General features: G+C 40.5%; 94 protein-coding genes, 2 tRNA genes and 4 pseudogenes. 30 read left to right on the top strand and 70 right to left on the bottom strand.

From position 1 onward, the window contains the following. Window positions 1-70 precede the first annotated feature (70 nt). On the top strand, window positions 71-244 hold the full coding sequence (locus tag AAEY55_RS09430; protein ID WP_162010629.1) for a hypothetical protein: 174 nt from the start codon (window positions 71-73) through the stop codon (window positions 242-244). A 22-nt stretch (window positions 245-266) separates the two neighbouring features. Next, window positions 267-1076 (top strand): DUF2797 domain-containing protein, encoded by an 810-nt coding sequence (locus AAEY55_RS09425; protein ID WP_179807990.1) that lies wholly within the window; start codon window positions 267-269, stop codon window positions 1074-1076. Here the strand turns inward: AAEY55_RS09425 and AAEY55_RS09420 are convergent. After that, window positions 1073-3601, bottom strand: a complete 2529-nt coding sequence (locus tag AAEY55_RS09420) for an EAL domain-containing protein (RefSeq protein WP_350550967.1) — start codon at window positions 3599-3601, stop codon at window positions 1073-1075. The genes AAEY55_RS09425 and AAEY55_RS09420 overlap by 4 nt on opposite strands. Before the next feature lie 82 nt (window positions 3602-3683). Between AAEY55_RS09420 and AAEY55_RS09415 the strand changes: the two genes are divergently transcribed. Then, window positions 3684-3974: a DUF4144 family protein gene (locus AAEY55_RS09415; protein ID WP_011327050.1), complete on the top strand. Its 291-nt coding sequence runs from the start codon at window positions 3684-3686 to the stop codon at window positions 3972-3974. On the opposite strand, the gene AAEY55_RS09410 is transcribed toward AAEY55_RS09415, so the two are convergent. The 8 genes and pseudogenes from AAEY55_RS09410 to AAEY55_RS09375 all read right to left on the bottom strand — a co-directional run bounded on the left by AAEY55_RS09410 (window position 3957) and on the right by AAEY55_RS09375 (window position 10049). Then, window positions 3957-4877 (bottom strand): histone deacetylase family protein, encoded by a 921-nt coding sequence (locus AAEY55_RS09410; protein WP_350550964.1) that lies wholly within the window; start codon window positions 4875-4877, stop codon window positions 3957-3959. The genes AAEY55_RS09415 and AAEY55_RS09410 overlap by 18 nt on opposite strands. Before the next feature lie 116 nt (window positions 4878-4993). Then, a complete protein-coding gene (locus tag AAEY55_RS09405; RefSeq protein ID WP_179807988.1) occupies window positions 4994-6535 on the bottom strand; it encodes a serine hydrolase in 1542 nt (513 codons plus the stop codon). Between the two features lie 21 nt (window positions 6536-6556). After that, on the bottom strand, window positions 6557-7051 hold the full coding sequence (locus tag AAEY55_RS09400; protein WP_011327047.1) for a gamma-glutamylcyclotransferase family protein: 495 nt from the start codon (window positions 7049-7051) through the stop codon (window positions 6557-6559). Between the two features lie 67 nt (window positions 7052-7118). After that, window positions 7119-7304 (bottom strand): annotated as a pseudogene (locus AAEY55_RS09395) (LysE family transporter); the annotation flags it as partial. A 109-nt stretch (window positions 7305-7413) separates the two neighbouring features. Beyond that, window positions 7414-8517 (bottom strand): RNA-guided endonuclease TnpB family protein, encoded by a 1104-nt coding sequence (locus AAEY55_RS09390; RefSeq protein WP_309216726.1) that lies wholly within the window; start codon window positions 8515-8517, stop codon window positions 7414-7416. A gap of 109 nt (window positions 8518-8626) precedes the next feature. Next, window positions 8627-8782: pseudogene (locus AAEY55_RS09385) on the bottom strand (LysE family transporter); the annotation flags it as partial. A 13-nt stretch (window positions 8783-8795) separates the two neighbouring features. Next, complete coding sequence (locus tag AAEY55_RS09380; protein WP_179808261.1) at window positions 8796-9569, bottom strand: hypothetical protein; 774 nt, start codon at window positions 9567-9569, stop codon at window positions 8796-8798. 3 nt (window positions 9570-9572) lie between these two features. Then, complete coding sequence (locus AAEY55_RS09375) at window positions 9573-10049, bottom strand: CreA family protein (protein ID WP_083497484.1); 477 nt, start codon at window positions 10047-10049, stop codon at window positions 9573-9575. Between the two features lie 254 nt (window positions 10050-10303). Between AAEY55_RS09375 and AAEY55_RS09370 the strand changes: the two genes are divergently transcribed. Next, window positions 10304-10633 (top strand): 5-carboxymethyl-2-hydroxymuconate Delta-isomerase, encoded by a 330-nt coding sequence (locus AAEY55_RS09370; RefSeq protein ID WP_011327042.1) that lies wholly within the window; start codon window positions 10304-10306, stop codon window positions 10631-10633. 351 nt (window positions 10634-10984) lie between these two features. Here AAEY55_RS09370 and AAEY55_RS09365 read toward each other — a convergent pair. The 3 genes from AAEY55_RS09365 to AAEY55_RS09355 all read right to left on the bottom strand — a co-directional run bounded on the left by AAEY55_RS09365 (window position 10985) and on the right by AAEY55_RS09355 (window position 12165). Then, window positions 10985-11061: transfer RNA gene (locus tag AAEY55_RS09365), tRNA-Ile, on the bottom strand. A gap of 306 nt (window positions 11062-11367) precedes the next feature. Further along, window positions 11368-11526: a YqaE/Pmp3 family membrane protein gene (locus AAEY55_RS09360; protein WP_011327039.1), complete on the bottom strand. Its 159-nt coding sequence runs from the start codon at window positions 11524-11526 to the stop codon at window positions 11368-11370. A gap of 75 nt (window positions 11527-11601) precedes the next feature. Then, window positions 11602-12165 (bottom strand): BON domain-containing protein, encoded by a 564-nt coding sequence (locus AAEY55_RS09355; protein WP_011327038.1) that lies wholly within the window; start codon window positions 12163-12165, stop codon window positions 11602-11604. A gap of 422 nt (window positions 12166-12587) precedes the next feature. On the opposite strand from AAEY55_RS09355, the gene suhB reads away from it, so the two are divergent. Then, window positions 12588-13391: an inositol-1-monophosphatase gene (gene suhB / locus AAEY55_RS09350; protein ID WP_011327036.1), complete on the top strand. Its 804-nt coding sequence runs from the start codon at window positions 12588-12590 to the stop codon at window positions 13389-13391. 71 nt (window positions 13392-13462) lie between these two features. On the opposite strand, the gene AAEY55_RS09345 is transcribed toward suhB, so the two are convergent. The 6 genes from AAEY55_RS09345 to queA all read right to left on the bottom strand — a co-directional run bounded on the left by AAEY55_RS09345 (window position 13463) and on the right by queA (window position 20872). After that, window positions 13463-15241, bottom strand: a complete 1779-nt coding sequence (locus tag AAEY55_RS09345; RefSeq protein ID WP_407072705.1) for a GGDEF domain-containing protein — start codon at window positions 15239-15241, stop codon at window positions 13463-13465. A 123-nt stretch (window positions 15242-15364) separates the two neighbouring features. Further along, the gene (secF, locus tag AAEY55_RS09340) at window positions 15365-16312 is read right to left on the bottom strand and encodes a protein translocase subunit SecF (RefSeq protein ID WP_011327035.1); all 948 of its coding nucleotides are present in this window, start codon (window positions 16310-16312) and stop codon (window positions 15365-15367) included. Between the two features lie 9 nt (window positions 16313-16321). Then, window positions 16322-18181: a protein translocase subunit SecD gene (gene secD, locus AAEY55_RS09335; RefSeq protein ID WP_339686166.1), complete on the bottom strand. Its 1860-nt coding sequence runs from the start codon at window positions 18179-18181 to the stop codon at window positions 16322-16324. A gap of 19 nt (window positions 18182-18200) precedes the next feature. Next, window positions 18201-18536, bottom strand: a complete 336-nt coding sequence (gene yajC / locus AAEY55_RS09330) for a preprotein translocase subunit YajC (RefSeq protein WP_086995936.1) — start codon at window positions 18534-18536, stop codon at window positions 18201-18203. A 26-nt stretch (window positions 18537-18562) separates the two neighbouring features. Further along, on the bottom strand, window positions 18563-19690 hold the full coding sequence (gene tgt / locus AAEY55_RS09325) for a tRNA guanosine(34) transglycosylase Tgt (protein ID WP_350550959.1): 1128 nt from the start codon (window positions 19688-19690) through the stop codon (window positions 18563-18565). 150 nt (window positions 19691-19840) lie between these two features. Then, window positions 19841-20872 (bottom strand): tRNA preQ1(34) S-adenosylmethionine ribosyltransferase-isomerase QueA, encoded by a 1032-nt coding sequence (gene queA, locus AAEY55_RS09320; protein ID WP_011327031.1) that lies wholly within the window; start codon window positions 20870-20872, stop codon window positions 19841-19843. Between the two features lie 200 nt (window positions 20873-21072). Between queA and AAEY55_RS09315 the strand changes: the two genes are divergently transcribed. Together AAEY55_RS09315 and AAEY55_RS09310 are read left to right on the top strand one after the other, a co-directional pair. Next, the gene (locus tag AAEY55_RS09315; RefSeq protein WP_182677001.1) at window positions 21073-23604 is read left to right on the top strand and encodes an EAL domain-containing protein; all 2532 of its coding nucleotides are present in this window, start codon (window positions 21073-21075) and stop codon (window positions 23602-23604) included. A gap of 217 nt (window positions 23605-23821) precedes the next feature. After that, a complete protein-coding gene (locus AAEY55_RS09310) occupies window positions 23822-24034 on the top strand; it encodes a hypothetical protein (protein ID WP_011327029.1) in 213 nt (70 codons plus the stop codon). Here AAEY55_RS09310 and AAEY55_RS09305 read toward each other — a convergent pair. The 8 genes from AAEY55_RS09305 to AAEY55_RS09270 all read right to left on the bottom strand — a co-directional run bounded on the left by AAEY55_RS09305 (window position 24031) and on the right by AAEY55_RS09270 (window position 34213). Next, window positions 24031-24969 (bottom strand): hydrogen peroxide-inducible genes activator, encoded by a 939-nt coding sequence (locus AAEY55_RS09305; RefSeq protein WP_350550956.1) that lies wholly within the window; start codon window positions 24967-24969, stop codon window positions 24031-24033. The two genes, AAEY55_RS09310 and AAEY55_RS09305, sit on opposite strands and share 4 nt — an antisense overlap. 68 nt (window positions 24970-25037) lie before the next feature. Next, a complete protein-coding gene (locus AAEY55_RS09300) occupies window positions 25038-26264 on the bottom strand; it encodes a transposase (protein ID WP_339686155.1) in 1227 nt (408 codons plus the stop codon). Window positions 26265-26586: 322 nt separating this feature from the next. Beyond that, window positions 26587-27855, bottom strand: a complete 1269-nt coding sequence (locus tag AAEY55_RS09295) for an inorganic phosphate transporter (RefSeq protein WP_197182591.1) — start codon at window positions 27853-27855, stop codon at window positions 26587-26589. 39 nt (window positions 27856-27894) lie between these two features. After that, the gene (locus AAEY55_RS09290; protein ID WP_011327026.1) at window positions 27895-28572 is read right to left on the bottom strand and encodes a TIGR00153 family protein; all 678 of its coding nucleotides are present in this window, start codon (window positions 28570-28572) and stop codon (window positions 27895-27897) included. 148 nt (window positions 28573-28720) lie between these two features. Beyond that, entirely contained in the window at window positions 28721-29422 is a 702-nt protein-coding gene (gene phoU / locus AAEY55_RS09285) for a phosphate signaling complex protein PhoU (protein WP_011327025.1), read from the bottom strand. A 42-nt stretch (window positions 29423-29464) separates the two neighbouring features. Continuing rightward, window positions 29465-30292, bottom strand: a complete 828-nt coding sequence (gene pstB / locus AAEY55_RS09280) for a phosphate ABC transporter ATP-binding protein PstB (protein WP_339686147.1) — start codon at window positions 30290-30292, stop codon at window positions 29465-29467. Between the two features lie 22 nt (window positions 30293-30314). Continuing rightward, window positions 30315-31964 carry a phosphate ABC transporter permease PstA gene (pstA, locus tag AAEY55_RS09275; protein WP_011327023.1) on the bottom strand — a complete coding sequence of 550 codons (1650 nt, stop codon included), beginning with the start codon at window positions 31962-31964 and terminating at the stop codon, window positions 30315-30317. A gap of 14 nt (window positions 31965-31978) precedes the next feature. Further along, window positions 31979-34213, bottom strand: coding sequence for an ABC transporter permease subunit (locus AAEY55_RS09270; protein ID WP_182684415.1), 2235 nt, complete (start codon window positions 34211-34213; stop codon window positions 31979-31981). Between the two features lie 357 nt (window positions 34214-34570). Here AAEY55_RS09270 and AAEY55_RS09265 point away from each other — a divergent pair, with 357 nt between their 5' ends. Further along, window positions 34571-35077: a glycine cleavage system protein R gene (locus AAEY55_RS09265; protein WP_011327021.1), complete on the top strand. Its 507-nt coding sequence runs from the start codon at window positions 34571-34573 to the stop codon at window positions 35075-35077. Between the two features lie 266 nt (window positions 35078-35343). Here AAEY55_RS09265 and AAEY55_RS09260 read toward each other — a convergent pair whose 3' ends face one another. From AAEY55_RS09260 to AAEY55_RS09235, 6 genes are all read right to left on the bottom strand, one after another. Beyond that, window positions 35344-35799: a hypothetical protein gene (locus AAEY55_RS09260; RefSeq protein WP_011327019.1), complete on the bottom strand. Its 456-nt coding sequence runs from the start codon at window positions 35797-35799 to the stop codon at window positions 35344-35346. A 141-nt stretch (window positions 35800-35940) separates the two neighbouring features. Then, a complete protein-coding gene (locus AAEY55_RS09255) occupies window positions 35941-39057 on the bottom strand; it encodes an efflux RND transporter permease subunit (RefSeq protein WP_350550953.1) in 3117 nt (1038 codons plus the stop codon). An 8-nt stretch (window positions 39058-39065) separates the two neighbouring features. Continuing rightward, window positions 39066-40814, bottom strand: a complete 1749-nt coding sequence (locus AAEY55_RS09250) for an efflux RND transporter periplasmic adaptor subunit (protein WP_182677007.1) — start codon at window positions 40812-40814, stop codon at window positions 39066-39068. After that, complete coding sequence (locus AAEY55_RS09245; protein WP_011327016.1) at window positions 40804-42129, bottom strand: TolC family protein; 1326 nt, start codon at window positions 42127-42129, stop codon at window positions 40804-40806. Before AAEY55_RS09245 ends, AAEY55_RS09250 begins: the two co-directional genes overlap by 11 nt. A gap of 91 nt (window positions 42130-42220) precedes the next feature. Further along, window positions 42221-42592, bottom strand: a complete 372-nt coding sequence (locus AAEY55_RS09240) for a hypothetical protein (RefSeq protein WP_011327015.1) — start codon at window positions 42590-42592, stop codon at window positions 42221-42223. A 130-nt stretch (window positions 42593-42722) separates the two neighbouring features. Further along, window positions 42723-43331 (bottom strand): paraquat-inducible protein A, encoded by a 609-nt coding sequence (locus AAEY55_RS09235; protein ID WP_341255265.1) that lies wholly within the window; start codon window positions 43329-43331, stop codon window positions 42723-42725. Between the two features lie 241 nt (window positions 43332-43572). Between AAEY55_RS09235 and AAEY55_RS09230 the strand changes: the two genes are divergently transcribed. Together AAEY55_RS09230 and AAEY55_RS09225 are read left to right on the top strand one after the other, a co-directional pair. Beyond that, a complete protein-coding gene (locus tag AAEY55_RS09230; protein WP_086994814.1) occupies window positions 43573-44139 on the top strand; it encodes an alkylphosphonate utilization protein in 567 nt (188 codons plus the stop codon). Window positions 44140-44286: 147 nt separating this feature from the next. Continuing rightward, window positions 44287-45096 carry an META domain-containing protein gene (locus AAEY55_RS09225; RefSeq protein ID WP_011327012.1) on the top strand — a complete coding sequence of 270 codons (810 nt, stop codon included), beginning with the start codon at window positions 44287-44289 and terminating at the stop codon, window positions 45094-45096. 56 nt (window positions 45097-45152) lie between these two features. Here AAEY55_RS09225 and AAEY55_RS09220 read toward each other — a convergent pair whose 3' ends face one another. After that, entirely contained in the window at window positions 45153-45992 is an 840-nt protein-coding gene (locus tag AAEY55_RS09220; RefSeq protein WP_338411658.1) for a 23S rRNA (adenine(2030)-N(6))-methyltransferase RlmJ, read from the bottom strand. Between the two features lie 238 nt (window positions 45993-46230). On the opposite strand from AAEY55_RS09220, the gene AAEY55_RS09215 reads away from it, so the two are divergent. From AAEY55_RS09215 to AAEY55_RS09175, 9 genes and pseudogenes are all read left to right on the top strand, one after another. Next, entirely contained in the window at window positions 46231-46461 is a 231-nt protein-coding gene (locus AAEY55_RS09215; protein ID WP_011327009.1) for a cell division protein ZapB, read from the top strand. After that, a complete protein-coding gene (locus AAEY55_RS09210; protein WP_011327008.1) occupies window positions 46461-46766 on the top strand; it encodes a cell division protein ZapA in 306 nt (101 codons plus the stop codon). Before AAEY55_RS09215 ends, AAEY55_RS09210 begins: the two co-directional genes overlap by 1 nt. A 59-nt stretch (window positions 46767-46825) precedes the next feature. Next, complete coding sequence (locus tag AAEY55_RS09205; RefSeq protein ID WP_350550948.1) at window positions 46826-47842, top strand: MBL fold metallo-hydrolase; 1017 nt, start codon at window positions 46826-46828, stop codon at window positions 47840-47842. A gap of 56 nt (window positions 47843-47898) precedes the next feature. After that, on the top strand, window positions 47899-49368 hold the full coding sequence (locus AAEY55_RS09200) for a transglycosylase SLT domain-containing protein (RefSeq protein ID WP_350550945.1): 1470 nt from the start codon (window positions 47899-47901) through the stop codon (window positions 49366-49368). 70 nt (window positions 49369-49438) lie between these two features. Beyond that, a complete protein-coding gene (locus tag AAEY55_RS09195; protein ID WP_350550942.1) occupies window positions 49439-49933 on the top strand; it encodes a peptidylprolyl isomerase in 495 nt (164 codons plus the stop codon). A 40-nt stretch (window positions 49934-49973) separates the two neighbouring features. Continuing rightward, entirely contained in the window at window positions 49974-50702 is a 729-nt protein-coding gene (locus AAEY55_RS09190; protein ID WP_058372409.1) for an SDR family NAD(P)-dependent oxidoreductase, read from the top strand. Then, on the top strand, window positions 50699-51538 hold the full coding sequence (locus AAEY55_RS09185) for an amidohydrolase (protein ID WP_058372408.1): 840 nt from the start codon (window positions 50699-50701) through the stop codon (window positions 51536-51538). Before AAEY55_RS09190 ends, AAEY55_RS09185 begins: the two co-directional genes overlap by 4 nt. Before the next feature lie 49 nt (window positions 51539-51587). Further along, window positions 51588-53152: pseudogene (locus tag AAEY55_RS09180) on the top strand (S41 family peptidase). Window positions 53153-53155: 3 nt separating this feature from the next. Then, entirely contained in the window at window positions 53156-53539 is a 384-nt protein-coding gene (locus AAEY55_RS09175) for a hypothetical protein (protein ID WP_350550939.1), read from the top strand. A 70-nt stretch (window positions 53540-53609) separates the two neighbouring features. Here the strand turns inward: AAEY55_RS09175 and AAEY55_RS09170 are convergent, their stop codons facing one another. The 4 genes from AAEY55_RS09170 to AAEY55_RS09155 all read right to left on the bottom strand — a co-directional run bounded on the left by AAEY55_RS09170 (window position 53610) and on the right by AAEY55_RS09155 (window position 56809). Further along, complete coding sequence (locus tag AAEY55_RS09170) at window positions 53610-54785, bottom strand: mandelate racemase/muconate lactonizing enzyme family protein (RefSeq protein ID WP_011327000.1); 1176 nt, start codon at window positions 54783-54785, stop codon at window positions 53610-53612. A gap of 27 nt (window positions 54786-54812) precedes the next feature. Continuing rightward, window positions 54813-55580, bottom strand: coding sequence for a class II aldolase/adducin family protein (locus tag AAEY55_RS09165; protein ID WP_011326999.1), 768 nt, complete (start codon window positions 55578-55580; stop codon window positions 54813-54815). Between the two features lie 191 nt (window positions 55581-55771). Next, window positions 55772-56095 (bottom strand): c-type cytochrome, encoded by a 324-nt coding sequence (locus AAEY55_RS09160; protein ID WP_011326998.1) that lies wholly within the window; start codon window positions 56093-56095, stop codon window positions 55772-55774. A gap of 174 nt (window positions 56096-56269) precedes the next feature. Next, on the bottom strand, window positions 56270-56809 hold the full coding sequence (locus AAEY55_RS09155) for a DUF2058 domain-containing protein (RefSeq protein ID WP_058372404.1): 540 nt from the start codon (window positions 56807-56809) through the stop codon (window positions 56270-56272). A 262-nt stretch (window positions 56810-57071) separates the two neighbouring features. On the opposite strand from AAEY55_RS09155, the gene AAEY55_RS09150 reads away from it, so the two are divergent. Then, a complete protein-coding gene (locus AAEY55_RS09150) occupies window positions 57072-58220 on the top strand; it encodes an MFS transporter (RefSeq protein WP_350550936.1) in 1149 nt (382 codons plus the stop codon). Here AAEY55_RS09150 and AAEY55_RS09145 read toward each other — a convergent pair. Together AAEY55_RS09145 and AAEY55_RS09140 are read right to left on the bottom strand one after the other, a co-directional pair. Next, window positions 58187-58687 (bottom strand): prolyl-tRNA synthetase associated domain-containing protein, encoded by a 501-nt coding sequence (locus AAEY55_RS09145; RefSeq protein ID WP_011326995.1) that lies wholly within the window; start codon window positions 58685-58687, stop codon window positions 58187-58189. The genes AAEY55_RS09150 and AAEY55_RS09145 overlap by 34 nt on opposite strands. A gap of 1 nt (window position 58688) precedes the next feature. Further along, window positions 58689-59075: a hypothetical protein gene (locus AAEY55_RS09140; RefSeq protein WP_011326994.1), complete on the bottom strand. Its 387-nt coding sequence runs from the start codon at window positions 59073-59075 to the stop codon at window positions 58689-58691. 167 nt (window positions 59076-59242) lie between these two features. Here AAEY55_RS09140 and AAEY55_RS09135 point away from each other — a divergent pair. Beyond that, window positions 59243-59318: transfer RNA gene (locus AAEY55_RS09135), tRNA-Ala, on the top strand. 243 nt (window positions 59319-59561) lie between these two features. Here the strand turns inward: AAEY55_RS09135 and AAEY55_RS09130 are convergent. Next, on the bottom strand, window positions 59562-60809 hold the full coding sequence (locus tag AAEY55_RS09130) for a glutamate-5-semialdehyde dehydrogenase (RefSeq protein ID WP_058372401.1): 1248 nt from the start codon (window positions 60807-60809) through the stop codon (window positions 59562-59564). Further along, on the bottom strand, window positions 60806-61912 hold the full coding sequence (proB, locus tag AAEY55_RS09125) for a glutamate 5-kinase (RefSeq protein ID WP_011326992.1): 1107 nt from the start codon (window positions 61910-61912) through the stop codon (window positions 60806-60808). Before proB ends, AAEY55_RS09130 begins: the two co-directional genes overlap by 4 nt. Before the next feature lie 864 nt (window positions 61913-62776). Between proB and AAEY55_RS09120 the strand changes: the two genes are divergently transcribed. After that, on the top strand, window positions 62777-64624 hold the full coding sequence (locus AAEY55_RS09120) for a sodium:proton antiporter (RefSeq protein WP_058372400.1): 1848 nt from the start codon (window positions 62777-62779) through the stop codon (window positions 64622-64624). Between the two features lie 80 nt (window positions 64625-64704). Here the strand turns inward: AAEY55_RS09120 and AAEY55_RS09115 are convergent, their stop codons facing one another. From AAEY55_RS09115 to cutA, 15 genes are all read right to left on the bottom strand, one after another. Further along, window positions 64705-65343 (bottom strand): tetratricopeptide repeat protein, encoded by a 639-nt coding sequence (locus tag AAEY55_RS09115; RefSeq protein WP_086994853.1) that lies wholly within the window; start codon window positions 65341-65343, stop codon window positions 64705-64707. Window positions 65344-65674: 331 nt separating this feature from the next. After that, window positions 65675-66988, bottom strand: coding sequence for an adenylosuccinate synthase (locus AAEY55_RS09110; RefSeq protein ID WP_011326988.1), 1314 nt, complete (start codon window positions 66986-66988; stop codon window positions 65675-65677). Between the two features lie 211 nt (window positions 66989-67199). After that, window positions 67200-68078, bottom strand: a complete 879-nt coding sequence (gene hflC, locus AAEY55_RS09105; RefSeq protein WP_011326987.1) for a protease modulator HflC — start codon at window positions 68076-68078, stop codon at window positions 67200-67202. A 5-nt stretch (window positions 68079-68083) separates the two neighbouring features. Beyond that, window positions 68084-69253 (bottom strand): FtsH protease activity modulator HflK, encoded by a 1170-nt coding sequence (gene hflK / locus AAEY55_RS09100; RefSeq protein WP_011326986.1) that lies wholly within the window; start codon window positions 69251-69253, stop codon window positions 68084-68086. Between the two features lie 101 nt (window positions 69254-69354). After that, window positions 69355-70644, bottom strand: coding sequence for a ribosome rescue GTPase HflX (gene hflX, locus AAEY55_RS09095; RefSeq protein ID WP_011326985.1), 1290 nt, complete (start codon window positions 70642-70644; stop codon window positions 69355-69357). 16 nt (window positions 70645-70660) lie between these two features. Then, window positions 70661-70924 (bottom strand): RNA chaperone Hfq, encoded by a 264-nt coding sequence (gene hfq / locus AAEY55_RS09090; RefSeq protein ID WP_011326984.1) that lies wholly within the window; start codon window positions 70922-70924, stop codon window positions 70661-70663. A gap of 81 nt (window positions 70925-71005) precedes the next feature. Continuing rightward, window positions 71006-71923 (bottom strand): tRNA (adenosine(37)-N6)-dimethylallyltransferase MiaA, encoded by a 918-nt coding sequence (gene miaA, locus AAEY55_RS09085; RefSeq protein WP_041454320.1) that lies wholly within the window; start codon window positions 71921-71923, stop codon window positions 71006-71008. Window positions 71924-71933: 10 nt separating this feature from the next. Next, on the bottom strand, window positions 71934-73790 hold the full coding sequence (gene mutL / locus AAEY55_RS09080) for a DNA mismatch repair endonuclease MutL (RefSeq protein WP_339685703.1): 1857 nt from the start codon (window positions 73788-73790) through the stop codon (window positions 71934-71936). Between the two features lie 37 nt (window positions 73791-73827). After that, window positions 73828-75171 carry an N-acetylmuramoyl-L-alanine amidase gene (locus tag AAEY55_RS09075; RefSeq protein ID WP_182684548.1) on the bottom strand — a complete coding sequence of 448 codons (1344 nt, stop codon included), beginning with the start codon at window positions 75169-75171 and terminating at the stop codon, window positions 73828-73830. 52 nt (window positions 75172-75223) lie between these two features. Beyond that, window positions 75224-75700 carry a tRNA (adenosine(37)-N6)-threonylcarbamoyltransferase complex ATPase subunit type 1 TsaE gene (gene tsaE / locus AAEY55_RS09070; protein WP_011326980.1) on the bottom strand — a complete coding sequence of 159 codons (477 nt, stop codon included), beginning with the start codon at window positions 75698-75700 and terminating at the stop codon, window positions 75224-75226. Between the two features lie 130 nt (window positions 75701-75830). Next, a complete protein-coding gene (gene accC, locus AAEY55_RS09065) occupies window positions 75831-77171 on the bottom strand; it encodes an acetyl-CoA carboxylase biotin carboxylase subunit (RefSeq protein WP_011326979.1) in 1341 nt (446 codons plus the stop codon). Window positions 77172-77197: 26 nt separating this feature from the next. Then, window positions 77198-77659: an acetyl-CoA carboxylase biotin carboxyl carrier protein gene (accB, locus tag AAEY55_RS09060; protein ID WP_197108859.1), complete on the bottom strand. Its 462-nt coding sequence runs from the start codon at window positions 77657-77659 to the stop codon at window positions 77198-77200. A gap of 33 nt (window positions 77660-77692) precedes the next feature. Next, on the bottom strand, window positions 77693-78145 hold the full coding sequence (aroQ, locus tag AAEY55_RS09055) for a type II 3-dehydroquinate dehydratase (RefSeq protein WP_011326977.1): 453 nt from the start codon (window positions 78143-78145) through the stop codon (window positions 77693-77695). A 226-nt stretch (window positions 78146-78371) separates the two neighbouring features. Beyond that, a complete protein-coding gene (locus AAEY55_RS09050; RefSeq protein WP_350550931.1) occupies window positions 78372-80183 on the bottom strand; it encodes a protein-disulfide reductase DsbD in 1812 nt (603 codons plus the stop codon). Beyond that, on the bottom strand, window positions 80183-80503 hold the full coding sequence (cutA, locus tag AAEY55_RS09045) for a divalent-cation tolerance protein CutA (RefSeq protein WP_011326975.1): 321 nt from the start codon (window positions 80501-80503) through the stop codon (window positions 80183-80185). Before cutA ends, AAEY55_RS09050 begins: the two co-directional genes overlap by 1 nt. Before the next feature lie 179 nt (window positions 80504-80682). On the opposite strand from cutA, the gene AAEY55_RS09040 reads away from it, so the two are divergent. The 7 genes from AAEY55_RS09040 (at window position 80683) to tnpC (ending at window position 86705) form a co-directional block, all read left to right on the top strand. Then, window positions 80683-81159: an FxsA family protein gene (locus tag AAEY55_RS09040; RefSeq protein WP_011326974.1), complete on the top strand. Its 477-nt coding sequence runs from the start codon at window positions 80683-80685 to the stop codon at window positions 81157-81159. A gap of 107 nt (window positions 81160-81266) precedes the next feature. Then, window positions 81267-81554 carry a co-chaperone GroES gene (locus tag AAEY55_RS09035; RefSeq protein WP_011326973.1) on the top strand — a complete coding sequence of 96 codons (288 nt, stop codon included), beginning with the start codon at window positions 81267-81269 and terminating at the stop codon, window positions 81552-81554. 48 nt (window positions 81555-81602) lie between these two features. Next, the gene (groL, locus tag AAEY55_RS09030; protein WP_011326972.1) at window positions 81603-83246 is read left to right on the top strand and encodes a chaperonin GroEL; all 1644 of its coding nucleotides are present in this window, start codon (window positions 81603-81605) and stop codon (window positions 83244-83246) included. Between the two features lie 231 nt (window positions 83247-83477). Next, window positions 83478-83891, top strand: a complete 414-nt coding sequence (gene rnk, locus AAEY55_RS09025; RefSeq protein WP_041454318.1) for a nucleoside diphosphate kinase regulator — start codon at window positions 83478-83480, stop codon at window positions 83889-83891. Between the two features lie 551 nt (window positions 83892-84442). After that, window positions 84443-84739: an IS66 family insertion sequence element accessory protein TnpA gene (gene tnpA, locus AAEY55_RS09020; RefSeq protein WP_350550928.1), complete on the top strand. Its 297-nt coding sequence runs from the start codon at window positions 84443-84445 to the stop codon at window positions 84737-84739. Continuing rightward, window positions 84739-85086 (top strand): IS66 family insertion sequence element accessory protein TnpB, encoded by a 348-nt coding sequence (gene tnpB, locus AAEY55_RS09015; protein ID WP_024591199.1) that lies wholly within the window; start codon window positions 84739-84741, stop codon window positions 85084-85086. The genes tnpA and tnpB overlap by 1 nt, the downstream gene beginning before the upstream one ends. An 86-nt stretch (window positions 85087-85172) precedes the next feature. Beyond that, on the top strand, window positions 85173-86705 hold the full coding sequence (gene tnpC / locus AAEY55_RS09010) for an IS66 family transposase (RefSeq protein WP_350545560.1): 1533 nt from the start codon (window positions 85173-85175) through the stop codon (window positions 86703-86705). Between the two features lie 21 nt (window positions 86706-86726). Here tnpC and AAEY55_RS09005 read toward each other — a convergent pair. The 14 genes and pseudogenes from AAEY55_RS09005 to AAEY55_RS08940 form a co-directional block, all read right to left on the bottom strand. Next, window positions 86727-87026: pseudogene (locus AAEY55_RS09005) on the bottom strand (transposase); the annotation flags it as partial. A 177-nt stretch (window positions 87027-87203) separates the two neighbouring features. Then, on the bottom strand, window positions 87204-87593 hold the full coding sequence (locus AAEY55_RS09000) for a cation transporter (RefSeq protein ID WP_350545563.1): 390 nt from the start codon (window positions 87591-87593) through the stop codon (window positions 87204-87206). A 207-nt stretch (window positions 87594-87800) separates the two neighbouring features. Then, window positions 87801-88259 (bottom strand): ATPase, encoded by a 459-nt coding sequence (locus AAEY55_RS08995; protein ID WP_350545565.1) that lies wholly within the window; start codon window positions 88257-88259, stop codon window positions 87801-87803. A 59-nt stretch (window positions 88260-88318) separates the two neighbouring features. After that, the gene (locus AAEY55_RS08990) at window positions 88319-89647 is read right to left on the bottom strand and encodes an APC family permease (RefSeq protein WP_350545568.1); all 1329 of its coding nucleotides are present in this window, start codon (window positions 89645-89647) and stop codon (window positions 88319-88321) included. A 125-nt stretch (window positions 89648-89772) separates the two neighbouring features. Then, entirely contained in the window at window positions 89773-91515 is a 1743-nt protein-coding gene (locus tag AAEY55_RS08985) for a hypothetical protein (protein WP_350550925.1), read from the bottom strand. Window positions 91516-91615: 100 nt separating this feature from the next. Beyond that, window positions 91616-92575, bottom strand: a complete 960-nt coding sequence (hflC, locus tag AAEY55_RS08980; protein ID WP_350545573.1) for a protease modulator HflC — start codon at window positions 92573-92575, stop codon at window positions 91616-91618. After that, window positions 92575-93549 carry an FtsH protease activity modulator HflK gene (gene hflK / locus AAEY55_RS08975; RefSeq protein ID WP_350545575.1) on the bottom strand — a complete coding sequence of 325 codons (975 nt, stop codon included), beginning with the start codon at window positions 93547-93549 and terminating at the stop codon, window positions 92575-92577. Before hflK (AAEY55_RS08975) ends, hflC (AAEY55_RS08980) begins: the two co-directional genes overlap by 1 nt. A 274-nt stretch (window positions 93550-93823) precedes the next feature. Then, on the bottom strand, window positions 93824-94468 hold the full coding sequence (locus AAEY55_RS08970; protein ID WP_350545578.1) for an isoprenylcysteine carboxylmethyltransferase family protein: 645 nt from the start codon (window positions 94466-94468) through the stop codon (window positions 93824-93826). A 1-nt stretch (window position 94469) separates the two neighbouring features. Continuing rightward, window positions 94470-94730, bottom strand: a complete 261-nt coding sequence (locus AAEY55_RS08965; protein ID WP_197182621.1) for a DUF5676 family membrane protein — start codon at window positions 94728-94730, stop codon at window positions 94470-94472. Window positions 94731-94732: 2 nt separating this feature from the next. Continuing rightward, window positions 94733-95014 carry a YHS domain-containing protein gene (locus AAEY55_RS08960; protein WP_197182558.1) on the bottom strand — a complete coding sequence of 94 codons (282 nt, stop codon included), beginning with the start codon at window positions 95012-95014 and terminating at the stop codon, window positions 94733-94735. A gap of 84 nt (window positions 95015-95098) precedes the next feature. Continuing rightward, window positions 95099-95452 carry a cupredoxin domain-containing protein gene (locus AAEY55_RS08955; RefSeq protein ID WP_350545580.1) on the bottom strand — a complete coding sequence of 118 codons (354 nt, stop codon included), beginning with the start codon at window positions 95450-95452 and terminating at the stop codon, window positions 95099-95101. 12 nt (window positions 95453-95464) lie between these two features. Then, a complete protein-coding gene (locus tag AAEY55_RS08950; protein ID WP_350550922.1) occupies window positions 95465-97834 on the bottom strand; it encodes a heavy metal translocating P-type ATPase in 2370 nt (789 codons plus the stop codon). A 33-nt stretch (window positions 97835-97867) separates the two neighbouring features. Continuing rightward, window positions 97868-98293: a MerR family transcriptional regulator gene (locus AAEY55_RS08945; RefSeq protein WP_350545584.1), complete on the bottom strand. Its 426-nt coding sequence runs from the start codon at window positions 98291-98293 to the stop codon at window positions 97868-97870. A gap of 563 nt (window positions 98294-98856) precedes the next feature. Beyond that, complete coding sequence (locus AAEY55_RS08940; RefSeq protein ID WP_197182554.1) at window positions 98857-99210, bottom strand: hypothetical protein; 354 nt, start codon at window positions 99208-99210, stop codon at window positions 98857-98859. A gap of 723 nt (window positions 99211-99933) precedes the next feature. On the opposite strand from AAEY55_RS08940, the gene istA reads away from it, so the two are divergent. Beyond that, window positions 99934-100613: IS21 family transposase (istA, locus tag AAEY55_RS08935; protein WP_350550919.1), on the top strand; the 680-nt coding region annotated here is incomplete at its 3' end.

Below are 100613 nucleotides of genomic sequence, written 5' to 3'. Positions count from 1 at the left end.
ATGGTTTTAAACTAATCGGAATCCCCCTCCTTTCCTGAACTTGTTCAGGCGCTTGGCGAGGTGGTGGAGGATGTCAACAATTACTATTGAAGGGGTAGAAACGCAAGAGGTTCACGACTTACTTAAAGGTATGAACGCCGATCACGCACAAGGATACCTTTACGCCAAACCACTCGCGTATGACGATTATTTACAGTACTTAAACAGCCAATATAATTTAAAAATGTTAGACTCCCCTTTTTAACATCTTTAGGGGCCAAGTAAAGATGCAAGGCACATTGCGTAAATTAAAATCGAGCTTAACCGAGCCGGTACAATATCACTTACCTGTGGGTGAGCACTTAGTCGACTTAAATGCATTTATAGGCAAAGAGCTAACGCTTACTTTTAGCGGCACAATTTTATGCTCTAGCTGCGGTAAAAAAACCAAAAAAAGCTATTCTCAAGGCCATTGCTTTGTATGCATGCGCAAACTTGCTAGTTGCGATATGTGTATTATGAAGCCAGAAACCTGCCATTACGATCAAGGTACTTGCCGCGAGCCAGAGTGGGGAGAAGAAAATTGCATGATCCCGCATTACGTCTACCTCGCTAATACCTCAGGACTAAAAGTGGGTATTACTCGCCACACGCAAATACCAACTCGCTGGGTTGATCAAGGCGCTACCCAAGCATTGCCTATTTTTAAAGTGCAAACACGGTTGCAATCAGGCTTAGTAGAAGTGGCATTGGCTGAATTTATTGCTGATAAAACTAATTGGCGCAATATGCTAAAAGGCCAAAACGAAGCGCTAGATTTAAAAGCTGCAGCCGCTGAGCTTATTCCACAAATTAGTGCAAAGCTAAATGAGCTAAGCGAGCTATTTGGCGCAACAGCTATTGAACAGCTAGATGAAGACGTAGTTGATTTAAACTTTCCGGTAAGCGAATACCCAACCAAAATCAGCTCGTTTAACTTTGATAAAGACCCGGTAGTAAGCGGTATTTTACAAGGCATTAAAGGTCAGTATTTAATTTTTGAAAAAGGCGTTATTAACATTCGAAAATTCACCTCTTACGAAGTAACCGTAGGCTAAGTGCCGGTTGGTTGAGTGCTCGCAGATAAGCAGTTCAACCGATAAAAATCAAACCATTGCCGCTGCGTTAACGGGTGGCAATAGTAATACCCCTGTATAACATTACACCCTAAGCTAATAAGGTAGTTTTTTTGAGCTAGCTGCTCAACTCCCTCTGCCACTACCATTAAGTTTAAATTGCTTGCCAGTGCAATAAGCGCTGCAACTATTTGGCTATTGCCGTATTCATCAGGGACTTTAGCAATAAAGCTCGCGTCTATTTTTAATGTATCAAAAGGCAGTTTCGTTAAATAACTCAATGCCGAGTACCCGGTACCAAAGTCGTCTAATGCTATATGCACGCCCAGCTTTTTTAGTTGCTGCAACTGCGTTTTAGCCTGTGTAAATGAGCCAATAAAGCTGCTTTCTGTCAGTTCTATTTCAAGTAAACTACCGGGTAAATTATAATGTTTAAGCATAGTGCTAATATTGTTTGCCAGCTTGCCTTGGCTTAAATGACATGCCGATATATTAATTGCTAAGCGCCCAGCCACCAGTCCTTCTTTTTGCCATAGCGTTAGTACTTTACCCGCCTGATTAATAACCCATAAATCTAACCGCACTATCAACCCTAGCTCTTCAGCAAGCGGAATAAATTGCGCGGGCGATATCATTCCCAAATCGGGGTCGTGCCAACGCAATAATGCCTCAACGCCCATAATCTGTTCACTTTTAAGGCATTGTTTTGGCTGAAAATACAATTCAAATTCGTTATTATCTAACGCATGCTGAAAACGACTCATCATGGCTAGGCGCTCTAGCGAGCGAGCATTCATAGAAGGTTTAAATAATTGAAACGAATTACGCCCCACATCTTTTGAGCGATACATAGCAATATCGGCATGCTTTAGCAGTGTTTCGCTGTCTAGGCCATCATCAGGGTAAACAGCCGCGCCAATCGAAGCTGTTACACCTACTTCAGCACTTTCTAATTGAAATGGGGTGTTTAAGTTATTTAGTATTTTGTCAGCTAAACTAGCTACTGCATCAATCTTATTTATTTCGCACAGCACTACAAATTCATCTCCTCCTAAACGCGCTAAGGTATCGCCTTCGTTTAAAGTAGCCTCGATACGCGCAGCAACCAGAGTTAATAAACAATCCCCAGCGCTATGGCCTAAACTATCGTTTACTTCTTTAAAGCGATCGAGGTCAATAAACATCACCGCCAATAAATGCTGGTCGCGGTGAGCTGCAGCCAAAGCCATTTTGAGCCTGTCGTTAAACAAACGTCTATTTGGTAGGCCCGTTAATTCATCAAAATAAGCCAACTGCACAATTTTATCTTCAGCATTTTTTCGCTCGGTAATATCACTAAAAATTGCCGCATAAATAGCATCTGAATTATTAGGCTCTTTAATTTCAATTATAGTTAACCACTCTATATAAATATCGCCATTTTTTTTACGATTACAAATTTCACCCTGCCATACACCCGTTTTGTTAATTGCATCCCACATTTTTATATAAAAGCTTTTATCATGCCGCCCCGAGCTCAATATACTTGGGCACTTACCTATAACTTCATGCTCTTTATAGCCAGTCAATTGGGTAAACGCTGGGTTTACTTGCATAATAGTGCAATTGCTATGGGCAATCATTACGCCGTCGAGTGATGAATCTATTATTTTATTGGCTAAATATAGATTTCGCTGCGAGTGCTGTAGGGCTAAATCTCGTTGCACTAATACTTTTTCTAGCTCAGAACAATACGCACTTTCAATTTCATGTATTAAATGTTCGAGTGACAACACGCCTTTAATTTCATCATTGTCGCTCACTACTAAATGCCGTACTTGGCTATCTAACATTAATTTGTAAGCATCAAAGAGGCTATCTTGTGGGGCTATTTTATAAAGCGGTCGACTTGCTAAATCCCAGCACACACTCTGCTCGCTCTGGCGTGTGATCAGGTGTAATAAATCGCGCTGCGTAATAATGCCATGTTCTTTTTGCTGTTGATTAAAAACTAAAATAACTTTTTCGCTGCGTTCGCGCATTAATTTCACCGCTTCATTTAGCGCTAATGAGCTAGGTACAATTGTTATGTTTTTAGTGTACTGGTCGTTAATAGTGCGAAACTGTAAGTAATGATCAAGCCCTTGATTGCGCACAATATCTGTAATGCTAATTACCCCACACGGTACGTTATTGTTATCGGTAACAAGTAAATGCCTTACACCATGCTGATGAAAAGTTAGTGCGGTATCACTTAATAACTGCTGGCTAGGGACACTTAAAACCGGGCTCGTCATCACATCTTTAATGCTAGTGCTTGTAACTGCAGGATTGGTAAAGTCGAGTTTTAAACAGTCAGTTTCTGTCCAAACACCTAATATGCGTTGTTGCTGCGCAATAAATATTGCACTGATATTATGTGCCCGCATTAGTTTAACCGCATCAATTAATGGCGTATGCTTGCTACAGGTTATTACCTTATTAGTAAAAATATCACCTACTTTTTGAAAACGGCTACTGTGTGGCATTATTCTACTCCCTAAATTTGCACTAATAAGCGAGTATAAATCGAGCAAATATTCCCCCTTTGATGTAGGACAATAAATAAGCATGTCGTATCCAAAAATTATTATTTATAACAATGAAATTGAGTTAGCTGAGCAGCCTGATGAAGTAGATGATTTTGTATATGCGATGGATGAGCTGCAAAAAAGCAGAATTATTATTTTAGATAGTAAGTATAGTTATACAACATTAAGTGGCGAGCCAAAAACAGCCATTAGTGCCATTGAATTAGCAGATTTAGTGAAAGATTATTTGCTAAAAGAAGGTCAGTGTTGCCTAAGTAAAATTAAGCAGCTAACACCTGAGCAAGCATTTGCGTTACTCATAATCGACTAACGCTTTAACATGTGCAATTGCACTGCGACCCAATGCAGAAAGCGCATACCCCCCTTCTAAATACGACACTATACCGCGGCAATTATGCTGCTCGCTAAAGCGGGCTAATTGCTCGGTTAGCCAGCGGTAATCTTCCTCTACAAACTTTAAACTGGCCATATCATCTTCAAGGTGAGCATCAAATCCTGCGCTAATAAATAACATGTCAGGCTTAAAAGCATTTAGTTTAGGCAGCCATTGCTGCTCAAATACCGCTTTTAAATCGTTACCGTCGCTGGCAGTTGGCAAAGGTGAATTAACTAACGTGGTGTTATTTTCAACCACTGTATTGGGATAAAATGGATGCTGAAATAAAGAGCAAAACAAGACGTTTTTATCATCTATAAATATATCTTGAGTGCCATTACCATGATGTACATCAAAATCAACAATAGCAATGCGCTTAACCCCTTTGCTTTGTGCATATTTAACCGCAATAGCAAGGTTGTTAAATACACAAAAACCGGATGAGGTAGTGCGATTTGCATGATGCCCCGGCGGGCGCACCGAGCAAAATGCAGCATCAAGGTTGCCCTCTAGTATTTCATCTACCGCTAAAATACCGGCTCCTACTGCACGCTCAATTGCTTTTAATGAATCGGGACATAACCAAGTATCACCGTCTAAATCGACAAGCCCTTGGGTAGGTATTTTACTTTCAACAGAGCTAACTAATGATTCGTCATGCGCAAGTAAGTAATGCTCTCGTTGCGCTTTAGGCGCTTGCTTTTGCTCAATAGCAATATCTAACCCGCTTGCTAGTAAGCGATCGTTAATGGCATCTAACCGCTCTGGGCACTCTGGGTGATCATCAATCATTTTATGTTTACGACAATGAGGGTGAGAAATAATTGCGGTACGCATAAATGCTCCTAACTGTATCATTAAACATAATATAACAAAGCCACCCGTGGGTGGCTTTGCGACTTTGGTGTATACCCTTTACGCTAGATATAGCAAATTAGGGATAGCAAAAACAGTTATTTTGCTGTTAATTTTAAATTTCTAAAGTCAAAACTAAAGTCGGTTACTTGCGTTGAAACTGCACGCATTTTAGCGTTACTCACTCTATTTTCTGTATTCATATTAAAATTAATAAACGCATCAGCCTCAAGTAGCTTTTCATCCCACTTAACAATAAAAGTATTGCCAGTGTAATGCTCAAGTGAGCCTTTTAAGCCCTTGGTATGCGTAAAATCAATATGTAATTTGCCATCAAGCTGCTCAATAATTACATCGCCGTACCAATTATCGTGCAATGTACCAGTGTAATTAATATTAGGTAGTTGCGGTTGATAATCAGCTGGCGCTGCAGGCTTTGCGTTAGCGTATGCTTTCTCTTTGCTTTCAAAATGCTTTTTAGCTAAGTCTTCAACCCAATCTTTATCTTCAAGCTCAAGCGCATCTTCAAGCACTTCGTGAGTTACTGCCGCTAGCGCACCAAATGCTTGCTGATTACTTAAAATAACAATACCGAGTTTTTTCTCAGGCAGTAATGTAACCTGCGACACCATGCCTAAAATACCGCCACCGTGACCAAGCTTTTTAAAGCCGTGGTAGTCCTCAATACTCCAGCCTAGCCCGTAACCTCTAAACTGCTGATGATACGCCTCAAACGCGCTTTTAGACGCCATAGCCGTTATATGTGGATGCCACATTTGCGCTTGTTGTTTTTCGCTAAATAACTGCTCGCCATTTGGCATTGTGCCACCAGCAAGTTGCGTACGTAGCCATTGGCTCATATCGCTGGCACTTGAGGCTATTGCCCCAGCGCCTCTAAAATCTTCTAGGTAGTTAACAAAAAATGGATGGAGTTGGTTATCCATCGGAATATGCCCCGTTGCCCAGTTTTTATTGCTACTTGGAATGCGCGAAAACCCCGCTCGCGAGTGAGTCATATTTAGCGGCTGTAACATGTTTTTTTCGATGTAATCGTTCCAACTCATCCCAGATACGCGTGCTACCACTTCCCCTGCGGTAACAAACATTAAGTTGTTATACGCATATTGGCTGCGAAAGCTGCTGGCCGGTTTTAAGTATTTTAAGCCTGCTAAAATATCATCAACCGACTTGTCGGTACTTGGCCAAATCATTAAGTCGCCTTGCCCAAGCCCCAACCCACTGCGATGACTCAGCAGATCGCGAATACGCATTTCGCGGGTTACGTATGCGTCATATAGTTGAAATTCTGGCAGGTGATCAATCACTTTATCGTCCCAGCTCAACTTGCCTTCATCAACCAACTTAGCCAGCGCCGCACTGGTAAATGCTTTGGTGTTAGATGCAATGCCAAACAAGGTGTCTTTATTAACCTTATTACCGGTGTTTATATGGGTTACACCAAAACCTTTAGCAAATATCACTTTGTCGTTTTCAACAATAGCAACTGCCATTCCTGGCACATCAAAACGTGCCATGGAGGTTTTAATTACCTGCTCTATTTTATTGGTATCTACCTGTGCCCAGGTACTAAACGTAGCCCCTGCTAATAAAGCAATTGTGGCAAACTTAATTAACTTCATTGTTATCCTTTTTTATTATGATTATTTTTGATGTACTGCAAATTCAATTTCAGCACGCTCTAGGTTACTGTCGCTTTTTTGCGCGCGGTTTAATATTGCATCACTGTATGCTTTTGGAACGCCAGCTTCAAGCGCGCCGCGATGAACGTGTTTAATATACCAGTCGTAGGGTAGCGCTTCACTGTCATGGGTATTGGCAATATAGCAATGAGCGTTAACGTCTTCGCCGCTTAAAAGCTTTACGGTTATATTTACGCAGTCGTAACCTGCACCTTCTATACCATCTAAAATGACTTTTTCGGCATCACTTATTTGATAAACAACCCCATAAACTAACGCATCCTCTGCATCACTTGGGCTAATACTGCACTTACCTGAGCCATCTTTAAAATACATATCAAAGGTTAGCTCATAACCTTGTAATACGGCTGTACCAATGCGCTTAGCATTAGGCAAGCGCGCCAGTAAACGGTGAGACGACATGTTAGAGCCAAACGAAAAATTATAAAGCGACATACCTACTCCTAAAATTAAATAATGTAACTTGGTTTTAAATTACAACACGAATAGCCAAAGCTATTAAAATAAAAAACAAGGTGGCTTTAGGGTTTAATGCATTGGTTAAAAAGCCGCGCCGAAAGGCAAACCAAACGGGCTCTGCTGGCACCGTTTTGTTGGCAATATTATCATTTAGATTTGCCCCCGGTTTGGCTGCTCGCAGTGCTTGCACTCCCAAATAAGCTAAATAGGCACCGGCCAAGTATTTAAGCCCCTTGACATCCTCCCCCACCTCGCTTCGCGCCCGACAAGTCGGGAAAGGAGGGGGATTCCTGTTTCATAGCGTATCGCTTTAAATTCAAAAGAATCTAAAGTCTTACTTACGCTCCACAGGCTAACACTGTCTGCCCGACAGCTTTAATATTCAGTGCCGCATTTATGTCGCGGTCTAGCTCGCTAGAGCATTGAGGACACGACCATTTACGGATATGTAACGGCAAGGAATCGACAACGTGACCGCAGCAATTACAGCGTTTAGAGCTTGGATACCACTTATCAATCTTAACTACAGTTCGACCGTACCACTCAGCTTTGTAGGTAAGTTGGCGCACGAACTCGCCCCAGTTGGCATCGCTAATTGCTTTAGCAAGTTTTCGATTCTTGACCATGTTTTTTACGCTCAGACTTTCACAGCTAATCACTTGATTATCGTTTATCAATTGGGAAGTCAGTTTGTGGGTGAAGTCGTGACGACAATCAGCAATCTTTGCTTGAACGCGAGCGACTTTCTTTCTGGCTTTGTGGAAGTTAGAAGAACCTTTCTTCTTCTTCGATAGCACACGTTGAGTCTTAGCTAGTTTACTAGCGTAACGCTTGGTGTGACGGGGATTTCCAGACTTGAAACCGTTGGAGGCAATAACAAGGTCAGTCAAACCTAAATCAATACCGACTGTATTTTTACTAATCGATAGTGGTTTTGGCTCGAAGCGACACAGACAAGATACAAAGTAGCGACCCGCACTGTCTTTGCTAATTGTAATGGTGGTTGGTTCGCTAGGCAGCTCTCGCGACCAACGAACATTTATAGGTTGCTTAGATTTAGCCATGAACAACTGACCATCAGTATATCTGAATGCTGCTTTGGTTAGTTGTGCGCTTTGTTTCGAGCGCTTCTTTTTGAAAGTTGGGTATTTAGCTCGACCCTCAAAGAAGTTCTTAAAAGCAGTTTGTTGGTTTCTGATTGCTTGCTGCAAAGGAACGCTAGAAACATCATTAAGCCAAGGGAACTCAGGGTTTTTCTTGAGTTCAGTTAGATAGCTTGATGCTTTGCTGTAGTTAATCTTGATTTGCTCATTGTAGTAAGCATCAGTACGCCAACGAAGAATAGAGTTGTAAACAAAACGCGTACAGCCAAACGTCTGTTCAAGTAAGGTTACTTGCTCAGGTGTTGGGTAGAACCGTTGTTTAACCGCTATCTCTTTCATGCCTTACAAGATACACAGTGTTTTTGTAAGATTCAAGCTCTATTGTTAGCGCGTTGCGCTAAAACCTTACATCCCCGACCTAAAGGACGGAGTTTTTCGGCTCAAATGATAAAATAGCCGCACCAACACCTGCACTAGTCCAAAGAGCATTGCGCCTACCTTGCTGCACACTTTGCTTTAATACCACAGCAAAATCGGGCCCTGGGCTTGCTACTGCAAAAAAGTGCGCTACGGCAATCAGTAAAAATTCGTCTAAGTAATTCACACAATATCTCTGCTTAGTTTGGCATATACGCTAATAACAGCGGGTTAGCTGAGTTATTGACTAATGCTTTAATTTCTTTTTGCGCTTTTTTAAATTGGCCGCGCAAATGCGGTTTTAAATGCTGCTTAGAGCGTTTATCATTTTTAAAGTAACTCACTAACGCATGCATAAATACCGTATGGGTTTCGTTCAACGACGCTTCGCGATTTGCATAAGGGTTATAACACGAGCCACAGCCGCCCTTAAACTGATATACCGTATTGCTCATCATTACCCCAAAGCCTAAAAAGCAAGCCAGTGCATCAGCAGCTTGCGCTAAGTAGTCTTTTCCGCCCGGTGGTAATACGCCTACATGATGAATTAAAATAGTCGCTAACGTTCCAGCAAAACTGGCAACTAAGTCTTGTGGCTGGTTTACTTGATTTGGATTAAACGAAATATTAATAGCCTGGCTAGGCGGTACAATTAATTTAGCGCCTTCGCCACGTAGTTGTTGGCTAAATTTAAACTGTGGAAAAACCTGTGGAGTGAGCTGCTGCGGTGCAACTAGTTGAATAGGCCACGCTGTCATACCCGCATAACTACTTACGCGGTTAAATACCTTAGTGGCCATTTCTTCAATACTCGATACCGAGTCGGGAAAGAACTCAACCGTGGGCAAAGTGATTTGCGTATGCTGGGTAAAAAACTCAACATCAAAGTTTTCAACTGCCCATATAAAGGTATCAATTAACCATTGCTGCTCTTGCTCAGCCAGTAATGGTTTGGGCTTAAATAACGCTAACATAGCTTACTCTCGCTCTTGCCCAAGCGCCCATTGCCATGCTTGTGTATTGTATAATGGCACAGTAGATAACGCATGATGATGACTCCCCGTAGACTCTTTAGTCGAGTACGACAAATACAATAAGGTATGTGCTTTAGCATCGTAAATACGACGCACTTTTAATGATTTAAACAAAATACTTTTAGATGATTTAAATACCACTTCCCCAGATTTACTCCGATCAATCTGCTGCAATTGCTCTGCGGTAATAACCCCGGTTTGCCGACACGAAATTGACATATCAGAAGGATCTGAAAAATCTAAATTAGCTTCTATATGGCTAATATGGCACGTTACCCCAGTGACTAAAGGGTCTTGTTGCGAATTTACAATTACATCCTTGGTGGTAAATAACCCAAGGCTTACAGAGGCAACATCATCTGAGCACGCTGTTAAGGTAAGCATACCTGCGAGTAAAAAGCTGACTTTTAAATACTTCATCGTGTTCTCCAACATACTTAAAGAGGGATACGGTTTATTCTTCTATACTAAACGTATTTACAGCTACAAAACACATGTTGTAAAAAATAAACATTGCGCTATATACATTCACCTTTGCCGCACCATAACACTTCTTAATGGCTAATTGTGCAAAACAAAAAGATGCTAATTCAGCATTGTAGGGGTTAGCGGGTAACCTGGTATTTGGTATAATAAGGTTCACACATGTAGTAACTCATAATAGGAACGCCTAAATGCCGCACATTATTATTGAACACTCAGAAGACCTCCCTGTATTACCACAAGTACTTGTAGAAAAAATTCACAACGCCGCTTTCCAAAGTAATTTATTTGATTTAGAAACCATAAAAACACGCGCTATTTCCTATCAGCAATATCTACTTGGCGCTGGCGGGTCGGGGTTTATACATATTGCGGTACACATTTTGGCGGGACGTTCTATTGAGCAAAAACAAATGTTAAGTGAGCAACTACTTGAGTGTTTAAAAACCTATTGCAGAGCATCAGACAGTTTAAGCGTTAATATTTACGATATTGAACATGAGATCTACCGTAAAAATTAATTTATTTTACCCGTCACATTAAATTAGTGAACAATTCTAGTACCAAAAAAACAGCTTAATCACTAATCAAAGTCATAATGTATAGTGACCTATAGGCTATTTCTAACGCGGTTAATTAGCTACTTAATAAGTCAGAATGATCATGTTATTAATAATATAGGTATTAACTTAAAAGCGTTAATAAGTACTCTGTAAAAAATCCCTAACTAGGGATTTTTTATTGCCGTAAAACAATTCTATTTATTATTTTATAATGAAACAGGCAAAAATATACTTAAAGTGTAATTAACACAACATAGAGCTATTCATTAGTTAATGATTGGAATGATTTTTAGTAGGTATATTTAAAAATGGTGGCCCCTCCCAGACTCGAACTGGGGACCTAACGATTATGAGTCGTGTGCTCTAACCAACTGAGCTAAGGGGCCAACTTTTTGTATAACTGTAAACAGTTAATTTTTTAAGAAGCGTTTAGTCACATAGCGACTAAAGCGGGGTGCAGTATAAAAAGTTTTTAGAGGCTTGTCACTAGCAAAAGTCTTTATTTTAACAATCAATGGTCTAACTGCTTAAATAGTAATCTTTTTATGGGTATAATATTAAAATTTGCAGAATTTAGGGTTAATACTGGCAGCTAAGTAAAAGTGAAATGGAAGGCTGTATATCGCGTAATTTAAAAATTGGGCTTTAAATAAGCAACTTACAGCTTATATTACGCGACAAACAGAAATGAATTATTTTTTTGCGATAATGTATATTGCATGTATTACTCCAGGGAAGTAACCAAACAACGTAAGTAAAATATTTATCCAAAAATGTAAGCCTAAACCCACCTGTAAAAATACTCCCAGTGGTGGCAGTAAGATTGAAAAAATAATACGTATAATATCCATAAATATTCTCCTTATTTATAAACTAAAAAACTTATAAGCAAAAACCCAGCAGAGCTGGGTTTTATAAATACTATGTTACTTTGCAACTATCGTTAGTTTATCTACTACATCGCGAACATCTTCTGCATTTTTAGCAATTTTTACTGCAAGCTGTTTTTCAGCATCTGAGTTCACTGTACCGGTAAGAGTAACTACACCGTTGTCAGTATCTACATCAATGTTTGTACCACCAACTTCTGAGTTAAATAAATAACGCGTTGTGATGACTGTGGTAATTTTAGCGTCGGTTAAGCCGCTACCATCATCATCTTTCATGTTGTCATGGCTTTTACTGTTCATGTTTTTCACAACAGTAAGCTGGTTATCAACATCGGTTACACCATCTAAACTCAGTACAAGTTCTTCTGCTAACTCTTTGTCGAGTTCGCTATTAACTTTACCTGTTAGTATAACTTTGCCATTTTTTACATCAGTGTTGATGTCAAAGTTATTGAGGTTAGTGTTCATAAGAAGCACTGTTTCAGCCTTACCATCAATCCAAGCATCTTTACTTTCATTTTCCCAGCTGCTCGCTTGAGCACCCATAGCCGTAGTACCTAAAACTAACGCCGCAATGATAGATTTGTTAAATGTTTTCATAATCTTTCTCCTTTTGATTAAAGACACTTTAACTAATGCCAGCTTTAAGCCAACTTTAATAAACAAGTAAAATCATTAACTTAAGGCGATGTGTAAAATAACTTCACTTTGTATACATCACTTTTTTACCGACTTATCGGTAAAAAGTTCTCAGTAGTGAAAATAAAAGCATGTTCATAGCTTTTAACTTGGGCCCAGGTTAAAGAGTAAAAAACATGCTAAATTTTTAAAGCACTAGAACACATTTAAAAAGTGCTTTGCAGATTCATCAATGCTGAATTTCTATAAAATGCTCTGCACATCAAGCAAGTATAAAAAACAAACAAAAGTATTTAGGCTTTGTTGTTTACTTTATGGCAAAAGTCGCTAAAATACGCCAGCTAAAATATATAAACGTTCTTTTACAACCCAAAGGTAATACCATGCATCCAATGTTAAACATTGCGGTTCGCGCTGCGCGTAACGCAGGCAAAATTATACTTCGTGCAAGTGAAGATTTATCAAAAGTTGAAGTTCAACAAAAAGGCACTAACGATTTAGTGACTAACATTGATAAAGAAGCTGAAGCTATAATTCGCGACACCATTTTACGCTCTTACCCTGATCACTGCATTGTTGGTGAAGAATTAGGCGAGCATAAAGGTAAAGATGCAGATTACCAATGGATTGTTGACCCGCTTGATGGCACAACTAACTTCATCAAGGGTATTCCTCATTTTGCGGTTTCTATCGCACTTAAAGTAAAAGGTCGTTTAGACCAAGCCGTTATTTATGATCCAATTCGTGGTGAGCTTTTCACTGCCTCTCGTGGTCAAGGCGCACAACTTAATAGCAAACGTTTACGCGTTTCTAAAACAGTTGATTTAGGCGGTTCAATCTTAGCTACTGGCTTCCCTTTCAAGCAAAAACAACACCTAGATGCATACACAGAAGCGTTTAAAGCTTTATTCATACATACAGCTGATATCCGTCGTGCGGGCTCTGCTGCGCTAGACATGGCTTATGTTGCTGCTGGACGCGTTGATGGCTTTTTCGAAATTGGTTTAAAACCTTGGGATACTGCTGCAGGCGAGCTATTAGTAAAAGAAGCAGGCGGCATGGTTGTAGATTTTGCTGGCGGCGTAAACTATAACAATAGTGGTAACATTATCTGTGGCGCACCTAAGCTAACTCAAGCAATAATTCGCGAAATTCGCCCTGTATTAACTGAGTCATTACTTCGTTAATAAAAACTGCATGGTTTAAAAAAGGAGCTTAGGCTCCTTTTTTGTTGTCTGCAAAAAATTATTTATGACGATTAAACTGCTTGTTTTTCTAACCTAGCAACCACACTACTTGGCTTACTACGCTGACATAAAAACAAATGGCTATGAGCAAAGCGCTTTGCTGATTTTTTAGCATTACTTGCCAATGCTGCAACCTGATGGCTATTCTTATAATGGTGTAAATCGGGAGTAACTAAGCCTATTGCCAGTGTTACTAATGGCACAAATTGTGGCTTCCCTTCTCTATTTGCACTCCAATATCCCTTATTTTTAATATGTTCGGAACTAAAAAACACCTGTGATTCTATTTCAAATTGGCGAATAATATGCTCGCACACTGCGGCAGCATTATTATCATCAAATAGCACCATAAAGTCATCGCCGCCAATATGGCCAAAAAAACTGTTTGTATTACTACACGCCTGCATCGTAATATTTGCTAATAGTTTAATTACACTATCGCCGCTAGCATAACCAAACAAATCATTAAACTGTTTAAAATGGTTCAAATCTAAATACGCCAATGAAAACGCCTTTTGTGTAGCTAAACGCCGCTCTATGGCATCGTTAAGAGCTAGATTACCGGGTAACATAGTTAATGGGTTAGCGTGCTGCGCATGACGAATTTTTTCATCTGTTATATGTTTTAATATGTCGCGTACTGGCACAATGCCTAAATACTGCTGCCCTCGGGTGATCACTATATGGCGGCGAATATCAAAGTCGCATTCGGTAATTTGCTGACTAACGTTATCTAGCAGCTGGTTTTCATCTACCACTAGCGGTTGCCTGTCCATTACTACAGTGGCCGCACGCTTGTCATACAAAGCATGGCCATAGGCCGCTGCAAACACTTCACTAAGTTGCTCTTTGTGGAGCAAACCAATTGGCTGACACTGCGAATTAATTACCACTAGGCTGGCAATCGATTTATCTCGTTCAAATAGCGCATGGGCGTCTTTACAACTGGTTTCGCTATCAATAGTTTGCTGCGCTAATGCAAGCCAACCAATAGCCATAGAGTTATTTAACTGGTTTGTATTTGCGGCAAAGCTCAGTGCTTGAATTTGCCTTGCTGAAAGCACATAACTTGGTTTATTACTTGGTCGTTCAAGTAAAAACCCTTGCACATAGTTGATACCCATTCCTTCTAACACAGTTAGCTCTTCTGCTCGCTCAATTCCCTCTGCAATCACTGTCGTATTGGTTACTTTTGCCAGAGCTGTTATTAACTTTAAAAACTCTTTTTTAACCACACTTTTATCGCAATGATCGATAAAATAACGATCGATTTTGACAAAGTCTGGGCATAACTCCGACCATTGCTTTAACCCAGAATACCCCGTACCTAAGTCATCAATTGCAATAGTGAAGCCTAAAGAGCGGTAATGTGCCATGGTTTTTTGTAGTAAAAACTCATCCTCGACCCTTTCTTGCTCTGTTACCTCTATCACCACCCGATGAGCTGCTAAACCAAACTGCTTAATGAGATGCAGTGTTTCGCCTTTAGGATGACTTGGGTCGAGTAACGTTTTAGGACTAACATTTAAAAATAGTTTGCCCTGCAGCTTCAAATGCACAAAGTTCTCAATAGCTTTAGAGCGACACAGTAGCTCAAGCTCTGAAATCAGACCATATTGATGAGCCACCTGAAACAGTGTATTAGGCATTTCTAAACAGCTATTTTTAGGCCCTCTGCTGAGTGCTTCATAACCGAGAATGGTCTGCCTGCTAATATCAAAAAGCGGCTGAAACAAGGTGGTAATTGTGCCATTTTCTAAAATTTCATTTAATAATTTACGCTGCTTCATTATTGCTAAGCTCTATTACGATTTACTCAAGGTAAAGTAGCAAGCGAATATGACATTTTTATGGCAATCTGCAGGCAATAAAAAACCGCCCAGATGGGCGGTTAATATCGGCTTACAAATCTATTACGGCATAGCGTCTAGATCAGCACCTTCTTTTTCAATCACTTCTGGTATTAAATCTTCTTTACTTACGCCAAGCGCAATAGCAACTGAGCTGGCAACGTAAATAGATGAATAAGTACCAATAAACACACCAAATAACAATGCTGTAGCAAAGCCATGAATGGTTTGACCGCCCCAAATAAACAAGGCAATTAATACTAAAATAGTGGTAATTGACGTTACTAAGGTACGATTAAGCGTTTGTGTTAAAGAAATATCGATAATTTCTATCGTGTCATCAATACGTACTTTGCGGAAGTTTTCACGAATACGGTCAGATACTACAATGGTATCGTTTAGCGAGTAACCTATTACCGCTAATATAGCCGCTAATATGGTTAAATCGAACTCTAAACCTAATACCGAAAATAAGCCAACGGTAATAATAACATCGTGAATTAAGCCGCTTACTGCGCCTACTGCAAAACGCCATTCAAAGCGAAACGCTACATAAATCAAGATACAAATAAGCGCAGTTAACATGGCCAGGCCACCCTGCTCTTTTAGGTCTTCACCTACGCTTGGGCCAACAAACTCAATACGGCGCATTACTACGCTTTCGTCTGCTAGCTTTAATGCAGCAATAACTTGGTTACCAATAACTTCAGCTTTTACGTCATCGCCGCGCGGCGCTAAACGAACTAAAATTTCTTGGCTTGAACCAAACAATTGTACCGATGCATCTGCAAAGCCATTTTCGGCAAGTACATTACGCACCTTTTTAAGATCTGCAGGTTGCGAAAAGCCAACTTCTACGGCAGTACCACCGGTAAAGTCTAAACCAAAGTTTAAGCCTTTAGTGAAAACCGATATAAATGCCGCTAAAATTAATAACGTTGAAAAACCCATTGCCACTTTACGAAGAGACATGAAACGTAGGGTTTTGCTACCCAATTTTAAAATTTGCATGGCTACTCCTTAAATTGAAAGTTTATCAACACGTTTACCGCCGATAAATAAGTTGATAATCGCACGTGTACCAACAATAGCTGTAAACATTGACGTTAAAATACCAATTGCTAACGTAACCGCAAAGCCTGCAATTGGGCCAGTGCCCACAGCAAACAAAATAACGGCAGCAATTAAGGTGGTAATATTGGCATCGAAAATAGTGCTAAATGCACTGTCATAACCAAAATGAACGGCTTGTTGAGGGCTACGGCCATCGGCCAGCTCTTCACGAATACGTTCAAAAATAAGTACGTTGGCATCAACCGCCATACCTACAGTTAGTACAATACCGGCAATACCAGGCAAAGTAAGCGTTGCGCCTGGAATTAACGACATAACACCAATAATAAGTACTAAGTTAGCAGCAAGCGCAAGGTTAGCAACCATGCCAAAGCCTTTGTAGTAAATAAGCATAAATGCAAGTACGAATGCAAAACCAAGTGCTACCGCGGTCATACCTGCTTCAATGTTTTCTTGCCCTAAGCTTGGCCCTACGGTGCGCTCTTCAACTATTTGAATTGGCGCTACAAGTGCACCAGCACGTAGTAATAAGCTTAAGTTATGTGCTTCTGCTGGGTTATCAATACCGGTAATACGGAACGAGCGATCAAGGCGTGCTTGAATAGTTGCTACGTTAATAACTTCTTCAACCTTAATAGGCGGAAGCGCTTTACCGTCGGCATCTTTTTTACCTGATGGTTTGTATTCAATAAATACCGTGGCCATGCGCTTACCAATAGCTCGCTTGGTAAAGGCATTCATTTTTGCCCCACCTTTGCTATCTAGCGTAATACTTACTTGCGGGCGTTGGTATTCATCGCTACCTGATTGCGCGCCAGTAATATGGCTACCTTCAAGAATAATACGTTTTTTAAGTACCACAGGGTAACCGTCACGGCTCATGATCATTTCAGTACCCGGTGGGATACGACCTTGAGCAGCAGCGCTAATATCGGCGTTTTCTTCTACTTCGCGAAACTCAAGTGTGGCCGTTGCGCCTAAAATCTCTTTAGCACGAGCAGTATCTTGAATGCCGGGTAGTTGCACAATAATTCGCTCAGCACCTTGGCGCTGTACGTTTGGCTCAGCAACACCAATTTGGTTAATACGGTTACGAATAATCGTTTCGTTTTGCTTGATAGCGTAATCACGAATTTCTTTGAGTTTTTGCTCACTCATAGTCGCATAAAATGCGTTATCGTTACTGCTATCATCTATGTATACATTTAATGGATACTGCGTTTTTAAGAAGCGCTCTGCAGCGTCTTTATCTTCTTCGCTGCGCATTTCTACACGCATACGATCAGAGCCCGCTACACGGCGAACACTGCGATAACGAAGTTTTTCTTCACGTAGGTCGCTACGAAAGTCTTCTTCCATTTGCTCAAGCTGGTTATCAACGGCTGTCGCCATGTCAATTTCCATGGTGAAATGCACACCACCACTTAAGTCTAGGCCTAGCTTCATTGGGTTGCCGCCAACCGCTTTTAACCAAGTTGGTTGCGCTGGAGCCATGTTTATAGCAGAAATGTAATCATCGCTAAGAGAGTTACGCAATAAATCTTGCGCTTTTAGCTGCTCTTCAACGTTTCTAAAGCGAACGAGTATTTGCCCATCTTCGAGTTTCGTTGATTTAACACTAACGTTATGTTTTTTGAGGGTTGCGTTTACTTTGTCTATTACACTGAGATCAACATCAGCACCTTTAGCGCCAGAAACTTGTATAGCCGGATCGCGACCATACAAGTTTGGAGAGGCGTATAAAAGGCCAACGGCTACCACAGCTAAAACAAGTAAATACTTCCAAAGTGGAAACTTGTTTAACACGGGGTCGTCCTTATTATTTTTATAGCGACTTCATTGTGCCTTTTGGCAATACCGCAGTTACGGCTGATTTTTGTACTGTTACTTCTGCTTGCTCGTTTAATGAGATAACAACAAAATCTTTATCATCTGCAATTTTTACTATTTTACCCACTAAACCGCCTTGGGTAAGTACTTCATCACCTTTAGCCATCGCGCTCATTAAGCTTTTATGCTCTTTAACACGCTTAGCTTGCGGGCGATAAATCAAAAAGTAAAAAACCAAACCGAAAATAGCTAACATTATTAGCATTTCCATTCCGCCACCGGCAGCTGCAGAACCAGTACTTGCGTGGGCATTCGAAATAAATAAACTCATGATACTTCCTCTTTAATTTTTAAAATTTAATTTGTTATATCTGCAAGCTCTGGCACGTCTTGGCCACGGCGAGCATAAAAATCCTGAACGAACTCATCTAACTTACCTGCGCTAATTGCGTTACGTAAGCCTTCCATAACACGTTGATAATAACGTAAGTTATGAATAGTGTTTAATCGTGCGCCTAAAATTTCGTTACATTTATCAAGGTGATGTAAATAGGCACGTGAGTAGTTTCCACAGGTATGGCAATCACACTCAGGGTCAAGCGGGCCAGTATCTGTTTTATGTACTGCGTTACGTATTTTAACCACACCTGTGGTTATAAATAAATGACCATTACGAGCGTTACGGGTTGGCATAACACAGTCAAACATATCAATACCACGGCGTACCGACTCAACTAAGTCTTCTGGCTTACCTACACCCATTAAATAACGTGGTTTGTCTGCTGGCATTTTGTACGCGCAATGATCAAGAATATTGATCATTTCGTTTTTCGGCTCACCTACCGATAAACCACCTAATGCATAGCCATCAAAGCCTATTTCTTCAAGTCCGGCTTGCGATTGTGCACGTAACTCTGGGTACATACCACCTTGAATAATACCAAACAGTGCGGATGGGTTGTCGCCATGGCCTTCTTTTGAGCGTTTAGCCCAGCGAAGTGACAATTCCATTGAATCTTTAGCTTCTTTTTCGGTAGCAGGGTATGGTGTACATTCGTCAAAAATCATCACGATATCTGAACCCAAGTCGCGCTGTACTTGCATTGATGATTCTGGCGTCATCATAATTTTCTCGCCATTTACTGGGGAGCTAAATAATACGCCTTCTTCGGTAATTTTACGCATAGCACCTAGGCTGAACACCTGGAAGCCACCTGAGTCAGTTAGAATCGGGAAATCCCAATTCATAAACTTATGTAAACCACCGTGTTGCTTAATGATTTCAGTACCTGGGCGCAGCATTAGGTGAAACGTATTACCTAAACAAACTTGCGCGCCTGTTGCTTTTACTTCATCCGGTGTCATGCCTTTAACAGTACCGTAAGTACCTACAGGCATAAATGCTGGAGTTTCTATTACACCACGGTCAAAAATCAAGCGGCCGCGGCGCGCTTTACCGTTTGTAGTGTCTAATTCAAATTTCATATTGTCCTCAATGTCGGAAAAACAGTCCAACAAGCTATAATTTAACCGCTCGATTCTACCCTTTTTACTGCGTTAATACTATTAACTGCGGTAAATTCAATGCTGATTTAAAAGCAAATAGCCAGCTTAAACAAGTAAATTTTGTGGTGTTTATTTACGGGTTAAAAACATCGCATCGCCATAACTAAAAAAACGATACTGCTGCTCTATGGCGGTGTTATATGCGCCCATAATATTGTTTTGTCCGGCAAAGGCACTTACCAGCATGATAAGCGTTGACTCTGGTAAGTGAAAGTTCGTGATCATGGCATCAACCACATTAAATTGATAACCCGGATAAATAAATATATCGGTATCACCAAAGTAAGTATCTAACTTACCACCGTGTACTTTTGCTGCCGATTCTAGAGAGCGTACAGACGTTGTACCTATGGCAATAACACGCCCACCATTGGCTTTAGTGTTTGCTACAGCAGCAACCACATCATCTGGCACTTCTATGTATTCTGAGTGCATAATGTGCTCATCTACCGTGGCAACACGCACCGGTTGAAACGTCCCCGCTCCCACATGCAGTGTAACAAAAGCCATTTGTACGCCTTTATTTTTTAGCGCGGTCATTAACTTATCGTCAAAATGCAAACCGGCGGTAGGAGCCGCAACCGCTCCAGGCTTTTCGCCGTACACGGTTTGATAACGCTCACGATCGGCTTCGTTATCAGGGCGATCTATATACGGCGGTAATGGCATATGGCCAATATCATTTAATATATCGAGTACGTTTTGGCTATGCTCAAACTCCAGCTCAAATAAGGTATCGTGACGCGCAACCATGGTTGCTTTTGCCTTGCCTTCAAGAATTACTTCGTTGCCAGGCTTTAGCGATTTACTCGCACGTACATGTGCCAGCACTCTATGCTCATCAAGCACACGCTCTACTAATACTTCAACTTTTCCGCCTGACGCTTTTTGACCAAACATACGGGCAGGTATTACTCGCGTGTTATTAAACACCAACAAGTCATTTTCGTTAACTAATTCAAGCAAATCACTAAATACTTTGTGCTCAACTACACCACTTGGGCCATCTAGGCTCAATAAGCGGCTACTTGTTCTGTCTTGCTTAGGAAAACGAGCAATTAATTCGTCGGGAAGGTCAAAGCTAAAATCAGCCACGCGCATAGTTGGTAATCCACATCATTTAAAGTCGCGCCAAGTGTATATCTATCGCTTATGAAGCTCAAGAAATCAGGTAAATTCTCATTAAATTACACTTGTTTTACTGCATTTATTATCATGCCGTAAATACGCTTGTCCTAAGCGGTAAATATCATTACTCTTACTCTTTTGAATAATCGTGATTTTTTAGGGGTACTCTAAACGTGGTAAATCAGCTTAAATTGCTAATATTAAACGCCAGCAGTGCTGAGCGTGGCACTATTCGAGCCACTTTAGAGAAATTAAATGTTTTTGAATTTATAGAAGTATCTGATAGCCAACAAGCTTTAAAAATATTAAAAAAACAAGCCGTTAATATAATTATTACTGGCCTTGATGTAGGTAAAATTGATGGCTGGCGCTTCTCAAGAATGATCCGCTCGGGCTTATTAAACACCCCTAAAAATACCCCAATCTTACTTATTCCCCCTATTTATTGTGAACGAATAGCTGAAACTACTGCCCGCAGCTACGGTATTGATGCAGTATTACCTTTTGAGCGCCAAGACATGCTGCCGCAAGTGCTGGCAAGTGTGCTCGCTAACCATTTAGAAAAAAGCAGTCGTTTAAACCTCTTACTGTTAGAGCCGACTAACACTAAAGCCAATGAAATCAGCAAGCCGTTACTGCTAAACTTTTCGATTACCCATGTTACCTCGAGCCAAGCCGCGCTTAATGCTTATAACCAGCAACAATTTGCAATTGTTTTACTTGATGCAACCGCTGCAAGAGCAGAAGAGTCGAGCGTGCTAGTATCTGAAATTTTACAACATAATCCTATGCAAGCAATTGTAACTATTATAGATAGTGATGATGCAGATTATGCGGAGCAGCTTTTACTTTCGGGTGTCACCGACTTTATACGTGCCCCATACGATCCGCCATTTTTAAATAAAGTATGCGACCATGCAGCGCGTCGCGAAGACTTTATGGTGAGCTACGCTGAATTTGCTAACAAAGTAGAGCAACTGAGCATAAGCGAAGTGCGATACCGAGATTTATTTTCTGCGCATCAACGTATTTTATTGCATTTAAATACTGTCGTTCTAGAACTTGATCAGCAAGGGCTTATTCGCTTTATCAACCCAGCGTGGGAAGCATTAAGTGGCTTTGGTGTTAAATCGACACTACAACAGCAATTAACTAATTTTTGTATTGCTGAATGCCAAGTAAAACTACAAGCAACAATAGACGACATTCTTTGTGGTGGTGAGTACAAACAACAAGTTGAAATAAGGCTACAACATAAAAATGGCAGCCAAATTTGGGTTGAATGTCGGCTGCAGCTCATACAAAACAGCCATAATAACGCCACTATTACCGCCACAATCGACAATATTCATGAACGAAAACAAGCGGAACTGCAGCTGCGCCATTTAGCACTTCACGATACGCTTACTGGCCTGCATAATCGCTATTACTTTGACCAACAGCTGAATCGTATTTGCCAACCTCAGCACACGCATTCTGATATTGAACACGCGCTTATTTATATCGATTTAGATCACTTTAAAATAATTAACGACAGTAAAGGCCATCAACAAGGCGATATTGTTTTAAAAGAAGTAGCGCAATTATTTATAACAAACATAAGTACCGAGCATTTAGTGTGTAGAGTTGGCGGCGACGAATTTGCAGTGATCCTCAAACATACTAACTTGCTTGACGCGCATTTAATTGCCGAAGGTATATGTAACGCGATTGAACAAAATCAATTTAAATCTGAGGAGCAAATATACTCAATCAGTTGCTCAATTGGTTTAACTCAAATTACCGAAAAGAATTGCGACCCAAGCGAATGTTTAAAACAAGCTGATATTGCCCTGTATATCGCTAAAAATTTAGGTCGTAATTTAGTACATTGCTATGCAAAACAAGATGCCCATAACAATACGCTACAAACGGGTTTAGAGTGGGGTCATGGTATTCGCCAAGCGCTACAACAAGACAGCATTGAACTGCATTACCAACCAATTTGGGATTTTAGGCGCAATGAAGTTGCTTACTTTGAGGTGCTGCTGCGCTTAAAAATAAATGATGAACTAGTTTTTCCTAATCAATTTATTCCTTCATTAGAAATGCTAAACGATACTTTTTTAATGGATCAATGCGTTATTCGTAACACCATTGCTAATGTTGCCCTCTACCCAGAACTTAACCAAGTAGCTATAAATCTATCTGCGCAGTCATTTTTAGATGAGCGTTTAGTGCCATTAATAGAGTCAAATTTAGCAAAGTATCAGGTTTTACCAACACAAATAATTTTTGAAATTACCGAATCTGCCAGCATTAACAACTTAGCAGCTACGCGTAAAATGATTGAAAAACTCAATATTTTAGGCTGCCACTTTTCGATTGACGATTTTGGCACCGGCTTCAGTACTTTTAACTACTTGAAACAACTGCCAGCACAGCATGTAAAAATTGATGGCTCGTTTGTTTGCGATATGCTCAACGACCCTATTGATTTAGCACTAGTAAAGGCCATTAACGACATTAGTCATTCACTCGATAAGCGCTCTGTGGCTGAGTATGTAGAAACCGAAGAAGTATTTTTTGCATTAAAAGAAATTGGCGTTGACTACGGCCAAGGCTATTTTATAGCTCGCCCTATGCCTATTAAAGGTGTTAAAAGTGAACTTGAAAAGATTTTAAAAAATAAAACGTTTTACCAACAACTACCTAGCAAAAAATAAACAGCTGTAAACAAAATTAAGCTCTTTACTACTATCATAATTATCTTTCTCGGCTATACTTTACTTACAAATCAGCAAATGTCGCGCAATTTATACGATAAGCGCAAAAAAACATGACATTATAAATCAGCCTAAATAAGACGACAATTTTTTGGATGTTGGATGTTGGATGTTGGATGTTGGATGTTGGATGTTATTAGAGTTTAAGGAGGTAAATATGACACAGCTAGTTGTTTTATTACTACTTATGCATTTTGCAATTGCGTTTCAGTGTTACCGATATGCACACATTAAAGGTTATCCGGTTCGGGTATTTACTGTATTAGGGCTAGTGCCTTACTTTAATCTGGTTGTTTGGGTTTATTTGCTTTTTTTACCTAAACTAGAACCATATGAAAGCCATAACCATGAAAACAAGCAGCTATCTTAGCTGCTTGTTGCTGCCTCTTTAGCAAAGTCTAAACTACACTGGTGTTTTAAAAACACCTCTAATTGCTGGCAGAACAATTTAAAGTCGCGAATTCGTCCGGTTGTTTTACGCCACAAAATACCAATTTCACGGTATGCCTCATTCGCCGATGGGGTTGCTAGCATATTTTTATTATCTAAAATGCCGGCATTAATCGCCATTTGCGGTAAAAAGGTCACCCCCAACTGATACTCCACCATGCTCAATAAAGTATGCAAGCTGGCTGCTTCAAACGGGTTTATACAGCTGACACGGTTTAAATGACATGCACTAAGCGCGTGCCCGGTCATACAGTGCTCACGTTCTAGTAAGAACACGCTGGCGTCGGGTAATAAGTTAAAGTCTTGCACGTTCTTTGCTGGCTTGTAATCTTTGTGATGTACCAAACTAAAATGATCTCTAGCTAACACCTGAGTATGAAACTTATCGGTTTGATACGGCAGTGCTAATAAGGCTAAATCTATCTGACCATGCTCTAATTTATCGAGTAACTTATCGCTAGTATCTTCTACTAATACCAGTTCTAAATCGCAAAATTCTTGCTTACAAAAATGATACAAAGGCGCGGCAATAAAGCTCGCAATAGTAGGAATAACCCCTACGGTTAACTTACCACTCAGCGGCGTTAAAAAGCTTTTAGTGAGCTCTTTTAAACTGATTGTGTCGTGAATAATTTTGCGCGAACGTTCAACTACTTCCTCACCAATGGTGGTAAACATTAAACTGCGGTTTTCACGTTCAATAAGTTGGCAGCCTAGTGTTTCTTCTAAGTTTTGAATGGCTGTACTTAATGTTGATTGGCCAATAAAGCACGCACTAGCAGCGCGGCCAAAATGTTGATATTGATGTACTGCAAGTAAATACTGCAGCTGTTTTATACTCGGAAGATTAGTCATTTTTTCTTTCCACAAGTGAACTACTCAGCGACTAAAGATCACTGGGCTTCTACAATCTAGCTTTTGGGCTAGGCTGCTACTTTTTTCTCAGATCCAACAGCAAACTTCGATAGCTCGAAGACTTTCGTTTTAATAGCTGATTTCTGCTGAGATATGGGGTTAACCCTTGCGACAATTCCAGCCGCAATTAAATCTAATTCACCTGTTTTAGCTATACTTTTTGCCGCAGATAAGTCGCGACCTTGATATGTCCTGCAAGCCAAACAAGTGAAATTTCTATCTTTCAGTGTCAAAACATGATGCTGGCCGCATTCACTGCAAATCCCTGTGGATTTTTCAAATCTGCCAATTTCATGATAGATCTTACCTTCAAGCTCAGTTTTATACTTTGAAAGCTGAGTGATGAGCCCCATTACGTTGTCGGCCACCATACTGCCATTAAATTTCTGCATTGCTTTTACATTTAAATTTTCAAAAATTAAAATATCATTTTCATTGGTTATCTGTCGTGAAATTTTATGCGCAAAGTCGAGCCTTTGCCTTGAGATTTTACCATGTAATTTATTGATGCGTTGTTTTGTTTTGTGCCAGCGATTAGAACCTTTTTTACGGCGTGCAAGCTGGCGTTGCAATTGATTCAGCTTCTCTTTTGATTGCTTTAAAAACTTTGGATTATCGGCAACATAACCGTTTGAGCCAACAACCGTCTGCTTTGAGTTAATATCAAAGCCTGTAATTGTTTTTAACACGCGAAGCGCGGCCTTACATTCCACTTCTTGAGTTATACTACATTCCCATTTTCCGTGACGATACTGAACAGTCACGGTCTTGATTTTACTTGCTAATTTGCGATGTAAAATAATCGGAACTCTGCCGATTTTAGGGACACTAATAGCACCATTTTCAATGCGAATACAGTTGGAGTTGTTAACCGCCCGAAACGAGTCATTGTGAAGTTTTTTCTTTTTGTAAGTGATTTTATGTTTTGGAAAGCGTTGCAAACGACCTTTAGAGAATGCATTTTTCAACGCGGTTTCCAAGTCGCGAGCAACTTGCTGAGCCGCAGCAGAATCAAACGCTTTTATCCAATTAAACTCTTCAAAAGGCTTTAGCTCTTTAAGAACCGAGGCCATGTCTTTGTAAAACAAAAACGTTTTATCATACTCATATCGCCGCATGTTTTCAGATAACAACATATTCCAAATGCCTCGCGAAGTCGCGCCAAACTCAAAGAGTTTAACTTCTTGCTCTGGCGTTGGATTTAGCCTGTAGTTGTATCTAAGCGTCTTTTTCATACACTGTATAGACTACTGTGTAAGCTCAGGTTGTCAAGATGCAATATGACAATAAATCGTATTGTCAATATTTAATAGAATTACATTTAATATTGGTTGTGAAATACAGAAAACAGTTATTGGTAGGACACCTAGGGAAATTCGTTAAAAATTCTATTGTCGAATTATCAACAAAATCAGAAAATATATTCGAGAGCAAGGCTAGCGATTCATCCCAGCGACTAAAGATCACAGGGTTTTCTCGCTAAGTAATCGATAAAAAGACCCCAACACCTAGGGCATTGAGATCTTTTCAAGCTAAAAGTCTTTAAGTACTTTTTTATTAAACCCCAAATGCGGTTCTTAGTACGTAGAAAATAACAATAGCAAGGCCTGCGCCCACTGGCAATGTAATTACCCAAGAAACTACAATGTTTCTAATAACACCCATGTTCAGTGCGGCAATACCGCGTGCCATACCTACACCCAACACCGCACCCACTAAGGTTTGCGTAGTTGAAATTGGTAAGCCTGTGCCAGATGCAATTACAACTGTTGAAGCAGCAGCTAATTCAGCAGCAAAACCACGGCTAGGGGTTAAATGTGTGATCCCTTCGCCAATCGTTTTAATTACTTTTTTACCTAAAATAGCTAAACCGGCCACAATACCAAAACCACCTAGTGGTAATATCCACCAAGCAATAGCCGCTTGTTTTGCAATTTCACCGTTGTTTTCAACAATACTTACCACAGCCGCAAGAGGACCAATAGCATTAGCAACGTCGTTAGAACCATGAGCAAATGCCATACTACAAGCCGTTAAGACCATAAGCACAGCAAAGACTTTTTCAACGTTATTAAATTGCATTTTTTTATCGGCCTGAGGGTCGATTTTTAAACGTGAAATTGCAATTTTACCAATAAAGCCTACTACTACTGCAATCGCAATAGATAGCCCAAAACCTTCTATGGTGCCTAAGTTAATACCAATATGTTTTAAGCCTTTTTTAATTGTCACAAGTGACATAATAAAGCCAGCTAAGCCCATATAAATAGGCACGAAACGTTTAGCATTTTTAAGCGGAGTAGCCGTATCAAAAATAAGCTTTTGTGCGCTCATAAATATTAAGTAGGCAATAAAACCCGATATAGCAGGCGTTACTATCCAACTACCAACAATTCCTGCAACCTTGTTCCAATGAATCGCTTCACTGCCTACTGCAACTAAAGCAAAACCTATAATAGCGCCAATAATAGAGTGAGTAGTTGATACTGGCCATCCTAAGAATGATGCCATTAATAGCCAGGCGCCTGCTGCAAAAAGCGCAGAAATCATACCTAATATCATTAATTCAGGAATATCCATAAATGGCGTTGAATCAATAATGCCATTACGAATTGTCGATGTAACTTCGCCGCCGGCCAAGTAAGCACCTGCAAACTCAAAGATCATCGCGATAAAAATCGCTTGTTTAATCGTTAGCGCTTTAGAGCCTACTGATGTGCCCATTGCATTGGCAACATCATTTGCGCCAATACCATAAGCCATAAAAAAGCCAACTGCTGCGGCAATTAAAATTAATACCGTGCCGTAAGATGCAATGATATCCATTGTGTAACCTTAATCTATCGTTTTTGAACTGATTTTAAATTAACGAGCTAACATCAGCTCAAGACGTGATCCTACGCGCTCTGCAATATCTGCAAGCTCGCCAACCCATTCAATGATCTTATATAAAAACATCACATCAACCGGGTTTAACTCACCTTCTACTGCGCGTAGTTGGCGGCGTATTTTAATTTGCATTTCATCCGTGTCTTGTTCTATGGCATCCAATTCAACGAGCATTTTTTCAACCAAGGCCACTTCGCGACCTTTAAAACCTGTTTCTAATAACTCTTCTAACTCATTTATCGCATTAGATGCTTGTTTAGTAGCATCAACACAACGTGTTAAATAAGCTAAAAAGTCGATTTGAATTACTTTTGGTATGATCATCTCACGACCAATTACACGCCCTGCAATGTCTTTTGCTTTATTGGCAATTTTATCTTGCTGGGTTACTAATTCGAGCAGATCTGTACGCTCTACCGGCATAAATAATCCACGCGGTAGTTGTAAACGTATATTTCTTTTCATTTCATCGGCTTCACGTTCTAAATTACGAATGGTTAAACGTAGCTCTTCAGCTTGTTGCCATTCTTCTTTAAATACGTGATTAAAAAAAGGAATCAAAGCTTTACTAGCTTGATGAACCTTTCGAATATGTTCTTCCATTGGTTTGATAGGAGATTTTGCAAATACTCCTAGAAACGCGTTAGTTTGCATAACTGACCCTTAAATCAATTTAGTATGCTGTGCGGCATGAATTTTACAGTATTAAGCTCGATTGTGAACGCTTTTTATTGCTCAACCGCCAGCAAACTAAAAAAAAATTATAATTCGTCGTTGTAATAAAAAAAACTAATTAAAAAAATTATAAAGACTTTTCTATATCTTCTTGAGATGTATGGCGAATATCTTTTCCATTAACAAAATAAATAATATATTCAGCAATATTTTGACACCGATCACCAATGCGTTCTAATGAACGAACTGACCACACTAAATCCATAATTTTCGGGATTGAGCGCGGGTCTTCCATCATATAGGTCATAATTTGACGAATAATGGCTTCGTACTCTCTATCAACTTTAGCATCCTCTTTGTGTACTTCAAATGCACGTTGTACGTCCATACGCGCAAATGCATCGAGTACATCGTGCAACATTTTTGATACTTGGCGCCCCATATTTTCAATATTTACTAACAAAGCCTGTTGGTCTTTAGTAAATGAGTCTAGTGCAACTTTAGCAATTCGCTTAGCTTCATCGCCTATACGCTCTAAATCTGCAATAGTTTTTGCAATAGCCACTACTAAACGCAAATCGCTTGCAGCAGGCTGACGCCTGGCAATAATTCGCGTACATTCTTCGTCAATGCTTACTTCCATTGCATTAACTTTATAATCATTCTCTCGCACTTTTTGCGCAAGCATAGCATCATTTTGGCTCACTGCATCTAATGCACTGTTAAGCTGTTGCTCAACCAGCCCGCCCATACTAAGCACAAGGTTGCGTACGTTTTCTAATTCTTGATTAAAACGGCCAGAAATATGCTTATTAATGTTATGTTCCATCGTTATTATCCTATCAATATTGTACACATAATATCGGCTGAATTAGCCGTAACGACCGGTTATATAGTCTTCTGTTTTTTTCTTATTAGGCGTTGTAAATAAGGTATTGGTGTCTGAGTATTCAATTAGCTCCCCCATATACATAAACGCCGTTTGGTCAGAAACCCTGGCGGCCTGTTGCATATTATGGGTAACAATTACCACTGTAAACTTGCTCTTTAAATCGTTAATTAGCTCCTCTATTACTAAAGTAGAAATAGGGTCTAGTGCCGAGGTAGGTTCATCAAGCAATAATACTTCTGGCGAAATAGCAATTGAGCGCGCAATAACTAAACGTTGCTGCTGTCCACCCGACAACCCAAAAGCGCTGTCGTGTAGCCTGTCTTTTACTTCATCCCACAGCGCTGCACCACGCAATGATTGCTCAACTACTTCATCTAATTTACGTTTGTCTTTAATGCCTTGTAAGCGCAAACCATAAACCACATTTTCATAAATTGATTTAGGAAAAGGGTTAGGTCGCTGAAATACCATGCCTACGTTACGACGCAGCGCCGCTACATCAACGTTTTTATCGTAAATGTTTTGTCCATGTAGCAGTATTTCACCTTCTATGCGGCAAATATCAACTAAGTCGTTCATGCGGTTAATACACCGTAATAAGGTTGATTTACCACACCCCGACGGGCCAATAAAGGCTGTTACCTGGCCCTTTGGAATATTCATATTTACTTTACTCAGCGCTTGTTTATCGCCGTAGTAAAGATCGAGATCTTTAATCTCTAACGCTGTTTGCTCTGTGGTTAAATTATCTAAGTCTAACTTCAAGCTGGTATTGGCTTGATTTACTTTTGGAGCGACTGAAATCATGTTTGTTACCTATTAAATCTTATTAAAGCTCAAGCGATCTGAATTTTTCACGTAAATGATTACGTATACCAATAGCGGTTATGTTGAGGGTAATAATTACCGACACTAATAAAAATGCCGTTGCATATACCAGCGGTCGCGCCGCTTCAACATTCGGGCTTTGAAAGCCAACATCGTAAATATGAAAACCTAAGTGCATAAACTTTCTGTCTAAGTGAAAGTATGGAAAGTTACCATCAAGCGGTAACGTAGGTGCCATTTTTACTACACCCACCAGCATTAATGGCGCTACTTCACCTGCTGCACGCGCAACAGCCAGTATTAAACCTGTCATAATTGCTGGGCTTGCCATAGGTATAACAATACGCCATAAGGTTTCTGCTTGTGTGGCACCAAGCGCTAATGATCCGTGGCGTACCGTACTTGGAATACGCGATAGTCCCTCTTCAGTGGAAACAATAACCACAGGCAAGGTAAGTATTGCCAGTGTTAAAGCCGACCACATAACACCTGGTGTACCAAATACCGGAGTAGGTGATGACTCAGGATAAAATAATTGGTCAAGGCTGCCACCTAGCATATAAACAAAAAAGCCTAAGCCAAATACACCATATACAATAGAAGGTACACCGGCTAGGTTAATTACCGCAATACGGATCATCTTAGTTACCGCATTTTTAGCCGCGTATTCATGCAAGTAAATTGCAGCAACCACCCCAAATGGCGTCACAATAACAGCCATTAGCATAACCATAAACACGGTACCAAATATGGCCGGAAATACGCCACCTTCGGTATTTGCTTCGCGAGGGTCATCTGATACAAACTTACCTAATTGGATAAAGTAATGGCCCAGTTTGGTTAAAAAGCTCATGTCGTTTGGAAACCACACATCTAATACTTGATACAATGGAATGGTGACTATTTCGCCGCGCATATCTTTAACCATAACTTGGTCGCGCTGTGCTTGTTTACGCAGTGCAAACAGTTGCTTTTCGAGCACCGCATACTCGGCACGTAGTTCTGCACGCGCCTCTGCAAGCTCAGCAACACGTTCGTCTGTAAGTTCATTATCAAGTAAGTAGGATTTTTCTTTTAGCCTTAGACGTTCCAGTTCATAGTTAATATGACCAATATCACCGTTTTGTAAATCAAGTGCTTCGTCGTTTAAATCAACTGCCCGTTCAACCAGCTTATGTAAATAGGCTACCTTATCGCCGGTAACAGGTTGTCCGTCTTCAATTACGCCTTCTACGTAGCCATAAAAATTACCATTTTTGCTACGCTCAAACACGGCAAGGGTGGTAGGCGTTGATTGGTTTTTTATGTCGGTGTTTAATATCCAACGAAAATCTAAATCTACATATTCACGGTTACCGGTTTTAATTAATAACCGCTCAAATTCTTCCCTATCATATGCCGAAACATCAACACCGGTTGCCGCTAAACGCGCTTTGGGTACTAATTCTCGATCGTAAATTTCACCAATAATAGTTTGTTTTGCAATTGAGCCTTCCAGCTCAAATTGCACTACTTCAGAAGGCCAGAAAAAGCTTAACCCTTTCCACGCTATCATAGCTAATAAACCAATTACTGAAATTAAGCTGATGCTCACCGCACCACCGGTCATCCAAATCCAAGGAGAACCAGACCTAAACCACTGCTTTACCATGTCGTGTTCTCCACTTACATTGAGCTGTATTTTTCACGCAGTTGCTGACGAACAAACTCAGCAATGGTGTTAAAAACAAAGGTAAATATAAATAATACAAATGCTGCTAAAAACAATATTCTGTAATGCGAACTACCCACTTCCGACTCTGGCATTTCAACCGCAATATTTGCCGCAAGCGTACGCATTCCCTGAAACACACTCCAATCCATAATCGGGGTATTACCGGTTGCCATAAGCACTATCATGGTTTCGCCTACTGCGCGGCCAAGGCCCATCATTACCGCAGAAAATATTCCAGGGCTGGCGGTAAGTAATACCACGCGTATCAGTGTTTGCCACTGTGTTGCACCCAGTGCCAGTGAGCCATTAGACAAATGCTTAGGCACGCTAAATACCGCGTCTTCCGCAATCGAAAATATAGTAGGAATTACAGCAAAGCCCATCGCAATACCCACTACCAAGGCATTACGCTGATCGAAGGTCATGCCAAGCTCGTTAGTTAAATATTGGCGCACGTTACCATCAAACATCCACAGCTCAACAGTTTCGCTCATCGCAAACGAAAACCAACCAATAAATAACACTACCGGTATAAGTATAATGGCATGCGATCCTTCAGGAATTTTATGGCGAATACTGGCTGGTAATTTAGTCCAACCAAGCGCAGTGGCCAAAATACCTAAAGGTAATAACACCAGTAAGCCAACTATGGCTGGTAAGTGCTGCTCTATTAAAGGCGCTAACCATAGGCCCGCTAAAAACCCCAAAATAACGGTAGGAAGTGCTTCCATTATTTCTACCGTTGGCTTAACCACTTTACGCAGTTCACTCGACATAAAGTAAGCGGTATAAATAGCAGCAGAAATCGCGATAGGTACGGCAAATAGCATGGCGTAAAATGCAGCCTTTAAAGTACCAAACGAAATAGGCACTAACGAAAACTTAGACTCAAAGTCGTCACTGGCTGAGGTTGATTGCCAAATATAACCTGGCTCTGGGTAACCTTCGTACCACACTTCTTGCCAAAGTGCAGACCAAGTAACTTCTGGGTGTTCGTTATGAATTTCTAATACGGTTAGTTTGTTGTCAGCAACAATTAGCGCTGCATTTGCACGCGGTGCTATAGCAAAGTTTTTAATTGCTCCTTCGCTTACTTTGCCTTGCCACAATTTTGCTTGGCTTGTGGTGTAATAAACACCTAACTCACCATTACTACTGGTAGTAAAAAAGGTACGGCGGTAAAACTCAGTAAATACGTTTAACTTACTTTGCTTTGTTGTTTCAAATGAGCGGATTTTTTGATATTCACGGCCACTGTCGGTATTTATTTCAAACCACTGCGATACCTTTCCATTATCGTTTGCCAACATAAGAGAGTTAGCGCCCGCAAGTAATTGCGCCGCAACAATATTAGCGTTTTCTTCATTGGCAGACAGTAATTGAATTTGCTCTACTTCGCTTGGGTCACGCGTATCGTAAACATAAATTTGATTAGCTGAGCGCACAAATACTCGGGTAGTATCTGGCGACATAAGTAACTCATCTACTCGCCCAGCAACATCTAGCTCGGTGCGTTCCACAAGCCATTCAACTTCACCGCTAAACATGTTTTCTTCAGCAACAAAGCTACTAAATAAAACGCGCTTGTCGGCTGTTAGCGCAACAACGGCTGTTTTGTCTTCAAAGTGGCTAAATGCAAAACGCTTTATAGCAGCACCTTGCTCGTCTACCTCTAAAGCAAGTTCGCCTAGCGGATAATCTAAACGCGGAGTTAATTTACGTTCGTTATTTGGAAACGTCACCATAAATTTAGGAATAACAATTTTTACACTGCCATTTTCTAAACCATAAGCATATTGCCCCTGAAACGGTGCACTGGTAGCAAAGCTACTCACATCGCTAGGCAGGGTTACCTCTAGCGTTTTTAGCTTTTTACCAAAGTTAGCTTTTTCAACACTATAAAAGTCAACACTCCCTTGCTGGCTTAATAAATAAGCAACTTCAGTTTGTTCCTCAACGCCTACTCCCACTATTTGCTCTGCGTTTGTAAGATTAAAACTGTCGCGCTTTTCAACTTTAGCTGATTCAAAAATTGGCTGTACTATATAAAGAAGGTAGAAAAAAATTAATAGCAGCGCTATTAATACCATTACTCCACCTACGGTTATGCCAAACTGGGCAAGTCGGTCTTTAAATAGACGGCTTCGATCCGTATTAAAAGTCGGCTTATTCGGATTGGAAGTCATCAAAACATCCTTTAATCTTAACGTTGCAGTGATTATATTTCATCAAAGTGACAGTAATGTTACAGCGGTAATAATTATTTACCGTGTAATTTAAATATCTTTAAGATCAAATAGCAGCCGTGTTTATGCAGTATTGATGAACTAAATATTATATTTATTGGACAAAGTATTTATCGAGGTCAATACTCAGGAAGCATTTAGTTAATAATTATGGTTTGTTGCAAGGGCTGCACTGTAGGATTAAAGGTCTAACTTTAGCAGCTAAATCATAATATTTAACCTGAACTCTGAATAGAGTTAAACAACACTTAATGCCTATGCATTACCTTATTTGGGCTTTAAAGAAGAGAACTATTTATGAAGCAGTTGGTTATAACCATTTTAGGACAAGATCGTCCTGGTTTAGTAGAGAGCATTTCATCCGTTATTTTAGAAAATCATGGCAACTGGCTAAGCAGCAACTTGAGCCATTTGCTCGGTCACTTTGCAGGAATTATTCAGATTGAAGTTAGCGAAGAGCATTTTCAGGCACTGCAAAATGCGCTCAATGCTCTGCCTAAACTTGATGTACGTATTGAAACAGGCAATACAGAAATAGAACCCGCCACACGTGAGCAACTTAACTTTGTTATTACCGGTAACGATCGCCCGGGTATTGTGCAAGAGCTTGCAAGTGTAATTCGTCATAAAGGAGCCAATATTACTCACTTAAACTCAAGGCAACAAAGCGCACCTAATTGGGGCGTGCCTATTTTTAGTGCTGTTGCTACAGTAACACTACCTAATGGGTTGAATAAAGAAGAAGTAATTAATGCATTAGAGTCGATAACAAGCGACTTAATTGTTGATGTAGAAAAGGTTTAACAAAATAACGGCGCTACACACCATAGTGTAGCGCCGTTATTTTTATTAGTTTTAACTGTATATAAATTTACATAACCTGAACTCTGGTTAAGAGATTTACTAACGTATTGAATCATAGTTATATTTAACTGTATTTTCTCTAGCTAGAGATTTTCAGTGAAAATAAGGCGAGTTTACGCGTCAATAGCTGGCCTATTGCAAGAAAATTCAACGCAGTTAGCGCTGAAAATAGCTGCTTAAGATAAGTTTATTATCCGGAGATCAGGTTACATATCTATATGTCGGTTTATGCTTTGTACCATTTGTTTTAATCCTTGGTACTCAAGCTGCAGTATTTGTCCGAGTTTTTCTTTGCCGTCTGCAGTTTGTGTTTTTCCCTCTAAGTACTCATAAGCATTTATTACTTTTTGATGCTGATCAGACAAATAGCCCTGAATAGCTTGCTCATCTAATTGGGTACTTCGATCTAAATCAGTAAAATTCAGTAGCTCTGGATTTTCTGCAAAATACTCATAGCAGTAGGTATCTAACGTATTTATGGTGGTGATTGCTTTAAAGCCAATTAAATCTTCAGCGAGTTTTTTTTCGTATTTAGTACAGTAATCAACTAATTGAGTATTATGCTCACCTAATAGTTCCCGCACACTAAAAAAGTTGGCCGCCATTTGTGTATGAAACAAAATAGTCCAGTCATACATTTGTTGAATTGTTTTAACTTGCATCTGCATTCCTTACTTAAGCTGAGTAAACATAGTAATGCGTAAATCGTGCCATATAAAAAAGTGAGCAATATCAATAGCAAAGTTGCAGGCTATGTAACTTAATACTGTTTTTCAGTATAAGTTACATAACCAATGTAAATATTATAGGTCGCGTTTGCGCCACAATAAATACGTTGCCGGTATTACTAATAAGGTTAAAACAACCGCACTAAACATACCCCCTACCATAGGCGCTGCTATGCGGCTCATTATTTCACTGCCCGTGCCAGTGCCATAAAGTACCGGTAATAAACCTATCACTATAGTAGCTACTGTCATCATTACGGGGCGTACTCTTAGCCCTGCGCCCTCTGTTATTGCTTGCTTAAGCTGCTCATAATTAAGCGGCACACCAGTTTGTTGTGCTTGGGTAATTTTTTCTTGGTAGGCCTGATTTAAATACACCAGCATGATCACCCCAATTTCTACGGCCACCCCTGCAAGTGCAATAAAGCCCACCCCAACAGCCACCGAAAAGTTAAAGCCTTCTAGGTACATTAGCCATATTCCGCCAATCATCGCCAACGGTAAAGTAACGATAATAATCAATACCTCCGCAAAGCTTCTAAAGTTCAGATACAGCAGCACTACAATAATGGCTAACGTTAGTGGTAATACGTAAGCAAGCTTATCTTTAGCACGCTGCATATATTCATATTGCCCAGCCCAGGTAATTGAATATCCTGCTGGTAGTATCAATTGCTCATGCAAAATTTGCTGGGCGTTTTCTACATATGTACCAATATCAATATTTTCTATATCAATAAAGCTCCAACCATTTAAGCGGGCATTTTCACTTTTTATTCCGGCTGGGCCATCTTCAATAAATACCTTAGCAACATCGGCTAAAGCTATACGCTGCCCGGCTGGAGTTACAATAGGAAGTAACATTAGCTCCTCAGGTGAATCGCGGTAACCTTGCGGGTATCGTAAATTTACCGGATAGCGCTCTTGCCCTTCTACGGTTTGGGTGACATTTGTGCCGCCAATAGCAGTAGCTACAACTTGCTGTATATCGGCAATATTTAAACTATAGCGCGCCGCTTTTTCACGGTTTATATCTACCTTAATATAACGCCCACCAGCAACTCGCTCAGAATAAACGGATGCCGTACCCGGTACATCTTTTAAAATGCTTTCAATTTGTTGACCTATTTTTTGAATTTCACTCAATTTAGGGCCAGCAACTTTAATCCCCACCGGGGTTTTAATGCCGGTTGCTAACATATCAATACGGGTTTTTATTGGCATAACCCATGCGTTAGTTACCCCAGGAAACTTCACTAAACTATCTAGCTCTTTTTTGAGTTTATCTAGGGTCATACCTTCGCGCCATTGATCTTTAGGCTTGAGCTGAATAAAGGTTTCTATCATGGTAAGCGGCGCTGGATCTGTGGCGGTTTCTGCTCGCCCTACTTTACCAAATACAGTTTGTACCTCTGGCACAGTGGCAATTAATTTATCGGTTTGCTGTAACAGCTCCCGCGCTTTACCAATCGAAATGCCTGGATAAGTAGTTGGCATATACATTAAATCGCCCTCATCAAGGGGTGGAATAAATTCGCTCCCTATTTTATTTACAGGATAAAAGCCAATCACTGCAACCAGCATAGCTAATACCAAGGTTGCTTTAGGAAACTTAAGTACTGCATTTAGTAATGGTTTATAAGCATTTACCAGCATACGGTTAACCGGATTTTTTTGCTCTGAAATTACTTTGCCGCGAATAAAGTAACCCATAAGCACCGGTACTAAAGTAATTGCAAGCCCAGCAGAGGCGGCCATAGCATAAGTTTTAGTGTACGCCAGCGGGGCAAACATGCGCCCTTCTTGCGCCTCTAAAATAAATACCGGCATAAAACTTACCGTAATTATCATTAAGCTAAAAAATAATGCGGGGCCGACTTCACTGGCCGAATCGATCACCACTTGCCAGCGGTTTTCATCGGTTAGTGGGGTTTTTTCCATATGTTTGTGCATATTTTCAATCATCACTATGGCGCCATCGGTCATGGCGCCAATTGCAATGGCAATACCGCCAAGCGACATAATATTGGCATTAATACCTTGCCAGTACATAATTAAAAATGCTGTTAAAATACCCAGTGGTAGAGTAATAATCGCTACTAAAGATGAGCGCACATGAAACAAAAATACAATGCAAACCAAAGCAACCACAACCAGCTCTTCGAGTAGTTTATTGGTTAAGTTATCAACCGCATTATTAATCAAATTTGACCTGTCATAAACCGGTACAATTTCAACCCCTTCGGGCAGGCCATTTTTTAATGATTCGAGCTTTGCTTTTACCAGCTCAATGGTTTTTTGCGCGTTTTCACCGTAGCGCATTACCACTACGCCACCAGCCACTTCGCCTTCACCATTAAGCTCTACAATACCACGGCGCATTTGCGGCCCTAAACGAATATCGGCCACATCACGCAATTGCAGTGGTGTGGCATTAGTATTAACACCTAAAGGAATGGCTTCTAAATCGGCGACACTTTTAATATAGCCGGTGCTAGTAACCATGTATTCAGCCTCGGCCATTTCGACTACCGATGCGCCCATTTCTTGATTACCTTGGGCAATGGCAGTTTGAATTAAGCTCAGTGGAATGCCATAAGCTCGTAACTTATCGGGGTCAACCGTCACTTGGTACTGTTTAACCATGCCCCCTACTGAGGCAACCTCAGATACGCCAGGTACGGTTTGCAATTCAAATTTTAAAAACCAATCTTGTAAGCTGCGTAATTGGCTAATATCGTGCTGATTAGTTTTATCTACTAATGCATATAAGTATACCCAACCAACACCGGTGGCATCGGGGCCAAGCTCTGCACTGGCTGTAGCTGGCAAGCGGCTGGCTACTTGGCTTAAATATTCTTGTACTCGGCTACGTGCCCAGTACAAATCGGTTTTTTCATCAAATATTACATATACGTAAGAGTCTCCAAAAAATGAAAAGCCCCTTACTGTTTGCGCTCCTGGCACCGATAACATTGCAGTGGTAAGTGGAAAAGTAACCTGATCTTGCACTACTTGCGGCGCTTGCCCCGGATACGAGGTTTTAATAATTACTTGCACATCTGATAAGTCGGGCAAGGCATCAACTGGGGTATTTTTAACAGCAAATAAGCCCCCGCCAATTAAAATAACGGTCAGTAACAACACAAAAAAGCGATTAAGAACGGACCAACGTATAATTGCAGCTATCATATTGCCTCCTAATGCGCGTTATGCAATTGCATAGTGTGATTACCTGATGCGCTTGTAGAGTGCTCACCATTTATGTGGCTAATCACAAACTCCCCTTGCTGCAAACTAAAGGTAAAGTTTATTTGTTGCTGCGCTGCAAGTGCGGTTAAATCTATATCATCTGCAAAGGTAAAATCGAGCCTTGCAGGTTCGCGTCCCCATTTTTCTATTGCACCACGGCTAATATTTGCTATGCGCTGTGCTTTATCAATACTGTTAATTGTGCCCAAAACAGTTGCTGTATTTTTTTCGCTATTTGTTACTGTGCTTTTCATTATATGAATAGCCGTTAATACATAACTGCCATCAGCTTGCTTAGTCAGCTCAAAATGTAATGTTTGGCCATTTTCAAAAGCAGTAAAGTCAACATCATCAGCAACCGTAAAGTCCATTGTCATACTAGGCCAATCAAGTTCAGCTATCGGCTCATGGCTAATATTAACCATACGATGTTCCGCCATAATGCTATTAACAATGCCCTCGCTCCATACAGAGCTAACAGCTTGAGGGGCTTGCATGCGTTTAAAGTCTGAGCTTTTACTTGATTCTGAATCTAATAAAAATTGCGCCGAAACCACCACGTCATCATCTGCCATTATTCCTGATAATATTGCGGTGTTTTTACTGTCACTTCTGCCCATTTCTACAGCCACAGATTTAAAGCGCCCCTCGCCCAAGGCAACCACTACACGGTTTTGGTTACCGGTGCGGATCACCGCTTCTTTAGGGACTACTAATTGCGCTTTATTGGCTTGAGTATGAATATTTACTTGGGCAAACATATTAGGCTTAAGTTTATGGCCTTCGTTATTAAAGCGCAGGCGCACTCGTAAGGTCCGGTTTTTAGCATCGAGTGTTGGGTAAATATAATCCACTTTACCCTGCCAGCTTTGACCACTTAAATAATCAAGCGTCATGCTTACTGGCTGGCCAATCTTAATTAGCTCAGCTTGGCGCTCAAACACTTGCGCTTCAACCCATACCTCATCAAGCTTACCAATACTCATCATAGTGGTGCCGGGGTTAACATAAAAACCTTCGCGCACATTTAGCTCTTCAACTACGCCACTTTGAATGGCATAAAAGGTAATGTTTTGCATTACTTGTTTACTTTTTTGCAGCCGCTCTACAAAATCATCCGATATATTAAGTGACTTTAAGCGTGCTTTAGCTGCGCGAATAAGCACCTGGTTGTTACGATTGAGCGCTAATAGAAACTCTTCTTGGGCATTCACTAATTGCGGTGAGTACAAGGTATAAAGTGGCTCACCTTGCTCAACACTGTCACCGGCTGCTTTGATATAAAGCGTTTCTAACCAACCCTCTACACGAGGGTGAATATGAATAAGTTGATCTTGATTATATTGCACATAGCCAACCGTTTTAACTTCATTTTGTAACGCTTTGTACTGTACTTTGGCGATTCTTACCCCGAGATTATTAACCACCGCTGGCGAAATAGTCACAGCACCTGGGCCATCTAAATTGCTACTACTGCCTGGTGCTTCATCGTAAACAGGCACTAAATCCATGCCCATTGGCGAAAGCCCGGGTTCATCACGTCGATAATTACTATCCATGGGTGCTACCCAGTACAGTGGTTGTTTTTCTGTGCTTGCTTTAATATCAGTATTGCTCGCGGGCATAAGCGATAACACTAATGCCGTTACTCCACCACCCACTACAGCAGCTATTAATAGTTTTAAATTAGTATTCACGATTTTGCTCTCCTAATTGCTCAAGCATCACAGCAGCGTCTTGGCTACTGGCATAATAATTTAGACGAGCAATAATAATTTGTTGGTCTATTTGAATATTTAAGCCGTCAATTTTGGCATTAAGCTCACTAATACGAGCACGCATAACTTCTGAAAAATCACCGTCGTCCCGCGTGTATGCATTGAGTGTGGCTTGGGCTTGCTCTGCCATTTGCGGTAATAACTTAGTTTGATAAAGCGTATCGCGTTTTTGTAGCTGCATTAATTGGCTAAACTCTTTGAAATACATCCCTTTTAACTTTTGTAGCGCTATTAACTTTTGAGTTTTAACTGCTTCAGCTGTCGCTATTGCAGCGTTAACTTGCTGATCTTGGCGGTTACTAGTAAATAACGGCAAATCAATACTTACCCCAACAGAGAGTAAATCGGCTCGTGAGTCTCCCATAGGCGTATCACCTCGATGGCTATAGCCCATATTTACTCCAAACTGCGGCTTATAACTTTGCTTTGCGAGCGCTATTTCTGTTTGCTTAGCTGTTACTGTTTGATCAATAGCAACAATCGCGGGATGCGCCATAAGTAACGACATTAGCGCCTCAAATTCCAGCGTGGTAAAACTAATTAACGGCTCAATAGCTGTGTTTTTAGTACTTACTGGTTGAGTTAGCATGCTCATTGGCAACCATTGCGACAGCCGTTTTTTAGCACTTTCAAGTTGCTGCGCTAGCATTACTAATTTATCTTCTAGGCGAGTGAGCTCTAACTGAGCGCGAATAATATCTTGCTGACGAGTTTTGCCTAGCGAGCTGGCATAACTTGATTCGGTTATATCAATCAGTTGCGAAAATAAGGCTTTATCTTGTTCGATAAGCGCAATGCTGCGCTGAGCTCTGTACGCATTAAGCCATGATTCAATAACAATTGTTTTTACTTGTGCAAGGCGATCGGCTCGCAACCAAGGATGTTGCTGCGCAGATTGTGCTAAGGCTTGCTGTTTTAATGCTAGGCTGTCGCCACGACTAAACATTTGGCTTACACCAATACTTAGCTGCGTCATACCTTCTTGATCTAAAGCAAAACCATCGGTTGGCACGCCCATTAAACCCAAAGTTAATACCGGATCAGGCAAACTACCTGCGGCTATACTTTGTGCTTGCTCTGAGGCTTGTTGGTACTGGCTTGCCTTTAGCCAAGGCTCATGGTTTAGCGCATACGAAAGCGCCTCATCTAGGCTAAGTTCATTGCTGTGTGCTGAGATTGCAGTTCCTAGCATTAGCGCTAAAAAACTGACTTTAAATACTGCAAAGTGATTCATCACTTACTCCACTAAAATTAAAAGATTAATTTAGAGGCAGAAAAGGTGAATTAAACGACTTGACCTAATTTTAGGTACACCTATCCTGCAATTAAGCAGACATAGGGGGGCGGTATAGCGAGCTGACTAAATGGTGTTGGTTTTGTGAGGGATAGAGCTGTATTTTTTCAGAAATAATCAGTGGGGTGCTAAATAAACCATCAACACTCAACATTGAATACGCTGAACAAGCATTAATTGGGCAATTACATTCTTGTTCGGTTGCTGCATCATCGCAACAGTCCATATTCATCATACTGACTGACATTTGCTGATGTACTTTTTCAGTTGCAACATTAGTTGCAGCATGCTGTGTTTGGCTCATGTGCGGCATTTCACATAGCATAGCAACAGACGCAACAGCCTGACCCACAAGCGTGAGTAACATAGCGATGATCAGTAAACTAGAGTAAATGCGTTGCAAAAAGTTGCCTTATTGAGGTTCTAGGTTCTAGGTTCTAGGTTCTAGGTTCTAGGTTCTAGGTTCTAGGTTCTAGGTTCTAGGTTCTAGGTTCTAGCGAAGTTTATGATAACTGAATAGTTAATACAAATCTTTATATATTTTTTGCATCGGTTTTAATAAAACTACTCGCGGCAATGGCAAATAAGCAATAACCGGTAAAATACCAAAAGCCATTCCCCAGTTCGGCGTGCATTTTAATTAGCCCACCGGTTTCACCCTCGGCATTGCCTGCAAGGTAAGTAACAATAAGTGCAATAACAAACACATCTACCATACTCCACTTACTCAAAGCGCAAATAGTTACTCCCAGATTTTGCTTAAACTTACTCGCTGGCAATAAGCAAAAGACTAATTGCATTAGTAACTTAATAGTCGGTATTACAATTGAGAAAAAAGCCACCAACACCGCTACTAAATAATTTTTATTATGAGCCAGTTCGTTAACCGTTCCCCAAATGCTGCGTGTTTTTTGATAAGCACTTATCTCACCTTCAAGCTTATCTAACCCAAACATGCTTGATGCCATCATCAGCATGTTTCGAGTGTTGCGGTCGCCTTCATCGGCAATCATCTCAATACCTGTTTGCGCTAATTTAGACTTATCTATTTTCCCCTCTAGGGATAATACAGGCTGGGTAACACCGGGAACCAATAAAGCTAAAGCAATTAAAATACTAACTATAGGGAGAAGTAAGCGCATAACATATCAAAAAAATAAACCATCATGCGCTTATCATACGCAAACTTAAACGCTGCGTCTTGCTCAATGCTAAACCGAGTTTGCTGTATTTAATTATTGTAATTTGCAGTTACAAACAAGATATAACCATACTTTTTATATGGATATGCGCTAATCCTTAGTGCAAATGTACACAAAGAGCCCAGATGGAGGTATAATAACCACATAATATTTTTGTAAAAACAGCATAAGAGCCTCCTATATGAGCATTGAACAAGCCTTAGTAGAACGTAGTAATAACCAATGTGAATTATGTGCAGCAACAGATACTTTATCTGTGTACGAAGTTCCGCCAGTTAAAGAAGCCCACTCAGATAAATGCATTTACACTTGCCAAGTATGTAAAGATCAAATTGAAGACACCGCTGAGCTAACCCCTACCCATTGGCATTGTTTAAACGACAGCATGTGGAGCCAAACTCCTGCAGTTCAGGTAGTGGCTTATCGTATGTTGAGCCGCTTAGCTGCCGACAATGGCTGGGCACAAGACGCCCTAGACATGATTTATCTAGAAGAAGATGCCCTAACATGGGCTCAACAAGTACTTGCTGAAGATGACGACTTAAAACATCTTGATAGCAATGGCGTAGTACTTAAAGCCGGTGATACCGTAACGCTAATTAAAGATTTAGATGTAAAAGGCAGCAGCCTAACCGCTAAGCGCGGTACTGCGGTACGTAATATTGGCTTAACCAGCAATCCTGAACATATAGAAGGGCGTGTTGATGGTCAACGTATTGTAATTCTGACCAAGTTTGTTAAAAAGTAAAAATATTTATTTAGGGCGCATAAGCGCCCTTTTTTACGCGTTGTAACAATCACTAAGCCAAACTTTTACTCCTCAATTAAGCCTTGATTAAGTAACTAAGCACTATCATCATTTAAAATCATCTAATTTAGTATTAAAGGAACAACGATGTTTAAACGTAAGCCAAGTTCAATTTTAAAATCGGTAGCAGGGATCAGCTTCTTAGCCAGTGGCGCATTGGTATTATCTGGATGTGATGATGCTAAGAACACTGCACAGGCAACACAGGCAGAGTCAACAGCAACGCTAACAACTGAAGTTAGTTACCTTGATCGCAGCATGTTGGCGCCTAATTCACAGCTAACAGTAACACTTGCCGATGTATCTAAAATGGATATTAAAGCAACCGTTATTAGCCAGCAGGTTATTGATTTAAATGGTGGTCCTCCTTATACAGTAGAGCTTGCCTACGACACTAACAAAATTAATAAAGCACTTAGCTACAGCGTTAGTGCACGTATTGAAAATAATGGTGAGCTACTCTACACCAGCACAAGCAATAACAACCCATTCGCAGCAGATGCACAAACCAGCCCGTACAAAATTGTGGTTACAAAAGTAGATCAAAAACCAGATGTTGATTTAGCAAATACATATTGGAAAGCAATCACTTTAGCTGGCGATAATGTTACGGTTACAACAAAAGAACCTTTCATTCAATTTAGTAATGATGGCAAAGTGCATGGGTTTTTAGGCTGCAATAACTTTAACGGTGGTTATGAAGTTAATGAGCAAACGGTGACTTTTGATCACATAGCGGCAACGCAAAAAATGTGTCATGAAAACATGGATCAAGAGGCTGCAATGTCTAGCATGCTAAGTAAAGCTGCGCAGTGGCAAGTTAATGGCGAATCGTTGAGCTTAAAAGATGAAAAAGGTGAGCAACTAGCTACCTTTAAAGCCGTTTACTTTAACTAAAATAACTGCAGTAATAATTAAAATGCCCAGTTTAACTGGGCATTTTGCTATGTGGGTTACTCTGCGACTAACTGCTCGCTGCGATAAAAACCACTTGATTCACTCAATAAACTCACCAGCTCTGGCAACACCTCATCCATAACCTGTTTTAATTTCCACGGTGGATTAATTACTATCATCCCCGAAGCAGTCATGCCATGCACGTCGGTATCAGCTTTAGTAGCTAGCTCAAATAATTGAATATTACGCATGCCAGAGTCAATTAGGTCTTGCTCCATGTTGTCAATGCGGCTGCGGTCAACAACAGGATACCAAATCATGTATGTGCCTGTAGCAAAGCGCTGATACGCTTGCATCAACGTAGTAATAACGGTGTCGTAATCGTCTTTGACTTCATAAGGTGGGTCTATTAACACGCAAGCTCTACGCGATGCTGGGGGCAATAAACCAACCAAACCAGCAAAACCATTTTCGCCACGTACTCGAATCGAACGCTTCCCTTGCATGTTCTCCTCTAGTAATAACAAATCACGTGGGTGCAGCTCAAAAAACCAGCCTTTATCTTGGCGGCGTAAAAAGTGTTCCGCAATTTTTGGCGAACCCGGATAAAACTCTAAATCGGCTGTTTGGTTAAACGATTTGATCAGTGCAATGTAGTCATTTAAAACTGAGTGTTTACTAGTGTGTTGCCACAGTTTTTCAATGCCGTCTTGATACTCTTGTGTTTTTTGAGCATCGGCCGCTGCTAATTCAAAAAAGCCCGCACCCGAATGAGTGTCTATATAATCCAGTGGCTTATCTTTTAAAGTTTGGTAACCTAACACTTGTGCTAACACTAAATGTTTAAGTACATCGGCAGGGTTTCCGGCATGAAATGAGTGTCTGTAACTAAGCATTATTTATTTTCGCCATACGCTATTTAATAAAAACAGTGAACCATAAGCACTGTACTTTGACAACCTATCCCCTGATAAGCGGCCATTAAAATGAACCATTTCTGAATGAAAAAGCCAATACACTGAATTATCCCTTAACAGAGAATAAAAATCAGCTAAAACCAGCGTAAATGCTGGTAAATAAACAAACTTTGCTTTACATTTGCATTACCTTAATTACAGTTATATGAGCGCCTTTATGAATAACAACACTCTTCAACAACTCGAACAACTGATCGACCAATTAATTCAGCGTAATAATCAATTACAAGCTGATGTTTCTAATTTAAAAGAACAAAATAGTAAACTCGCTGACGACAACGAGCTTTTACAATTAGAAGCCCTTGAAAACGAAGAAAAGCAAAAAGATGCCAGCACTACTTTATCTGGCCTGCTTGATAAGTTACAAAGCGCACAACAGGCTAGCTAATGTCTGAGCTGCAAAACCAGCGAGTCACTGTTGAATTGCTTGGTAAAGAGCAGCAATTTGCTTGCCCACCTGGGCAAGAAGAGGCACTTAAAGCGGCAGCTAAAAATCTCAATGATTTGGTTGAGCAAATGAAACAACGCTCTACTGTTAAAAATGAGCAAAATGCCCTACTTATGGCAGCCTTAAATTTAAGCCACGAATTGCTAGAAGCAAAGACTATAAAAGCCGTTGATCTGCAACACCAAGATCAACTCATTGATAAGTTGAGTCAGCACTTATCAAATGACTCTAAACATAATAAATAAAAGCGCCTAGAGCGCTTTTATTTATTACGCAGTTTTTAAACCATAATAGAGAGCGCTATATGAAGTCAGCCCTGCGTTTATTTAAATTAAGTAAGTACCTACTACTGCTTAACTCTTTTTATTTCACAGCCAATGCTAACGCCGATGTTACGTGGGAGAAAATAAGCCCCAATATTCAATTTTTAAAACAACAGCATAAGCTACGTTTTTACGACTCAAACCAAGTATTAATTGAAGGTAGTAAATGCGCACTGTTAGTCGATACCAGCGGCAACTTTGCTGCGGTAGAACAGCTTGCTAGCGATTTAAAAAAGCACTTAACAACACCTTTGTGTTACTTAGTTGCCACTCATTTTCATGACGACCATTTACTGGGGATGGCTGTAATGCAGCATTTTTATCCCGATGCGCAATTAATTACCCATCAGCAAGTAAAAACTGACTTTGCCCTTTATCAGCAAGCATTTAGCGATAAGCTAGAGGGATTCGAAAAAAGCATTGAGCTTAGCTATCAACGCTTAGCAACACTCCCCGAAAATGAGCAAGCGCAGTGGCGTACAAAGTTAGAACGCGCAAAACAGCGCCTATTCCGCTGGCAAAAATATCAACTCAATGCACCTGAAATAAGCATAAGCACCAATAAAACACTAGACTTAGGCAATTTTGAGATTACTTTAAATGCCTACCAAGCGCATACCAATGGCGATTTAACCATTACGGCTAACAGTGGCAGCACTTTGATTGGTGGAGATATTGTTGACTGGCTTCCGTACCCTGGCCACGGCGAGCTAAGCAGCTGGCGCGCACTGCTACAACAATATATTAATGACTCTGTGCTAAAAACTATAATTCCTGGTCATGGTGAACTAACTAATAAGTCGCAACTGCAGCAGTCGCACGAATTTTTAACCGCCATTACAGAGCACGTAGCTAATAATAGTGGGCAAACAATAGAGCAGTTAATGCTGTCATTTCCTGATGCCACGATTAAACCCTACATGCAAGAGTCGCTTAATGCCAAGTCGAGTAATTTATTTTTACAAGCAGGATTAATACGCGCGATAAACGCAAAATAACTCAACACAACGGACTGTGTTAAAATAGTAAAAGGATTTTAATAAAAGTGAATGTTATGCGCAGTTTGGTTTTAGCTTGTTTAGGTATTTTTTTATTTGGCTGTGAAACCACCAAGCCAGAGCCTATAGAAGCACCGCAAATATTTACTCACTTTAAGCCAAGTTACAGCGCCCCTAGTGAATTAAAAACACCGCAAAGCACAAAAACTAACTTACACATAACGCCGCCTAAAAACACAAAAAATAAAATAATAAAGCCACCAGCCAAAACAACTGACTTATGGCAGCATATCGCTAATAATCTGCATTTTCCTATTGAGCAACATAAAGCGCTAAAAAAGCGTATTAACTGGTATTTGCAGCAACCCGATTACCTGCAAGTTATGAGCAAACGAGCTGCTCCGTATTTATACCATATTGTAAAAAAGGTAGAACAACAGCAACTACCAATAGAGTTAGCACTGCTGCCTTTTGTAGAGAGCGGATTTAGACCCACTGCACACTCATCGCAGCAAGCCGTTGGCGTGTGGCAACTGGTAGGAGCAACTGCACATCATTTTGGGGTTAAGTCGGATCAATGGTATGACGGCCGCCAAGATGTACTTGCCGCCACCGACGCAGCACTGGCGTATTTAAGTTACTTATATAAACGCTTTGATGGCAACTGGCTGCACGCTCTCGCCGCTTATAATAGCGGTGAAGGGCGAGTTAAACGCGCGATTAAACAAAATAAAAAGCACGGTAAAAGCACTGATTACTGGTCGCTAAAATTACCTCAAGAAACCGCCGATTATGTACCTAAATTACTGGCACTAAGCTACTTAGTTAAACATCCGCAACAAGGTTTTAAACGCCCAAAGCTTGCTTACAAAGCATTGACCACCCATATGAATGTAGGCCAACAATTTGATTTTTCAATCATTGCTAAACTCTCTGGAGTCGGCTCTAAGCAGCTACATGCACTTAATCAAGGGTATTTAAAAAACCAAAGTTCACCCAATGGTCCGCATACGTTATTACTGCCAATTGAGCAGCAGGCACTATTAAATAGCTCGTTTTTTAAAACTAACTTTGCTGGAGAGTACATAGTCAAACAAAACGACACTCTTTATAGTATTGCCAGGCGCTTTAGCATGCCTTTAAGTGCCTTAAAACAACTTAATAATAAACAAAACAACTTAATTGGCATTGGTGAAAAACTACTTGTTGGCCAGCCCAAAACACTTCCGGAATCATTGACTATTGATTATAAAATTAGCCCCTACCTTGAGCATCAAGAAGTGGTAATTGCAACACTCGAAATAGACTATGAAGTGCAACCAGGCGATACCTTGTGGAGCATTAGCCAGCTTTACAATGTGCCGCATAGTGACCTAGCTAAATGGAATAAACTGTCGGCGTCGAGCATGCTCAAACCTGGCATTCAATTAGTGTTATTTATTCCTCAGGCCGAAAAGCCTCAAGTAACAACAATTAAAAAAGATTTATTGTTAGATCTACAAAAAACATTAAATCAGCCACGTTAAGTTTCTAAAAAAACATATTTCGCGTAAAATTACGCTCTAACTAATACAGTCAAAATTTAAAGAGATAAGCATGCAAATTAGTAAAAATTCAGCCGTTGAATTTCATTACACCCTTAGCGAAGCCGGTGAGCAAATAGAAACCAGCACTAACGAAGCGCCTCTTACTTATATTCATGGCAGCGAAGGCATGCTTCCTGGTTTAGAGAATGCGTTGGAAGGCAAAGCCGCTGGCGAAAAGTTTAGCGTTACATTAGCGCCTAGCGAATCATACGGCGAACGTGTTGATAACTTAGTACAACGCATTCCGTTAAAGCATTTACAAACACAAAGCAAAGTTAAAGTATGGAAACCAGGCATGACCGCAATGGTAAGCTCGGATCAAGGTCGCCATCAGGTAACTATTATTAAAGTAGGCCGTTTTAATGCCGATTGTGATTTAAATCACCCTTTTGCAGGTAAAACGCTAACGTTTGATGTTGAAGTAGTGTCGTTACGTGAAGCCACCAGCGAAGAAGTATCGCACGGCCATGTGCATGCAGCAGGCGGATGTGGTCACTCTCACTAATTATTTTTATTAAAAAGTAATAGCAAATAAAGGAGCAAGTATGTCAAAAGTGGCTATTGTTACCGGCGGCACCAAAGGTATTGGTTTAGCGGTAGTACAGCGCTTACTAGCAAGCGGCTATGAAGTACATAACCTTGATATAACGCCAAGTAACTTTGGTGAGTTTCATCATTGTGATGTAAGTGATGTCACTGTTGTACGTCGTTGTATTAATGCCATAGTTGAGCAAACGCAGCGCATTGATGTACTTGTTTCTAATGCAGGAAAACATTTAAGTGCCAACATAGAAAGTACCGACGAGCAAACTCTCGATGCACTATTTGCGCTTAATGTAAAAGGCGCGTATGCGGCAGTGCAAAGTGTATTACCAATAATGAAAACCCAAAACAACGGCGCTATTGTGCTTATAGCCTCAGATCAGGCAATTATAGGTAAACAAAATTCATTTGCTTATAACCTGACTAAACACGCCCTTGCTTCTATGGCAAAAACCACCGCGCTTGATTACGCGAGCTTTAACATTAGAGCTAATGCCGTGTGCCCTGGCACTATAGAAACACCGCTATTTCATAACGCCATAGACGCTTACTGTAAAAACAGTGGTGCCAACAAAGCACAAACAGTAGCCGAAGAGGCGGCATTGCAGCCACTTAATCGTTTAGGCCAAGCTGATGAAGTAGCCGCTTTAGTGAATTTTTTAGTCAGCGATGATGCAAGCTTTATCACCGGTAGTTTACAAAGTATTGACGGTGGTTATACAGCGCAATGAGTAATGCAATTATTGACCCCCATGTGCATTTTTTTAATCTACTTGAGGGGCAATATACTTGGTTACAAGGCGCTAACCCGCCGCCATGGCCTAACTTAGACAAAATAAAGCAGCCGATCAGTGCTGCGCAATTAATGCAAGATTGCGACTTTAAACTTGCAGGCTTAGTGCATATTGAAGCGGGATTTGATAACAGCGCACCTATAAACGAGCTTAACTGGCTCACCAAGCACTTGGCTGGCATTACTTACAAAGCCGTTAGTTTTGCCCAGATTGATCAAAGCAATCAGCTATTTAGCCATGCGCTCAGCAACCTTACTCACCCAAGCTTAGCGGGTATTAGAGACATTACCCAAGGTGATGACGCCAAACGTTTGCTCAGCAGTAATTGCTACAATAACTTTGAAACGTTACAGCAGTTAAAATTACATTTTGAAGCCCAATTTAAGCTTGAAAACCATATTATAGTTAAACAAATTGCTCAATACGCTAAACAGTTTCCACAGTTACTAATTGTACTTAATCACGCAGGTTTACCCTACAATTTGCCAGCGTGGCAGCAAGGCATTAAATTACTCGCCAAGTACCATAACATTGTAATTAAGTTTTCGGGATTTGAGTTACTTAAGCTCAATAGCGAACAGCAAGCACAGTGCTTTAACATTATTTTGCAACACTTTGGCGAGCAAAGAATAATGTTTGCGAGTAACTTCCCCGTTTGCCAAATTAATACCCAATATAACGACTTATGGCAAGCACACTTTAACTTATGTAGTAACCAAGCGCTTTGGCAGCAATTAAGCTACAAAAACGCTAAACACTTCTATCAACTCTAAATAAAAGCCGCTATATTTAAATTAATCGTTTAAAAATAGAGCTTCTTATATGCACTCTAAAATTCGTGACAAAAAAACAACAACACTCGCCTCCTTAGCACTGCTTAGCATTTTATCTGGATGTGGCGGCGGCAGCGATAGCGAGGGTCTTACTCCTAATGGCAATGCCAATAGCTGGAGCGCAGGGGTATTTGCCAGTGCCAGCCAATTTAAAGGACAATGCCAAGCGAGTAATGAAAAAAACTGGCTGCGTTCGTGGAGTAACGAAACCTACCTTTGGTACGATGAGATAATAGATACCGATCCAGCGCTTACAAGCGGTGTAGTCACTTATTTTAACACCTTAAAAACCAATGAACTGACCGATTCGGGCGCTAAAAAGATAACTTCCACTTTAACTTACCTACCGATGAGTGGCAGCGCCAAAGTCAATCGGGGGTAACCTATGGCTATGGCTTTAATATAAAAATACTTGCTAGCAGCGCGCCACGCCAAGCCGTTATCAGCTATACCGAGCCAAATACTCCAGCGAGCAATCAAAACCTTGCTCGTGGCTTTGAACTTGTTGCAGTAGATGGCATTGATTTTGTAAATACGACTTCTAGCAGTGAAGTTGCTCTTATTAATGCAAGTTTATTTCCTGAGCAAACAGGTAAAACGACCGAGTTTGTATTTAAAGATATAAATACTAACCAAAACCGTACCGTAACACTCACCTCACAAAATATTACTTCGCAACCGGTAGTCAATGTGCGTACCGACTTAGCCGGTGGCGATGTGGGTTATTTTCAGTTTAATAGCCATAATGCGATTGCCGAAGATCAGCTCTACACTGCATTTAACCAATTTGCGGCGAGTAACATTAAAGACTTAGTGATTGACGTACGCTATAACGGCGGCGGCTTTTTACAAATGGCCAGCCAAGTAGCTTATATGGTGGCGGGTCGCGCGAACACTCAAGGAAAAGTGTTCGAGCGTACTGTTTTTAATGATAAAAACCCAAGTACCAACCCGGTAACTGGGCAAACACTTAGCCCAATGCCTTTTACTAATCAGTTTGTGGGGTTTGCCGATAACTCTGCAACAGTGCCCGGCAGCGCACTGCCAACATTAAACCTAAACCGCGTATTTGTTCTCACGACTAGCAGCACATGTTCAGCAAGCGAAGCCATTATTAATGGTTTGCGCGGCGCCGACATTGAAGTAATCCAGATAGGCTCTGGCACCTGTGGCAAGCCTTATGGCTTTTATCCTACCGATAACTGCGCAACCACCTATTTTACCATTCAGTTTAGCGGTATAAATAATAAAGGTTTTGGCGAGTATGCTGATGGATTTGCGCCAAAAAACACTATCGATAACGCTTTTCAACCCGTATTATTAAATGGTTGTGCGCTTGCCGATGACTTTACTCAGCCATTAGGTAATGCCAATGAAGCACTGCTTAAAACAGCGCTTAACTATCGTAATACCGGTAGTTGCCCTGCGCCAAGCTCCACAAATAGTAAACAAGGTTTTGCGCCAGCTATTACAACTGATTCACCTGAAGTAAAAGATACGCGAATTCAAACCTTGCTTGAGCAAAATACTATTCTTCGCGATAACATGAGGTAAACCATGAAAGTACGCCGACTTACAGTAATCGCATTTATAACAACCGCACTCAGCGGCTGCTTAGCACAAAGCGCTGAGCCAACGCCTAAGCTGCAGCATGCGCTATTAGTAACACCTAATAGCGTAGCAGTAGCTAATGCTATTGCCAGCTTGCTGCATAGCTCACAAGTGCAATTAGCCGATGATGTATTTACTACTAACAGTACTGTGACGCTCGATAAACTCAACCATAAAGACTCTATGGGTAATCCTATTATGGGTAAGCAGCTTAATATGCCCGACCAGTTTGAGTTAATGATTAAAGGCAAGCAATGCTTTGTTCGCCATCTTGATAGCAAAGCAACGCAGCAGTTAAAAGGCGTGCAGTGTAAAATTAATCAGCTATAACAATAGCCCCAAATAGCAAAAGCCGCGTAGTGAGCTATCACTACGCGGCTTTTTAATCTGTATGCTAAAACTATTTAATTTCTACACGCTGCGAGCGCATTACAATCTCATCATTTAATTCAATACCAATACCTGGCTCTTCCGACACTTGAAAAAAGCCATTTTTAGGTTGAGGATCTTGCAGACACAACTCACGGTTCCATTTTTTAATCGCATAAGTATGATGCTCATGAATTAAAAAGTTAGGAATGGCTGTTTCTAAATGCAGTGAAGCTGCAGTCGCTACAGGCCCGCCACATACATGTGCTTGAATGCGCACATCAAAAATATCGGCGTAGTCACACACTTTTTTCGTTTCGGTAAAACCACCACATAAGCCAATATCGGGTTGTAATACATTAATACTTTGATCTTCTAAGTATGGGCGTACACCCCAGCGGTTATACAAGCGCTCACCACCAGCAATTGGCACGGCCACTTTATCAGCCACTTTGGCATGCAATGAATGGTTTAAATAGTTAACGGGTTCTTCAAAAAACATGCAATCGAATTCTTTCGCTATTTCACCCAATTGAATAGCCGAAGTCACCCCTGGTAAGCTATGGCATTCAAAAATAATATCAACTTCATCGCCTACCGCTTCACGTATAGCTTGCATACGCGCACGATACAACTTCATTTCAGCCCGGGAAATAATATTAGTGCGGTCGTAGTAAGTATTACCGTCTTTATCGTACTGAATTGGGTCTACTTTTACTGCATCGTAACCTTCGGCAACCGCTTTTAAAGCCGCTTCGGCGTATTCTTGCGGCTGCACTAATGCTTTAAACTCGCTATCCCAATCAAACTGTAGTTGCGATGCATAAGTGCGTAATTTGTCGTTAACCTTACCACCAAGTAGTTGATACACAGGTACACCCAGTGCTTTACCTTTAATATCCCACAGGGCAGTATCAATCGCACTCATTGCAGCATATACAACAGGCCCGCCACCTAAACCCCAAAAGCTTTCACGTAACATACGTGACCACAGCTTTTCGGTTTGAAACGGGTCGTGGCCAATTAAAAATGCATCGGCCATTTCTTTGATCATCGCGGCAGCAGCGCTATGGCCTAAATCATATGCAAGGCCCGCTTCACCCACACCACTAATGCCTTCATCAGTATGAATACGTACAAATACTGGAGTCCAAGCAGGACGATCTGGGCAATGAATATCAAACACTTCAACGCGATTTACTTTCATGAATATTCCTTATTAACCTTTAAATGGTTATTTTGCAAAACTAGGATCAAGTCGGTACGCTTTTCGCAGCATCGCTGGCCACGCTAACTGCCCGCCAGTACTACCACTGTGCACTACATTTGCTTGATTATAAATATTGTCGATTATAGGCTGCGGGACGCTAATAGCCTGCTGCGAACTGGCTTGAATAGCGAGCTGTATTTCACAGGCGCGCTGTAAATCATAAAAGCGCATAAAAGCATCGCCCACCGTTGGCCCCACTGTTAAGCCACCGTGGTTAACTAACAACATATGGTTAGTATTGCCTAAATCATCTTGTAAGCGTTTTCGTTCATCATCGTTAACCGCTAACCCTTCGTAACCATGATACGAAAGCGACGGCAAAGAGAACATGGAATACTGACTTAGTGGCAATAAGCCATTTTTTTGTGTAGCAACAGCTATGGTTTCTTTCGTGTGTAAATGAATCACACAATGCGCATCGTCGCGTACTTCGTGAATTGCGCTATGAATAGTAAAGCCAGCTGGATTAATATTAAAAGGCGTGTCGTCAATAATATTGCCGCTTAAATCTACTTTAACTAAGTTAGAAGCGCTGATTTCATCAAAGGTTAAACCAAAGGCATTCACTAAGTAATGATCACTGCCCGGTATCCGCGCTGATAAATGCGTGTAAATTAAATCGCCCCAACGAAAATGATCCACCAACCTATAACAGGCGGCTAGATCAACTCGTAGCTGCCATTCTTGTGCTGATACTTTATTTTTTAAATCGAGCTGGGGTAAATCAAACATAATAAGCCTTTAAATACACATAAGATCAATTGAGCAATAGATGTTTAGAAGTCTAAATTAGTATTTAGGTTATAGCAATAAGGAAATTAAAGACTTACATCCCCGACATAAATGACGGGGTTTTTCATCAGGAAATAAAATAGCCACACTAGGTGTGGCTGTTTTTTAATAAAAATAATTAACTGCGTTTATTATTTTACGTTTGCAAGGTAATCAGCAATTGCAGCAAACTCTTCATCTGTTACGGTTGCTACCATAGCTTTCATAGCCATAGACATACCATTACTGCGCGCACCTGATTTAATGTCTTTCATTTGTGCAACTAAATAGTCTTTATTTTGACCATTTAATTTAGGGTACATGCCCATAATAGGTGCCTTACCTTCTGCGCCGTGACACGTTTGGCAGTTTTTAGCAGTGTAAAGTGCAGCACCATCTGCAGCAGCTGCATTAAATGACAAGCTTGCGGCTAAACTAATACCCGCGCCTAATAAAAGTGTTTTAATTTTGCTCATTGTATTTACTCTTCTTTTTTGACGGTTAAAAAACTGTTCTGGTGATTGTAGTCAACAACACTATAAAAAGCATACGTAACTAATAGCATTTGACGATCAATCAGAACAAATACATGTACAGCTCATTTAAGTTAACTTTAGCAAAAATTAAATGAGTCTACACTTAACTAAAATTTACCACGTTAAATCATCTGGTATTTCAAAATCGGCGTATGGATCGTCTTCGTCTTTTTCTTTGCTTTCTGGCTCAACATGAAAAACAATATAATGTTCATCTACTTCAGCTACTTTACGTGCCGGTTCGTCTTCTAATACGTAAAATCGGCCTTCGAGCACACAAATAGCTAAGCGACCACCCGATAACGCTTTTTGCGTTCTTTCGTTTACTTCAATGCTCTTTACTTTGTTTTCGTAAGTAAAGTTAAAAGTACGCTCACCACGTATTGCTTCTTGGTTATGGTGTTCTAAAATTTGTTTAACACGGGCACTTTGCTCGCGCTGCTTTAAACTACCTTGGCGTGCCTGGTTAAGCTCTTCTGCTTTTTGTTGCTGCTCAAGTTTTGTTTGTTGAATATGCTTTTGTAAATCGCTAGGGTTACTGGTTGCACCCTTTTTTTGCTTTTTTTGCTGCTTACGCTTTTCTGATTTAGCAACTTTAGCTTTATGCGATGTTGTTAATCCTGCTTGGAGCAATTGCTCTTGAAGTGACCCCATGGCTCTATTCCACTAAAAACTAATATTAAGACTATTTTAATCACCAACGCCGGTAAATAACAGCGCTATCATCATTAATCTAACAAACGACGATAAAAACACCATGATTTAGCGCAAAGATGATAACTTTTTAGTAAACAATTACTCATTACAATTTATGGGCACACCAATAGTCGCTTAAAGTATTCGTTTTTAGATTATCAAACACAAGGGATTTTTAATATACTGCCACTTAACTATTAGTTACTCACCAAGCTATATAATGCGCTTACCTCACTTGCTGCTTTGCTCTGTATTTATTTTTTTTGTACTTTACGCTCCACAACCACTGCTTGGCTTATTTGCACTTGAGTTTAGCGTTGCGCCCGCCGTTGCTGGCAGCTTAATGACTGCGGCTATGCTACCACTGGCTATTGCGCCTTTAGTGTATGGGTTGTTTTTAACTAAACGTAATCCTTTATTTATATTACGCATTGCTATGTTGTTATTGGGGGGATGTTGTTTATTGTTTGTTTACGCCCCCACCTTTGAATTGCTGTTATTAGTACGCTTTTTACAAGGCCTAATATTACCAGCGGCATTAACAGCCATGACCAGTTATATTGGCATGAGCTTTAGTGCCGATACTCTGCAAAAAAATATGACAATCTACATTGGTAGCACCATAGTAGGCGGCTATTTTGGGCGCGTTCTGGCAGCCCTTTTTAGTGATATATGGCACTGGCAAAGTTTTTACTACTTTATTGCCACCATGCTCATTTTGCTTGCGTGGAGTATTCCTCATACCCGCTTTAAAAGTAATAACGTTAAATCAATACTTTCACCTCTAGACTATATTAAACAACTGCGTGAAGGGCCGCTGCTAAAAGTGTATGGTGCGGTGTTTTGTATGTTTTTTTGCTTTGCCGCTTTACTTAATTATTTACCTTTTATTTTGCAAAATACTTTTTTGATCACTAATACTCGCGATATTGGCTTGGTTTACAGTGGGTATTTAATTGGTGCTTTAGCCTCTATTACAACGCCTTGGTTACTTAAAAAAGCGCCCTCGCCATGGCATTTATTAACGGCTATATTTTTGTTTTACAGTGTTAGTATTGTCATGTTAATGAGCCACCAGCTAATAGTATTTTTAGCCGCATTTACATTATTTTGCGGGGCTATGTTTGTGATTCACTCAACTGCGGCGCCCTTAGTTAATAAAATCAGTAAAGCACCACCAAGTGTTACTAATGGCGGGTATGTATCGTTTTATTACAGCGGCGGTGCACTTGGGTCGTTATTACCAGGGGTGATATATCAGCATCATGGGCAAACCGCATTTATGGCAGCTTTATTGGCTGTTTGTCTATGCGGCTTGATGCTAATTATATGGGCTTACCTTGAGGGTAAAAATACTACGCGAGGCTGATGCTCAGTAAAGTTAAAAAACTGCTCTAAGTCTGCTTTATTAAGTAACCAGGTTTGGGTGTTTTCAAACGGATGACAATGAAATAGCTCACCTTGCCAAATATCTTGATCTAGCCAAACGCTTACTTCGTTTTGCTTGTCGTTCATTAGGCTAAGCATAGATACACACCCAGGCGCTACTTTTAAGTAGCGCGCTAAACGCTCGCTTGAGGCAAATCCTAGCCGCGATAACCCTTGTTGTTTTGACAATACTTTTAAATCAAGTTGCTTGTCATGGGCGGTTATAACTAAAAAGTGCCGCTTACCTTCATTATCACGTAAAAATAAATTTTTAAGTCGTGTACCCGGGCGCTCCACCATAAAGGCATCGGCATCTAAACTACCATGCAATGGTGGGTGCTCTATCACCTCATAATTAATATTTAACTGCGCTAATAGCGCTGCTAACTTTGTTTTATCAGCTAACATACTACAAACAACGTCCTCTTAATTGCACACTTAAATCACGCCACAGTACCTCATTAATTTCATGCTTAGCGGGGCAATAGTTGCGTGTTTCAAGCTCTTTATTTAACAATTCAACAGCTTGATCTTCTAACTGCAGTTTTAAAATACTCGACTCTTCAAAATGCTCTTGCGCTGCAAAACGCTCAAAGTCACTGCGGGTAAACTTTTTATCTAAATTAATGTTCTGGCGACTTTTAGCCTTTACCGATACGACATAGGCAAATAGCTTATTTCCTTGCTCATCTTGTTTTTCATGAAACTGTTTATTATTTATTTCATAAGGTTGCTCGTCACTTGAGTTAGCACAGCCCACAAGCAGAACCATCAGTACTAAGGCATACTTTTTCATTTTTAATTGTCTTTTTACTGAATATTGTTGTTGAGTCTACCAAAATTTCATCTAAACGGTAAAATTAGTGAAAAAATACTTGACCTATTTTATAAAAAATCTTAAAGTTCGTCCCGCTTGAGAATCAGCAATCAAGCTTTTACGTAATATGTAAAATTTAGGAATGTGGGGCTATAGCTCAGCTGGGAGAGCGCCTGCCTTGCACGCAGGAGGTCAGCAGTTCGATCCTGCTTAGCTCCACCACTTTCTTACTCCCTCTTTAGTATTGTCTCAAAGCCATCAATTTATTTGTTATTCTATCTTAAGTTTCACTCTGTATTTCAATCCCAAAATATACGCCATATAGTTAAAACTAACGCTATTGCACGCTTTTTAATTTTACTGGCTAGCGCGAAAGTAGAACCTAAGTTAATTTATTGCACAAAAAAGCCGAGCTGCAGCTCGGCTTTAAAATCATAATATGTTTTGTCCTGAAATAAACTAAGTTTATTCGCGGATCTGACCATCGCCATTAACTAAATACTTTTCAGTAGTTAGTGACTCAAGGCCCATAGGTCCGTAAGCATGTAGCTTAGACGTTGCAATACCAATCTCGGCACCTAAGCCCAATTGTGAACCGTCTGAAAAACGCGATGAGGCGTTAACAGTTACTACCGAAGCATCAATACTACGTTGGAATAACTCTGCCGTAGCAGCGTTTTTAGTACAAATTACTTCTGTATGGTGCGAACCAAATTGCGCTATGTGCTCTACAGCCGCCGCAAAACTTGGAACTACGCGAATGGCTATTTCTAAATCTAAATACTCTTCACCAAACTCATCGTCGCCCAGTACTGTTGCATTGTCAAAATACGTAGCTGCTTGGCTATCGGCATTAATTTTAACACCTTCTTGACGTAACACTACCGCACACAAGTTTAAAAACTCATCGGCAATATCTTGATGTACAACTAAGCCTTCTAAAGCATTACACACACCGGTACGTTGCGTTTTACCATTAAGCAGTAGGTTAATTGCCACTTCAAGGTCGGCGTCTTTATCAACATACAAATGACATACACCTTTAAAGTGTTGGATCACTGGAATTGTGCTGTTTTCGGTTACAAAGTTTATTAACCCTTCACCACCACGGGGTATAATTAAATCAATGCTGTCACGTTGCTGCATTAATTCCATTAATAAGCCACGATCGGGGTCAGGAATTACCGAAATAAGTGCCTCAGGTAAATTATGCTTTGCTAGCACGCTGTGCATTACGCTAGCAATTGCTTGTGAGCTTTTAAGTGCTTCTTTACCGCCGCGTAAAATTACGCTATTACCCGATTTAAAACACAATGCACCCGCATCTGCAGTTACATTAGGGCGCGCTTCGTAAATCATACAAACTACGCCTAGTGGTACGCGCATTTTACGAATTTTAATGCCATTTGGGCGTTCGGTAATATCGCGTAGCTGACCAACCGGATCATCTAAGCTTACAATCACTTCGATGCCTTCAGCCATTGCTTCTACACGTTCATCGTTAAGCGTTAGACGGTCGACCATTGCGGCTGCTAAGTTATTGTCGCGTGCCGCGGCTAAATCGCTTTCGTTCTCTTTAATAATAAATGCTTTTTCTGCACGCAGTGCTGCAGCCATGTCCAATAGCACTTTATTTTTTGTCTCGGTATCGAGTAACGCTAACTGATGAGCAGCTTTTGCTGCCTGGCGTGAAATATCCGTAATTAAACTCATGACTTCTCCAATAATGCGATATGTTTTTCAGATATAACAGGTCCAATTGAGTCCTGCATTTTTTCACTGAATTCACTCTGTTCGTTGTCAGCAATAAAGCTCAACAAACAGCTACTATAATTTGCGGTTGCTTTGGCTAAACGCGTACCATCTTCACTACGTACTAAAATAGTGTCACCAATTGCGAACTCGCCATGCACGGCCATTATTTCATCGCCACGAATACAGCCTGTTTCGCCTTCGAGTGACTTGTCAAACGAGCCATCTACAACAACTTCACCCTGCTCATTTGCAGTGTGCGTCATCCAATGTACAGAATCTTGCATTGGTTTTTCGTATGGTAAGAAAATAGTCCCAGGGTTTTCACCTGCAAGTAAACGCGTAAATGTCTCTTCTTTAAAGCCGTTAATAATATAAGTTGAAATCCCATGTGAGGTTGCTTTTTCAGCCGCTTCAATTTTGGTTTTCATACCGCCTGTACCAACTGCGCTAGTTGCACATCCTGCCATAGCATAAATAGAGTCATCAATTGATTTTATTTCAGGCAGTAAAATAGCATCGTCATGCAAGTTAGGGTTTTTATCATATAACCCATCCACATCTGAAAATATAAGCAGTGCGTCTGCATCAGCTGCTGCTGCAACCATAGCAGATAAGTTATCGTTATCACCTACTTTTAGATCATCGGTTGTTACTGCATCATTTTCATTAATAATAGGTAACACGCCGTGCTCAAGTAAAGTAAATACAGTTTCGCGAATACTTTGATAGCGTTCATGATCACGTAAGTCACCGTGGGTTAATAATAATTGAGCTGATGGAAAGTCAAAAAACCTATCCCACATTGCTATCATTTCTGTTTGACCTGCGGCAGCCATTGCTTTTTTCATCACGACTGAACGTGCTGTATCTGATGGGAACAAATGTGCCCCCGCAGCAACTGAGCCTGACGAAACTAAAATAACTTCAATACCACGAGCACGACAGCGAACAATAAACTGTGCAATGGTTAATATGTAACGTGAACGGCAGCCATCTTGATCCGGTGCAATTAAAGCACTACCTACTTTAAGTACTATACGTCGCCAATTTAACTTATTCATAAATGTTCAACTTTCCATTTTATTTGCGCTCATACAATGTGATGAGCTAAAACTAGTTAGCTAGGTTTAAAACATAGCTTCGAATTTGGTTTATCATTTAAAAACACTTTTTTACACACGCAAAGCGACTCTATCTAAAACTGTTGTTATAGATTTAAGCGCAAGTACTAAATAGCAACAACTCAACGGTGTTGAATAGTACTAACAAAAAATTTAAAAAGTGTTGTTTATGTATCGCTGTAAAAAGCTGTGTGTGGCTTTTTTATTAACAACATACATAGAGCCTCTTAAGTCAGATACACCAACAGATAGGGTGATGACTTAAGGACCGAGATTTAACCGCCACGATGGGGGCTAAATATTGAAAGGTAATAATTCAACTCAAACCTTTATTTATTTAAATAGTTAAATAAACTTGTTTAGCAAAATCATACCAAAGAGTTCGGTAAATGATATTTATACTGCTCAAACCCTTAAATCACTACAAAACAGTATTATACCGCTTTAATGTGACTCTAATATTAATAAGTTATTATTTTAAAATAACCACTTAATTAGACAACTAATTGTTTGAACACGAAGCATAATACGCTAAAACTGCAGGTAAAATCAAGGTTAAAATTCAAACTAAGTAAAATACAGCTTGTTTTTCGAACTGTTTTTATATTAATTATCAAAAAGTTAAATCCTTTTTGTAGGGTATTTATTAAAATTACTGATAAAATAACAGACTTTAAAACCCGTAATATCTGATAAACAGCTAAAATTCTATTAGCAAAATTTAACTTATCCGTGTATACCCCTGTATTATAATTAACATAAGTTATACTTTTATCTATCATATTCACAAGGAATTCTTATTCTATGTCAGCAATTTATATAGCCGGTATCGCACTTTGCTCCGTGCTTGCCCAGTGGGTCGCATGGGCGTTTAGAGTCCCTGCTATTCTGTTTTTATTGCTTACAGGACTATTATTAGGGCCATTTACTGGCGTACTAGATCCTGACGCGCTTTTAGGCGATTTACTCTTTCCTGTTGTGTCACTCAGCGTTGCTATTATTTTATTTGAAGGCTCTCTCACCCTGCATTTCAGAGAATTAAAAGGCATCAGTAAAGTAGTCAGAAACCTGTGTTCAATTGGTATGCTCACTACGTGTATAATTATTAGCTTTAGTGCCTATTGGCTATTAGAGCTTAACTGGCGGGTAGCTGCTGTGCTCGGCGCTGTACTTGTTGTAACGGGTCCTACTGTTATTGCCCCTTTGCTAAACTCTATGCGACCAACTCAAGACATCGACCGAATACTACGCTGGGAAGGCATTGTTATAGACCCTATTGGTGCTCTTTTTGCCGTATTAGTTTTCGAAGCCGTGATGTTGGTTGGCGAAGGTCAAATATTTAGCCATACCATTATCGCGCTAGTTAAAACCTTAGGTGTAGGCTTAACAATTGGTGTTGTTGCAGGTTGGCTTACTACACAACTTATGCGCCGAGAGTGGCTACCATTTGAGTTGCATAAGTTTGGCATTTTAGCCCTAGTGCTTATAAGTTTTTCAGTGTCTAATCACTTAAGCCATGAATCAGGTTTATTAGCGGTGACTGTATTTGGTATTTGGCTTGCAAACCAAGATGATTTAGAAATTGATTCGGTGCTTGAGTTTAAAGAAGATCTATCGATGATTTTAATCTCAACACTGTTTATTTTACTTGCAGCAAGGTTAGAACTCTCTGATTTAATGATGCTAGATAGTGACGTTTTTATATTTTTAGCTATCGTGCTATTTATAGCTCGCCCTGTGTGTATTGCAATATCGACTTTTGGTACTGACCTACCAATGAAGTCACGCTTAGTACTCGCTTGGATTGCGCCACGCGGTATTGTTGCCGCAGCTGTTGGTTCTGTATTTGCGCTGAGCATGATGGAAGCTGGTGTTGCTGATGCAGAAAAAATGGTGCCGCTCATATTTACCGTTATTATTATTACCGTGGTGCTGCAAAGCCTAACTGCCATCCCTTTAGCTAAACTGCTTGGTGTACGTCAACCATCACCAAGTACCATTTTAATTATTGGTGCAAACCATGTATCGCGTGCTATTGCGCGTGGCTTAAAAGATCAAAATATTCCTGTGCATTTATCTGACCCTGCATGGGAAAACTGTAAAATGGCCCGTATGGATGGCTTGCCTTGTTACTACGGTAATCCGCAATCTGAACATGCTGAGCGTTACTTGCCTTTAACCACTATTCGTAGTGTGTTGGCACTGTCACCAAATCGCCATCACAATGCGCTAGGTGTACAGTATTTTTCTCACTTACTTAATGATAAAAATGTGTTTTCGCTACGCTCATCTTCATCGCATGCTAAAGCGAATAAAGACAGCGCGACTTTCTTATCGCGCCAAATTTTATTTGGTGAAAACGGCTCTTATGCACGCTTAAGCAGTGTGATAGCGAAAGGCGGTAAAGTAAGTGCTACCCGTATTTCTGATGAGTTTAGCTGGGAGCAATATCAAGAAATGAACCCAGAGGCAATTCCACTGTTTATTCTCAAAGGGGATAAAGATGGCGATGACGATGCGCCAGTTAAACTTAGACCCTTTACCAGTGATATGGAAAAACCACCGCAAGAAGGTGAGCGCATTGTTGCTTTGCAACCAGCTAAAATATCACTACTAAAAGATTCACAAGCAAAAGCTAAAGAAGAAAGTTAACACTTTTATTAGTTTTTAATAAAAAGGCCTAACTCGCAAGAGTTAGGCCTTTTTAGTGTATTTTTGGTATATCAATATGCTTACATAGGTAGGCGAGCACGAGCCACAACGCTGGCTGGCATTTTTTCGGCTAACTGAGCTAATAAACGCGCAATTTTTTTATGTGTATTGGCATCTGCAACCTTGGCATTAAATAACCAACGATACATATCTTCAAAGTCGCGTGGACTGCCGTAGCCTTGGTTAAATAACTTAACTAAGCGAAACTGCGCTTTTAAATTTCCCTGCGATGACGCTTCACGCAAATAAGTGATTGCCATTGCTTTATCTTGTTGTACCAAACGCCCAATGTCGTAGTAACGCCCTAACTGCTCTAAAGCCGCTGCTAAGCCCTGCTCAGCCGCTTTTTGCATATAGTACACACCTAACTCTACATCGCGATCAACACATACGTTATAGGCTAGCATATCGCCATATAAAAACTGATACGATGGTAATGCCATTTTATTGGCTCGCGCTTCTATATCTTGTACTAACTGGCAATCATCTGCCTTAACCCGGGCTAAATGGGTGTTTTTATTAATTAGCGAAATTAACTCAGTCTCAGTATACAGTGGCACTGCTGCTGCCGTTTCTTCTGCTAAGCTATTGCTGCTCATCAATAAAGAGAGTGTCATTAATGGTAATAACAAAACTGAATGACTAAAAAGTAACTGCATCTTTATCACTTATAAAAATAAACCTATTAAATACTATACAAAGATCGTTCCAAAATTAATATTTAACCTGAACTCTAGTTAAGAGGTTTACTAACGTATTGAATCATAGTTATATTTAATTTTATTTTCTCTAGCCAGAGGTTTTCAGTGAAAACAAGGCGAATTTATGCGTCAATAGCTGGCCTATTGCAAGTAAATTCAACGCAGTTAGCGCTGAAAATAGCTGCTTGAGATAAGTTTATTATCCGGATCTCAGGTTATTTATACTCTATTGTTATTTTTAGACATAAAAAAAGCTGCATTAAGCAGCTTTTTTCAAGTCTAGTTGATATTACGCAAACGGATTGCGAAGTATCATAGTTTCTACACGATCAGGACCAGTAGAAATAATATCAACAGGAACACCTGTGAGCTCTTCAATACGCTTAACGTAATCAATCGCTGCTTTTGGTAAACCATCAAGGCTAGTTACACCAACAGTATTTTCTGACCAACCAGGCATTTCTTCGTATATTGGCGTTACTTTTTCGTAACCTTCAGCTGCTAATGGCGTTACGTTAGTAACTGTGCCATCTTCAAGCTTATAACCAGTACAGATTTTAAGTGTTTCTAAGCCATCTAAAACATCAAGCTTAGTTAAACAAAAACCAGAAATACTATTGATTTGCACTGCACGACGCATTGCTACGGCATCTAACCAACCAGTACGACGAAGTCGACCAGTGGTTGCGCCAAACTCATGGCCTTTATCGCCTAAGTGCTTACCAACTGGGTCTTGCTTATCAAGGCCGTCGTAAAGCTCTGTAGGAAAAGGGCCTGAACCAACACGTGTAGTATATGCTTTAATAATACCAAGCACATAATCAAGGTGTAGTGGGCCAAAACCAGCACCAGTAGCAACGCCACCAGCTGTAGTGTTAGAAGACGTTACATAAGGGTAAGTACCATGATCGATATCAAGTAACGTACCTTGTGCGCCTTCAAACAAAATGTTGTCGCCAGCTAAACGCGTTTGATCTAAAAGCTCAGTAACATCAACAATCATCGCTTTTAAAATATCAGCAACGGCCATTGCGTCATCAAAGGTTTTCTGAAAATCAACAGCATCTACTTTATAGTAATTAACTAAAGTAAAGTTATGGTATTCAAGAACTTCTTCTAGTTTTGCTGCGAATAGTTCAGGATTAAATAAATCCCCTACGCGCAAACCACGACGTGCCACTTTATCTTCGTACGCAGGACCGATACCACGGCCAGTTGTACCAATTGGCTTATCACCACGTGCAGTTTCACGGGCTACATCTAATGCAACATGGAAAGGCAAAATTAATGGACATGCAGCACTGATTAAAAGACGCTCGCGTACAGGTACGCCACGTGCTTCTAACATGCCAATCTCTCTCATTAGCGCTTCTGGTGATAATACAACACCATTACCAATCACACATTTAACATTGTCACGTAATACACCCGATGGAATAAGGTGCAGAACTGTCTTTTCACCGTCGATCACTAAGGTATGGCCAGCATTGTGCCCACCTTGATAACGAACTACTAAAGATGCTTTATCTGTAAGGAGGTCAACTACCTTACCCTTACCTTCGTCACCCCATTGGGTGCCTAATACAACAACGTTTTTACCCATTGTAACTTCACTTAAAAAAATTAGGACAAGATTTTACCAGAAAACAAAGCCAAAGTTCACCCCGTTTAGCTTATATTTTCCGCTCGTATATTTATATGTATAAATATTAACTAATAACCACATAGATAACAGTGGTTTAATGCATTAAATCTGTTTCAATAAAAAGCCCCACTAACGCGAGGCTTTTAAGATTTAAATATATTGGTTAGCTTTATTGTGCAGTAGCACCTTTCATATATTTAAAGAAGTCGCTATCTGGTGAAAGAACCATTACGTCTTGCTTGTTTTTAAAGGTTTGTTTATACGCCTCTAACGAACGAACAAAACTAAAAAACTCAGGATCTTTATTGTACGCATTAGCATAAATAGCTGCTGCATCTGCATCACCTTGACCACGTACTGTACGTGAATTACGCTCAGCATCGGCAAGCATTACCGTTACACGACGATCAACGCCAGCACGAATAGTTTCGGCTTTTTCTTGACCCTCTGAACGATGCTCTTTAGCAACCGCAGTACGCTCAGCACGCATACGTTGATAAATCGAGCTGCTGACTTCTTGTGGTAAGTTTATTTGCTTAACACGCACGTCAAGTACTTCAATACCTAGCTCGCGGGCACTTTCAGAAGCTTGTACTAACGCCTCTTCCATTAACTCGCTACGCTCACCCGACACTATTTCACGAATAGTACGCGTACCAAAGTTAGTACGTAGACCGTTATTTACTTTTTGTTCTAGCAGCGTTTCAGCATATTGCTTATCGCCACGAGCACGCAAGTAAAAAGCACTAAAGTCGTTAACACGCCATTTTACAAACGAGTCAACAATTAAGTCTTTTTTCTCGCTCGTTACAAAGCGGTCTGGTGTACCATCAAGCGTTTGAATACGTGCATCAATACGACGTACTTGGCTAAAAAATGGTACTTTAAATTGTAAGCCTGGGCTGTACACTATGGCTTGATCATCACTGTCTTTTTGTACTTTACTGAATAACAAAACAATTGCTTTTTGCCCTTCAGGTACAACAAAAACTGACGAGAAAGACATTACAATGGCAGCTAATAGTATGACTAAACTAAAGTTTTTCATTATTGTTATCTCCCATCATTAAAACGATCGTTGTTAAAGCGGTCACTACCACTATTAACAGAGCTATTGCGTGACGTATTTACTTTGTTACGTAAATCTTGAATATCACTTGAGCTAGGAAGTGCAACACGGGTTGCTGTGCCTTGCTTTTCCATAATTTTATCAAGTGGTAAGTACATCATGTTGTTGCCACCTTTTACATCAACAAGTACTTTAGAGCTATTGCCTAATACTTCTTGCATTGCATCAATGTATAAACGTTCACGAGTTACTGTTTTAGCCGCTTGATATTCTGGTAATAGCTTTTCAAAACGAGCAACTTCACCTTGTGCCTCAAGTGTAATACGCTCTTGATAACCTTCGGCTTCTTGAGTCATACGTGTAACTTGACCACGAGCACGAGGTTCAATTTCACGCGCATATGCTTCAGCTTCACGGATAAAGCGCTCTTCATCTTCTTGTGCAGCAATTGCATCATCAAACGCATCTTTAACTTCAGCTGGTGGACGAGAATCTTTAAAGTTCACGTCAGTCACAATTAAACCTAAGTTATAAGGTTCAATAACCTTGTTCAGCTCATCCCATGTATTTTGGCGCACAACCTCACGGCCGTTTGTTAGTACTTGGTCCATTTTTGCATGGCCAACTACATAACGTAGTGCACTTTCTAGTGCTTCTTCTAAGCTACTATCAGCATTAGTTACACTAAATTTATACAAGTATGGGTCAATAACACGATATTGAACTTGGAACTCAACGCTTACTACGTTTTCGTCTTCAGTTAACATAAAACCAGACGTTGATAATGAACGAACAGCTTCAATATCTACTGGTATTATGGTTTCAATAAAGGTCATTTTCCAACGCAGACCAGGATCAGCAATACGATCATACTTACCAAATTGAAGAACCACGCCACGCTCGGCTTCTTTCACGGTATAAATACCACTGAGTGCCCATACAATTACAGCAATTATAAGTATAAATGAAATACCGGCTCCGCCAAGTCCACCGCCGCTACCATTGCCCGGTTTTTTGCCGCCAAATAAGCCACTAAACTTGTTACTGAATTTACGCAGCACCTCGTCTAAATCAGGTGGGCCTTGATCTCGTCCGCCTTTGTTATTCCACGGATCTTTATCATTGCCATTATTACCCGGTTCATTCCAGGCCATAGCTATACTCCATTGTTATCTAAATAAATAAGGAAATTGAGTTAAATCTAACAAATCTACTGCGTTTCTTATACAAAAACCGACATTAATTACATCAATTTTTAATCACAGACGATAAAACCAGCAATTTCAGGACCAAATTCTTTAATTAAACGATTCCACTCAACTACAGGTAACCTAACATCTAACAGCCAGTTACCTTGTTCATCAAAGCGCTCGTCGCTTACCGCACTTAAACTAAATAACGACGATCTTAACCGTCCATATTGTGGTGCGAGCAATAATGTTTCGCTAAGCATTTGTTTAGCAAGTAATTCGCTAATAGCTTCGCTAAGTAACTCGCAACCTTCGCCGGTTTGAGCAGAAAGCCATACCCTTATAGGTTGGCCTTCATCATCGCGATCAATACGCGCAGTAATATCATCCAGCGCATCAATTTTGTTATAAACCAATAATTGCGGTACTTCATCAGCTTCAATTTCTTTGAGTACTGATTGTACTTGTTCAATATTTTCTTTTAGTCGTGCATCTGCCACATCAATAACATGCAGCTGTAAGTCGGCTTCTCGCGTTTCTGTTAGCGTCGCTTTAAATGCCGCCACTAAGTCATGCGGCAAATGGCGAATAAAGCCAACAGTATCGGCTAAAATAACCGGACCAACATCGCCTAACTCAAGCTTTCGTAACGTTGGGTCAAGCGTCGCAAACAATTGATCCGCAGCATAAACATCTGAGTTTGTAATACGATTAAATAATGTTGATTTACCCGCGTTAGTATACCCTACTAACGATACAGTTGGTATTTCGTTACGGCTACGAGCTCGTCTACCTTGCTCGCGCTGTACAGCAACTTTATCTAGGCGTGCACGAATATTTTGCAGGCGGGCGCGCAATAAGCGTCTATCGGTTTCGAGCTGTGTTTCACCTGGCCCACGTAAACCCACGCCCCCTTTTTGACGCTCTAAATGCGTCCAACCACGAATTAGTCGCGTGGACATATGACGCAATTGCGCCAGTTCAACTTGCAACTTACCTTCGTGGGTACGTGCACGTTGCGCAAATATATCAAGAATAAGGGTGGTTCTATCAAGCACACGACATTGCAAAATGCGTTCTAAGTTACGCTCTTGGGACGGTCTGAGTTGATGATTAAAAATAACGACATCGGCATTGTGGATTTTAACAGTCTCAGCTATTTCTTCTGCTTTACCAGTTCCGACAAATAGTTTCGGATGTGGTGCTTGACGGCTGCCTTGCACAACCGCCAAACTACTAACACCAGCAGAAGATACCAACAATTCTAATTCGTGAAGATCTTCACGATCCCCCTCTTTAGGAAAGTCAATATGAACTAAAACTGCCTGTTCGCCAGATTTATAGCGGTCAAACAAGCATCACGCTCCTAATTTAAATGTTTCCAGCTTCAGGTTCTTCAGTGTCGTCATTTTCTTGAACACCTTGGAAATTAACTGCACGAGCAGGAACAACTGTTGAAATTGCATGTTTATACACCATTTGATTTACGGTGTTTTCTAGTAAAATAACAAATTGATCAAATGACTGAATTTTACCTTGTAATTTTATGCCATTAACCAAAAAGATTGATACTGGGATGCGCTCACGGCGTAGTGCATTCAAAAATGGGTCTTGTAACGATTGGCCTTTTGCCATGTTATTATTCCTTCGTTCTAGGTGTTATTATAATTAAGTGGCTGAACTTATTTAACAAAGCTAAATTTTATTCAACTACTACTAGCTTAGCGAACTTACTACACGATGCAAGTTTTCTTCATCACCCGTTGTTAACCATGTAACATCAGGCCAGCTTCTTAACCAAGTTAATTGGCGTTTAGCCAATTGACGTGTAGCCGCAATGCCGCGAAATACCATTTCATCATGGTCAATTTCACCCGCAAGGTAATCCCACATTTGTCTATAACCTACACAACGAATAGAAGGCATATTGGGGTGTAAATCCTTACGTAGATATAGGGTCGAAACTTCATTTTCAAACCCCTGTTCGAGCATTATTTTAAACCTTTTTTCAATTCGCTGATGTAATTCACTGCGCTGCGTTGGCGCAATAGCAAATTGATGAAAAGTATAAGGTAAAACCGGCTGCTTTTGCTTTTGCAGCTCGGTCATGGTTTTACCTGTTAATTTGTATACCTCTAAAGCACGATTAATTCTTTGTGAATCGTTTTCACTCATTTTTTGCGCTGCTTGCGGGTCTATTTTTACCAGTTCTTGATACAAATGTGGCCAGCCATATTGCGCAGCTTGCGCTTCAAGTTCGGCTCTTATTTCCACGTTAGCTTCTGGCAGTGGTGATAAACCATCAATCAGAGCCTTGAAGTACAACATGGTGCCGCCAACTAATACCGGCACCTTACCTTGCTGATGAAATTCATCTATTTTTATTATCGCATCACGTCTAAAATCAGCAACTGAATAAGTTTCACTTGGGTCAAGTAAATCAATTAAGTGATGCGGAGCACGTGCTAACTCTGATGCATCGGGTTTAGCCGTGCCAATATCCATACCCTTATATACTAACGCTGAATCAACACTAATTATTTCGGTATTTAAATGCTCACACAATGAAATTGCCAACGCCGTTTTACCCGCTGCAGTTGGACCCATTAAAAATATGACTGGTAAATTACTCAACACGAATACCTTAATCTAATTGCGTTAAATAGTGCTCTATATCTATTTTAACTGCTTTTACACGCAAACGTTCAATTGTTTGCGGATTATTTTGCATGCGGGCTTGCTGCGCTAAAAAGATATTGCTGGAATAAAAACGCGCTGGTGTGTGCTGCATCTGCCACGCCAACCAGCTTTCTATGTTTTCAAGTGGTGCTTTACACGCTTCCAGCAGGCTTTCAACCGCGCTAGTAACGTCTAATAAATATAAGCACGCGGGAAGTTTTTTAACCATCACAAACTGTTTTTCAATAATTAGCTCAAAACCTAATAGCGTAAACCAAGACTGTTGCGCTGCTATTAGCTCACAGTCTTGCTTGGATAAATTAACCCGTACTGGCAACAACAGCGCTTTGCCCTCTAAGCTGCCCTGCTCTTTTATTTGCTCATGCCAATCATCAACTAATGCATATTTAAAATGTGAGCAATACAATTGCTGCTCGCTGCTAAACACACACACGCCTTCGTTGATGCTGATAATAGCAACCGTTTTTAAAGCAACTGCCTGCTCCACAGCGTGTGACTGGTTAACCCCAACAGATACGTGAGCAACTTGGTCAAAATGCGCGGCATGCTGCTCACTCACGCCCTGATAAAAAGCATTAATATCATGATGATTAGTACTAGGTGCAGCTCTGTAGGCGCCGCCACTCCCTCCCGCACCACGCGAACTTAGCGATGCGCCGCCAGAACTGACACTATGAGATGGTTGCAATTGCGATTTAGGATAATCAAATACCTCACCCGACTCAAAATTCCCAGTGGGAGAACGCGCAGTGTCTGTCTGACTAAATGCCGTATCGGCTAGGTTATTTAAAGGCTCATTAGTAAACTCACCTTGCAGTGGCACAACAACTTGTTTAATTGCTTGTAGTATAAAGTCGTGTACTAAACGCCCTTGATGAAAACGTACTTCGTGTTTTGCCGGATGAACATTTACATCAACTTGACGAGGGTCAATATCAATATAAATAACAAAACCGGGTAACTCTTGGGCACCACTTACTTCTTCAAATGCTTGGCGAATAGCGTGCAGTATAAGCTTGTCGCGCATCATACGATTATTTACATAGGTATACTGCACGGTGTTAGCAGAACCAACCGGCAATACCCAGCCATGGAGCTGCAAGCCCCCCTCGCCCGATTGAATATGCAAGCCTTGCTCAGCAAATGCTTTACCCGCCACTTGCGCTACACGGGCAATTGCTTGGCTAGGATCAGTTTTAGCACGGTACTGCCTGACTACTTTTTCATTATGAGTAAGGGTAATAGATACATCAAATCGACTCAGCGCAATGCGCTTTATAAGCTCATCAATATGGCTAAACTCTGTTTTTTCGGTACGTAAAAATTTGCGCCGTGCTGGCGTATTAAAAAATAAATCTTTTACTTCTATGGTGGTGCCATCTGGGTGCGCTACTGGTTTTACTTGCACAGCCATATCGCGGCCTTGTGCAAATGCTTGCCAAGCGGCTTCTTGATGTTTAGTTTTTGAGCTTAGCGTTAAGCGCGAAACGGAACTAATTGACGCCAGTGCTTCACCTCTAAATCCTAGTGAGCAAATATTTTCTAAATCATCGAGGGATTTCAATTTACTGGTTGCATGGCGAGAAAGCGCCAATGTAAGCTCGTCTTGAGCAATACCCGCACCATTGTCACGAATACGAATTAGTTTGTGCCCACCTCGCTCAATATCTATTTGAATGCGTGTAGCACCAGCATCTAGGCTGTTTTCTACTAATTCTTTTACCACCGACGCGGGGCGCTCGACCACTTCACCTGCAGCAATTTGGTTCGCTAAACGTGCGGGTAGTATTTCAATACTCATTCAATTTCCTAACAAACATGGCTCTAATGATAAGCAATTAACTTTGCGGTATATCGAGTTCTTGGCCAATAAATAAGGTATTAGAGCTTAATTTATTCGCCTGCTTTAACTTGTTTATAGTTATGCCGTAGCGACTCGCTAACATGCTTAACGACTCCCCCGGGCGAACTTTATGCTTGGTTGGATATTGCGACTTTAACTTGGCAAATAAAGAATCGTCAGGTGGATTTTTTAAGTAATAATTTTTAATTGAGGTAAATATAGCTTTGGCTAAACGCTCTTGGTGATTAGCACTTTTTAGCAATTTTTCTTCACGGGGATTAGAAATAAACCCTGTTTCGATTAAAATAGAAGGAATGTCTGGTGACTTTAATACTGCAAGACTCGCATGTTGAGGATCTTTTTTATGTAACTTTGCCACCTTACGCAGCTCTTTTACTACTTCATCAGCAACGCTCAAACCGGTTTTCATCGAATGATCCATCGACATATCAAGCAGTGCTTGCGCTAAGTACTTTTCATTGGCGGCATCTTTTATTACATCTGCCGCGCCACCTAAAAGCTCAGAGTGTTTTTCTTTATCTTCAATCCATTTACCTATTTCTGAGTTAGCACGGCGCAGTGATAACACCCACACTGAGGCACCATTTGGACCTGGGCTCGTAAATGCATCAGCATGAATAGAGACAAAAAAATCAGCTTTTTTCTCACGAGCACGATTGGTGCGGGTATTGAGCTTTACAAAGTAATCGCCGCTGCGCACCATACGCGAAATCATCCCGCGCTCAGAGTCAATCATCCTCTCTAAGCGTTTAGCTATTTGTAATGTAATCGTTTTTTCATAGGTACCCGATGGGCCAATTGAGCCAGGGTCTTCGCCACCGTGACCAGCGTCAATCGCAATAACAATATCGCGCTCTTGGCTTAATTGACGGTTTTTAGCCGCTGTCTGCGCTGGTGATACTGCTGTGGATGATTCACTTTTATCATATAGATCAACAACCAACCTGTTTTTATAGGGGCCCGTTGGTGCTAATGCAAAAACCACAGGCTTTACCGGGGCACTCAATTCAAAGACAAAGCGCACGCTGTGTTTATTTTTTGGTTTAGAATAACGAAGCTTACTAACAATTTGATGCTCAGGCGGAATACCGGGTAACACTTTAAGCTCCCGTGTTTGCTCTAAATCAACCACTAAACGGCTAGGATTTTTAAGCATAAAATAACTAAAGTCAGGCTTTTCAGTTAAATCAAATACCACCCGAGTGCTATCGGGAGATGGCCAAACGCGCACACTATTAATAGTATTTTGTGCCCATAGCGACGAACTCGTAGTGATAGCTACAAGATAAATAAAGAGTTTAATTACACCGCGACTCATGTTGATAATGACTGCCTTAACTATTTTATTATTTGTTATATAACCAATATTATTACTCTGAGGTTAAGTTATTTAGTTTTTCAATAATTACGCTACCACGCTCACTGGCACTATTAATAACGATATTTCGCTCATCGCCTACATAGCTTAAGGTAATATTTAAATCTGGCACAGGAATAAACTCTCCGCCTTTTTCTGGCCATTCAACCACACAAATTGCTTGCGCTGAAAAGTAATCGCGTATTCCCATATATTCAAGTTCTTCTGGATCGCCTAAACGATACAAATCAAAGTGGTAAACATTAGCGCGCTCCAGCTCATATGGCTCTACTAAGGTATACGTTGGACTTTTAACCTTACCTGTATGGCCAAAACCTTGCACTATGCCACGTGTAAAGGTGGTTTTACCCGCGCCTAAATCGCCATGTAAATAAATTACCGCACCTTGCTCTATAATAGCCGCAATTCGATTGCCCATTGTTACCGTGGCAATATCATCACTCAAGTGAGACTTAAAACTACGTGACATTATTACCTTTACCTCAAAAATTTATTAAAGCGCATATTTGTTAATCATACCAGATTATTTATTTAAGGTGATACAGCCAATTTTTAAAGATAAAAAAACCGGCTAAGCGCCGGTTTCTATTAACGAGGAATTATAGTCCCAATTTTTTCTCAAGATAGTGGATATTAGTCCCACCATTTTGGAAGTTTTCGTCTGCAAGAATTCTTTTATGCAGCGGAGTATTGGTTTTAATACCGTCGATTACTAATTCATTTAGTGCGTTACGTGCACGAGCAATTGCTACGTCACGGTTTTCACCGTAAGTAATTAGCTTACCAATCATTGAATCGTAATGTGGTGGAACCGTGTAGTCAGCATAAATATGGCTGTCCCAACGAATACCTAAACCACCCGCAGGATGAAAACGTGTAATTTTACCCGGTGACGGAATAAAGGTTTCTGGGTCTTCTGCGTTAATACGACATTCAATTGCATGGCCGCGAATAACAACATCATCTTGAGTGAACGACAATGGCTGACCAGCAGCAATTTTTAGCTGTTCTTTAACTAAATCAATACCTGTAACCATTTCAGTAATTGTATGCTCAACCTGAATACGGGTATTCATTTCGATAAAATAAAACTCGCCGTTTTCGTATAAAAACTCAAACGTACCAGCTCCACGATAACCAATTTCAATACAGGCACGCGTACAGCGCTCACCAATAAACTTACGTGTTTCTGCTGTAATTCCTGGAGCGGGTGCTTCTTCAACTACTTTTTGGTGACGACGCTGCATAGAACAATCACGTTCACCTAAATGCACAGCATTACCTTGGCCATCAGCTAAAATTTGTACTTCGATATGACGTGGGTTTTCAAGGTATTTCTCCATGTAAACCATACCATTACCAAAGAACTGCTTCGCTTCTTGCTGGGTTAATGCAATTGAATCAATCAGTTCAGCTTCGCTGCGCACAACACGCATACCACGACCACCACCGCCACCAGCGGCTTTAATGATTACCGGATAACCAATGCGCTTAGCAATTTGCATATTGCGCTCTTTGTCATCTGATACTGGACCATCTGAGCCTGGTACACACGGAACACCGGCTTTACGCATTGCTGCGATTGCAGAGACTTTATCGCCCATAAGACGAATTGTATCGCCAGTAGGACCAATAAATACAAAACCACTTTGCTCAACTTGATCGGCAAAATCAGCATTTTCTGCAAGAAAACCATAACCAGGATGAATCGCTACAGCGTCAGTTATTTCAGCCGCGGCAATAATACGCGGAATATCTAAATAACTTTCTGTTGCTGCTGGTTTACCAATACAGATGGTTTCATCTGCAAGCAATACATGCTTAAGATCGCGATCTGCCGTTGAATGCACAGCAACCGTTTTGATCCCAAGCTCTTTGCAGGCGCGCAATATACGAAGTGCAATTTCACCTCGGTTTGCAATGACTACTTTATCTAACATTAGAGTTGGCCTTTTAGGTTGCGCTATTATTCAATGATGAATAAAGGTTGATCAAATTCTATTGGCTCGCCATTTTCAGCTAAAATAGCTTTTACTGTACCAGCTTTGTCTGACTCAATTTGGTTCATCATTTTCATTGCTTCGATGATACATAATGTATCGCCAACTTTAACTTGAGAACCAACTTCTACGTATGCTGGCGCTTCTGGTGAAGCTGCAGCGTAGAATGAGCCAACCATAGGTGATTTAACTTGATGACCTGTAGAGGCTGCTGGAGCAGCGGCTTCAACTGCTGCAGGAGCTGCAGCAACTGGAGCGGCAACTGGTGCTGGTGCATATTGCTGTGGCGCAAACTGAGCATAGCCTGGGCCTGCACTCATGTTATTACGATTTATACGTACTGACTCTTCACCTTCAGTGATTTCTAGCTCAGCAATACCTGACTCTTCTACTAATTCAATAAGTTTTTTGATCTTGCGAATATCCATAAACGGCCCGCCTATTAGTTTGTGTGTTTAAAATTAATTTGAGTTTTGCAATTGGTTTACTGCAGCTTCAAGCGCTGCGTGATAACCCATTGCACCTAATCCACATATTACGCCTTGCGCCACATCAGAAAAATACGAATGATGGCGAAACGCTTCACGTGCGTGCACGTTGCTTAAATGCACTTCAAAAAACGGAATATCAACACTTAACAATGCATCACGTAATGCGACGCTCGTATGCGTAAATGCAGCAGGATTAATAATTATGTAATCAATCGCTTGCCAAGTATCGTGAATACGCTCTATCAGTGCTTGCTCACTATTACTTTGGAAGTGCGTTAACTCAACATTTAAACTATCAGCGGCACATGTTAGTTCGCTCATAATTTCGCTTAGCGTACGTGAACCGTATTTATCTGGCTCACGTTTACCTAGCATATTTAAATTTGGGCCATTTATAACTAAAAGCTTGAATTTTGCAGCCATAATACGCGATATATCCTATAAGTAATGAGTTAAGCAGTCGTTAGCTAATTTTTTACAAAAATGTGAGTATAAAAAATAAGATAACAACAATTTCTCACGTTAACCAACTATTATAGTGATTTCGACGTAAATAACAGCAAAATACTGGTCTTATCTCTGTATTGGGTACAAGTGTTGAGGCAGTAGTAATAGCCCCACCTTTAAATTATGGGGGGCTATTATATTGCTACTTTACGCTGGCGCGTACTGTAGATAGGTGCTGAGCAAAATCTTCAGCATTCAAAAAGCCGGTAACACGCTGTGCACTTAGCTCCTCTCCTTGGGTATTAAAAAACAAAATACTCGGTAAACCAAACACCGTATATTCTTCCATTAGTTCGATTGTTTTGTTATCGCTGTCGGTTAAATCGACTTGAATAAGCTCAAAGTGACTAAACTCATTTTGCACTTTTGCATCGGGAAAGGTGTAATGCTCAAATTCTTTACACGCAATACACCAATCAGCATATAAGTCGACCATAACCAGTCGGCCTTGCTCATTAGCGTGAGCAACGGCTGCTTTTAACTCAGTTAAATTGGCTACTTGCTTAAACTCATTACTTTGCGCACTTACTTGCATTGTTTGCATGTGTACTGGCCAAAAATAATTTTTAGTTAAGTTAAAGCCACTAACAACGAGTAACGTTGCAGCAAACCACAGTGCTGTTTTTAATTTTCCTTGTGTTTGGCTACTTTGCCAGTGATGCAAGTAAAGCGCGGTTGCCAAGGCCAATACTCCCGCCATTAATAAAATAACATCGGCATCTAAAAGGCGCTCAAGTAATATAAGTGGCACAACTAGCATAATAAAGCCAAATAGGGTTTTAACTTGTTCCATCCAGCCACCGGCTTTAGGCAATAGTTTTCCGCCCGATGTACCGAGTAACAATAATGGCAGTCCCATCCCTAAACTCAGTACATAAAGCGTTAATCCCCCCACTAAATAGTCGCCACTTTGTGCTACAAACAATAGCGCCGCTGACAAAGGTGCGGTGGTGCAAGGCGAGGCAATCAAGCCCGATAATACGCCCATTAAAAACACACCAACGTAGTTGCCACCTTTTTGGTTATTACTTACTTGGGTTAACTTGTTCATCATGCCACTTGGTAGCTTTATTTCGTACCAACCAAACATCGACATTGCTAATAATACAAACAATAAACTAAAGCTAATAAGTACATAAGGGTGCTGCAAATAACCTTGAACTTGCCCGCCAAGTGCGGCCACAACCAAACCTAATGCCGCGTAGGTCACTGCCATACCTTGAATATATACAAATGATAACGCGAAGGCTTTTTTAGTTGAGAGATTTTTTTGCCCAGCAATTAAGCTCGACAAAATTGGAAACATTGGAAATACACACGGTGTAAAAGCCAGGCCAACACCAACAACAAAAAATATCAGTAAATTAGTAATTAGCCCTTGGCTTGCTAACTGCTCGGTAAAGGTCAGATCTTTTTTAGGCGCATTGCTTGTCGGCGTATTAGCCTGACTTAATACTGTAAATGCGTTTACAGAGGTTGCACTGTGCGTAGCATCATCAGCATTTTGCAGCTGTTCACCGGCAATTTTGTTTAGCGGAATACTAATAACTTCAGGTGGGTAACATAACCCAGCTTCAGCACAACCTTGGTAACGCACTTTTACTACTGCTCCCTCAGTTACATTACTGAGCTTACTAACAATACTAAGTGCATTAAAAAAAACTTCTGTTTTACCAAAGAACTCATCTTCGATAACTTCTCCATTACCTAAGTCGCCTACTTCTATATTCGCGCCTTTGGCAATAATCTCTATTTTATTTTTATATAAGTAGTATTCAGGTGCAATATCCCAGCCTATAAATAAAGTATTATCTTGCTGATCAAAATCAAATACAAATGCTTGGTCTACTTGTAAAAAGGTTTGTTGTGGAGGTGCAAGTAAATCACCAAGTATATTATTAGCCTTAGCTGGAGCCGCTAATAATGCAACCAGTAACAAAAAGAAAAAACGCATTAATTAAGTACCTCATCCATCCAATTAAAATAAGCTAGGTTACCCGTTGCCACATCAACAACCTGGATCTCTGGCACTTCGTAGCTGTGTAATGCTTTAATAGTTAAAAATACATCGTTCATTTTATCTAACTTTGTTTTGATCAATAGTTTAGCTTCGGTTGCCTCAACTACTTCACCTTCCCATATATAAATAGAAGCTACCTTTGGTAGAATATTCACACATGCAGCCAGTTTTCTCTCAACTAATGCTTTTGCCAGCTCTCTTGCTTCATTTTCATCTTTGCAGGTAGTAAAAATAAGTTTAAATTGCGCCGCCATAATGAACCTTTATGTGTTTAATAATGTCTGTAAGCATAGTATCTGATAGCGTATGTAATGTGTAGGTGCTATAACTGCAAAAAAATAGTAATAGCGCTTACTGTATCCTTGAAATTAGACCGCTCCACCCTCACTTATATTTCATCAACTCTTTTGAGTTTCATTATTTAGAGAGCTTTATGTTTAGATTTTTATTTGTGTTGTTTATCATTATTCCTATTATTGAAATCGCCTTACTTATACAAGTAAGCGAGGTAATAGGTGGTTTTTCGACAATTGCGCTAGTAATTATTACCGCGATTTTAGGCGCAAAAATGGTAAAACAACAAGGTATGAGCGCGCTACAAAAAGCACAAACTCAAATGGCCGAAGGGCAAATGCCTGCGAAAGAATTATTTACTGGTATATGCGTTATTATAGCTGGCGTATTATTGTTAACGCCTGGCATTATGACCGACGTTTTTGGGCTACTATTATTAACGCCAGTAATTCGCAACAAACTGGCAGCCGGCCTTGCTAGCCAAGCTACTGTACGTATGAGTGCAGGTATGCAACAAGGTGGTTCACCATTTACCCAGCACAGTCAAACTGAGGCAGATCCTCATCAAGTGAACAAACCGACCATCATAGATGGTGAGTTTGAACGAAAAGATTAATTTTTTTAATTTTACGCTTGGATTTTGGCGTAACACCCCCATTATTGAATGCAACCAATATAAGCTTTTTTCTGCCCTTCGCAGAAACTGTTAGGAGAACTAAATAAATGAATATTCGTCCTTTACATGATCGCGTGATCGTTAAGCGTCTAGAAGAAGAAACAAAATCTGCTGGCGGTATTGTATTAACTGGCTCTGCAGCTGAAAAATCAACCCGCGGAGAAGTTGTTGCCGTTGGTAATGGTCGCATTTTAGAAAGCGGTGATGTTAGAGCATTAGAAGTTAAAGCCGGTGACACTGTGTTATTTGGCTCATATGTTGAGAAAGTTGAAAAGATCGAAGGTCAAGAGTACCTGATCATGCGTGAAGATAATATTTTAGGCATTGTAGGCTAAACCTACTTTTCGTTTATAAACATTTAAGAATTTAGAGGAATTTAAAACATGGCAGCAAAAGAAGTACTTTTTGCAGGTGACGCACGCGCTAAAATGCTAACTGGCGTAAACATCCTGGCAAACGCAGTAAAAGTTACATTAGGTCCTAAAGGCCGTAACGTTGTACTAGATAAATCATTTGGCTCTCCAGTTATCACTAAAGATGGTGTATCTGTAGCAAAAGAAATCGAACTTGAAGACAAGTTTGAAAACATGGGCGCACAAATGGTTAAAGAAGTTGCATCTAAAGCTAACGATGCAGCCGGCGATGGTACAACTACCGCTACAGTACTTGCACAGTCTATTGTAAACGAAGGCCTTAAAGCTGTTGCAGCAGGCATGAACCCAATGGACCTTAAGCGCGGCATCGACAAAGCAGTAATTGCTGCTGTTGCAGAGCTTAAAGCGTTATCTGTTCCATGCTCTGACACTAAAGCAATTGCACAAGTAGGTACTATTTCAGCTAACTCTGATAAAGAGATTGGCGACATCATTGCACAAGCAATGGAAAAAGTAGGCCGTAACAGTGGTGTTATTACTGTAGAAGAAGGTCAATCACTAGAAAATGAACTCGATGTTGTTGAAGGCATGCAGTTTGACCGTGGTTACCTATCTCCTTACTTTATTAACAGCCCAGAAAAAGGTACTGTTGAACTAGATAACCCATTTATTCTACTTGTAGATAAAAAAATATCTAACATTCGCGAATTATTACCAACATTAGAAGCAGTTGCTAAAGCAAGCAAGCCACTACTAATCATCGCAGAAGACCTTGAAGGCGAAGCATTAGCTACATTAGTAGTTAATAACATGCGCGGTATTGTTAAAGTATCAGCAGTGAAAGCTCCTGGTTTTGGCGACCGTCGTAAAGCAATGCTACAAGATATCGCTGTATTAACTGGCGGTACTGTGATTTCAGAAGAAATCGGCCTTGAGCTTGAAAAAGCAACAGTTGAAGACCTAGGTACAGCTAAGCGCGTAATTATCACTAAAGATGATACAACTATCATTGATGGTGCTGGCGAAGAAGCAGGTATTAACGGCCGTGTTTCACAAATTAAAGCACAAATCGAAGAAGCAACATCAGACTACGATAAAGAAAAACTACAAGAGCGCATGGCTAAACTAGCTGGCGGTGTTGCAGTAATCAAAGTTGGTGCTGCGACTGAAATGGAAATGAAAGAGAAAAAAGACCGCGTTGAAGATGCATTAAATGCAACTCGTGCAGCGGTTGAAGAAGGTGTAGTACCTGGCGGCGGCGTTGCACTAGTTCGTGCAGCAAGTAAGCTGGTTGATTTAGTTGGCGACAACGAAGATCAAAACCACGGTATTAAAGTTGCACTTCGTGCAATGGAAGCGCCACTTCGTCAAATCGTAACAAACGCAGGTGACGAAGCTTCAGTTGTAATTAACGCAGTTAAAGCAGGTTCAGGTAACTTTGGTTACAATGCTGCTACTGGCGAATACAATGACATGATTGAAATGGGTATCCTAGATCCAACTAAAGTAACACGCTCTGCACTACAATTTGCAGGGTCTATTGCGGGTCTAATGATCACTACCGAAGCTATGGTAGCTGAAATCCCTAAAGATGATAGCGCTCCTGATATGGGTGGCATGGGCGGTATGGGTGGAATGGGCGGCATGATGTAAACCCCACCTAAACCTCCCGGTTAAAAAAACCCAGCCTCGGCTGGGTTTTTAATGTTATAGAAAAAATAAAAAACTAACTATACTCTTAGTCACTTAAGTACTATTGCTTAAGATAGTTGATTATTGAGTTGCAAATAAAAATTACTTCAACGTATTCTAGTGCAATTAAGCTTATGCCGAATCATACTCAGAGTAAGTTTTATTTACATAAACATTATTAAGGATATTGAGTTGAATAAAAGACCTGAAATAATCATCTCATCATTAGATGCAGATAGACTATATGATTTAATCGAATCATTGCCAGCAAACAGTTTTGCGGGTGAAAAAGAACTTGAAGCAGAATTAGGACGAGCAACTATAGTTGATCCTAAAGACGTACCAGCAACAATAGTTACTATGAATTCGACGGTAAATTTTGTTGTAGAATCTTCAAAAGAAGAATTTAATTTAACTCTTGTCTACCCGAAAGATCTTGACGCTAGCGGCCAAAAAATATCAATTTTAGCCCCTATAGGCGGCGCTTTACTTGGGCTATCACAAGGAGATGAAATTGAATGGCCTAAGCCTGGTGGAGGTTTAATAAAAGTAAAAATAAAAGAAGTAACCTACCAACCTGAAAGAGTCGGCGAACTACATAGATAATTTAACGAAGCTAATAAGTAGCTCCTAGCGCATTAAATTAATTAAAAACCCAGCTCATATTGGGTTTTTAGTTTGCGCTATCATTTTAGCTCAAATCATTTCCAAAAATTTACTAACTGTTAAGCGTGATAATAACTGGGAGTTAATTCCAGCAACCCATTAAATATTAATTAGTGCAGGCCACTAAACCCGATAAATTGCTTGTCGTAGGTAAAACTGAGGCAATTATAGCTCCCACCTCACTAAGGATATAATACGGCAACACTTGCTAATTACCACAGATGCTATGCCATCCGGACAGCACCCAGTGGCCATTGCTAGTCACCCATATTGATAGATATGTAAAACCTGCCAATGATACTCTTACCTCCATATTTGCCATAGCTTAATCCAGTTGAGCAAGTATGAGCATGGATAAATATACTCACTTAATAAATAGTATTTGCTATCGATGCGTTACGCAGTAAAAAGGTAAGCGTCTAGCCAAGTGCGCCTGCAAGTAACTCGTCAAAACGATTAAGCTATTTCCGAATTTCAATTAAGAGATAGCTATGAGAAAAACACGTAGCCTTGAGCAATGGCGTAGTATTATAGAAGCGCAACAATCGAGTGATTTAACTATCACTGAGTATTGTCAGCAAAATACTTTATCAAAAACAACTTTTTATGCCGCAAAAAACAAGCTAAAAGCATTACCTGGCAATTTTGTTCGCGCCAAAATCACTAAACAACCTGACGTTATCAAGCCGCAACAGCCGATAACCCTCACTGTTGGCAAAGTAAAAGTCAGCTTGCCATCAACAACGCCTGCAACTTACCTCAGCCAATTGTTACGCGAGTTTGCCTGATGAAAATGTTTGTTGAACCCGAGCGTATTTATTTACACCGCGATGCGGTGGATTTTCGAAAATCGATTGATGGTCTGGTCGCCATCGTTGAAGGCGAGCTTGAACGTGATGCCTACACTGGCGCGCTATTTTTGTTTTGCAACAAAGCGAAAGATAAACTCAAATTAGTGTACTGGGATAAAACAGGGTTTGCTTTGTGGTATAAGCGACTCGAAAAACAAAAGTTCAAATGGCCAAATAAAGCCACTTTGCAAGAATTTGAACTCAGCTCTGGGCAACTGGATTGGTTGTTGTCGGGATATGATGTGCTTGGCCATGAAGAATTGCAGTATCAATCTATGATCTAATTAACAGTAAACGATCATTGCCACACATCCGTTTTTATTTGCCCTGCAAACGAGAAAAGTGCATAAAACTTTGTTAAGTTGCAGGGATGAAACTTGATGCACACTCACTTCCTGATGACCCAGAACAACTCAAGCGCATGCTGCTTGAGTTGCAACATGTCGTCGCTAAAAAAGATGAAGAGTTAGCTAAAAAGGATGCGCAAATTCACGAATTGCTGCAAGCTTATAATGCGAAACTTGCCAAAGAGTACGCTAAGAAATCAGAAAAAATGCCGGGGGCGGGTGAAGTATTCAATGAAGCAGAAGAAACGCTTGATGAGTATGATAAAGCGCAATTGGCCACATCGCCCTCAGTAAAGAAAGAAAAAGCCAAACCGAAACGCCGCCCACTGCCGGCGCAATTACCACGAGTAGACGTGATTGTTGACCTCGATGAGGATGAAAAAGTATGTGATTGCTGTCAAAGCACCTTACATAAAATGAGTGAAAGCAGCAGTGAAGCATTAGAGTTTGTGCCAGCACATATCAAAGTGATTAAAACGATTCGCCCGAAATATACATGCCGTCACTGTGAGCAAGAAGGCATTGATTGTGTGGTGAAATCCGCCCCGATGCCCGCATCACCCATTCCAAAAAGTATCGCAACGGCCAGCTTGCTGAGTCAAATAATCACGTGTAAATACCAGTTTGGCTTACCGCTTTATCGCCAAGAAACAATGTTAGGCGATATTGGTATAGAATTAAGCAGACAAACCATGTCGAGCTGGATGCTACGTTGTGCACAATTGTTGTCCCCCCTGTATCAACGCTTAAAAGAGGTGTTGTTATCGCAAGCAGTTATCCATGGCGATGAAACCCCGTTAAACGTCATTAACGCAGATAAAGCGACAAGCTATATGTGGCTGTATTGTTGTGGTGATGATAAACCGGGTAAAAGCACTAATATTGTCCTGTTCGATTATCATAACAGCCGTGCGGGCCAATGTGCGGTTGATTTTCTTGATGGTTACCAAGGCTATATGCACGTTGATGGCTACAAGGCTTATGAGCAAACTCAGGCAACACTGGTTGCATGCCTTGCTCATATGCGTCGTAAATTCATCGAAGCGAAAGGCAATAATAAGAAAACAGGCAAAGCGGATGTGGCGCTCAACCTCATTGGCAAGCTCTACGGTATTGAGCAAGCCATCAAAGATAAACCAGCCACAGAGAAGTACACTGTTAGACAACAAAAAGCCAAACCCATTGTTGACGAGTTATACCAATGGCTGCTCAAACACAAAGATAAAATCCCGCCCAAAATGGCGCTAGGTAAAGCCATTAACTACGCGATAAATCAATTTGAAAAATTCCGGCGGTACCTTGATGATGGCAGACTTAAAATAGATAACAACCGCGCAGAGCGAGCCATAAAACCCTTCGTGATAGGGCGAAAAAACTGGTTGTTCTCACATACCAGCAAGGGTGCACATGCCAGTGCGGTACTTTATAGCCTTGTTGAAACTGCGAAGGCAAATAACCTTGTGGTGCATGACTATATTTCTACTTGCTTACAGCACCTAGCTGAGCAACCTGATAACCTTGAGCCGCTGTTACCTTGGAACATTAAGAAAGGCTAGGTGTCGTTAGCTATACGCTTACTCAATTTCAGGCGTTAACTTTGTTTGTTTTTTTTTAACTAGCTGAGGTTCAAACGACCCTGAACGGTCTCTGGGCGTTTCAAGTTCGAATTGGCCTATGGATGACTTAACTGTTTTTTTGGTTGAACCATTTTTACGGTTAACTTGCGTCTCAGATTGTAGATGCTGCTCTAATTCGGCTTTAAGAGCCGCTTCGGTGAGTTGTTTGATTAAGGGTGTTAGAACACCGTCTTCGCCAGTAAGACCTTTACCAGCTTGAAGTTCAGCTAATGCTTTGTTGAAATCGAAAGATTGAGTCATGTGTCACTCCTGTTTTCTTAATAATACTGAAATGACACAGATTTCTAAACACTACCATTTAAGCTGACACAGAACCCTGAACACCCTCTTCTAAACATATAACTAAACTTACGAAACCAACTAAAACATCTATTATGCTATATACGTTTTTCCGTTGGCTCCGATTGATTATACACACTAATTTTTTTTGTCTCGTGATTTTTTACTTTTTGCACTACCCGGTGGCGATGCATGGCAACTCCATGGCTTGTGCTTAGCATTTTCTCTAATATTTTTATCTACGAACTCATAATAGCCTTCTTTAAAGTTAGTCCACCAATCATACGAAATATCTGCTCCATTTATTTTTATTGTATTTTTAATGCTCTGTAAGCTGCAATGTGTTGCATCATAGCTGACGTGTAGAGTTTGCTTCTCATACTCAAATGACACTTTATTAACGCCAAAAGTAGTATCAATATCATGAAGAATCGCATCTACTTTAGTTCCATCTACATTAGTGAGCTTTAAATAACGAACCACTAAATTCACCTCTGATACCCCAACTTTATGCTCAAATTTGCTCATACTAATTATCCATTTTTTTGAAAAAGTGTAAATTTTTATAATATCTAATACATATGCTGTTAATTTATACTTAAAACTGATCAACAGATCTGTATTGTTTTTGATAAACGCAGACCATTAAATGCCATTGATTAGTTTCTATAGTTATCGTCTAATCAGTAGCAACAAAGTCCCTTACTCAATGAGCATTACCAGCTACACTGTCAATTACATGTCTGAGAACCGATTAACCGCTTGTACCATTCGTTTAATTTCATTTTCCTCAACATCTTTTATTGTATTGAGCAACTCTTTGGCACTGTCTATATTGACGCGAGAATAAAGGTGAGTGTATAACTCAATAACTTGTTCGTGATGGTTTACTGTCTTTTCCATAATGTGCGTCATATCTAATTCTTTAAAGGGTGAGTCGCAATGACCATGCTCAATAATGGGGTACTTTCCGATATAGTCATAACACCAAGTGTTCAATGCTTTTTTATCAGCAGTATTTACAAACCCTTTTACAATGCGCTCTAAACTCGCTTCGTGACCAGACAAGTAGTGAAGGGTCATTTGTGCCCGCTCATCTTTATTTTGTTCAGAACAGTGTTTTAAGCAGTCCTTTAAGTTTTTATGAAATGAAACAGTCCAATTAAGTACGTCTCTAATGGTTTCAACTTGCATAGTGTTATTCCTCAGTTTAATCGTATTTATCTTCGCTAATTATTTGATTATGGCTCTGATTACTCAGATGTTTCATTTGGGCCTTTACCGTACCATTTAGACAAGTAAAAGCGCTCGTATGAAAATATGCTAACAATAGCAACCGCTGAATACACAACGATGAGCGGATCTGTGTTTATTTTGTACATTGTAAGAGCCGTTAGAATAATCGCATCGAAAGTCAACGCCATCAAAATTATCGGTGACGAAGCACTTATTTCCTTTCGCATATAGCGATAAACACCCCATTGAATGATCATGTCCATTACGATGTATAAAAAAGCGCCAAGAGAAGCAATCCTTCCGATATCAAAAAATACGGCAAGTAACGACGCAATCACCACAGCATATACAAGTGTGTGTTTACGAATAGAGCCTGACATCCCAAAATGGCTGTGTGGGATCATTTTCATATCTGTCATCATGGCCAACATGCGCGATACTGCAAAAACACTCGCCAATACGCCGGACAATGTCGCCACAGCAGCAAGGACGATTGTTAAATAAAATCCAGTGCGACCGAGGGCTGGCTCGGCTGCTTCAGCTAACGAGTAATCTTTTGCTGAGATGATTTCTTCAATGGAAAGGCTAGAGCCAACAGCAAATGTGACAAGCACATAAACGACAGCACACAGTGCTATAGAAATAATGATAGCCAAACCTATATTTCGATGAGGGTTAGTGATTTCCGACCCACTATTAGTGATGGTTGTAAAGCCTTTGAAGGCTAGAATGGTGAGCGCGACTGACGCAATAAAGCCAGTCAAACTAAACGTAGATACAGAATCAACATTGGCCGAGAATTGAAACCCACTTGACCATAATGCGGCTATGGCAAACAGTGAAATACCACCAATCTTAATGACCGCCATGATTGCCGACAGAAAACCAACCGAACGATTTCCAGCCATATTGACGGCAAATGCAAAAAGTATGACGCCAACAGATATGATGGGGACCAATGGACCACCGGTGATATCGAAAGGTCGCAACACGTATGAAGCAAACGTTCTAGCAACGAGGCTTTCTGCAATAACCATGGATATTGCCATCAATAAAGCCGCGCCTGCGGCAATGGCACCAGTGCCATACGACTTTTGCAAAATCATTGCAATGCCACCCGATGATGGCCATGCATTGGACATTTTTATATAACTGTAAGCGCTGAATCCAGTAATTATAGCGCCGACAATAAAAGCAAATGGAAAGAAAGGCCCAGCTAATTCGGCTACTTGACCTGTTAGTGCAAAAATACCGGCACCAATCATAACGCCAGTTCCCATCGCAACTGCACTAGTAAGAGAGATTGACTCTTTGCCCTGTTCGTTGTGTTTATGATGATGATCCATATGTCGAACCCCCTATTGGTAATTGAATTAAAATGTTTACTGAATTAGTTTTACAAACCCCATCGGCTCAAATTATATAATTAAGTAATCTTCCGAATGAGCATAGTGAGCCTCCTATTGGTTATTTATTTGCTGTTACTTACCGCTATTGCACCAAACACCAATTCCTTTAATTGCGTACAATGGGTTTCTGTTGGCGCTGTTTCAGCATCAATTTCATGGGCTGCGTTAAAGTCCAGCCTCCCTTCGGCATCGAATACCAACCAACTACAAGTTTCATTAACAACGATTTCCGGTTGGCCACATGCAAGTCGTAAATACCAGTCGACTAACATGAAACGACGACCGGCAAACTCTGGCGCAGTAGACTTGCCGCGAACGAGTTCAAGGTAGGAATCATGTTTGAGTGACTTTACTGTGTTTTCTTCAATTAAAAACAATCGGGTTTCATGTTGCACAACCGCTTCATGGCAACCGATATTGCTGTGACCAGCAATATGGAAGAATTCATTGTCCGATTCGGATGAGGTTGAACAAATTATTTCACCAGGGTCAATTGGCCCTTCGTAGACCGGTGCAAAACCGCCACCTAGGGTACGGAAATTTGTAGTCTGGCCTTGATACAAACGTGCAGCGACCCATTGCACCTTGTCGTCATAGGTGTAGTTGCGCAAATCGAATTTGAGAACTTGTGCCGGTTCGTGATCCGAAACAACCCGACTACCGGGTACCACCAAAGCTTGTGCTATATAACCACCTGTGAGGATTTCCTTCCAGACACGCTTTGTTAACTTGTCGCCACGGTAGGCAGCGCGACCGCCAAACCCAGCGAAAGGCTTGAAAAAAAGCCCTCGGCGCTTGCGCCAAAGGCGCTCAGCGTTTTCGGATAGCACAATCTCAGTGTGGGGGATCGCAGCAAGCAAAATATCTTGTGTGGCCTTTGGCACCCCTAATGCCTGTAGCCGTATTGGATCACTAAGCAACACAAGGTTACGCTTGTCCGCAAACAGGGCGTGCGACTGCGGGTTGGGCGTGAGCACTATAATGTTTTGCAAATAAGCCTCACGCAACGTAGCGCTGGCAGGCTCACTAAGGGTAAAATCTGTCAGTCTGTTGTATACCAAGTCGATATTCATATTGCCGTGTTTAAGCACACCTTTATGCAAAGTGAACTCACACGGGTCTGCAATCACGACCCCTAATCCGTGTCTTTGAAACAGTTGCTGAAACAACAGAAGTTCTGGATATAGATACTGCTGTGTCGGATTCTCATCGACTATGGCTATGCTACGTAACGCTCGTTCATGACCTGATAGAGACCACTCTTGACGGAACATCGCTACTATTTCGTCTTCAAGGACGTTGGACTTGTTTTGCGCTGACACAATTTTTTCTATTGCCGGACAGCATGCCCGATGCGCCCTTGCCAATACTGCGTTGAGCATGGCTCCACCCGCATTGGTGTTAATCTCGATCAGTCCAAAGCCGCCTTCAGTGACATGAAAGTCGTAACCGAAAAATACGCCCTTAGCGCCACCTGGATTATGGCTCGCAATGTGCGTTGAATCACCTAAGATTTCTTTGCGATAGGCCGGCAATGCCACAACTAACTCGATAGCATGAACAACTTGCTCCATGCGTGCCATATTTGCCTGAGAGACAAATACAGGACGTGTAGCGAACAAATAAGGACAACGCTGCTGAATCAAATCAAATAGGCCAGGTTGACCAATTTCAGACTCCAATGCTTGTTTTAAAGCTTTGGTATCCAGGCTAAGGCAAAAACATTCAGAGTTAAGTAGCTCAATCGAATCAGGTCCAGAAGATATAGTAGCCGTAATTGAAAGACTTGATATATTATCCGTCATATAACGTTCCCCTCATTTATACAAGATCCATTCAAATGCTTCAGTTTCATGCATATCACTTTCTCTATCAAAGGTTCAGAAAATATAATGAGATGATGCTTCATTCTTCGACAACCGTTTTTCCATCACTTAGGAGTTTGTAAAGCGCACTGTCGGTCGTCAGCACAAGGGTGGTATTTTTATCAATAATAGTCTGGTACGTTTTTAGGGTTTTTACGAAATTATACAGCGAACGTGATTCTTTGGACTTATTATATGAATTAGCATAAATTTCAGTTGCCTTAGCGTCTGCATCACCTTGAATTGTTTGAATAGTTTTATATGCTACAGACTCGATTTCCCGCAGATCTTTTTCCATATTACCAATTATTTTATTGGCCTCACCCGCCCCCTCCGAACGAAAACGTTCAGCAATTTGTTGTCGCTCACTGATCATGCGTTGATAGATTTTCTGGCGAACACTTTCGTTATAATTGATCCGTTTAAATCGAATATCCAAAAGCTCTATGCCAAATTCCAAGAGTTTATTAGATGCTGCCGCATAAATATCCTGTTCGACTTGACGACGGCCACGGGTAATTGGAAGAAGCGTGCTGATATTTGCATTTTCTAATAAAGGATCTACCGCTGGTTTTCGATCTTTTGTAGTGCGGATGATTTCAATGAGTTCGTGTTTGGCAACGGCGTTGCGTGTTTCACTGCCAAGAATGTCTTCCAACCTAGAAAGTGCGCTGCGTTCATCTCGAAGTCGTAAAAAATATTGTAACGGATCTTTTATTCTCCATCGCCCGAATGTATCGACAGTAATATAGAGCTTATCTTTAGTAGGCATATCGTTGGCCGCACCATCCCAAAGTAAGATGCGCTTTTCAATTCGATTGACGGTTTGAATAAACGGTACTTTTAGCTTTAACCCTGAATCTGAAATGACTTCGCCAATAGGCTTGCCAAACTGTGTGATGATGACTTGTTCTGTTTCATCGATCTTGTAGAGGGATTGAACCAATACGATGATCCCTAGAAAAATTGACACTGCTAAAGTAATCAGTAGCTTTTTCATTATTGGATTCCTTGTTGACGATTTAGATTAAGCAATGGCAGTACGTTTCCAGCCCTCACATCCAGAACGATTTTTTGTTTAACCTGTGGCAGCACTTCCGCCATCGTTTCTAAGTACAAGCGGCGTTCGGTGACTTCGGGGGCCTTGACATATTCGGTAAGTAAAGCATTAAATTTGGAAGCATCGCCTTGGGCTTGATTCACTCTTTGAATGGCATAACCTTGTGCTGCTTGGATATTTTGATCCGCTTTACCTCTTGCCCGTGGTACGGCTTTGTTGTACTCCCCATGGGCAACATTGATCATTCTTTCTCGTTCCTGTTGAGCCTCATTCACTTCATCGAAAGATGATTGAACCGGGTCGGGTGGATTAACGTTTTTAAGTTGCACTTGGTCAATGCGCAATCCCATTTCATATAAATTAACGACCTCCTGCATTTGAATTTGCGCATTAGTTTCTATTTCTTGGCGTCCAACGGTCAATACTTCGTCCACTGTACGATCCCCGACAACTTCGCGCATAACCGACTCCGAAATATCCCGTAGTGCTTCACCTGGATCTCGCACTTTAAATAAAAAGTCGAAGGCGTTCTCAATTCGAAACTGAATCACCCACTCCACTTGTGCAGTGTTCAAATCGCCTGTGACAATCGTAGTTTCTAAATTCCATTGTTGCTTAGATGCCACTTGATTCACAAAGGTAGCTCCGGGTGTTCCAAAACCAAACTCTTCTTTCAACTGACGCTTGATAGGCACTTGTATTACTGTGTCTACACCAAACGGAATTTTCCAATGAAGTCCCGGGTCAAGAATCCGATGATAGTGACCAAAGCGCTGCAACACGCCAACAGATTCGGCAGACACTGTGTAGTAACTGCTGAATCCAATATAAAGTAGGATCGCGGTGATAACGCCCAAAGTGATAGTTTTAGGTGAAACTTTTATATCCGGCAATTTTTGTAGTTCTTGTGCCATGGAAATCTCCTAATAAATTATTTAAGTACCTATTTCAGCGACTTTGCTATTACTATGTCGATGCGCTGGCACAACTAAATTGATGGGCGCAAGTCTCTTTCAAGGACGCGCCTGTCAAATCGAATTTTTAGCCATTGCCAGAGTAAAAACCAACGATGTCTTTAGATCGGTTGAATTGTTAAATTACAAAGAAGCAGCATTACTCCTTTATAAAATGTGTACATCGATAGTGACTGAGGCTAGTGACATGGCGCTTCAATCTCCACTTTCGTATTTATTTCGATTGAGCGATAAAAGACTTCCATTGCGATACGCGAGGGATAAACATCGGTACTCGTTTTTGATATTCGATATATTCCTCACCAAATTCTTTTATTACCGCTAATTCTTCCCGTTTGGATAGTCGGTAATAGATAAAGATGATAATCGGTAGCAATCCAACAGAGAAAAGTGTTGGCCAATGCACCACGCCTTCACCAAACAATGCAATAAATAACCCCGTGTATTGTGGATGTCGTGCCAGGGCATAAAGTCCATCAGTCACTAATTTATTTTCGTGTCTGGCTCGGTGTACTTGACGCCAGCCTTGAAAAAAGATGCCGATGCCAATGAAAAGTAAGATGTAGCCCAAAATCATTGAGATCATCATCCCTGTTTCGCCCATCCCCATCAAAGAAGACCACAGATTGGCACTGAGTCCGGTTCGGTCGAGACCACCAAAACGCGCAAGTAAATAAATAGTTAATGGGAATCCATACATTTCCGCATATAACGCAATAATAAAAGCTTGTACCACCCCAGCCCCTGCCCATTCATGCCAAGATGAAGGAGCCAAATATTTATACATATACCATGAGACAAGCACAATCATGATCGCCGCTAGTACCCATATCCCTGAATGTGTTATTGGTTCGCTCATATTATTTCGCCTTGCTTCCAAAGAAGTTATATAGAGGCACCCAGATAAGCGTGATAAACCAGCCATACATATAACTCTCAACAAGCCCTAAAAAGAAACTCTGCCAGCTTATCCATTCAAAACCAGGCAACAACTTCAACCACACTTCATACATCGCGTGTTGCGGAAATAACAGATCAAACACCACACAAAGCGTAAAACTAATGCTGATGAATAGACTGCTTGCGTGGCCAAAGGCCATTAAAGATATTTTGTGGTTCACGTTCAGGCTCCTTTGTCGCTTGTTTGGGTTAAATATTTATCAGGATTTTGGTCAAATTCATCAAGACAGCTTTTAGAGCAAAACCGGTAAAGTGTGCCCTCATGCAACTTTCCATAACCTTTATCAAGTTCAACTATTTTGTTGCAAACTGGATCGACATTTGACTCTGTCTTATCTGTTGTTGCGTTTTTGTGGTGGCCATGAGCCATATGCGATCCGCAGCCAAACCGCATCATCAAGTAAAAAAAGCCTGCAAATAATAAAAATGAAATTACCCCATCCATAATTTATCCCCTTTGTTAATGTTGAGCGTTTTTGCTCTTTTTTTACGAGTGAAAATATAAGTAAGTGCATAAACGTCACTCGACTTATTCAATAATTAACTCACCTACATACATATTCATTTGACAGTGAAATGCGTATCGTCCGGGTTTGGAAGCAGGGATCGTTACATTCACTCTTTTATTCAAACCCAAGGTCGCATTAATGTCTAAGTCTGGAATTTGTAAAGTTTCAGAGCACGGTGATGCATCAGTTCTTATAAAAGTGATAGTCGATTCTTCGTTAGCCGGTACTTTTATATTTGATGGTTGATAAACACCTTCCCTCACTAACACCTCTATTGCACCATTCTGCATAGCAACACCAGACGATTTGTACATCCAAAACCACCATACAATAAGTGCTATAAGTGCTACCCCTACTAAGTTTATCCACAGCATAATTTAATACTCCTAATGGTCTTTCGCTTTAAAGAAGCGAAGACGATTTGCGTTAGTCACCACGGTTAGTGAAGAGAAAGCCATTGCAGCCCCTGCAATAACTGGATTTAATAACAAACCAAAGAATGGATATAACACACCAGCTGCTATGGGCACGCCCGCAACGTTATATATAAATGCGCCAAACAGATTCTGTTTAATGTTCGTTAAAGTTGCCTTGCTCACAGCAATAGCATCAGCTAAGCCATGTAACGAACCTCGCATAAGCGTGATATCAGCACTCTCAATCGCGACATCTGTGCCCGTTCCAATTGCAAAGCCTACATTGGCAAGCGCCAGTGCAGGTGCATCGTTAATACCATCACCGGTCATGCCGACTATTTCACCCTCTTCTTGCAATTGAGCGACTTTGTTGGCTTTATCCTCGGGCATTACCTCAGCAAAATATTCACTGATACCGACTTTGGCTGCGATAGCCTTCGCGGTTAATCGGTTATCACCCGTCAGCATCACAATACGAATACCGTTTTTTTGAAGCCTCGCGATAGCTTCAATAGAATCTGCTTTTATAGGATCTGCCACTGCTATGATTGCGGCCAGCTCATTATTAACCGCAAAATACATAGGTGTTTTTGCCTCTTCGGCGAGCGCTTGCGCTTTATCTACAAACGCACCTATACTGATACCTCGCTCTTTCATTAGCTTTTCATTACCAAACAATAGCTTGTTTTCATCAAGTGAAGCCTCTACACCTTTTCCGACTATTGATGAGAACCCCTTTACTTTTTTAGGCTCAATACCCTGCTCATTAGCGCTTTCGACAATTGCCATTGCCAGTGGATGTTCTGAGCCAGCCTCAATACTCGCTGCAAGCATTAGTATATGGTCTCGGGCCTGACCATCAGCCAACAGTACGTCGGTGACCTTGGGTGCACCCTCAGTAATAGTGCCGGTTTTATCTAGGATCATGGTGGTTATTTTTGACGCTGTTTGCAGCGCTTCACCGTTACGAATCAATACACCAGCTTCTGCTGCTTTGCCTACACCCACCATTACCGACATAGGTGTTGCTAAACCCAACGCGCAAGGGCACGCAATAATTAATACCGTAGTTGCCGAAACAATCGCGAATACCAAGGCTGGCGACGGTCCAAAGTTCAACCATGCCAGCGCACTTAAGACAGCAATAATCATGATTACCGGTACAAAATAAGCTGAAATAGCATCTGCTAAACGCCCTATCGGTGGTTTAGAGTTTTGCGCTCTTTTCACCATATTGATGATCTGTGCTAGAGCAGTATCTTTACCAACACGCGTTGCTTTAAACACTATTGAACCAGACTTATTGATGGTTCCTGCGACCACCTTGTCACCATCGCTTTTTTCAACCGGCATGGGTTCGCCCGTTAACATCGATTCATCCACAGCAGTATGACCTTCTTCTACAATGCCATCGACTGATATTTTTTCGCCTGGACGTACTCTTATTAGATCATTAAGCAAGACATTTTCTATAGGAATGTCGATATCTTTATTATCTCGAATTACTCTCGCTGTTTTGGCTTGCAAGCCAATTAATCTTTTAATCGCGTCAGAGGTTTTTCCACGCGCTTTGACCTCTAGCGCTAAACCAAGATTGATTAGGCCAATAATCATAGCCGTTGCTTCAAAATAGACATGGCGTGCCATTTGCGGGAGTAATTCAGGAACCGAGACCACTACCATTGAATATATCCAAGCGGTGCCGGTGCCTAATGCAATAAGGGTATCCATATTCGCTGAATGGTTTTTTAGCGAGTTCCACGCACCAACATAAAAATGCTTACCTGAGAAATACATAACGCCAAGGGTTGCGAGGCCGACAGTGAACCATACGAGTCTCTCGCTTGTGGTATTAACGGTCATTTCGCCAATCATTAGGCCATAGACCATTAAGGGTACGCCCAGTGTTAAGCCAATGACCGTGTCTAGCATTAGCTTTTTATAATATTGCCAATCGGCCTTTTCTTTCTCGTCTAACGCTTCCTCATCTGACTCACTAGCGTCAATTTTTGCGTTGTACCCAGCAATTTCAATGGCGCTTATCAAACTGGCATCATTTACATTTCCAGTAACCATAACGCTGCGCTGCGCAAAATTCATTTCAGCAGTTTGTACACCATCAACACCGCGCAATGCTTTTTCAATTTTACTTACGCAGCTAGCACAACTTGCACCTTCAACAATTAGATGGTGTACCTCTTGTGTCAGCACATCATTTCCAGCGATTGCTCTTTCCGACTCTTTTTTGATATCTTTAATTTCACTATTGCTGGCCGCTACACTTTTACTTCGACAGCAAGAGTGTTTACTTGCCTTGCTGTTATTGTTTGTATCACTCATAAAACCCTCTTTTTTCGAAAGTTAAGTACTCTGCTATTTCTGTTTTCCATTTTTAGGCAACTGATAGTTATCAATTAAATGACAAATAACATTGTTACTGGGCGCCTTATCAGGCCTGTTCTTCCATGTCACCATAGCCGCACGCATTCTATTTCTCAACTTTGTCATTTCTATAAACCTTTGCTCAGTTTCGTGTAGTCTTTTTTCAATTAATACTCTTACTGTTGGGCAAGGTGCTTTACCCACGTCAGACTCTGATAATATTTGTTTTATATCTTCAATCGAGAAACCTAAATCACGTGCACTCAATATGAACTTGAAGCGATTTTGCTCAGTTATAGTATAAAATTTATAGCCGTTTTCTACTGATTTTAATGGGCGCAACAACCCTATCCGTGTGTAATATCGAATTGTGTCTTTATTTACACCAAATGTTTTTGCTAACTCACTAACCTTCATGTCTACCCTTTTTATTTTTAGTTAATCGCCGCATTGATGATTTATTAACACAAGATAAACCTATGAGTGGCTCATAGCTCAATGGTTTTTTAACTATTTACTGGTGTTGACAAAATAACAACAGCTATTAACAATGTTAAAAGAGTGATTCAATCGAATAGCTTTATACAATTTTAATAAGCCTTATTTGCCCACTTTATTAACAAGCAAAGTATTAATATTATTTATACAAGAGCAGCAATTCTTTAGAAGGTAAGTTTATGACTTCAAGAGTGTTGTGTTATCTCAAATGTGAGCAAGAAAACAGAAGGCTAATATGAACACAAGCCAAATTCTGTGAGCCTTACTAAACACTACTGCCCAAATACTTAAGCAATATCTGCTTGCTTTCTATACACTGAAGCAGTGGAATCACAAGACAAAGCATCTCAAAGAATAGATACTAATGGTTTATCGGTGCTACCACGCTTCTAATAGTTTGCTCCACTTGTTAAATAACTATCAAGCCGATACGGCTCTTTTGACTGTTTTAATTTACTTTATCACTATTGTAAGTTAGCTTATTATTTGGGAGTAAATTCAATAATATCACTGGGCTGTATTTTGCCACTTAAGATAGTCGCATTAGCGAAATGTTTGTCTTTTGTATTACCTAAACGCACTTTCCCTATGTACTCTCTAGCGTAACCTGATTCACCTTCTACCGTTACAGTCTCATCGTAAACAACACGATAAACGCTAAAAACAGTATTCTTTTGCAAATTAGTTGTATCGGCTACGCACACAACCAATTCACTTCCTTTTGTTGATACAACCTGACCACTCATAATATAATTGTGATAGAGTTGGCTTGCACAACCGGCTAAAAAGAACAAAGAAAGCGTTAAAACTGCCAGTACTCTAGTAATATTTTTCATAAGTCATTCCTATTGATGTTGACGAAAATATTTTGCATGCACGTTGTAAACCGATCACAACACTAACGACAGCTTACTTAAATTGCATACAACTTATATGATCTACATCAATAGGAATGCTGATAACTTTAATGAGTTAAAGTTTAACATTTCATTAACTTGTTAAGTGGGTAGATAATTACCCGTAATGACCGCTGATTTACCTGCTCATTTAATATTCCACCCTACAGAACTTAAATCGACAGCGTTACGAATATAAGCTTGAATACTGAAGTAAACGAGTAAACCATCCCACCTTCGAGCCCTAAACTGTATGAAAATAGGATAAATTGTACAAGATCATACATTATGAATTCAGAAGTAAGTAGATCTGTCACTAGGCTAATCATGGCTTAGAGTACCTCTACATCATATAAATTTACAAACACCCAGGGCAAGATCATGAACTTTTCTTTTTAGGGCAAAGTGTGATCAAATAGGCTTCTTATAAATAGGAGCTTCTATGTTGCATATTCTCTCCAGCTTTGATCACCCAATTGCATTAACTTTGATCGCTTATTCTCATTAAGCTTTGATCACTAAAATCACTTGTAAATGATCACTTTTATGCTCTTAATGATTTTGCCGATCAAAGCTTAATACCACTCGTAACCGAGTTCACGTTTTATCATTTTTGTAGGTGTGTTAAACCGTTATCTGAATCGTTTGATGAGGATAACAACAATGACAACAAGACCTATATCTATGAGTAAATTACATTCCATTTTACGGCTGAAGTACTCAGCACAATTATCCCATCGAGAGATTGCCAGAAGTTTAAATATTTCACCTGGTACTGTGGCTAATTACCTTAAAAAGGCCAATGAGTTAGGCTTAAATCAATGGCCAATACCAGAGGATAAACAGCAAAATACATTTTTCAACACCAAACTCAAGCGCTTCTCAACGCGTAAAAAAAGACACCCAACGCCTGACTGGTTAAATATCAATAAAGACTTAAAACAACATAAACACCTAACATTACAGCTCGTATTTGATGAGTTACTTGAAAAAGTGGGTGAGCCTTATTACAGCTACAGTCACTTCTGCCGAGCTTATAAACAATGGTTAGGTACGCAGCGACTCTCAATGCGTCAGCAGCATAAAGGGGGTGAAAAGCTGTTTGTGGATTATTGTGGCCCCACAATTACCATTACTTGTCCGACGACACAAGAAAAGCGCACTGCTCAGATATTCGTTGCTGTGCTAGGTGCATCAAATTATACCTATGTTGAAGCAACGTATAGTCAGCAACTTGAAGATTGGGTAATGAGTCATGCGCGTTGCTTTGAATTTTTAGGCGGCGTTCCTGACGTTGTTATTCCCGATAATCTCAGAAGTGCTGTCAGTAAAACCTGTCGCTA

The organism is Pseudoalteromonas sp. 120-MNA-CIBAN-0494 (assembly GCF_040308885.1).
In the GTDB taxonomy this organism is placed as follows: domain Bacteria; phylum Pseudomonadota; class Gammaproteobacteria; order Enterobacterales; family Alteromonadaceae; genus Pseudoalteromonas; species Pseudoalteromonas nigrifaciens.
This window is presented reverse-complemented; position numbering and strand designations above follow the sequence as displayed.

What these genes read in the sequence shown, in the direction of transcription:
- AAEY55_RS08970 (WP_350545578.1), bottom strand. Translation starts at nt 94,468, where the DNA reads ATGAGCGAACCAATAACACATTCAGGGATATGGGTACTAGCGGCGATC.
- AAEY55_RS09160 (WP_011326998.1), bottom strand. Translation starts at nt 56,095, where the DNA reads ATGAGCAAAATTAAAACACTTTTATTAGGCGCGGGTATTAGTTTAGCC.
- AAEY55_RS08990 (WP_350545568.1), bottom strand. Translation starts at nt 89,647, where the DNA reads ATGGATCATCATCATAAACACAACGAACAGGGCAAAGAGTCAATCTCT.
- tnpB (WP_024591199.1), top strand. Translation starts at nt 84,739, where the DNA reads ATGAAAATGTTTGTTGAACCCGAGCGTATTTATTTACACCGCGATGCG.
- cutA (WP_011326975.1), bottom strand. Translation starts at nt 80,503, where the DNA reads ATGGCGGCGCAATTTAAACTTATTTTTACTACCTGCAAAGATGAAAAT.
- AAEY55_RS09195 (WP_350550942.1), top strand. Translation starts at nt 49,439, where the DNA reads ATGCAAATTAGTAAAAATTCAGCCGTTGAATTTCATTACACCCTTAGC.
- AAEY55_RS09130 (WP_058372401.1), bottom strand. Translation starts at nt 60,809, where the DNA reads ATGAGTTTAATTACGGATATTTCACGCCAGGCAGCAAAAGCTGCTCAT.
- AAEY55_RS09270 (WP_182684415.1), bottom strand. Translation starts at nt 34,213, where the DNA reads ATGACTTCCAATCCGAATAAGCCGACTTTTAATACGGATCGAAGCCGT.
- accC (WP_011326979.1), bottom strand. Translation starts at nt 77,171, where the DNA reads ATGTTAGATAAAGTAGTCATTGCAAACCGAGGTGAAATTGCACTTCGT.
- AAEY55_RS09155 (WP_058372404.1), bottom strand. Translation starts at nt 56,809, where the DNA reads ATGGGGTCACTTCAAGAGCAATTGCTCCAAGCAGGATTAACAACATCG.
- AAEY55_RS08940 (WP_197182554.1), bottom strand. Translation starts at nt 99,210, where the DNA reads ATGAAAAATATTACTAGAGTACTGGCAGTTTTAACGCTTTCTTTGTTC.
- AAEY55_RS09305 (WP_350550956.1), bottom strand. Translation starts at nt 24,969, where the DNA reads ATGACTAATCTTCCGAGTATAAAACAGCTGCAGTATTTACTTGCAGTA.
- phoU (WP_011327025.1), bottom strand. Translation starts at nt 29,422, where the DNA reads ATGGAACATAACATTAATAAGCATATTTCTGGCCGTTTTAATCAAGAA.
- AAEY55_RS09215 (WP_011327009.1), top strand. Translation starts at nt 46,231, where the DNA reads ATGAATAACAACACTCTTCAACAACTCGAACAACTGATCGACCAATTA.
- AAEY55_RS09140 (WP_011326994.1), bottom strand. Translation starts at nt 59,075, where the DNA reads ATGAAAAAGTATGCCTTAGTACTGATGGTTCTGCTTGTGGGCTGTGCT.
- AAEY55_RS09375 (WP_083497484.1), bottom strand. Translation starts at nt 10,049, where the DNA reads ATGAAGTATTTAAAAGTCAGCTTTTTACTCGCAGGTATGCTTACCTTA.
- AAEY55_RS09050 (WP_350550931.1), bottom strand. Translation starts at nt 80,183, where the DNA reads ATGCGTTTTTTCTTTTTGTTACTGGTTGCATTATTAGCGGCTCCAGCT.
- AAEY55_RS09380 (WP_179808261.1), bottom strand. Translation starts at nt 9,569, where the DNA reads ATGTTAGCGTTATTTAAGCCCAAACCATTACTGGCTGAGCAAGAGCAG.
- AAEY55_RS09410 (WP_350550964.1), bottom strand. Translation starts at nt 4,877, where the DNA reads ATGCGTACCGCAATTATTTCTCACCCTCATTGTCGTAAACATAAAATG.
- AAEY55_RS09355 (WP_011327038.1), bottom strand. Translation starts at nt 12,165, where the DNA reads ATGAAAACATTTAACAAATCTATCATTGCGGCGTTAGTTTTAGGTACT.
- AAEY55_RS09415 (WP_011327050.1), top strand. Translation starts at nt 3,684, where the DNA reads ATGTCGTATCCAAAAATTATTATTTATAACAATGAAATTGAGTTAGCT.
- AAEY55_RS09300 (WP_339686155.1), bottom strand. Translation starts at nt 26,264, where the DNA reads ATGAAAAAGACGCTTAGATACAACTACAGGCTAAATCCAACGCCAGAG.
- yajC (WP_086995936.1), bottom strand. Translation starts at nt 18,536, where the DNA reads ATGAGTTTATTTATTTCGAATGCCCACGCAAGTACTGGTTCTGCAGCT.
- groL (WP_011326972.1), top strand. Translation starts at nt 81,603, where the DNA reads ATGGCAGCAAAAGAAGTACTTTTTGCAGGTGACGCACGCGCTAAAATG.
- AAEY55_RS09225 (WP_011327012.1), top strand. Translation starts at nt 44,287, where the DNA reads ATGTTTAAACGTAAGCCAAGTTCAATTTTAAAATCGGTAGCAGGGATC.
- proB (WP_011326992.1), bottom strand. Translation starts at nt 61,912, where the DNA reads ATGAATAAGTTAAATTGGCGACGTATAGTACTTAAAGTAGGTAGTGCT.
- AAEY55_RS09205 (WP_350550948.1), top strand. Translation starts at nt 46,826, where the DNA reads ATGAAGTCAGCCCTGCGTTTATTTAAATTAAGTAAGTACCTACTACTG.
- tgt (WP_350550959.1), bottom strand. Translation starts at nt 19,690, where the DNA reads ATGAAATTTGAATTAGACACTACAAACGGTAAAGCGCGCCGCGGCCGC.
- AAEY55_RS09040 (WP_011326974.1), top strand. Translation starts at nt 80,683, where the DNA reads ATGTTTAGATTTTTATTTGTGTTGTTTATCATTATTCCTATTATTGAA.
- AAEY55_RS09075 (WP_182684548.1), bottom strand. Translation starts at nt 75,171, where the DNA reads ATGAGTCGCGGTGTAATTAAACTCTTTATTTATCTTGTAGCTATCACT.
- AAEY55_RS09200 (WP_350550945.1), top strand. Translation starts at nt 47,899, where the DNA reads ATGCGCAGTTTGGTTTTAGCTTGTTTAGGTATTTTTTTATTTGGCTGT.
- AAEY55_RS09220 (WP_338411658.1), bottom strand. Translation starts at nt 45,992, where the DNA reads ATGCTTAGTTACAGACACTCATTTCATGCCGGAAACCCTGCCGATGTA.
- AAEY55_RS09170 (WP_011327000.1), bottom strand. Translation starts at nt 54,785, where the DNA reads ATGAAAGTAAATCGCGTTGAAGTGTTTGATATTCATTGCCCAGATCGT.
- AAEY55_RS09420 (WP_350550967.1), bottom strand. Translation starts at nt 3,601, where the DNA reads ATGCCACACAGTAGCCGTTTTCAAAAAGTAGGTGATATTTTTACTAAT.
- AAEY55_RS09000 (WP_350545563.1), bottom strand. Translation starts at nt 87,593, where the DNA reads ATGAGCAAATTTGAGCATAAAGTTGGGGTATCAGAGGTGAATTTAGTG.
- suhB (WP_011327036.1), top strand. Translation starts at nt 12,588, where the DNA reads ATGCATCCAATGTTAAACATTGCGGTTCGCGCTGCGCGTAACGCAGGC.
- aroQ (WP_011326977.1), bottom strand. Translation starts at nt 78,145, where the DNA reads ATGGCTGCAAAATTCAAGCTTTTAGTTATAAATGGCCCAAATTTAAAT.
- tnpC (WP_350545560.1), top strand. Translation starts at nt 85,173, where the DNA reads ATGAAACTTGATGCACACTCACTTCCTGATGACCCAGAACAACTCAAG.
- AAEY55_RS08960 (WP_197182558.1), bottom strand. Translation starts at nt 95,014, where the DNA reads ATGGATGGGGTAATTTCATTTTTATTATTTGCAGGCTTTTTTTACTTG.
- AAEY55_RS09165 (WP_011326999.1), bottom strand. Translation starts at nt 55,580, where the DNA reads ATGTTTGATTTACCCCAGCTCGATTTAAAAAATAAAGTATCAGCACAA.
- AAEY55_RS09210 (WP_011327008.1), top strand. Translation starts at nt 46,461, where the DNA reads ATGTCTGAGCTGCAAAACCAGCGAGTCACTGTTGAATTGCTTGGTAAA.
- AAEY55_RS09230 (WP_086994814.1), top strand. Translation starts at nt 43,573, where the DNA reads ATGAGCATTGAACAAGCCTTAGTAGAACGTAGTAATAACCAATGTGAA.
- hfq (WP_011326984.1), bottom strand. Translation starts at nt 70,924, where the DNA reads ATGGCAAAAGGCCAATCGTTACAAGACCCATTTTTGAATGCACTACGC.
- AAEY55_RS09425 (WP_179807990.1), top strand. Translation starts at nt 267, where the DNA reads ATGCAAGGCACATTGCGTAAATTAAAATCGAGCTTAACCGAGCCGGTA.
- AAEY55_RS09235 (WP_341255265.1), bottom strand. Translation starts at nt 43,331, where the DNA reads ATGCGCTTACTTCTCCCTATAGTTAGTATTTTAATTGCTTTAGCTTTA.
- AAEY55_RS08995 (WP_350545565.1), bottom strand. Translation starts at nt 88,259, where the DNA reads ATGCAAGTTGAAACCATTAGAGACGTACTTAATTGGACTGTTTCATTT.
- AAEY55_RS08955 (WP_350545580.1), bottom strand. Translation starts at nt 95,452, where the DNA reads ATGCTGTGGATAAACTTAGTAGGGGTAGCACTTATAGCACTTATTGTA.
- AAEY55_RS09360 (WP_011327039.1), bottom strand. Translation starts at nt 11,526, where the DNA reads ATGGATATTATACGTATTATTTTTTCAATCTTACTGCCACCACTGGGA.
- AAEY55_RS09115 (WP_086994853.1), bottom strand. Translation starts at nt 65,343, where the DNA reads ATGCAGTTACTTTTTAGTCATTCAGTTTTGTTATTACCATTAATGACA.
- hflC (WP_350545573.1), bottom strand. Translation starts at nt 92,575, where the DNA reads ATGAAAAAGCTACTGATTACTTTAGCAGTGTCAATTTTTCTAGGGATC.
- AAEY55_RS09175 (WP_350550939.1), top strand. Translation starts at nt 53,156, where the DNA reads ATGAAAGTACGCCGACTTACAGTAATCGCATTTATAACAACCGCACTC.
- AAEY55_RS09405 (WP_179807988.1), bottom strand. Translation starts at nt 6,535, where the DNA reads ATGAAGTTAATTAAGTTTGCCACAATTGCTTTATTAGCAGGGGCTACG.
- AAEY55_RS09310 (WP_011327029.1), top strand. Translation starts at nt 23,822, where the DNA reads ATGACACAGCTAGTTGTTTTATTACTACTTATGCATTTTGCAATTGCG.
- AAEY55_RS09145 (WP_011326995.1), bottom strand. Translation starts at nt 58,687, where the DNA reads ATGTTAGCTGATAAAACAAAGTTAGCAGCGCTATTAGCGCAGTTAAAT.
- AAEY55_RS09370 (WP_011327042.1), top strand. Translation starts at nt 10,304, where the DNA reads ATGCCGCACATTATTATTGAACACTCAGAAGACCTCCCTGTATTACCA.
- AAEY55_RS09110 (WP_011326988.1), bottom strand. Translation starts at nt 66,988, where the DNA reads ATGGGTAAAAACGTTGTTGTATTAGGCACCCAATGGGGTGACGAAGGT.
- AAEY55_RS09150 (WP_350550936.1), top strand. Translation starts at nt 57,072, where the DNA reads ATGCGCTTACCTCACTTGCTGCTTTGCTCTGTATTTATTTTTTTTGTA.
- AAEY55_RS09190 (WP_058372409.1), top strand. Translation starts at nt 49,974, where the DNA reads ATGTCAAAAGTGGCTATTGTTACCGGCGGCACCAAAGGTATTGGTTTA.
- AAEY55_RS08950 (WP_350550922.1), bottom strand. Translation starts at nt 97,834, where the DNA reads ATGAGTGATACAAACAATAACAGCAAGGCAAGTAAACACTCTTGCTGT.
- hflC (WP_011326987.1), bottom strand. Translation starts at nt 68,078, where the DNA reads ATGAAAAACTTTAGTTTAGTCATACTATTAGCTGCCATTGTAATGTCT.
- AAEY55_RS09245 (WP_011327016.1), bottom strand. Translation starts at nt 42,129, where the DNA reads ATGAATCACTTTGCAGTATTTAAAGTCAGTTTTTTAGCGCTAATGCTA.
- AAEY55_RS09345 (WP_407072705.1), bottom strand. Translation starts at nt 15,241, where the DNA reads ATGAAGCAGCGTAAATTATTAAATGAAATTTTAGAAAATGGCACAATT.
- accB (WP_197108859.1), bottom strand. Translation starts at nt 77,659, where the DNA reads ATGGATATTCGCAAGATCAAAAAACTTATTGAATTAGTAGAAGAGTCA.
- queA (WP_011327031.1), bottom strand. Translation starts at nt 20,872, where the DNA reads ATGCGCGTGGCTGATTTTAGCTTTGACCTTCCCGACGAATTAATTGCT.
- tsaE (WP_011326980.1), bottom strand. Translation starts at nt 75,700, where the DNA reads ATGTCACGTAGTTTTAAGTCTCACTTGAGTGATGATATTGCCACGGTA.
- hflK (WP_011326986.1), bottom strand. Translation starts at nt 69,253, where the DNA reads ATGGCCTGGAATGAACCGGGTAATAATGGCAATGATAAAGATCCGTGG.
- AAEY55_RS09295 (WP_197182591.1), bottom strand. Translation starts at nt 27,855, where the DNA reads ATGGATATCATTGCATCTTACGGCACGGTATTAATTTTAATTGCCGCA.
- AAEY55_RS08985 (WP_350550925.1), bottom strand. Translation starts at nt 91,515, where the DNA reads ATGACGGATAATATATCAAGTCTTTCAATTACGGCTACTATATCTTCT.
- AAEY55_RS09120 (WP_058372400.1), top strand. Translation starts at nt 62,777, where the DNA reads ATGTCAGCAATTTATATAGCCGGTATCGCACTTTGCTCCGTGCTTGCC.
- AAEY55_RS09390 (WP_309216726.1), bottom strand. Translation starts at nt 8,517, where the DNA reads ATGAAAGAGATAGCGGTTAAACAACGGTTCTACCCAACACCTGAGCAA.
- AAEY55_RS09430 (WP_162010629.1), top strand. Translation starts at nt 71, where the DNA reads ATGTCAACAATTACTATTGAAGGGGTAGAAACGCAAGAGGTTCACGAC.
- AAEY55_RS08945 (WP_350545584.1), bottom strand. Translation starts at nt 98,293, where the DNA reads ATGAAGGTTAGTGAGTTAGCAAAAACATTTGGTGTAAATAAAGACACA.
- AAEY55_RS09260 (WP_011327019.1), bottom strand. Translation starts at nt 35,799, where the DNA reads ATGCAAGTTAAAACAATTCAACAAATGTATGACTGGACTATTTTGTTT.
- pstA (WP_011327023.1), bottom strand. Translation starts at nt 31,964, where the DNA reads ATGGTAAAGCAGTGGTTTAGGTCTGGTTCTCCTTGGATTTGGATGACC.
- AAEY55_RS09255 (WP_350550953.1), bottom strand. Translation starts at nt 39,057, where the DNA reads ATGATAGCTGCAATTATACGTTGGTCCGTTCTTAATCGCTTTTTTGTG.
- AAEY55_RS09290 (WP_011327026.1), bottom strand. Translation starts at nt 28,572, where the DNA reads ATGCAAACTAACGCGTTTCTAGGAGTATTTGCAAAATCTCCTATCAAA.
- AAEY55_RS09265 (WP_011327021.1), top strand. Translation starts at nt 34,571, where the DNA reads ATGAAGCAGTTGGTTATAACCATTTTAGGACAAGATCGTCCTGGTTTA.
- AAEY55_RS09035 (WP_011326973.1), top strand. Translation starts at nt 81,267, where the DNA reads ATGAATATTCGTCCTTTACATGATCGCGTGATCGTTAAGCGTCTAGAA.
- mutL (WP_339685703.1), bottom strand. Translation starts at nt 73,790, where the DNA reads ATGAGTATTGAAATACTACCCGCACGTTTAGCGAACCAAATTGCTGCA.
- AAEY55_RS09400 (WP_011327047.1), bottom strand. Translation starts at nt 7,051, where the DNA reads ATGTCGCTTTATAATTTTTCGTTTGGCTCTAACATGTCGTCTCACCGT.
- AAEY55_RS09185 (WP_058372408.1), top strand. Translation starts at nt 50,699, where the DNA reads ATGAGTAATGCAATTATTGACCCCCATGTGCATTTTTTTAATCTACTT.
- pstB (WP_339686147.1), bottom strand. Translation starts at nt 30,292, where the DNA reads ATGATTTCAGTCGCTCCAAAAGTAAATCAAGCCAATACCAGCTTGAAG.
- secF (WP_011327035.1), bottom strand. Translation starts at nt 16,312, where the DNA reads ATGCAAATTTTAAAATTGGGTAGCAAAACCCTACGTTTCATGTCTCTT.
- tnpA (WP_350550928.1), top strand. Translation starts at nt 84,443, where the DNA reads ATGAGAAAAACACGTAGCCTTGAGCAATGGCGTAGTATTATAGAAGCG.
- hflK (WP_350545575.1), bottom strand. Translation starts at nt 93,549, where the DNA reads ATGGCACAAGAACTACAAAAATTGCCGGATATAAAAGTTTCACCTAAA.